Here is a 115343-nt window from a genome sequence, read left to right on the forward strand (position 1 = left end):
CTATAATCTTTTATATAATTTTTATAGACAATTATATATTTAATTAAAAGTATTTAGTTAAAGCCATGTATATCATAAATTTTTCATATAAGTTCTTCACTATATTTGTGAATCTTATCCTTTATAAATATTTTAAAATTTATATGAATAAACAAACTTTGTTCCAACTTATATATTATATTCCTTTGGTGAATTCCCAGAAAAATCTGCTTTTACAGCCTTCCATTCTTCAAGATAAAATATTTCAAATATAGGATTCTCTGCATCCTTATAAATTGATTTAACTAAATCACTAGACTCTATTATTTTTTTCTTAACTTCTATATCCTTTGAAAATACAACTTTACCTTTCAACCTCATCCAAGCAAAACTAGAACTTGTTGAGCATATTTCTACATATGGATTTTTTTGAATTTCTGAAAATACTTCTTTTTTATTACTTGTACAAAAATACATCTTTTTATCTTCTTCAAGCATAAATTGAAAAGGACGTACTTTAGGTCTACCATCCAATCCTATTGTTGAGAAATATTGTATTGGATTTTCTCTTAAAAATTCTATTACTTCATTCATGTTAAATAACCTCCTATAATTGCTTCTTGCAATCTTTTTACTATAACATTATAATAAATCCATTCATATCAATTGTATAGTAAGCACTTTAAAGTGCTATAGTATCATTTGGGATACTATTAGAAAGGTTGTGAGATTTATATGTCAAAAGAATTGCCTGATTGTCCTGTTGAAATAACATTACAACTTATAGGTGACCGTTGGAAAGTTTTAATTATAAGAGATTTAATGACAGGTACAAAAAGATTTGGTGAATTAAAAAAATCTATTGGAAATATAACTCAAAAAGTTTTAACATCAAATTTAAGAGCTATGGAAGAAAGCGGATTATTAACTAGAAAGGTATATGCTCAAGTACCTCCCAAAGTAGAATATACTCTGACTGATACAGGTTATAGTTTAGAGTCAGTACTAAATGCCATGATCAAATGGGGAAATGGATATAAAAATAAGACTTTATAATCCCTTGATAAACTATATTTTTATATAAATTATTTATTACTTTAACTTTATTATAACTTTCTAAAAAATAAGAAAATACTATCTCAAAAACATTTTTATTAATTTGATATAGTATTTTCTTATTTACTATAATTTAAGTGAATATTTATATTCTATGATTAATTAAGACTAAAATAAATTTTACCTTAAATAATAATTTATTATTACACTATTAACTATTTAGGAACTATAGACAAGAATTCTTATTTATTTTCTGGATAATCATAAATTATTTTAGTTATATTCCCATCGCCATCAACCACTGCAGTAAATTTATTTTGAATATCGTTTGAATTTTCTGCTATAAGACCTATAGTTATATTACATGATACCATTTCATTTTCTTTAAAATTATGAGTATAGGTTTTTCCTTTTACCCATGTACAATTAGAGCTTTCATCCTCAAATGCATGAAATACAGGCAAATTATTTTTTTTATCTCCCTCAACAAATTCATGTCCATTAACATTAATAAACCATTTTAAATTATCAGGTATTGTTTCCGGTATTGTAAAACTTAAATCATTTTTCTCCATATTATACTTTATTGTTCCTAAGAGTTTATCAATAGCATTATCAATTTCCTCTGGAGTTTTCCTAACTAAACCCTCATTATTAATGGTTACAATAACATTATTTTTAATATCATTTTCACCATCTTTATCTATAAGTCCTATACGAATGGTACATGATGACATTTCATTTTCTTTAAATTCATGAGTATAAGTCTGCCCACCTGCCCATGTAAAATTATAGCTTTCATCTTCAAATGCATGAAATACTACTGGAACATTATCTATTAATTCATGTCCCGAAGCATGAATAAGCCACTTATATCCATCTGGAATTGTTTTTGGTACTGTAAGTTTCAATACTTTAGCATCTTTATCATATGAAATTGAATTACTAAATTCATCAATTAATTGTTTATTTTCGTCTAATAAATTCACTTCATTTGTATAATTAGAATCATGAGAAACTGAAGCTGCATTAACTTTTGGTGTTATAAAAGAAGCAATGCAAATTGATGCAACTGCTAATGACATTACCACCTTATAAATAGCTGTAGGTTTTTTAAAATTAGCCATGAATGAAATCCTCCTTTTAATTTCTTTTTTTCCTCTATTAATTGAAATTGTTGATATTAAAGATCTATTATTTTTTGATACTCCTTTCATAAGCAAAATAGCATATTCTTTTTTTCTATTAGTAAGCTTGATTACTTTTTCATCACATAACATTTCAGTGTCTTTTTGAAAAGTAAAAAAGCTTATCCAAATAATTGGATTATACCAATTAACACATAAAAATATTAAAGCTAAAAGGTTAATAGTAGTATCATTATGCTTTACATGATTTAATTCATGTATTAAAACCTGTTTGAGTTCATTTTTATCATACACACTATTAATTAAAATAACTGGTGAAAAAACACCTTTAGTCATAGATGAAACATCACCTATTTTAAGTGATACATTTCTTTTTGTTCCTACAAGTTCTTTACATTCATTTAAAATTGTTATTATTTCTTTATCATCGCACTCAGGTATTTTATTTACTTTCATACTAAAATGAATATATGCACATAAATAATATGATAATAATATTCCCCCTCCAAGTAACCACACTATAATCAAATTATTTTTAATTTCCTCTTGCATTTTATATTGGATAATAGACGGTTCTACTTTCCCTTCATTCACATTAAGAGTTTCTGTTGAACCTATATCTTGAAAATTTATATTTTTACCCTCTGATATTTGTGATGTATAATTATTCTTATTATTAAAATTAAACATTTTAAGTTTATCTTCTGAGATAACTGGTATTAATACTACTCTAACTAGAAGAATTATCCAAATATAATAATGAAAAAAAGCTGACATTTTATTTTTAAATATGGACTTAATAATTAAAATACCAACTGTAATAATAGTAGTAAGAATTGTCATATTCAGTAGAAGGTTCACATTAGTCACCTTCTTCCATTTTATTGATAATCTTCATTAACTCATCTTCATCTTTTTTTGATAAATTACTTTCCTTTACAAGAGTTAAAACAAACATTGAAAGAGAACTATCAAATACCTTTGCAAGAAAACTCTTAGCTTCTTTTATCTTACACTCATGTTCTTCAACTGATGCTTTATACTTAAAGTTTCTTCCTGAGGTTTTATCTGCTATGACAACCCCCTTATCAACTAATCTTTTTAATAAAGTCTTAATAGTAGAATAACTCCATTCATTATCCTTTAATTTTTCTACTATATCACTTAATTCCAAATCAGGTTGTTCCCATAGAACATTCATTATCTTCCATTCTGATTCACTGATTGAATACACTTCCATAATACACCTTCTTATATTCATTTAAAGCTACAATTGTAACCCTTAATCAAAGTCTACAACCGTAACCCTTAATTGTCAAGAAAATTTTGTAATTAATTCCTAAATTCCACAAACAACTTCAATTAACTTTATAAGTTTTATTAAACTAACTAATAAATTATTATAAATTCTAAAATCATAAAAAAATAGTAGCTCCATCTCACGAATGGAAAGCTACTATTTACTTAAATTAAGCCATTCCTATAAACATTCCGATAATATATGGTACTAACCATATAACCCATACAATTATACTAAATTTATGAAATATAGCTTTTTTCTTTTCATCATTTTTATATAGAACCCATGTTGCCCATAATACATGAAATAACATTAATAATATTGCTAAAACTCCAGTTATTCCATGAAGAGTTTGATTAACAGAATTTAAAGTTTCAATTCTTGAATTAGCTATTTGTTTCATTGTAAATGTCCCCATTGTATCACATACTAATCCTAACCAAAATATTATAACATGGCTTTTCTTAAGACTCTTTGATTTTCTTTCTCCAAATACACCTACTGTATATAATATTAATGCTAACGTTATTATAATAATGGCAATAATTAATTTTAAATCCATAGTTATTTTTTCTCCTTAATTTTATTCTTTAACTTTAGTAAGCTAGTTCGTACTTCATTTACTTCTTCTTCAGTAAAATTTTCAAACACTTTATCAAAACTTTGATTAATTTGATTCCTAAACTCTTTTGCAAATTCTAATCCCTTATCTGAAAATGTAACATATGTATTTCTTTTATCATTTTCATATTTAATTTTTTTAACATAACCAGCATTTTCTAATCTTGCAACTATTCCTGATACTGTTCCCTTTGCCAAAGACATCTCTTCGCATAATTGAGATATATTTACTTTCTTATTATGTGCGATTAATTTAATAATCATAATTTGCTGATTGGTTAATCCACTATTTCTTAAACTATTACTAACTACACTCATTGTACTTGCATATATTTCTTTTATAAGCATAGCTATTTCAAAAGAATCATGTTTCATATTATCTTACCTCTTATTTTTAATTATTATATTTTAATTTTGTAAGTTCAAATTTTAATGAACTCATAATAAAAAGTACTCCTGCTACAAATAATGCAAAACCTAATCCTATATAAAAATTCCCTACATATATAGGATTAAATATTTCTAAATTTCTTATTGTTTTTCCTAAAAATATCATAACGCCCATTATACAATAGCTTTTAACATCAAAAAATGAAAATATACACTGTTTTTCTAACTGACTATTTACAATTCTTCTAGTGTGTTTATTATATATTTTACTAAATATAAATTTAAAAAATATATAAAATACTAAACCAGCAAATATCAAATTAGAAATAAATTTACCATTATTAATTGATACATCTTGTATTCCTAAATTTAATACTTTAAATCCTGCAAATCCCCAAACCATTCCCGCTATTAATAATAAAGTTTTCTTTTCTACTTTAGGTATATATTTTACTAAACTCTTCAAAATATCACCTCCTATAAATTCATATATAATAGTTCGCATAAGAACCATAAAGTTTCTATGCAAACTATTATATGTATATAAATAAACTTTGTCAACACATATAAAGATTCATAAAATAGAAAATACTGCAATTTGTAAAAAATCACAGTATTTTTATCTAATTTATATTTTAAATTGTTCTTTATTAATATAATTTTCTATTTAATCTCTACAAAAGTAAATTAATATTATATTAATTTACTTTCAATCCAATAATTCCACTAATTATTAATAAAATGCACATTATACGCACACAATTAAGAGGTTCTTTAAATAAAATAATTCCTAAGATTACAGTTCCAACTGTTCCTATTCCTGTCCAAATTGCATATGCAGAACCTATCGAAAGATTTTTTAAAGATAATGATAGAAAATAAAAACTTCCAACCATACCTAGTAAAGTTAGCATACTAGGAATTAACCTAGTAAATCCTTGTGAATATTTTAATCCAATTGCCCATCCTACCTCAAGAAATCCAGCTACTACCAAATAAACCCATTCCATAATTTTCACTCCTTAAATTAGTATATTATGACTTAATTAACTCAATAATATTTCTCTGACTAATTTAAAAATAAGAAAAAAACAAAAAGCCTGTTGAGAAATATTATTAAAACATCTCCCAGGCTTTTATCCTTCCGTGTACACAATTACTTGTGCGTTTTCTCTTGGACCTGCCAGTTTAACTGCGGAACCCTAGAAAACTCTTTATATTATTTAATATTTTACCATAAAATAACTTTTCAATCAACTAAATATGTATTTTAAATTAAGTTAATATAAATATTAACTTACATATATACTATAAACTCAAAAAATTATTGAGCTTTAAATAAAATACAATCTAAAGCTCAATAAAATTATCTTCTTTTATAATATTTACATCATTTAAAACAGATCATAAAAATTAAATTGTATTTTTTTCCAAAGAAATATTAACTTCTATAATTGCTCCATTTACTTCCATAGATATACAAATAACTTTATCTGAACTTGAGTTTGCTGTAAATTTTCCATAAATAAGAGTTGGCGTAGATATATCTACAGTTATATTATCTTTTGAGAAATTAGTTGAAGCATTAGCTGTTAACATGTTAACAAGTTCTGAAATTGCACTTTGTGCTAATTCATCAAAGTTTTCAACATTCATTCCCATCATCATAGCTGATGCAATTTTCTTTGCATCCTCTTCTTTCATTCCATATATAATATTTCCTTTAATATCTCCAAGAAGCCCAATAATAACTACAACTCCGGGACTTTCTATAAATCTTCCTCTTAATGTAACATCTTTCTTTTTAACTTCTCCTAAACCTAATTGAGGCATTACATTTAAAAATGCGTCTAAAACGGGATTTATATGATTGATATCCATTCACTTTCACCTCTTTTAAATCCTACATTTATTGATAAATTTCCAAATTGAGTTTCTACATTTGCAGAATAATTATTTTCTATTTCTGCCTTTGATATATTTATAGATTCTCCATGAAATGTAGTTGGTGGTGCCACTCTCAATCCAAAAATTTTATTTCTCTTATTTATCATTGAACATGCATTTCCACCAAACATATTTGCCATTTCAGCTACTACATTAAGTAATTCCTCATTATTTTTAGGATCTCTTCTTAATAAAACTTTCACAAGATTTTCTGCTGTCGAAAATGACATATCAAAAATCATTCTTCCAGAATATTTTCCTATTATGCCCATTACTATAGCAATTCCTTCACTATGAATTTCAATATCTGTATCGCTTTCCTCTATAACTTCTGGAACTGTTTTAGTAAGCTTATTAAATAAATCTATAATAGATTCTTTAAAAACCTTAGGATATAAATTTTCTAATTCTAAATATAATTCCTCATCTCCCATAACTCTATTTATTAATAAAGTTAATTCTTCTGGATCTACTGGTTTTTGAATATATCCTGATATATTAGTTTTTTTAGCTTTTTTTATAAGTTCATCATCCATCATAGCACTAACTACTATAACTTTAATATTTTTATCGATTTTATGTATCTCTCTTGTACATTCAAATCCATCAGTTCCTGGTATAGTCATATCCATAGTTACTAGATCTGGCTTTACTCTCTTAACTTCTTCAATAACTTCTTCTAAAGATTGTGCTTCTCCTACAACATTAAAACCATTTTCTGTTAAAGCATCTTTAAGTAAAGCTATTTGAAATGGTGAATCATCCACTATTAAAATATTCACTTTCTTCATGTGTGCTTACACTCCTTTTATATTTTATATAAATTAAAACTATTTTATTTTAACATTTATATCTAATTTAATATATAATATTTATTATATTTATTGTATATTAATATTTATTATATATTAATATTTATTATATATTAATATTTCGATTAAATTTAGTATTTCTTAATAGTTAAAATTTTATATACTTATAAAATAGTAATACACTTTTATTTTTAATATATACTATAAATTATCTATATTATCCTAAATTAAATTGATTATTATGTAATTTTACATTATCTTTTTTATTTAAAGTTGATAATTGTGGTAATATGAGTCCAATTAAAATTATTAAAACACCTATCCATTGTATTAAAGAAACTTTTTCTTTTAAAACAATAATTGAAACAATAATTGCCACAGGTAACTCTCCTGCACCAAGAATAGTTGATACGCCTGTACTTAAATTAGGAGTTCCTATTGCAAAAAATAATACTGGTAGCACTGCTCCAAAAATTCCAAGTACTATTCCATATTTCCATATACCTTCTGATAAACATCCATTAGCAAAATAGTCTGGGCAAAGTGTAAATGCAACTAATAATGCTCCTGTTGTTATACAAAAACTTCTATTAATAGAAGGTATTTGAGTTTCAACTCTTCCACTAAAAAATACAAATAATGAATATGAAAGTGCTGCTAAAAGTCCAAATATTATTCCATTTAAACTCCACTCTACGTTTCCACTATTGATTATCCCGCTAGCTAACATAGTACCAATAAATAATGTAATAACAGAAATTACTTTTAATTTTGAAGGTAATTTTCTTTCCACTATTGATTCAATAAGAACACCAATCCATGTAAATTGAAATAATAATACAACTGCAAAAGAAGCTTGTATACTTTCAAGTGCTAAATAATAAAAAATAGTTGTTAAGCAAGTTGTTATACCAATTAAAGTAAGAGATATAAATTGTTTTAGTCTAATTTTTCTTCTTGAAAAAATAATCATTATAACAAGTATAGATAACCATCCAAACAAGAATTGACTCATAACAACATCTTTGAAAACAAATCCATCATTGTATGCTAATTTTACCAATGTAGACAAAATTCCATAACAACATGCTCCTAAAAATACAAATAAAGAACTTTTTAAAAATTTCATAATAGAACCCCTCTCTTCAACCCTAAATATAATTTTCTAAGTTATTAACTATAATTAACTTTTATCTCCCCCTTTCAAAAAAAAAATAAAGCCATATATTCTTCGTTTTGAAACCAAAAAACGAAAAATATATGGCTATAAAGCAAATAGTAATCTTATTATTTAAATTTTATCTTAAATGTATGCATATTTCAAGCATATTAATTTATGATCTTAACAAATAAAAACTATATTTTAAATTAATTTTCTAATTTAAATATCATTTTCTTTAATATATTTGCAAGATAAGATTGTTTTTCAACTGATTGTAATATTTGAGACATTCCTTATATTGTTTCATTAACATTGTCTAAGATATCATTAGAATTTTCTACTGACTACTATTAATTACTTTTACATATTGGCTTGCTTTTGAATCTTCTGTTGTTACATTTAAACCTAAATCTATATTTTAAAACTTTATTGATATTGTGATATATTTAAATTTAATCTTATTAATACTTATAAAAAGACATAAAAACATATTTTTCCCAATATAAAATAAATTTTATAAATTTAAAAGGAATTCCACCACATTTTTAGAATAATATACCATATATGAATATTTCTAAATATTATATATTTTAAATGAATCTAATATTTAGAAAGTATTATCCAAACTTTTATTTAACTTTTATTAATAAAAATGTTTTATAAAATACTTATTGGATAAAAATAAAATATGGAAGAGGATGAAAATGGAAAAGGAACTACTTAATCAAATTGCTATCGTTACTGGTGGAAATGCTGGAATAGGAAAAGCTATAAGTTTAGAATTAGCACAAAGAGGCGCTAAAGTAATGATATTAGCAAGAAGTCAAGAAAAAAATGAAGAGATAAGAAAGATTATCATAGATAAAGGAGGATATTCTGAAATCTATAAAGTAGATGTATCTGATAAAAACTCTGTAGATACTGCTATTTCTGAAATCTATGAAAAACATGGACAAATAGATATATTAGTATGTAATGCTGGTAACTCCACACCATTAAATTATCTTACTAAAATGCCTATTGAAGATATAGATTCTATTATAAAGACACATATTTATGGTACTATACATTGTATACAAGCATGTGGTGAAAAAATGAAAGAAAAAAAATATGGACGAATTGTATTAATGTCTTCTCTTGGTGCTTATCATGGGGTTACTGGAAATGCACATTATTGTTTAGCTAAAGAAAGCTTAGTAGCTATGGGACAAACTTTAGCTAAAGAATTAGGACGTTATGGCATTACTGTTAATTTAATTCAGCCCGGTTCTATTAATACAGAAATGAGCTCCCAAGTTTTAGAAGTCGCTAAAAATAAAGTTATAAGTGAAACTCCAGTTGCAAGAATTGGTGAACCTGAAGATATTGCATATGCTACAGCATTCTATTGTAGTCCAAGAGCAAGTTTTATTACTGGAGATATAATGAGGGTAGATGGTGGTTATATTCTTGAAACTGGAATGGATAGATTAGTTTTAAGTATGCTTGATCCTGAAATACTAAAATAAAATTTTAAAAAGAGATTTATATTGTAGTATAAAGCTCACATTTTACCTTTTTAAAGATTTTTGATTAGTAAAATAAGAAATATTTTTAATAAAATACGAAATAAGAGAAGCCATAAATGGCTTCTCTTAAAATTTACTTCATCCATTCTTCAATAGAAAATGCTATTTCTTGAATATCATTTATAAGTTTACAAGTATGATATCCATCAGCAACAGCATGATTTACAAATATTGAAAATGGTATTAATATATTGTCATTTTCTCTAAAATATTTTCCAAATAAAATACACGGAAAGAGCATTTTTGATTCACTATAAGTATCATTACCATAACCTGTAAAACTCGTCCACGGAATTGAAGATATTGGGCAAAAATTTTTAGGAGTATTAGGTTTTGCTTTTATTCCTTTTATATCCTTGTATTTTTCTAAATCATTAATGACTAGCTTATAAAATATAAAAAAATTCTCATTATATTCTGTCCATATATCTGAGAACGTCTTATCATCATCATGAAATATAGTATATGATGGATTAATATAATCCCAATACCCTAATTTATTATCTTCATCAAAACTCATTCTAAATTCTTTGTTTTTATTTATTGCTTTAGTAACTATAAATATAAATGTAGGATAAAACCTTAAATTCCTCTTTTTTATTTCTTCTAAAAGTCTAGTGATTTCTATATTAACAGTTATATTATAATTACATTTAACAAGATCTATATAATAATAAAAATGTTCCTTACGTTCCCAAGTATCCAAGTCAATATAATTAAAATTCAAATCTTATCCTCCCCTTTTCATAAATTCTCTCATTACCATTTTTATCAAAGTACTCATTAATATAATTATAAAGTTTATTACAACAATTATGTATACTTTTTATTTTATAAATTATTGGAGATTAAAATTATTTTTAATAATATCTATATTAAAATACTATTTCTAAATAAAAATTTTAAATTATACAAATAAAATAATAGATCAAAGTGGCGTTATATATTTTGTGTTGAACAAAAAAGTAAATTTAGTTAATAAATAGCTATTAGCTAAATTTACTTACACAATATCACACAAAATAAATTAACATACACTGTGATCTATTATTTTTTGAATATGTCTTATAGCTAGTATTTGTAATTTTTTAATTTATACTATCTATAATTTTTTTAATTTATATTTTTTCTATTTGCTATACCTGTAAGCATAAGTGTTAATGCACCATCACCAGTAACATTACAAGCTGTTCCAAAACTATCTTGAATGGCAAATATTGTTAATATAAGTGCTGTACCTGTTTCGTTAAATCCAAGTACACTAACTATTAAACCAAGTGATGCCATAACTGTTCCCCCTGGTACACCAGGTGCTCCTATTGCAAATACCCCAAGTAATAATATAAATAAAACCATAGATGAAATACTTGGAAGCTCTCCATAAAGTATTTTAGATACTGTCATTACAAAAAATACTTCTGTTAATACTGAACCACAAAGATGTATATTAGCAAAAAGAGGAATAGAAAAATCTAAAATATCTTTTCTTAAAACTTTAGATTTTCTAGCACATTCTACAGCAACTGGTAATGTTGCAGCAGAAGACATACTTCCTACAGCAGTTAAATAAGCTGGCCCATAATATTTTATAACCTCAATTGGATTCTTTCTTGATATAACTCCTCCCAAAAAGTATAAAGTAGTAAGCCATATAAAATGTCCTATCATTACAATAATAATTACTTTGAAAAATACTGGAAGATGATTTGTTATAGTTCCTTCATAAGCTAATGTTGCGAATGTTGTTCCTATGAACATTGGTAATATAGGAATTATAATTTTATTTACTATGCTTAAAACTATGTTTTGAAATTGTTCTAATAATTTTTCAAACATATCTGCCTTTGTCCAAGTTACTGCTAGTCCAATCATAATAGATAAAACTAATGCACTCATAACAGACATAACTGGTGGTATATCTAACTTAAATATAATTTCTGGTAATTCTCTTAAAGTTCCAACATTTGAAAAAATTGAAATCTTAGGAATTAATATATATCCAAATATAGCTGCAAATGCTGCTGCACCAACAGATGATATATAAGCAAAAGATACGGCATAAACTAATAATTTAGAAGCATTACTTCGTAACTTTGCTATAGATGGTGCTATAAATCCAATTATAATTAGTGGTACTGCGAACATTACAATTTGACCAAAAACATATTTTAGTGTAACTATAATATTCATAAAATATGCAGGTGAATAAAACCCAATTATAAGTCCTAAAATGACTGATAATAACAACTTAAATATTAAACTATTAAAAAATTTTTTCATTTATAAATGTTCCTTTCTAATTTTTATAATATTATTTCTAGATACTCAAATTTATATATTACATTAATCATATATGTTGCAAATTTAAATCTTCAACAAAATAATATAGAATTTTTTTAATTTATCGAATATTATTATTGCAACATATATATGTGTTATAAATTCCTTATAGCTGATAAATTATAGACTTTATTATAAATGTTAATCAAAGATTAAATTATTCTTAATTCTTGTAGCTAAATCTTTTACCTTATCTTCAATTGACTTTGCAGTTTTTATAAATTCTTTCTCACTTTTACCTGTTGGATCTTCCAATCCCCAATCTTCAGTATACTTTGCAGGTAAAAATGGACAAACAACATTACAACCCATTTTTATTACTATATCTACATCTGGTATATCCTTTAATAACTTAGATTTTTGAGTTTCATTCATATCTATATTATATAGTTTTTTTATTACTCTCACAGCATCTTGATTTATTTCAGGCTTTGTTTCTGTTCCAGCTGAATAGCTTTCAAAAATATCACTTGCGTAAATTTTAGATAATGCTTCAGCCATCTGTGATCTACAAGAATTATGCACACATATAAATGCTACCTTTGGTTTCATTACTTTTCCTCCTTTCTTATTTTATTGTTTATTATTTCTACAAGAACACTCGGAATTACAGATACAATTTTCAGTTTCTGTAACTACATTCATCAAAAATAAAACTAATTTATTAGAATTAATCATATCTAATTTATAATAATTCCAAGTACCTTCTTTTCTAAATTTAACTAATCCACAATCGTTTAGTACCTTCATATGATGAGATAACGTTGGCTGAGTAAAATCAAAATGTTCTAATATTTCACAAGCACATTTTTCACCACAAGATAATATATCAATTATTTTAAGTCTATTAGGATCACTTAAAGCCTTAAATATCTTTGCATTTAATTCATATTTAGATTCCATAATTTCCTCCTTATATAGATATAAATCTATGTATAGATTAATATATCCTACTTATTTTGTCAAGATTTACATAATATATGCATTATACATGTTTTAATAATAATATTTATATCTGTAAAAATACTTGAACTATCATTTTATTTAAACTAAAATTATATTCAAGGAAATTATTGTAAATATATAAAGGAGAATCATACATTATGAACTATATAATTGATAAAATGTATAAAGATGATTGGGACAAGGTTCTTAAAATTTACTCCAAAGGTATTAAGACTGGTAACGCTACATTTGAAAAAGAACTTCCTACATGGAATGATTGGAATAATAATCATATAAAATCATGTAGATTAGTAGCCCGCTTAGATAAGAATATATTAGGATGGATAGCATTAAGTCCTACCTCCGGTAGACCTGTATATAGTGGAGTTGCAGAAGTTAGCATATACATAGACGAAAAGTATAGAAGAAAAGGAATAGGTGAACATTTATTAAAATATTTAATTGAATTATCTGAAAAAAATCAATTTTGGACTCTACAATCTGCAATTATAAAAGAGAACTTATCAAGTATAAAGTTACATGAAAAATGTGGTTTTAGAAAAATAGGTATTCGAGAGAAAATAGCTAAAATGAATAATTCTGAATGGATGGATGTAATCTTATTAGAACGTAGGAGTAAAATTATAGGTATAATTTAGGGATTGTCTTAAAAAACTCTTTTTTAAGACAATCCCTAATCATTATAAAAAATTAATTACCACTAGCCACATCTAATTTACCTGGCTTATTATGTATAGACATTCTATCTATTAATTCTAAACATTGAGTACTCATACCTATCAAGTTAGTCTTAATTCCATTTTTATGAAATTTAATCACAACTTTATCTATACTGTCAACCGCTGATTCATCCCATATTCTAACTTTCGAAAGATTAATATCTACAGTATCTACATCTTCTGTAAAATCAAAACTATTAATAAATTTTAAAGTAGATGCAAAAAATAATTGACCATGAGCTAAATATATAACTTTTTTATCTTCCTTTATTTTTTCAACACTAATTTCAGATATCTTAGCTGCAAAAAATATAGAACTCAAAATTATTCCTACAATAACTCCATAAGCTAAGTTATGAGTTAACAAAACTGTTACTACTGTTGAAATCATTACAAATGTATCTGATTTAGGTACTTTTCTTATTCTCTTTATTGATTCCCAGTTAAAAGTACTTATTGATACAACTATCATAACTGCTCCTAGCGCAACTACTGGTATTTGTGTTACAAATTTATTTAATACTATCACCGAAATTAACATTGCTGTTCCTGATATAAGCGTTGATAATCTACCTCGTCCACCATAAGTTTGATTTATTATAGTTTGACCGATCATTCCACACCCAGCTATTCCACCAAAAAAGCCTGATACCATATTAGCTAAACCTTGCCCTATACACTCTCTATTCTTGTCACTCGGAGTATCTGTTAAATCATCAACTAACTGAGCTGTTAATAATGATTCAACGATACCTACTAATGAAAGCGATATTGAATATGGTAATATTATTTTTATAGTTTCCATATTTAATGGTATATTAGGAATTAAAAATTTAGGTAACTCACTAGTTACTTTCCCCATATCCCCTAAAGTCTTTACATCAATTTTAAATATAAAAACTATTAATGTAACTACTATTATTGATATTATAGGAGAAGGAACTGATTTTGTTAACTTTGGAAATAAATAAATTATTAAAACTCCTATCGCTCCTAAAATTAATAAAATAAATCCTCCATTAAAATGAGGTAATTGTGATTTAAACATCATTATTCCTAAAGCATTTACAAATCCAATCATAACTGGTTTAGGTATGAATTTTAATAAATTTCCTATTTTAAAAAAACCTAATATTACTTGAAATATACCTGTAAGTATTGTTGCTGCTAACATATACTCTATTCCGTAATCTTTTACTAAACTTGCTAAAACTAATGCCATAGCACCAGCAGCTGCTGATATCATTCCTGTTCTACCACCAAAAATTGATATAATTAGAGACATACAAAAAGACGCATACACTCCAACCATAGGATCAACTCCTGCTACTATAGAAAATCCTATTGCTTCGGGTATTAATGCCATACATACAACAATTCCTGCAAGAATGTCCGCTCTAGCATTTGAAAACCATTCTACTTTTAAATTTTTATTCAATTTTTTATACACCTCATATCTATTATTTTTTCTCTTGTAAAAACTCATTTTTATCTTATAGTAAAGTTAGTTTAACATATATCGTCCCAAAAAGGAACCATTTTAAAACTGATTTTAATTATTTAAATTATGATATAATAAAATAAATTCTTTAAATAATAGGAGAATAAAAATGTTAATTGGATATATGAGACCATATGAAGAAGATACAAACTGTGAGGTTCAGTTAAAGAACTTAAAAAAAGTTAATTGTGAAATTATAATTTCAGAGGCACATTCCTCTCCAAAGAAAAGATTAAAATTAAAAGATATAATAAATAATCTTAATAAAGGTGATAAAATAATAGTTACAAAACTTTTTAGCTTAGCTGATTCAACTCGGCATTTAGTTGAACTATTAGAAATAATAGATAAAAAAGAAGCCTTTTTTCAATCTCTTGATGAAGAAATTGATACAAGTAATAAGAATGGATATAATTTCACTGAAATTATAAAACATCTGCTTAAATTTCAAAGTGATGTTATAAGTGAAAAAACAAAAAAAGGATTATATGAAGCAAAGCAAAAAGGACTTACTCCCGGAAGGCCAAAAAAGCCTGATGAAAATGTCAAACGTGCTATTATTATGTATGAAAGTAAAAAATACAGTCTAAGTGAAATAAAAAATGAAACTGGAATTAGTAAATCTACATTATATAGATATCTAGAACATTAATTGTTTAAAATTTTATTTATTAATGTACATTACTAAGTTTTTACTAAATTTTTTCATGAGAATTACTCTATAGTCCAGTCCATTAATGTTAATTCAAGTATAATAAAGTATCAAATTAGAAATATTATAATAAATATCACTACTAACCTAGTATTAATAGTTTAGTAGTGATATTGTGCTTCTAACTAATCTAATAATTCTTTAAGTGTATTCCCCTTTACCTCATCAGCTTTCCATTCTATAACACCAAAGTTACCTTTAGATATTTCATTTACTTTATTTATCCACTTTATCTCATTGCTAGCCTTAGCTTTTAATATCTCATTACTAGTATTTGTAGCATAAAGACTTGAATTTATTACCCACCATTTACTATAAATTTCTGCTCTATTTAAATCTTCTTGAAGTCTCATAGCTTCATAAACTGGTGTTGTTTCTGCTAAGGTTACAATTATAACTTCAGTTTCTTTATCATTTTTTAATTTTGGTAAAAGCTTTATAACTGATTCTGGAATATCTCCCTTTGATCTAACAATTTCCCTATTATAACTTTCAGTTGATTCTAATAGCAATAAAGTATGCCCTGTTGGAGCTGTATCAATAACAACAACCTCATTTTCTGATCTTTCAACTATTTCAGCAAAAGCCCTAAACACAGCTATTTCTTGAGTACATGGTGATCTCAAATCCTCTTCAACATAAGCTATATCCTCTTCACTCATATTGTTTTCTCTTGCTTTAATTAACACTTCTTCTTTATATTTTTCAAGTTCTTCCTTTTCATCAATATTACTTAATGAAATTCCATAACTTTCATCTAATACAAATTTCAAATGCCCAGCAGGATCAGTGGTTGTTAAATGTACCTTTTTACCTTTTTTTGATAATCCAAGTGCAATTGCCGCAGCTATAGTAGTCTTACCTACTCCACCCTTTCCCATTGTAAATATTACTTTTTTATCATTTTTATATAAATCTTCAATTATACTATTTAGTTTTGGTATTTCAGTTACATTTAAAATTTCATTATCTATTATAATAGAATTATCCTTTAACAATGATCTTACATTTTTAAGCCCTGTTATATTATAAGGTCTTAACGGAATTTCAAAAGTTTCAATATTCTTTAATCCTTCTGGAATATCTTTTAGTGCATTTTGTTGTTTGTGATAAATGGATTTAGACAAATAATCATCACACTGTTGAAGTACTCCATTTACAATTAAAGCTTGATTTTCAACTCCAATATCTTGAAGTTCCTTAGATGCTCTTTCTGCTTCTTTTAAAGGGGTTATCTCTGGTCTTGAAACAAGTATAAGTGTAGTCTTTTCTTTATCAGCTAAAGTCTCAACTGCTTTTTTATACATATCTTTTTTATCTTCTAATCCTGCAAGTTGACCAAGGCATGATGCCCCATGAGTACTTTCACTAATAAAATTACTCCACGCTGAAGGTAATTGAAGCATTCTTAATGTATGCCCTGTTGGAGCTGTATCAAAAATAATGTGATCATATTCATCACTTATACTTTTCTCTGTTATCATTGATGAAAATTCATTAAAAGCTGCTATTTCAACTGTACATGAACCTGAAAGTTGTTCTTTCATATTATTCAAAACAGCTTCCGGTAACTTTCCTCTATAAGGAGCTATAACACTTTCTCTATATTCAGCAGCAGCTTCTTCCGGACTAAAATTTGCAACTGTTAAATTAGGAACATCTTTTATTTTAACTCCCTTATTATTTAATTCTATATCAAATACATCCTGAAGATTTGAAGCTGGATCTGTACTAACAAGCATTATTTTCTTTCCTAAATCTGCTAAATTAACTGCTACTGCACAAGCAGTTGAAGTCTTTCCCACTCCACCTTTACCAGTAAAAAATAAATATTTGGTTAAATTTAATTTTTCTAAATCAAATAATTTAAACATTTTTATCTTCCTTCCTTTATATATTGTAAAATACGATACATAAACTTATTATTTTTATCTATAATTAACAACATCCACCTTTACAGTTACATTTAGTAGGTCTCTTTATATTTGCTTTTAAATAATCCTCTGGTATATTTAATAATTGACAAAATTCTTTATTACTAGGATAACTGCCCATTTTTACTATCTTACCATTTACCATAATAATAGGAAGAGCCTCTACACCCTTTATCATTAATATTTCATTTATAATTTTATTAGTTACAAATATTTGAGGATTACTTGTAAGATTATGTCTTTCAACCATTATTCCTTTGTTCTTTAAAGTGTTTAATACTGTTGCAACTCTTAATAATTCTGGATTAACAGATGGACCACAAACTCCAGTTGAACAACACATTGCTGGATCAAAAATTATCATTTTATTTATATTTTTCATAGCATTCTCTCCTTTTTATACTTAATATTAATATTTTAATCTCATACTATATATAGATATACATCTATATATAGTATAGACTAATATCTTTAAAATATCAATATACCGATATTTATTAATAACCATCAATTCTTTATATATTAATGTTTATCTATGTTTTATATTATTCAATTTTTTATTGACTGTTACAAAATAATTTTAAAAACATATTATTAAAATTCAATTTAGCTTTTAATTTAATATAAAGTAAATATATAAATTCTAATTAATAAAATTCATAAATATTATAATTATTACATATGATATTAAAAAATAACAATATAATGTTAATGAACAAGCTTTTTTTAGAATATATATAACAAAGAGGACATCTCAAAAATATCTTTATACATTTAAGATGTCCTCAATTAATTTATTAAGTTTTAAGTTAATATTGATTTTTTAAAACATAGTTGCTTTATTTTAAGATAACCTCTATAAATTTTAACTAACTAAATAAACTCTAATAGGTTTAATATTTCTTTTGCTATATTTCTCTCTATTCCCTTATATGGATAAGAATGAATATGAATAGCAGGATTAAAGTTTAATTCAATTATTCCATATGAAGAGTTTTCATCTTGATAATCTTCTATCATCATATCTACTCCACATATTTTAGCACCCACTGCTTTTGTTGCTTCAATGGCTACTGTTTTAAATCTTTTTGGAATAATATCTGTATAATCTATACTATCTCCACCAGTACTAATATTTGAATTTTCTCTCAAATAAACTATTTCGCCTTTATTAGGTATGTAATCAAAATTTAAATTATTTTGTTTTAAAAATAATTCTGCATTTTCATCCAAATTTATTTTTTCTAAAGGTGTTTTATATCCTTTTCCTCTTAAAGAACTTTGATTTTTAATTTCAACCAATTCTTTTATAGATTTAACTCCATCTCCAATTACATTTGCAGGTACTCTATGAAGTATTCCTACAACCTTATCATTTATAACTAAAAATCTATATTCTTTTCCCTTTATAAACTCCTCAACTAATACTGTATTATCATACTTAAAAGCAATTTCTATAGCTTTTATTAGATCACTTTTCTCTACTCCATCTGGAAAAATGCTTATTCCAATTCCAAAATTAGTTGACTTAGGCTTTATTACTATTGGCTTATTACTAAAATTAGTGCAATTTAATACAGCATCATTAAATGAATTAAATTCATACCCTTTAGGAACATTTAAACAATTATCATCAAGTATTTTTTTAGTTACCACTTTATTTTCCATAATTAACACAGTAACATAATTATCTTTTGAAGTCTTTGTTGCTTGTTTTACATGCTCTACCCTATTACCTTTTTTAAGCTTTATAAAATTTTCACTTCTATCACTTATTTCTACTTTTATTCCTCTTTTTATAGATTCCTTTATTAATAGTTGCGTAGATAGCTCTAAATCCTCATATCCTTCTAACTTAAATCTCTTATTATATGCATCTTTTTTATAATTTTCTGCTAGATTTAGATGTGCATCTATATACCCTTCACTCTTCACTTTTTCAATAATTTTATATGAATATGTACATTTATAATCTCGTATTTTTTCTATCATCTTAAAGAGAATTTCTTCTTTTCCTAAATTAAGTTTTTTATTAATATTCTTAATATCTTCCAATATATCTAATGCCCATATTTCTTTTGAAATTTCTTTTCCATCTTTTTTTAACATTATATCATTATGACCATATCGTGCTATAAGCTTCTGATTTTCTAATGCCTCTTCTTGCCATTTATCATAACTGCTTTCATCAGCAACCAGTAAAAACAAATTAAATATTTGTAAAAAATTCAAATCATCTAGACTTATCCCAGCTTTATCAAAAGGATTAATATCTATACTTCTATATTCCAAATAATCAATACCATCATTAATAAGAGATTCAAAAAAATTATTATTATCTTTTGCCTTTAATCTAATTGAACTATAAAATTCTTTATGACTTTCTATAATTTTATCATTTATAAAGCTTTTTAAACTCTCAACATATCCCTTTGTAGAATTATAATCGGCAAATAAATCTGTATTATTTGTATATCCACACTCACTATTTCTATATGATAAAGCTCCATCATTTGAAAATACATTATTTGTAACTTCCTTAAGTTTTTTTACACATTCTTTTGCATAACTTTCATGAATTAAACCAGTTCCACCTAACAAATATATCAATAACCATCTATATCTTAGATAATTCCTTGCAACTTTAAGATATAAATTATCCTTAAAAGTTTTATAGTCTAAATCATTATCTTCATCCTCATACAATCTTTTAGTCATTTCCTCACTAAAAGAAAAATTGTAATGAATCCCTGAAATTAATTGTTTTTTAGGACCATACTTCTTTAGTAAATTTTCCCTATACTTTTTAGCTTCTTCTCCTGTAGGAGTTTTATCAAACCTTGCAATTGGAATTTTATTATCACTTGGTATTATACATGGCATAGACTGCGGCCAAATATATTCACCCTCTAGTTCTAAAGCTACAATATCATAAAGTACACTTAAAAAATTATATAATTTATCCGTTTTATTAAATATAGGTGTAATCAATTCAAGCTGACTTTCTGAAAAATCTGTTGTTATATATGGATTTTTCATCTTTTCTCCAAATTGTTTTGGATGAGGTTTTAAAGATAAATTACCCTGTTTATCAACTCTTAACCCTTCTCTCTCCACTCCAAAATTTCCATTTAATAATTCTGATGCAGTAAATAATTTTTTTAAATCATTAAGCATTTTCATACCCCTTCCAAACCTTTAAGTCTATCTCTATTTTTTTATACTATCTATACATTATATATTATAAATATCAACTTTCATTTAAAACATATTTTAATCTATACATTAAATACGCTGAAATACCTTTTAATACACTTGATAAGGCAATACTTAACCATATCCCATCTAATCCTATTAATTTTGTAAAAAATAAAGCCATAGGAATTCTTAAACTAGTGAATACTATACTTATAGTTGCTGAAACTTTTGGCTTTCCTATTCCAGTGAACAATCCATTTGAAACCATCTCTACAGTACTAAATAATTGTGAAAAAGCAATTATCCTTAAATATTGACTTGCAATTATTATAGTATTTTCTTCTCTAACAAATATTTTTACTAATAATTCTGGCACTGTTATAAATAAAGCCCCTGTTATCATAGAATATATAATTCCTATTTTTAAAGCCATTTTATATCCTTCACTAATTCTATAATATTTTTTAGCCCCAAAATTTTGTCCAACAAAACTAGCTACTGCACCATTTAATCCTCCTATAACCATAAAAGTTATTGATTCTATTTGAACTCCTATCTTTTGAGCTGCAATAGCATCTGACCCAAAAATTGCTATTATCTTCGCAAGAATTATATTTACAAGTGTAAATAACACTCTTTGAAAAGACATAGGAAAACCTAAATTTATTATTTCCAATACTTTTTTTAAATCTATACCAATACTACAATCAAACTTTAAAGTCTGTTTTGAGGTTGATATAAATATAATAAACATAATTATATTAGATATTAATGTAGCAATTGAAGCTCCTAAAACTCCCATATTAAACACATATATAAATAATGGATCTAATACTATATTTATAATTATTCCTATAGTGTTTATTTTTAAAGCTGTTTTATTATTCCCAAAACTCCCAAAAACTCTTGTATATAATAAATTAAAAAATGCAAAAAACATCATAGGTGCACTTAATGCTAAATATAGATAAGCATCTTTTTCTACAACAGAATTATTTATATTTAAAAAATCAATAAAATCTTTACCTAATAATACAAGAGCTAATGAATAAATTATCCCTATTGTAATATTAATAACTATTCCTGCATTAATATATTGCTTTACTTCAATTTCATTTTTCCTACCAACTGCGTGTGCAACCTTTATTCCAGTGCCAATAACAACTAATGCATTTATAGAGTATCCAAGTCCTATATAAAAACTTGATGATCCAATACTTGCTACAGCATTGCTTCCAAGTGCTCCTACCCATATCATATCTATAATATTATAAGCAAATTGTAATAAAGAACTTCCCATTATTGGTATTGCTAATATCATTAGTACACTTAATACTTTTCCATGTGTTAAATCTATCTTTTTCATTCTACCTCCATTACAAATTTATTATTAAAAATCTATATAACACTCAAGCCTTTTCTAGATTAAAGAAAATAAATAAATTCTTTTAAATTAAATTTTTACCTTTAAATAATAATTCAAGCTCTCACTTAAATCAAAAAATTAGTCTGTTTTTATATAGATATGTATCTATATATACTATAATTAACCCTACTTATCTTGTCAATATTATATATTTATATTTTTACTATTTTGCTTATACATAAATCTTCTATTCCAATACACATATAAAATTCTTTAAATAATATAAATTTTGAAATTCTAAAGAACACCAAATTTTAGATATATTTATGTTTTTCTATCTACAGCTAATTTATTCAATCATATATGATTAAACTAATCTAATTGTTCTTTTAATTTTATCTAATTAATATACTTAATGTAGAACTTATTCTTTTATAAAAGGAGTTGAATTTATTTGAATGCAAAAAATAGAAATCTCCAACCATCTAATCCTTCTAATAAAGAAAGACAAGAAATGTTAAAAATTGCTTTAAAACAAGCAAATCGTATTGAAGATTTTAATAGTGTAGTATCATCACTTAGTCCGCCAAAAGATATTACAACCATTGCCTCTTCAACAGATTGTAAAGATATTAAAATAGGCATAATAGGCGCTGGTCTTGCTGGTTTATCTTCTGCTTTTGAACTTAGAAAACTAGGCTTCGATATTACAATTTTTGAAACGAAAAAACAGCATATTGGTGGTAGAATCCATACCCATTATTTTGATAAAAATAAAAACCTCTATGGTGAACTTGGAGCTATGCGTATACCAGTAAGTCATGAAACTACATGGCACTATATAGATCTTTTTAATCTACAAACAATACCTTTCGTACAAACAAATGAAAATGCATTCATATATATAAGAAATAAACGTGTAAGAAATGATTCTAAAGGTAAAAATGTGATGAAGGAAATCTATCCTGAATTTAATTTAACCCCAGCTGAAAAAAACACATCATGGCAAAAACTTATAGATTATGCTTTAGGAGATAATCTTTTAAAGATAAATCCATCTATAAGAAAAGAACTATTACATATAAAAAAGCAATATCCTATTTTAATCCAATCTTTGGACAGCTTAAGTATAAGAGATAATTTAAAAAAAATGAATTTAAGTGAAGGTGCTATAGAATTAATTTCATGCATTGTTCCTTTCCTTGGTGCTTTTTATAATAATAGCTATTTAGAAAATTTACAAGAAGATTATAGTGTAGATTATGCTTATAGATATCAAATAGTTGGTGGATTTAATAATTTACCTCTTGCTTTTTACAATTCATTAAATTCTAAAGATCCCAAAGAATACACTAATATTGAAAAAAAAAATTTAGGAAAAGTCACTTTAGAAAATGGGAAAACAGTAACTAGTATATTTGAAAATAGAAAAACTAATAAAGTTATCCTTGAGTATAAGTGTGAAAATTCTTTAGAAAAATTTAGTAAAGATTTTGATTATATTATCTGCACAATTCCTCTTTCAAGCCTCAGAAATATAAACATTTATCCAATGTTTAGTACACAAAAAATGCAAGCAATAAAAGAGGTTAATTATTCCTCATCTCAAAAAACACTTTTTCTTTGTAATGAACGTTTTTGGGAAAAAGGACTCTATGATGAAAAGATATTCGGCGGTGGTTCTTCCACTGATTTATCAATTCAGACTATATGGTATCCTTCTTATGATATAAAATCATCTAATAAATATAATAATTCAGGAGTACTTTTAGCGTCTTACAATCTTGGACAGGACGCCATACGTTTAGGAAATCTGAATGATAAGATTCGCTTTGAAACAATAAAAAGACAAGTTGAAATGGTTCATGGATTACCTAATAAATACCTTGATTCAGTTGTAACAGATTTTAAAACAATTACTTGGGATAATGTACAAGGAATTTTAGGTGCATTTTGTTATTTTACTCCAAATCAACATACTCTTTTTTCATATGTAATGTCAAAACCTGAATATAATAACAAAGTATATTTTGCTGGTGAACATACCTCTAATAAACATGGCTGGATACAAGGTGCTGTAAACAGTGGTATGAATGCTGCAAATTCAATAGCTGAATATTGCAAAAAAATATAAAATTTTTAAAGCTTATAAAATCCCTAAATTATATATTTAGGGATTTTATAAGGCACATGAAATAAAATAATAGATCAAATAAATTATTATACTAGTCTATTATTTTTTAAATGTGCCTAAGTTTCTATTTTAAAATATAATTTTTAGGCTTCTTGAAATATTATAATACCTTCATCTTCTCTTACTAATCCACTCTGTTCCAATTTATCTAATTCTATATCTAAATTAAAACTATTATAAAATCTTTCATCTACTATAGCCTCATATTTTTCAAAATGTTTCTTTAGTTCATAATAACTAATTTCTTTTGCCTCACTTATCTTATTAATTAAACGTAAAGAATAACTTGATATTCTATTCATGAAATCACTCCTTATTATAATTAGTATTATTTTTATGTAATGATGTGAGACACATTAATTAGTTCTTATAAATTAATATTATTGTTATTATATAAAAAGTAGAACTTATATTATTTTTTATTTTAATATATATGTTCTATATAAGTTCCTAAATGTAGTGGTCAGTAATATTATTTGTAAATATTTTTAAATTTATTTTAATGAACAAACTTTATTGGAACTTATATAAATTATAATCTTAAAATTGATTGACATTATTTTTTATATTTCATACAATCTTTAAGAGAAGTATTTTTACAGGAGATGAAAAATGAGGATTATAAAAAAGTATTTTATATTGATAATAATCATATCTATTTTAATAGTGTCGCTTTTATTTTCCTTTATTTATATAAAAAGTAGATCTCAAAATTTTAAAATAGATACTGATATTTATAAATACACCGATGAAAATAATGACAATAATACAATTGATTCAAATTCTTCCAAAAATGTTGTTCCTACAAAATTGACTACAGGAATATCCATAAGTTCTGATTTACTAAATTCTGATTTAACAGAGAACGAAAAATTATATATTTTAAATAATAATAAATATAATCTTGAGGATAGAATTTCATTATATTTAGGTACTGATAAAGAAGATTTTGGATTTATATATTATGATTTAAATTCTGATAAATATATAAAATTTAATGAAAATGATACTTTTATTGCTGCTAGCACTTATAAAGTTTCATTAAATTTATTAGCATATGAAAAAGTTAAACAAAATAAAGATTTACTTAATATTTTTATCAATTATAAAGATAAATATTATGAAGAAGGTACAGGTATATTACAAGATTTAGATAATATACCACCTATGAAAGTTCAAGATTTATTAGATTTATCTATAATAAATTCTGATAATATTGCAACTAATATGGTTGGTGATTATTTGGGCGGACATGATAAAGTAAGAGAACAAGTTTGGGATATATTTAATATTCCATTATCATCTTTGGATAATATTACCACACCGGAATCCGAATTAAAAATTTTAAAACATATATATGATAATAAAGATGATTCTAATTATGCACATTTAATTAAAGTTTTACAATCTACAGATACCCATACCAGAATCGATAAATATATACCTAAAGAAATAGTTGCTCATAAAATAGGATCAAGCAATGATTATATTCACGATATAGGTATTATAACATGTGAAAACCCGTACATATTAATAGTTTATACAAAAGGATTAGATGATGCTGAAGAAAAAATAGGACAAGTATCTAAAGCAGTATATAATTATCAAATAAATTTTCGAGATCCTAACTAAAATTGTTTTTAAATAAAAGAGTTATCTAAAAATGATTTCTTATAATCATTTCAAAGATAACTCTTTTGTTATTAATTATGGCACTCTATATAATTTTATTTTCACAAAAAAATTATATAGAGTTTTTTGATTATATTTTTAAATTTAAATTTCTATTATTCATATCTTAAAGCTTCAATCGGATCTAAATTGGCTGCTTTTTTAGCTGGATAATATCCAAAGAATACTCCTATTGCCATTGAGAATGTGAAACTTATAAGAATTGTACTTACTGATATTATTATTGGTGCTTTTAATAATAAGCATGCGATTGCTCCAATTCCCATTCCTAAAAGTATTCCTATAATTCCACCAATAGCACATATTATAACCGATTCTATTATAAACTGTGTTTTTATATATGAACTCTTAGCACCTAATGCTTTTCTCGTACCAATTTCTTTTGTTCTCTCTGTAACTGATACTAGCATTATGTTCATTACTCCTATTCCTCCTACAAGTAATGATATAGCTGCTATTACTGATATAGCTAATGATACAGTATTAAGTGCTGAAGTCATCTCTTTAAGCTGACTTTCCATATTGTAGACATCCACATGCCATTGTTTATTAGTCTTATACAATTTATCAAAATATTTTACAAGATCATCTGTTAATTTCATTACATCGATATTAGCTTTAGGTTTTATTGTAATTTCAGAATAATTCTTGTTCTTTGCTGAAGCCTTTGCTGTAGTTATAGGAATATATAAATGTGTTTGCATATCTTTTTCTGTTGCTTTATTTGGGCCTTCAAATGGTGATGCTTCATATTTATATACCCCTACAATAACATAAGTTTGTACAACATCACTGCAATATACTTTAATTTCTTTTCCTAATGGATCTGTATTATTCTTGAACATATTGTTTACAAACTTATCAGAAACTACCGCAACTTTTCTACTTCCCTTAAGATCTTTATCTGTTATAAATCTCCCTTTTATCATATTTATATTACCAGTTTCTTTATAACCATCATTTACTCCATTAATTTTTACATTGGCATATAAATAACCATCTTTTGCTTTTCCCATTCCTGTCATTTCTCTTAAAGCTATAGTTTCAATTCTATCACTAAAAAGTTTTTTTACATTATCTAACTGTTCATTTGAAAAACAATCCTCTTCTTTTAGATTTTTCCAAATATCAGAATCATAACTTTCTCCACCATTTTCATCAACTTTAGGAGATACATAAGCATTAATATTGGTTGCACCATTTTTAGCTAATGTATTGGTTAAAGAAGATGTCATTGCATTCCCTATTGAGACAATTGCTATAACAGATGAAATACCTATTATAATACCAAGCATCGTTAATACAGAACGCATCTTATTAGATTTTATTCCAGCTATAGCAAGTATTATATTTTCTTTTATAAACATAACTTTTCACCCTCTGGAAATCTTCTAGAATACTGTTTATTGTACTCTTCTGATATTATTTTTCCATCCCTTAAAGTTATAATTCTTTCTGTTTCCTTTGCCAATTCATAGTTGTGAGTTATAAATACTATAGTTTTTCCTTGAGTTTCATGAACTTTATGGAATAAATCCATCACTAATCTACCTGTTGAAGAGTCAAGTGCTCCTGTTGGTTCATCCGCAAGTATGATGCTTGGATCATTTGCTAATGCACGAGCAATTGCAACTCTTTGTTTTTGTCCCCCAGAAAGTTCATTTGGAAGATGTGTTAATCTTTCTTGCATATCTACAAGTTCTAAAAGCTTCTTTGCACGTTCTATTCTTGTTTTCTTATCCATTCCTGCATAAAGCATTGGTAATTCTACATTTTTTAATGCAGTACTTCTAGGAATTAAATTAAAAGTTTGAAATACAAATCCTATCTTCTTATTACGTATTTCTGATAAATGATTATCTGATGATTCATTTATATTGCTCTCATCTAAAATGTAACTCCCTGAAGTTGGTCTATCAAGTGCACCAATTATATTCATTAAAGTACTTTTACCAGAACCAGAAGCTCCAACAATAGATACAAATTCACCTCTTCTTACATTTATATCAATATTCTTTAATATATCTAATTGATTAGGAGTGCCTATATAAAAGCTTTTTATAATATTTTTCATTTCTATTATATTATCCTTCAACAGCACCATCCCCTTTTATTTCGATATTACTTCCAACAGTATAACTTGAAGGATTGGAAAGAATGATTAATCCGTCCTTAATTTCATCACCAGATATTTCAACATTAAAGTCTGATTCCATACCTATAGTTACAGGTAATTGCTTAACAATATATTGCTCTCCTTCTTGTTTTTCTGCTACATATATACTACTTCCATTTTCATCTTCTATTATACTTTCATGTGGTACTGCATATACATCATCTTTTTCCTCTAAAATAATATTTACTCTAGCATTCATACCAACTTTTATTTTATCATTTGGTTCTTTCATTTTTACTTTGGCTTCAAAATTAACATCATTACTTGATTGTGTTTCTCCTTGAGGTGCTTTCTCTTTCTTAGCTGTAGGATCAATACCTTGTATTTCTCCTTCAATTTCAATATCTTCTGTTGCATCTGTTTTTATATTAGCTTTTTGTCCTGGCTTAACATTAGTAACATCAACTTCTTTTATAGATACAAATATTGTTACGTTATCTAAATCTTCAATTTCAAAAAGTGCTCCTGTACTTGGACTTCCTACGACCGCATTTACACTAGTAATAGTTCCATCAACAGGTGCTTTAATTATACATTCTTGTAATTCATTTTGTTTATTTTCAAGTGCAATTCTTTCACTTCTATTATTATAATTTGTTTGTGCAGTTTCATAACTGTTTTTAAGATTCTTAATATCTTCATTCACCTTAATCTTTGCATTTTCTAATACAACTAAAGCTTTATCATAATCAGATTTTGCATTCTTATACTCAGTTTCAGTTTTTTTTAGATCCTGTTCTGAAATTTCTCCATAACCTAAAAGCACTTTATTGTATTCATAAATTCTTTGTTTATCATCTAAATCTCTTTTAGTTGAATCTATAGCTGTAGTTGCATTTATAATTTCTGTATTCAAATTATTTTCATTCATATAAACTGCATTTTCATAAGCAGATTTTTTACTTTCAAGTTCTATTTTAGCGTTGGATTCAGAAGCATTAACTGTTTCTGTTGTTTGTGCTATTTCTCTCTCTAATTTTTCGGTATCCAGTACTGCTAAAACATCTCCTTTTTTTACTTTATCTCCAACCTTCACCTTAATTTCCTTAACTATATTAGTAGAATTAGTATACACGTTAGTGGAATTATCACTTTTAATATCTCCTAAAACATTAATACTATTTATAATATTAGTTTTTTGAAGAACATTATATTGTACATCCATTGCTTGCTTAGGAGACTTTAGTTTTAAAAAGGTAAAACCACCTACTAAAATGATTAATATACCAATTACAATAAATTTCTTTTTGCCTTTTTTACCTTTAGTAGTTATATTTTTGAAATTTATATTTTTAGGACTTAATTTTCTTATATCAAGTTTAAGCATATCTATCTATCACTCCAATCTAGTAACCATTTTTCATTTGTATATAAGTTAAGTAATTTATATACAAGTTATTTTTTTGAGATATAAAGTCTGACTCTTTTTTGTTTAATTCATTTTCAAACTCTTCTATTTGTTTTTTAGATGTAAAACCATAATTATATTTGCTATTCATAATAACCACATCATATTGATCTCTTTTTAATCTTTCATCAGCATTTTTTATTAAATCACACGAAACTTTAAGATTATTATATTGTTTTTCAAATTCTAATTTTGCTTTATCTTTTTCTTGTTTAAAATAAATTTCATTATTATCAATTTCATAATCACTTATATCATCTAAATCATCTAATTTATCAGATTCAATTTTTCTTATTTGCATATCCACATTATTATCAAGCATTTCTTCTAAATCATCTTGAAAATTAATCTTAGAAATTTTATCTAAATCAATTTTAATGTCTGTATTAAATTTCAATTCTTCTGTATTAGATAAACCTAATGATAAAAGAAGTTCTTTCAAATCATTTTCCTGTTTAGTATTTAATTGAGATAATTCATTTTTTAAATCTGTAGTATCAAATGTATTAGTAGTATATTCTTTTTTAGATATGAATCCCATTTCATATTTTTTCTTAGAAACTTCTGATTGTTTATTTTTTGTGTTAAGCTCTGATAACTTAACTTCTTTTTTAGCTACTGTATCTAAATAATCTATATATTGCTTTTGCACTTTCATTACAGCTTGTCTTACTTCTTTATCATATTTTGTCCTGGCTATTCTTAGATCATATTTTTTTGCCTTTTTACTGTCTTTAAGTGATTCCAATTCCTCTTGCGAAGCTTCTAATTTTTTCTTATTAGGATCTTCTTTAGGAGTTTCATTTATATTTTCTTTATTTTCAGGTGCTGCTTTTACTATTTCAATTTTATTTTTTAAATCTTTTATTTCATCTTCTAAATCATCAATCTTATCAATAGTATCTTTATACTCTTCTCTTGCTTTTTCTAAATTATTCTCTATAATCTTTAGTTCTGGACTGTATTCAAGCATAATTTCTTCTATATTATCAAGAGATATTTCAATAACATTATTTGTAGCAGCTTGTACATTTGTAAAATTTAAACATACTATAAATAAAATTAAAGCGCTTATAAATTTTTTCATCTATTATTCCTCCAACTTTGTTTTTTATTAATGCATTTTTTCATTTTTAGTCTAAATTTAATATTTTTTCTATAAAATAATTATATAGATTATGTTTTAAGTAAATCTTAAGATATTATTATTTTTTCCTATATTTATCTTAAAAATATATATTTTAGAAATCATAAATAGTATCCCCTATTTTAAGTGTTGAAAAAAGGCATATTTAATATAGAAAATTTTTATTCCCCTAACAGCACCTAATTTTTCAATTATTATTACTATTTAGATTAATAATAAATAAAAATAATAAGAGCTTATCTTAAATACTTACTGTATTTTAAGATAAGCTCTTAAGGGTTAATTAATTTATTTAGGCAAATTCAAAAAATAATAAAGCATTATGCTCGTCTATTTGATATGATACTGCGTTAGCAAATTTAGCTAATAGCTCGCTATTAACTAAATTTACTTCCTTATTTCACATAAAATATACAACGCCTCTTCGATCTATTATTTTATTCCATGTGCCTTAATATATATTTTTATGCAAAATATCTGTCTAATAATCCTTTAAATGCTTTTCCATGTCTTGCTTCATCCTTGCACATTTCATGTACTGTATCATGAATTGCATCTAAGTTTAATTGTTTAGCTAATGTAGCTAAATCTTTCTTTCCTTGACATGCTCCATGTTCTGCTTCTACTCTTAATTCTAAGTTTTTCTTTGTGTCTGCATTTACTACTTCTCCTAGTAATTCTGCAAATTTTGCTGCATGTTCTGCTTCTTCAAATGCTATTCTCTTATATGCTTCTGCTACTTCTGGGAATCCTTCTCTATCTGCTTGTCTTGACATTGCTAAGTACATTCCTACTTCTGTACATTCTCCCATGAAGTTTGCTTGTAATCCTTCTATTATTCTTGGATCTACATCTTTAGCTATTCCTACTACGTGTTCATCCGCAAATGCTAAGTCTCCACTTTTTTCTATAAACTTATCTGGTCCAACTCCACATACTGGACACTTTTCTGGTGCTGCTTCTCCTTCATACACATAACCACATACTGTACATACAAATTTTTTCATAATTTTGTTCCCCCTATATTCTATTAATTAATTTTACTTATTTTTAAATTTTATTTTTAATATCTTTTGTTTTATTTTTATTTTGTTTTCTTTGACAGTTTTTATTATATAATAATAATTATTATTTGTAAATAGTTTTTTATAAAAAAAATTAAAACAAATGAAATTCTTCTAAACTCCTATTTGTTTTAACTCTATAATACTACTATTAAACTGATATTAATTATCAAATATACTAGTATAAATATATAATTTTTGATGCTTATTTTAAAATCATATGAATAATGATGTTTCCCTACATAACATCTATTCTTTAATCCTTCATTGATTTCTTTCCACCTATACAAAAGGTTTCTAAATACAACACTTATCCCCTTACCAAAATATTTTAATTTATCCTTATATTTTTTACTAACACCTCTACAATTCATAGCTCTAAATGTAATTTCAAAGTCTTTCTCAATAATTATCAGAAATGTTTCTAACGATTTTGCTATATCAGCTATATCAGCTAAATATTTATTTTTGCTTAAGATATAAACTAAATGATTTATAGGCGTTGTTAATGCAAAAAAACTAATAGTAATAGCTCCATTAATACCTCTTAAGAAAAGCAATATAATAAAATTATATTGCTTTTCAAAAGTAAATGTTATAGCTGTAAATAATGAAAATATTACTGCTATTTTAACAAATTTTCTTACTATTTTAAATTCTACCTTAGTTACAACACATAAAATAATAAAAAATATTATATTAAATACTATAACTTCATATTTTTCAGTATACGAACAAAGTATTAATGAAATTAATATTAATAATAACTTTTCTCCAGGATGAATTTTACTAAATTCATTAATGTTAGCGTAAAGACTAACTTCTCTTAGCATTACTTTTTTTACCTATAAAATATCCTATAAATCCTGCTCCAATTGCTGCTTGACTACAAAACAATAATGATTCAATTTCTCCAGATGGTGGTTCCCAAAGTGATTCAAACCATGGTTCATAACCTTCATTCATCTCAGTAATTAAGTCTCCTGCTTGATCATCAGCCCCTGCAAACTCATCTCCCTTATTAAATAGCAATGGTGCTACTACTAAAAATAAGCTTAATATTAATAATAAAATTATATTTTTTTTCTTCACTTATTATTCCTCCATAATTCCTAAAAGTTCTTCTTTACAGTGTTTTTTTATAAAATCATAAATTACTACAGAAATTATTCCTTCTACAATTGCTAATGGAATTTGAGTTACAGCAAATATTCCCATAAACTTAACTACTGCAAATGCTATCCCACCTGTTGAAGATGGAAATGCTAATCCAAGTTGTATAGATGTTATTACATATGTTGTTAAATCTCCAAGTGCTGCTGCAAGACCTACTGCTAATAATTCATTCTTTCCTTTTAATAATTTATAAATACCAAAAGCAACAAACGGTCCTACAATACCCATTGAAAATAAGTTTGCTCCTAATGTTGTTATTCCTCCATGAGCTAATAACAATGCTTGAAATAATAAAACTACTAAAGAAATTATAGTCATTACTACTGGTCCAAATACTACTGCTCCAATTCCTGTACCAGTTGGATGAGAACAACTTCCTGTAACTGATGGAATTTTAAGTGCTGACATCATAAAAACAAATGCAGCCATTAAACCTAATAACATCTTTATTTCTTTATTCTTAGTTGTTAGTTTTCTCAACTTTTTTATACTCAAAAATAAAAATGGTAAAATCAGAACAAAATAAAATATTGACCAATTTAATGGTAAATATCCTTCTGATATATGCATTGCATATGCATTATGTGGAATTGCTAGTGAAAGTAATAAAGCGTAGATAATAAAAATTGATTTTTTCATAATACCTCCAATTAATCTTATAATATTAGTTTATATAAGTTCCAATAAAGTTTATTTATTACTTAAATAATATAGTTAAGAACTTATATATAAAATTTATTATATATACGTTTCTAATCTAATACTGTTAATACAAATATTTATTTTCTATAAAAATCAAATAAAAAATTATAAACTTATTCTTTTAATTAGAACATATATATTAAATATATTTTGCTATCCTTATTTAGAAATTCGATAAAATTACAAATAAAGCGAATGTTGTATTTTAAGTTGTTGAAAAATTGCATAGCAAACTTGTTTAACGTATATTGGTAAGTATGTACTAGAAATAAATTTTAAGCACAGATTAAATTTGCTCTCAATATTTAGTTGAAAATCATTCTTTTAAAATAATACATGTTATAAAACTACAAATAATAACGATACTTATCACCTTTATAAAACAAGATATTCTATAATTTATACGCAGATTATTTAATAATATAAATTCCTAAACAATAAAAAAACATCTTAACTCCTTAATAAAAAGCTAAGATGCAAAAATTCGCATTAAAACAAGGCGTTTTATAAATAATAAAAAACGCTCTTGCTATTTAACTTCCCACCGAAGGATAGCACTAAATTTAGGTAGGTCTCCTGACTCTAAGTTCATCCGTCTCTCTTCCTTCCCAATTTTTTTAAAAATCAGTGGCTATGCAGAGAGTTGTCCCTTAATACAGTAGCGGGGGCTGTAGTGGCTTTTACCACTTTCCCTTTTAATTCTTATAAACTTCTAAAAGTTACAAAAAACCTAAATTTTAATATATTATCTAATTAATAATATATTTAAAAGATAATATTGTCAATTAATTTTTAGTAAAAAATTATAGACATTAAAATATTTTATTTTAATGTCTATAAACTAGTGTAACATATTTAACATAATTTTGAGGAATTAATGAATTCTTTTTTAATTGAAATTATGCAAAGTATCTATCCAATAATCCCTTAAATGCTTTTCCATGTCTTGCTTCATCCTTGCACATTTCATGTACTGTATCATGAATTGCATCTAAGTTTAATTGTTTAGCTAATGTAGCTAAATCTTTCTTTCCTTGACATGCTCCATGTTCTGCTTCTACTCTTAATTCTAAGTTTTTCTTTGTGTCTGCATTTACTACTTCTCCTAGTAATTCTGCAAATTTTGCTGCATGTTCTGCTTCTTCAAATGCTATTCTCTTATATGCTTCTGCTACTTCTGGGAATCCTTCTCTATCTGCTTGTCTTGACATTGCTAAGTACATTCCTACTTCTGTACATTCTCCCATGAAGTTTGCTTGTAATCCTTCTATTATTCTTGGATCTACATCTTTAGCTATTCCTACTACGTGTTCATCCGCAAATGCTAAGTCTCCACTTTTTTCTATAAACTTATCTGGTCCAACTCCACATACTGGACACTTTTCTGGTGCTGCTTCTCCTTCATACACATAACCACATACTGTACATACAAATTTTTTCATAATTTTGTTCCCCCTATATTCTATTAATTAATTTTACTTATTTTTAAATTTTATTTTTAATATCTTTTGTTTTATTTTTATTTTGTTTCCTTTGACAGTTTTTATTATATAATAATAATTATTATTTGTAAATAGTTTTTTATAAAAAAATTAAAATAAACAAAATTCTTATAAACATCTATTTATTTTAACTCTATAATACTACTATTAGACTTATATCAATTATATGTTTCTTAATATTTCTTTAATTAAACAAAAACTTTATTGTTTAAAAAAATTACTTTCTGTATAATAAATTTATATATAATTAAAAGGAGTGTTTTTTATTGTTTGGATATGTTACTCCATTAAAAGCAGAGATGAAAGTGAAAGATTTTAATAGATTCAGAAGTTATTATTGCGGATTATGTTTTCAAATAAAAAAAGAATTTGGAAACTTTCCACGAATAATTTTAAATTATGATATGACCTTCTTAGCATTATTATTAGATGCATTAATTCCAGAAAAAATTCAAGTTAAATCATGTAGATGTATGATTCATCCAACACAAAAAAGACCTATCGTAATAAATAATACTGCTTTGTCATATGCAGCTTCAATGAATTTATCTCTTGCTTATTATAAACTACTCGATGATGTACAAGATGATAACAAGTTAAAAAGTAAAATAGAATCAATTCTACTTTATCCATATAAAAAAAAGTTCTCCAAACCTATAACTTCAATTAATATTAAAATTAAAAAACATTTAGAAAAATTATCTTTATTAGAACAAAATAAAACTTTTTCTTGTTTAGATGAAATATGTGATCCATTTAGTAAATTAGTTGGAGATATTTTAAAAGATTATCCTTATCCTCTTAATGATGATAATGATGATTTAAGAAATACTTTATATTCTTTTGGATATTCTATAGGTAAATGGATTTATTTAATAGATGCCTTAGATGATTTAAAATCAGACATGGAAAAAAACAAATTTAATCCTATAAACTTTTTATATAATAACAAAAATTTAAAGTATAATGATTTTATAATTTTAATAAAACCAAGATTGGAATTTACTATATTAAACTGTGCTTATACATGTAAAGAAAATTTATCCAGATTAAAGTTAATTAGAAATAATGATATACTATTTAATATAATAGAACTAGGTTTAATGGATAAATATTTAAACATATTAAATAAAGCTAATGAAAATAAAGGAAGTGACTTTAATGATGAATCCATATGAAGTGTTAGGTGTAAGTCCCAATGCAACCCAAGATGAAATAAAAAGTACTTATAGAAAATTATCGAAACAATATCATCCTGATCAATATGCTAATAATCCTTTAAAAGATTTAGCAGAAGAAAAAATGAGAGAAATTAATTCTGCTTATGATGAGTTAACAAAAAATAAAGGAAATAACAATAAACAATACAATAGCAGTAATAACTATAATACCTCTAAAAATGCTTATATTTATCAAGAAATAAGACAGTTAATTCAATCTAGAAACTTCTCTGCTGCTGAATTAAAGTTAAATTCTATATCTAATAAAGATGCAGAATGGCATTATTTATATGGTGTTATCTGTTTAAATAAAAACTGGTTTGATGCAGCTTTTGATCACATAAATACTGCTGTTAGAATGGATCCTAACAATTTTGAATATAGACAAGGTTTAAATGCGTTAAAACAACGAAGCACTGGATTTTCTGATAATTATTATAGAACAACTAATAGAAATTCTATGGATGCTTGTGATTGCTGTATAAAACTTTGGTGTTTAGATACTCTTTGTGATTGTATGGGAGGAGACTTAATAGGTTGTTGTTAAAATATATAGATAAGAGGTAATTAATTATGAAAGTTAATAACTTAACTCAAAGTGCTGTTTTTATAACTTTAACATTAATAATACTTTATTTTTCTTCTATTTTACCAATTAACACATTATCAATTCTTACTATTGCATCATGCTTAATACCTATATGTGTTATAAAAATTTCCCTAAGAAATGCTATATTAGTATATGTTTCATCAACAATTCTTAGTTTTCTTATACTTCCTATAAAATTTTCAATTTATTACGGAGCATTCTTTGGGATTTATGGAATAATCAAATATTTAATAGAAAAATTAAATTCTTTATTTTTAGAGATAATCTTAAAACTTATTTCTTTTAATCTTCTATTAACATTTTCATATTTATTAATAAAAGCATTGTTGGGATTAAATAATATTAATATTTCATTATTCACATTTATAATATTAGCTCAATTTGCATTCTTAATATTTGATTATGCATTAACTCTTATTATAAGTTTTTACTTAAACAGAATTCATAAACATGTTTAATAAAAAATCATCAAAACTACTATGAAAATATTGGATTTTATATTAATCTTATTGAATTAATATAAAAGAGGATTATCTCAAAAATTTTTTTATATTTTTGAGATAATCCTCTTTCTTATTATACAAGTTCCAATAAAGTTTGTTTATTAGTATAAATCTTTAAAATACTTATATCAATGGCATTAGTGCCAACTATAGTGATGAACTTATATAGAAAATTTATGATATATATACTTCTAACTATATAATATTAATTATAAACATTATTTAACAGATTATAAATTTAATAACTTAATTAGAACATATATATTAGGCAAAAATTTTATAAATCATTTTTAATAATTTAAAAGTAGCTATCATTATAATTAACCATGTTATAGATACTAATCCATCTTTTAATATATCATATTTCTTTAAATTTATCATATTTTTTCACCAATTTATTTAAAAATTTTACTGTTTTTATCGGCGCTCTTCCTATTGAAGTTTCACCAGCTAATAAAAAGCCAGTAACTCCTTTATTGATAAAATTATAAACACTTTCTACCTCACATATTGAAGGCATTCTTCCATTTTTCATAGTATTTAATATATGTGTTGCTATAATAATATCTTTTTCTTTATATTGTGTTAAATATTTAATAATGATTTCTTCATATATTGGAGTATCTTCTATAGATGTTTCTGGAATTAAATCTCCTCTTCCTATAACAATTCCATCTACTTTAGATGCAATATCTTTTAAATTGTTTATTCCCTTCTTTGTTTCTATTTTAGCCCAAATTTTAGGTGTATAGCTTTCTACTTTATACATATTAATAAACTCTATTATTTCATCTATATCTTTAGCTGTTTCAACAAATGATTGACATATTATATCTACTTTGTTTTCAATCCCAAATTTAATATCTAATTTATCTTTTTCACTTAAATTCATATACTTTCTATTTAAATTTTTTATATTGCACCCTTTACCACCTCTAATTATTCCTCCTGTTAATGTCTTGGCTTTAATTAAATCATCTTCTTTTTTTAAGATATTAAATATCATTGTATTATCTTTTATACTTATTTCTTTGTAATTGTTTTCCATTAAGGTTCTATTCTCTATATTTAATGGTATTATTTTATTAGTTTTACTTATTTTATTTTTTATATGTTTATATTTATCTTCTCCACAAAAATATACTTCCTCACTATCATATATTTTATATACACTCATCAAACTGTTAGATATCCTTATTTTACTACCACTTAAATCTAGAAGTATAGTTACATCTTTTTTTATTGATCTAGCAGTTTTTAAATCTTCCAAGAATTCTGTACAATTTCCGTGTGAAAAATTAAACCTTAAGGTATTAACTCCACTAAAAAGTATTTCTTTTAATACTTTTTTATCTTTTATGTTAGGTCCCATTGTAGCAATAATGTACATGTATTCCTCCTAAAATTAGTATTACTACTTATTCATACTCTTAGAATCATAAAATATTACTTTATTTTATAATCTGAATTGATATATAAGATTACTTTTAAAGTTCTAAAGTTAATTATTATGAATAAATTTATTAAATAAAAGCTTGTTTTAGGAGGTCTTATTTGTTGAGAAAATTAAGATTAAGTTTATTAATTATTTTAATATCAATTTTATTAAGTGGATGTGATTTATTTGGACCTAAATACATAAACTTTTCTGAAAAACCTAACAATCATTACTATACTGATCAGCTTCACAAAAAAATATTAAGTAATGAAAATTTCTCTCTTTATGTATTTGATAAAAACTTATATAAAGAAATAAAAGTTACCAACGATGAGGAAATTTCTATAATAGAAAACTTTATTAATTCTTTAATTGACAATAATTATTTAAATGAAAGTGAAATTCTAAATACTACTGAATCATTTAAAATTAAAATTGTATTTAAAGACGAGACATTTTTAATTAAAGTATTTAATCCAAGTGTTATAACACTTTCGCCTTGGGATGGTAAATTTAAGGAAGATATTGTTTCAATGGATGGCTTGCCAATAGGATATAATCTATATGATTTTTGTACTCATATAGCTTCTAGACCAATTGAACAGGAAAGCAACTAAAAATTAAAAATTTACTATATATTAAACTTATTTAATGGTATTATATCTTTAATACCATTAAATATAGTATATATTTTTAATGCTATACTTATTAATTTTTATATAACTCAAATATTTATATATCAAAAGATAATATATAAATTTTAATAATTAAAGAAAGGAGTTTTTTAATTATGAATATAGTAGATTTTCATGTACATACTTCATGTTCAGATGGCTTACTATCCCCTAGTGATATAGTTAAAAGAGCTAAAAAAAATAAAGTTTCTTATTTATCTATTACAGATCATGACACTCTCTCTGGCTTAGAAGAAGCAATAGAATCAAGTAAACAATTAGGGATTACAGTAATACCAGGAATAGAACTTTCAACTCAATATAATGATGAAAGTATACACCTATTAGGTTTCTTTAAAGATAATAATTTTATGAATAAAGAATTAATTAAAGAATTAGATAAAATTAAAGATCATAGATTAACTAGAGCAAAGGAAATTATAAAAAAACTTAAAAGTGAATTTAACATAATTATTAATTTTAATGATGTGATATCACAAGGAAAGGACACTATAGCTAGACCCCATATTGCAAGAGAAATTATTAATGCTGGATACCCTTATGATTTAGAATATATATTTACTAATTTTATAGGGAAAAATTGTAAAGCTTATGTTCCTACTTTAAAGATATCTACACAAGATGGAATATCACTTTTAAAATCATATAATGCACTAGTATTTTTAGCACATCCTAAATTAATTAATAATACAAGCATAAATAAATTTTTAGAAATGAATTTAGATGGAATAGAAGCAATTTATTTTCAAAATACCCCTAATGAAGAAGCTTATTTTTTAGATATTGCTGAAAAAAATAATTTACTAGTATCAAGCGGATCTGATTTTCATGGAAACATAAAAGATGATAAACGCCATGGTGATGTTGGTAGCATGACTTTATCTGATAAATATTTAGCTAAATTCTTAAATGCATTAAATTCTTAATTTCTATTTGTAAAACTCTATCATAAGATAGAATAATATATTAAAGAAGCGTTATATATTTTTTTCTTAGACGAGTAAATAAATTTATTTAATAAGGAGCTATTAATCCAATTTACTTAGTCAGTATCACACAAATTAGACGATTATATTTGTCTGTTATTTCTGATTATACCTTGAATCATAATTATTAAAAGGAGTCTATCTTAAAATAAATCATCTATCCTTGAGCTTTTCAACAAATATAAACTTATAAACTCATTTTTAAATAGTACATTTATTTTGAGACATACTCCTTATCTTAATTATAAATTTTTTCTATTCTTTATTGTTTTCATTATCTATTTCTAAATTTTTAGAATCACTTAAAACTTTATCATCATTAAACCATTTTGATTCTGTCATCGGGTTGCTTACTATTCCTAACATTACAAAAATCGATAAGATAGCTTGTACTATTTGTTCGTAATCACCTTGTATTACTTCAACTCCAAAACATTTAAGAATTAATGGAATTAAAGAAGCAATAGATATCCAAAGTCCATAATTTTTAAATCTAGATTTATCTAACATAAAAAGACCTCCTTTGTGTCCAGATATTAAACTTAAATATCTTAATATATAATATTCCATAATAATACTTTTAGTCACAAAAAAGATCTTTTTACTATATTCTAATATAAAATTATTAACTTTAATCTAAATTATATCTACGCTTCTATTAAAAATGCTCTATAGCCTTTCATAGTTTCATATATATCTACTTTACTAGCTATTTCCCATGGTGCATGCATATTTTGAAGTGCAACTCCACAATCTATAACTTCCATATTATATTGTGCTAAAATGTAAGCAATAGTTCCACCACCACCAACATCTACTTTTCCAAGTTCCGCTGTTTGTATTGATACATCATGTTTTTCCATTATGTTTCTAAGTTCTGCCATGTATTCTGCATTAGCATCATTACATCCTGATTTTCCTCTAGCACCAGTATATTTATTAAATACCATTCCTTTTCCAAAGAACGCTGAATTATTCTTTTCCATTACTGAAGGATAATTAGGATCAAAAGCTGCACTAACATCTGAAGATAACATTTTAGAATTGCTAAGACATCTTCTTAACTTAAGATCTGTTGTCCCTTCAACTTTATCCATAACTTCTGCAACAATATTTTCAAAAAATCTTGATTGCATTCCAGTTGCTCCAATACTTCCAACCTCTTCTTTATCTACTAAAAGACAACAACAAGTTTTGTCGCATTCTTTCATATCAAACATAGCCATTAGTGAAGTATATGAACATACTCTATCATCATGTCCATAAGCCATTACCATACTTCTATCCAAACCATAATCTCTAGCCTTTCCAGCGGGTACTATTTCTATCTCAGCAGATACAAAATCTTCTTCTTCAAAATCATACTTTTCTTTTAATATTTTTAAAATATTTTCTTTTACCTCATTTTTTTCTTTATCTTTTAAAGGCATACTTCCAACTAAAACATTTAAATCTTCACCTTCAACTACTTTATTTCCTTTTTTAGTTAATTGATCTCCTGATAGATGTACAAGTAAATCTGATACCCCTACTACTGGATCATTTTCATCTTCACCGATGCAAATATTAATTACAGTTCCATCTTTCTTTACTACTACTCCATGTAACGCTAATGGTAAAGTAACCCATTGATATTTTTTAATTCCACCATAATAATGTGTATCAAGTAATACAAGTTCAGTATCTTCATAAAGTGGATTTTGTTTAGCATCTAATCTTGGAGAATCTATATGTGCTCCTAAAATTTTAAGACCTTTTTCCATCGACTCTTTTCCAATAATAAATAATGCAATAGTTTTTCCTTTGTTATTTGCATATACTTTATCTCCAGCTTTTAAACTTTCCCCATTTTTAATTATGTCTTCTATATCTTTATATCCGTTAAGTTCTGCCATTTTAATAGCTTCTTTAACACATTCTCTTTCTGTTTTACAAGTTGACATAAAATTTTTATAACCTTCGCAAAAATCAAATATTTTTTCTATTCCTTTTTCATCATATTTGTTCCATGCATTTTTTATTTTTTTTTCTGTTTTCATTTTAATCCTCATTCCTTTTTTATTATATTAGGCACATTAAATAAAATAATGGACCAAAAAGACTTTATATATTCTATGTAAAACAAGTACGCAAATTCAGTTAATAACAAACTATTAGCTAAATTTGCTTACACAGTATAACACAAAATATATAAGCATACTTGGTCTATTATTTTTTAATGTGCCTTATTGCTCATCATTTACAGAATTCATTCTTGTTTCTATTATATCTACTGGAGTAATCTTTGACATTAATGAATATCTATAATTTACAGCAGCAGCTTCTATAATAACAGCGATATTTCTTCCTGGTCTTACCGGAACAGTTAATTTTCTTACTTTTACCCCAAGTATATCCATACATTCATTATCAATACCTAGTCTATCATAATCATTATCATTTTTCCAATGTTCAAAATGCATTATTAAATTAATTTCTTTTTCTTGCAACACTGAACTCAGTCCATATAATTGAGTAATATCAATAATACCTATTCCTCTAACCTCTAACATACCTATTGTTATTTTAGGAGACCTTCCTATTAATGTTCCATCTGTTTCTCTTATATCAACAGCATCATCTGTTACAAGTCTATGTCCCCTTTTTATAAGTTCTAATGCAGTTTCACTTTTACCTATACCACTTTCTCCGGTTATTAATATTCCGATACCTGAAACATCTACCAAAACCCCATGAAGTCTTGTTTCTGGTGCAAGCTTATCAGCTAAATATATTGTTGTTTTACTTATAAATTTTGTTGTAACCAATTTAGTTCTTAAAACCCATACATTATTTTTTTTAGCTTCTTTTATAAATTCTTTATGTGGTTCAAGACCTCTAGTTATAACTAGACAATTTATATTAAAACTAAAATATTTTTTTACCCTCTTTTTTCTTAATTCAATTTGCATATCCTCTAAAAAGCTCCATTCAGCTTTTCCTATAACCTGAATTCTTTCTGGTGCAAAATAATTATAAAAGCCTGCTAGCTGTAATCCTGGCCTGTTTATATCGTTTACCGTAATATCTATATCATCTTTTCCTTCAACTAATACTTCTAAATCAAAATCATTTATTAGTTTTTTTACTGAAACCGCCACTCTTCATCATCCTTTTTCTCTATTTTTTCGGTTCTATTCCCTCTAATTGAACCCTAAAATTCCTCTTTACATTATCTATATATCTTCTTCTTAATTTTTGTTGTAATTCTTTTTCTTGTGCATTTAAGCCTTCTTCTTTACTCTTTTTATATAATGAATTTATTTCCTCTATTACTTCCTCTATTTTCATATGTTCTATATTCACTCTAGCATACATCCTTTCTTTTTCTATAAGAATAATTTTACCTATTTTTAAAAATATAATCAACCTAAAAAAGTTTAACATTTTTATTTAGATTTATTTCTACATTTAAGTACTTTTTAAACCATGTTTCAATTTATTTAATAAATATACATTTTCTTTCTTTTTATTCATATTAATTACTTTAAAGCATTTTTACATTTTATATATTTTATTCAAATTTATTACTTTTTTGGAATTTTATTAACAATTATTATATAATTTTGATGCTTAATGTCGGTAATTGTATTTCGAAATCTTTTTACAAAACCCCTCATATTGTTTATAATTAACTTAAAGTATATAACTAAATAATCCTAAAAAGGTAATATTTTACAGTTAATTGTCGTACAGTTTATTGTTTAAGTTATAAGCAAGACTATTTATAAAAATAGTAATTTATAAGGGGTGATATAATTGAAAAAAAGAAAGTTAACTAGCCTTGAAAAGAAAATTGTTATTAGAAAAAAGATTTTAAACTTATTTCTATTATGGTTTTCTCCAACAAATAGTATCATGGTTTTTTTATCTAAAAATTTAGACAAGCATATTGCAAAATATCAAAAGATTTTATCCTTACAACATAACAAAAAGAAATGTACATTAAATTCATCTAAATATGCAGTTGCATAATTATTTAGTATATTTTATTACTTATTCTCTTTAATAATTTAAACTTATATAGTACTTAATTATAGCTTATTACTATAAACAAGAACAAAAAAACACCTCAAATGAGGTGTTTAATACATAATAATAGTTCCCAACATGCCGTTTGCTTATATATTCATACCTGCCTCTCGCAGGTGGGTTAAGTTCAACTTACTTTTGCCTTCTTCTGATATAAATAAAGCCTGACAGCCATAAGCATATCACAAATCCCGAAAATATAATGTAGGTTGAATATAGTAAGCTAGGCGAACACCTTAGGAAAACTATAACTTTATTATATCATAAGATTTATTTTATTCAATAGTATTTCTTGTTCTTTAAATTATTATTCATAATCATTTAGTATATCTTCTAATTCTATTTCATTTTCATCTGATGCAAATACTGCTATAAATTTTAAATATCCATAATTGCCTATTTCGTTTTCAGCGTATTTATATTTCCCTTCAACCTCCAATTCTTCTACTAAATCTTCTATTATTCCTTCAACATTATCCATTGCAATATCTTTTAAATAAGGAACATAAAATTCACTATACCATTCTTCGCTTTCAACCTCAAAATCACTTTCTTCTTTTGCATAGCTTTCAGCAGCTTGTATTTCTTCTTTATCAAAATCATAAAAGAATTTAATTACTACATAATTATCACTTTGTTTTATTTCTTCAATTTCAGATAAACCATTTTCCTCTAAATAATCTATTATTTCTGAAGTTTTCATAATATACACTCTCCTAGTATAATAATTTTTTATATTCTTTTTTTACAGCTTCAAATTCTTTATCATCTTCCACAAGATTTAATTCTTCATTACCATCTTCATTCTTATCTATTCTAAATGCAAAAATATCACTTTCTTCTTCATTATTATCTAATGGTGATAATAATAAGTACTCTTGTTTTTCTAAAAATATTCTTGCTATAGCTTCAAAATCAACTTTATTTCCTTCTTCATCTTTAAATGACATTATTTTTTTTTCTTCCATATTGTTCACCTCTTAATTTATTATAAAAAATTTCAAATCAGTATATATTCTATACAATACTACAGATATCATCAACTAGTAATTTTAAATAAAAAAATAAATATTTTAAATTACTCACATAAAATAATACAATATATCAAATAAAAGGATATATTGATCTATTCTTTTTTGATTATAACTAATATGCCCTAATAACTTAAATAGCTTAATAAATAATAATTAACTTCCTGATTATTTATTATTATATGCTATTTATGCATTTTATGAATATATTTTAGCAATTTTCTATTATCAATTCCGTTAAATTATTTATTTTTAAAATGTATTCATAATGAAGAGCTCTTGTTAACATAACATATAATAATCGTTCCTCTAAAATTTCTTTTTTATATTTATTTTTACTTGGATCATAAATTATAGTACAATCAAATTCTAATCCTTTTGTTAAATATGATGGAATTATAACATTATCTTCTATAAAATTATTTTCTTTTCCCTTTATTCGTTGAAATTTATATATACTTTTTCTTTTTAAAAGTTTTTCAACTTTTTCTGCTTCTTTTGCATCTTTAGTTATTATTGCGACACTTGTTTTTCCTAATTCTCTAATTTTGCTAATTATTTCATCAATATTTTTATAAATTCCCTTTTCTTCTTCTACTTGAATAATCTTAGGTTCTTCTCCATGACGTAACACTGGTTTTGCATTTTTAAGGCCTAAATTTTGTGCTTCTAAAGCTTCTTTTGCAAAATCAATTATTTCTACAGTTGATCTATAACTTTGTGTTAATTGTACATAAGTTGCTTCACTTTTAAAAAGTTTTTGAGTTATATCTTCCCAAACTCTTAAACCTTTATAATAATAGATACCTTGAGCTAAGTCTCCAACTAAAGTTAATGAATTACCCTTAGCAAATGAATTTACCAAATAAACTTGAAATGGGCTATAGTCTTGAGCTTCATCAACTACTATATGCTTAAATTTTTCCTTTTCCTCAATTCCTTCTAATAGATTTCTTATATATAACAATGGCGCTAAGTCATCTTCATCTACTAAACCATTTTCATAATTTTTTAAAAATTCTTCTTTCATAAAATCTATTAATTCTTGTGAAATATCTTTTGAAGCTATCATATTAAAGATCTCATCTGTAAAAAAATTATAATAAATATGATTAACTCCTATCCCTTTCCAATGTTTAAAATAATCATTAAATTGCTTTTTAGAATTTTTTAATACATTATTCTTTATTTCATCTCTTTTATTGTACTCATTAATTAATAACTTTCTTCTTTCTTCTATATCTTCACAATTTATTTTAATATCTTTTATATTTTTTTCCCACTTATTATCAATTGAATACACTAAAAGTTCAATTTTTTCTTTTAATTTTAAAGATAAATATCTCTTAATTTCATCTTTCCTTTTATTTATTGGATATGATTTTAAATCTTTTAAATATAGCTTTATTATTTCTTTTTTATCAAAAAGAATGTAATCATATATTTTTATATCCTGTATTTCCCGGGCACTACTATCTACTAATGCTATATATTTATCTATCATTTCTTTAAATACCATTGACCCTCTAAATTTAGCAGAGTCAATAATAAGATTCTTTTTAACCAAATCCTCTTCTTCCATTATATTTTTTAATTTATCATCTTTATTATATATCTTAGCTTTCAGCTTAAATTTAGATTTAACTAACTCCTCAAATGTGCTTTGTTTTACTTCCTCAGCTCCTAAATTAGGTAAAATTTCTGATATATAATCTAAAAATAATTTATTAGGTGCTAATACAAGAATTTCTTGACCAATCATGTTTTCTTTATATCTATAAATTAAATATGCTAATCTATGAAGCGCTATTGTTGTTTTTCCTGAACCTGCTGATCCTTGAACTATTATAGGAAAAGTTCTCGGCCATCTTATAATTTCATTTTGCTCTTTTTGAATTGTTGCAACAACTTCTTTTAATTTTTTTCCTCTACTTTCTTCTAGATTAATTTTTAGAAATTCATCAACTAACTCTGTTCCTTCTTCTCCATTTATCATCAATTCATTTAATCCGTCATCAAATATATCTTTAATTTCTCCATCTTCAAATAAAAACTTTCTCTTTAGCGAAAGTGTTCCATCAATAACTCCTATAGGTGCTTTATAATAAGCCTCTCCACCAGTACCACTATAATATAAATCAGCAACAGGTGCTCTCCAATCGACAACTACCTCTTCGCCTCTTATATTATTAGTAATACCTTTTTTCCCTATATATATGTTCTCTTCTAATCCTCTTTTTTCTCTAAAATCAACTCTTCCGAAATATGGGGAAAGTAAAGCTTCTTCATATCCCTCTATATCTTTCTTTAATACATCAGATATTTTTTCAGTAGTTTCTTTTTCTTCATTATAATTTCCTTTAGATTCTTTAGCTAGAAATTTAACTTTATTCTCAATCTTTTCTCTATTACTTTTTTTCTCATCTAACTCTTCTAATATTAGTTTTCTTTTTTCTTCTAATATTTTTTTCTCTTCATATAAAATTTCATCTATCATTATAATACCTCTTAGCCAAATTTAATAAATTTACATAATAAAAGAAAATAATAGTTAAAATACACACATATTAATCTATCATTTATTTCCATGTGCCTAAAGACAATATTTTCTTATCCATAATTTACTCTATCAATTATATCCTAATATTACATAATTGATAATAGTAAATTATTTTAAAATTGTAAAAAGAAAACCACTACATAATGTTTTAATTGACGTTAGGAATGGAGAATTACGGTATAAATCTCTATCACTAAATTCTTCCAATATTTCATACTTGTAGAATTCTACAATTTCTATGCAACAAAAAAGAACCTCTATTTAATTTAGAAGTTCCTTTTTATCTTAAGTAATCCAGAATAATATATTTGTTATTATATGTTTCAAACACAATTTAAATCTTCGCTTGAATTTTTTCTTTATCTAAAAAATTTCCAAATACATGATATATATCTGTTTTTCTTGATTTAGACATAGCTTTCATTAATACATATGCAATTCCACTATCCACACAATGATGAAGTATTGATCCTAGTGCTGTAACTATTAACATTTGATAAATGTTTAATCCTATAAACGGAATTACAACTAACATTTCTGCTAATCCATGGATAGGTGCTGTAATCGCTGCTGCTTTAATGTAACTTTTATTTCTAATGATAATTTTTGCCCCAATATATCCAACCAAAATATGAGTTGCTGCTCTAAGAACTACAGGCATTGGCATTCCTGAAAGTAAAAATCCTATTGTAGAGCCAACCCCAACTACAACAGCTACTGCTGGTGAAATTAACATTGAAAGCATCATAGGCACATGTGCAGCCAATGTTGCTGTAAATGGTGGAATTACTATTTTTAAAAATCCAAATTGTATTGGTATCATTATTGCTAATGCAGTTAACAGTGATGCATATACCATTTGTTTAATCTTATTATTCATAATATAGTCCCCCTTTTATACTAATGTATATACACTAGTATAACATTGCACTTTGCTTATGTAAACTTTATTTTTTTAAATTTCAATATATATAATCTTAGCTTTCTTTATATTTTTAAAAATTCTAAAATCTCTTTATGCATAAAAAAATTGCTAAGCTACTGCAAAGCATCGATTTTTTAGCCATGCACCTTTTTCAACATAGTGTAGAAATAATGATGCAGGATATGATTATTTTTTTATTCTTTAGGTAGTACTTATCATGCCTCTAAAACAAAATATTCTAAAATTTATATACAGATTATTTGGTAATATAATTTCCTAAAAATAAAAAAACTATCCAAAACATATTTATTGTATTTAGATAGTTCCTCTTTTTTTTATCTATATCTTGATATTATAGTATAAGCACAAATTGGCATTGTAATTTATTTAAATATTTTTTTAGCTATTTCTACTGATTCTTTTGCATCTTTTGCATAATAGTCTGCCTTTATCATCTCTGCGTATTCTTTAGTTAATACTGCCCCACCAACAAATACTTTTCCAGAATATCCATTATCTTTTAAAGCTTTAATGGTCTCTTCCATACTTTTTAATGTTGTAGTCATTAATGCACTTAAACCTATCAATTTAATATTTTCCTTTAAAGCAACTTCTACAACTGTTTCTATTGGTACATCTTTACCTAAATCAATAATTTGATATCCATAGTTTTCAAGAATTACTTTAACTATATTTTTACCTATATCATGAATATCCCCTTTTACAGTTGCTAAGATTATCTTACCTTTTGATATATTATTAGATTTATTAATAAATAATTTCTCTTTTATAACATCAAAAGCTTGTTTAACAGTTTCAGCAGACTGTATTAATTGAGGTAAAAATATTTCTCCTTTTTCATATTTCGAGCCCACCTCATCTAGTGCAGGTATAAGTATTTTATTTACTACCTCAAGTTCACTCATTGTTTTTAAAATCTTTATTGTAGACTTTTTCGCCTCATCTTTTAATCCTTTTACAACAATATATTTTAAATCACTATTTTCACTTTTAATTGGTTCATTTTTATTTTCTAAGGTAACCTTTAAACTTCTTTCAACTTTTCTATCTCCATACATAGAAATATATTTTTTTGAGCCTCTATCTATATTAGCCAATACGTTATATGAATTTATTACATCCATCATTCCTGTGCTATTAGGATTCATTATTGGAAGATCTAAACCATTTGCTAAAGCTAATGCTAAAAATGTTTCATTTATAAGTTCCCTACATGGTAATCCAAAAGATATGTTAGAAACTCCTAGTAAAGTTTTTACACCCAATTCTTCCTTAACTCTTCTTAAAGCTTTTAATGTTTCTTTTACCTCTGCTTGCTGCGCAGATGCAGTTAATACTAAACAATCAATAAATACATTATTTTTATCTATTCCATATTCTCTAGCTTTATTGACTATTTTTTCTGCTATCTTAAATCTATCATCTGCTGTAGGAGGTATACCTTTTTTATCTAGAGTAAGACCAACAACACTTGCTCCATACTTTTTTACTAAAGGTAATATTTTTTCTAATACCTCATCTTCTCCATTTACAGAATTAACAATAGGTTTACCATTATAAATCCTTAGGCCCTCTTCAATAGCTTCTATATTTGATGAATCTATTTGCAGAGGTGTATCTATAATACCCTGAATTTCTTTAATAACCTTTTTCATCATTTCCTTTTCATTTATTTCAGGTAATCCTACATTTACATCAAGTATTTCTGCACCTGCTTCAACTTGATCTATAGCCTGCTTTAATATATAATCTATATCATTATTTTTAAGTGCTTCTTTAAATAACTTCTTTCCTGTAGGATTTATCCTTTCTCCTATAACCTTTACCCCTTCAATTTTAACTAATTTTGATGGAGTACATACAGATGAAAACTCAATTTTATTTCTTTTTAGTTTTTTATTCTTGTCTTTTATTATCGTTAATTCATTAATAAATTGAGGAGTAGTTCCACAGCATCCACCGATTATACTTACACCTTCTTTAACAAATTCATTTACCCAATAAGCAAATTCTTTAGCTGTAATATCATATATTGCTTCGCCAAAAGATAATTTAGGTAATCCAGCGTTAGGTTGTGTCATTATAGGTAAATTAGTTGCTTCTTTTATTCTTTTGATTATTGGAAGTAGTTCCTTAGGACCTAATGAACAATTTACACCTATAGCATCAGCACCTAATCCTTCTAAAGTAACAGCCATACTTTCTGGAGTACATCCTGTAAAAGTTCTACCTGTTTCATCAAATGACATAGTACAAAATACTGGTAGATTAGTATTTTCTTTTGCTGCTAATAAAGCTATCTTTGCTTCATAAAGATCTGTCATAGTTTCAATTAAGATTAAATCTACGCCTGATTTTTCTCCTTGTATAACTTGTCTTTTAAATATTTCATAAGCTTTTTCAAAACTTAATGTACCCATAGGTTCTAAAAGCTGACCTATTGGTCCCACATCTAATGCTATATAAACACTATTATTTTTTCTTGCTTCTTTTGCTATGTTTACTGATGAATCTATAATTTCTTCAACTGTAAATCCAGAATTCTCTAATTTTAATTCATTAGCCCCAAAAGTATTAGTTGTTATAACCATTGCTCCATTTTCAATATATTCTTTATGAACTTTCCTTATTGTTTCCTTTTCAGTTATATTAAATAACTCAGGATTTTCACCAAGTTTTAATCCCTCTTTTTGAAGCATTGTCCCCATAGCTCCATCAAATACAAGTATATTATCTTTTATAAATTCTTTAAGCCCCACAATTAGTCCCCTCTCTTCTAAAACTACAATTATTATAATTCTTACAAACTTCACATCCTCTTTGCTTTTCCTCTTTCTCCTTTGGAATAACCCCTATTATTGCAGTTACTGATTTCCTTGGAAATAATAAATGATGTGATGATACTGTAAGACCTATTGCTTTATCTGCCTTTAATGTATTTATTATATTCTTTTGAATGTCTAACGGTAAATCTCCATATCCTGGACTATATCTAAATGTTATAGCAAGACCTTCTTTTCTCGCATCTAACCTTATTTTCTCTTCTATTTGATCTAAAACTTCTTCTATTGCCGTTGTTGCACAAGCATCTAAAATTAAAGCTTTTGTTAAATTTATTGTTTCATATAATTTAATTTTTTGTTCTATTTTATTACCTATAGTTGCTGCTATGATAAAAGTTTTCTCTGCATAAAGAAGATGATTTTTAATGTCCTCACCGTTTAATATTAAATTAGTTCTATCTATATGCACACCATCCTTTTCATTATGGTTTTTATACTGAGCATAAACATATTTAGGTGCTATTAAATCTTTACATTCTTCTATAGATTTATTGATCAATTCATTCATTGATTCATTTAATTCTTGCTGTTTATAACCTAAATACCTAAGGACTTCATCCTTAGGTATTTTTAGTTGTTTAATATTATACATTTTATTCTCCGTATATGTTAAGTGAAAAACCTCTTTCTAGTGCTTCCTTAGCATATTCCTTTGCACCAAATAAAGATAAATCTCTATAATTTCCACATTGAATATCATTAGCTGCTGGTATTTCTGTTGCTTCTACAACTTTTTTTAATGCCCATTCTAAAGCTTCTTTTATTTCTGCGGCTTCTCTATCACCCCATATACTTAAATAAAAACCTGTTCTACATCCCATAGGTGATAAATCAATTATACCTTCTAATTTTTCTCTAAGTTCATGTGCTAATAAATGTTCAAGACCATGCATTGCTGCTGTTCCAAACTCTTCTTTGTTTGGTTGAAGAAATCTTATATCGAACTTTGTTACCTTATCACCAAGTTCTCCATTAAGCAAACAACATTTTCTTATATATGGTGCTTTAACCTTTCTGTGATCTAATTCAAAACTTTCTACTTTTTTCATTGTGTATCCTCCTAAACTAACTCAATTTTGTTAACTGTTGATAAAATGTTTTCTATGCTACTACTTATTTTTTTTGCTAAATATGCATTATTCATAATATATACATGTATTCCATCCACTCCTGTAGAAATAAGATCTACTATTTGTTCTACAGCATAAGCAATACCTGCATCTCTTAATGCTTCAGGATTATGTTCATATCTTTCCATTATTCTTTTAAATTTATCTGGAAGTGATGCCCCACTTAAAGATATAATTCTTTCTATTTGTTTTTTATTAGTTACTGGCATAATCCCTGCTTGAATTGGTAATCTTACATTAGCAGCACAAACCTCTTCTTGAAAATTATAATACAAATTGTTATCAAAAAACAACTGAGATATAAAATAAGATGCTCCTGCTTCTTCCTTTCTCTTCATACTTTCAATTTCTCTATATAATCCTTTATGCTCAATATGTCCTTCGGGATAACATGCTGCCGCTATATTAAAATCTACATTATCACTTATATGCTTAATTAATTGATTAGCATGAACTAATTCACCTATAACTTGTTTATCTTTTGGTATATCCCCTCTTAATGCAAGTATATTTTCTATATTATTTTTCTTCAATTCATTTAAATAATAAGTTATATCATTTTTACTTGAACCAATACAAGTTAAATGTGCTACTGATTCTATTCCATATTTGTTTTTTACAAGAGATGATAATTCTATTGTGTTATTATTTTTTACACTGCCACCTGCCCCATAGGTAACACTTATATAATCTGGATTTAGTCCTTTTAGCTCTTCTAATGTATTATAAATAGTTTGTATAGATGAATTTACTTTTGGTGGAAAAATTTCAAAAGAAAAAACTACCTTTTTATTTTGAAATAAATCTTTGATTTTCATTTTTTTGCCCCCTTTTTAAATAAAAAAAATGCCTAAAGGGTTTTCCTTTAGACATAATAAACTTATACTAAATTAAATTACCCTTATCTATCAGTTATTTACTGCAGGATTTAGCACCTTATATATTAAATATATTGGTTGCTGGGTTTCATAGGGCCAGTCCCTCCACCACTCTTGATAAGAAATTATTTTAAATTATATATTATTTTATATTGTTTGTAAAGTTTTATTTTAAAATAATTATTTATAATCTATAAATCATATAAACTATAACATGTTATATTTTAATAAGTAAAAGTATTATAGATATAGCACTAAATATAAAACTTATTATCATTATGTAATTAACTACTTGTTTAGGTGTAAAACCTTTTTCCTCTAATCTAAAATGTATTTGACTTCTATCCGCTTGATAAACAGGTTTTCCTTCTGAAAATCTTTTAAATATTACAAAAATATTATCAAAAATAGGCACTGCTAAAGCTAAAATAGGAATAAATAAGCTTAACACTGTTGCCTGCTTAAAAGCACCATCTAGAGCTGTAATACTTAATATAAACCCTAAAAGATTTGCTCCTGAATCTCCCATAAAAACTTTTGCAGGATATCTATTATAATATAAGAATCCCAATATAGATCCAGCTAAAACTATTGAAATAGCTGCTGATATATCTTGTTTTAATATTATTGCAGCAATAAAAAATGTTATTGCTGAAATAAATGAAATACCTCCAGCTAAACCATCCATTCCATCAGACCAGTTTATTACAGTTGTAACTCCAAAAATCCAAGTAATAGTTAAAACAAATTGAATAGTTGTACTTAACCACACAAACTCTCCAGTAAAAGGATTAGTAAATCCTCTAAATGCAATATCCGCATTAAAAACAAGAATTGCAGCTAATAACTGAACTATCAACCTTGGGAATATCGGAAATTCTTTTAATCTTGTTTTATAATAGTCATCAACAAGACCTATTAATAATATAAGTGTTGATGATAAAAATATTATTATTTGCTGCTTAAAATCATTTTTTACAAATAAAAAATAAGCTATAAAAAAAACTATATATAAAGTAAGTCCTCCACATAATGGAGTCTCTTTTTTATGTTGCTTTCTCTTAGTAGGTTTATCTGTAAATTTTAACTTAATAGCCAACTTCATAATAACTGGCATAATAATAATTCCCAATATAAATGGAACTATCATTGCTAATATATGTTGCATGTTTCTCTACTCCTTAGTTGTATGAAAGTATTATATAATTTCTATTTTAAATAAAATTTCTAAGTAATTCTAATCTTAGTTGAAGTCATCCACATTTGATTATACTATTAAAGGTATATCATAGCAATTACAAAATTATTAAGCTTTTAAATTATTCTATAATTAGTATTTTTGCTTTTCTCTAATTACTTAAGTAAAAATACCAAAACAGCCATTTAGCATTTTTATTTAGAACTATTAACTTTTCTTGTAAATATCTTTGTTTATAAAAAAATAATTGTTATATACTAATTAACAATTATTTTTAACTTTAAAATACTGAGATATTTAAAAGGACTTTTGGTAATATTACCAAAAGTCCTTTCTATTTTAAGCTCTTTGTTCAATCATGCTCTTAACTTTCATTAATCTAGTTGTAGCAGATCTTTCATTTTCGTCTAATCTCATTCTAATATACTTTATTGTCTCTTGAAGTTGAGGAATTGTTCTATACTCAAGAGCATTAACTCTTCTTCTAGTCTTTTCTATTTCATCAGCCATAAGTTGGCATGACTTTTCTACTTCTGCAAGTTCTAATAACTTTGGAAGAATTCCATAAAGTTTAGAAAGTGTATCGTCAAGTTCTGAAGAGGTATTTGCAAATCCATAAGGATATATGCTTCCTTCATCTCCTTCAAGTTCTCTCTTGAAGTTCATTACAGGAACAGATACACTCATTACATTCTTTTCACCAACTTCAACTGAAATATGCTCTTTAGGATACACAATAGCTTCTTCTAAGAATTCAGAACTCATTACAGCTCTTGCCATAACAAAATCTTTTAAAGAACCTTGTAATTGTTCTTCAACTTCTTTTCTTAAGTTATTGTTATATTTAACAAGACTAATAAATTGTCTCATTAACTCATCTTGCTTATCTTTCAAAAGCTTGTGACTTCTAGTTGATGTTGCTAATCTTTTCTTAAGTCTAGAGAGTTCCATTCTAGTAGGATTGACGTTTAAAATTGCCATAGACTATTCTTCCTCTCTTGGCATGTATTTCTCAAGGTATTCGTCTCTAATTCTCTTAAGCTCAGTTCTTGGAATCATCTTTAATAATTTCCATCCTAAGTTTAGAGTTTCTTCGACTGTTCTATTTGTAGTAAAGCCTTGTGATACATATTCTGCTTCAAACGCTTCTGCAAATTTAGCAAGTTTCTTATCAGTTTCTGATAAAGCAGATTCTCCTAAGATTGCTGATAATTCTTTTGCTTGCTTACCTTGTGAATATGCTGCAAATAATTGGTTCATAGTATCTGCATGGTCTTCTCTAGTCTTTCCTTTACCTATACCCTTATCTTTAAGTCTTGAAAGTGATGGTAAAACATCTATCGGTGGCATTAATCCTTTCTTGTATAATTCTCTTGAAAGGATAATTTGACCTTCTGTAATATATCCTGTTAAGTCTGGAATTGGATGAGTTTTATCATCTTCTGGCATTGTAAGTATTGGAATTTGAGTAATTGAACCCTCTTTTCCTCTTAATCTTCCAGCTCTTTCATATAATGTAGAAAGGTCAGTATAAAGATATCCTGGGTATCCTCTTCTACCTGGAACTTCTTTTCTAGCTGCTGAAATTTCTCTTAATGCTTCTGCATAATTAGTAATATCAGTCATTATAACAAGAACGTGCATACCTTTTTCATAAGCTAAATATTCAGCTGTAGTAAGCGCCATTCTTGGAGTAGCTATTCTTTCGATAGCTGGATCAGATGCAAGATTCATGAATAGAACCGATCTATCAATCGCACCTGTAGATTTAAATTCGTCAACGAAGAATTGAGCTTCTTCGAATGTTATACCTATTGCAGCAAATACAACGGCAAACTTAGAATCTGAATTTAAAACTTTCGCTTGTCTTGCAATTTGCGCTGCAAGTTCAGCATGTGGAAGTCCCGATGCTGAGAAAACAGGTAATTTTTGTCCTCTAACTAATGTATTAAGCCCATCAATAGCAGAAACCCCAGTTTGAATAAATTCTGATGGGAAATCTCTTGCCATTGGATTAATAGCTTCACCATTTATGTCTAGTCTTTTTTCCGGTATTATATCTGGGCCATTATCATTAGCTCTACCCATACCATCAAAAACTCTACCTAACATATCTTCAGATACACCAATTTCAAGTGGTCTACCTAAAAACTTAGCTTTAGTTCCTTTTAGATTTATTCCTGTAGATCCTTCGAAAATTTGAACCATTGCTTTTGATCCATTAACTTCAAGAACCTTACCTCTTCTTTTTTCACCAGTTTGAAGTTCTATTTCAACTAGTTCATCATATTTAACTCCTTCAACACCTTCAACAACCATCAAAGGGCCAACAACTTCAGTAACTGTTCTATACTCTTTAAGCATTTGCTACCCCTCCTTTGCTTATTAGGTCATTAATTGCAGCTGTTAAATCAGTAAAGATTTCATCCATTTTATCTAAGTCATTTTCATGGATATATTTACTTCTTGCAATTCTATCTTTTAAATCTTCAAGAGCTAAGATGTCATTTAAATAAACTCCAGCTTCTAATGCTCTTGCCGCTTCTCTCTTATATCCCATAACAAGTTTTAACATCTTGTATTGTTTCTTAAGAGAAGTATAAGTATCTACTTCATGGAAACTATTTTGTTGCAGATAGTCTTCTCTTATTGACTTAGCTACATCAAGTTTTAATCTATCTTGTTCTGAAAGTGCATCAATACCAACAAGTCTTACGATTTCTTGTAAGCTAGATTCTTCTTGAAGTATAGTCATTGCTTCTAATCTTAATTGTCCCCAATCTTCTGCAACATTTTCATTCATCCAGTTATCAACTTTATCTGCATATAATGAATATGAACTTAACCAGTTAATTGATGGGAAATGTCTTTGGTAAGCAAGTTGAGCATCTAGACCCCAGAATACTTTAACAATTCTAAGAGTTGATTGTGTAACTGGTTCTGAAATATCTCCTCCTGGAGGTGATACCGCTCCGATTGCAGTTATTGATCCTATTCTTCCATCATTACCTAAACATTCAACTTTACCAGCTCTTTCATAGTAATCAGCAAGTCTTGATCCAAGATAAGCTGGGTATCCTTCATCACCTGGCATTTCTTCAAGTCTACCAGACATTTCTCTTAGAGCCTCTGCCCATCTTGAAGTTGAGTCAGCCATAATTGATACTGAATATCCCATATCTCTGAAGTATTCAGCTATTGTAATACCTGTATATATTGAAGCTTCTCTAGCTGCAACTGGCATATTTGAAGTATTAGCTATAAGAACCGTTCTCTTCATTAAGCTTTCTCCAGTTTTAGGGTCAATAAGTTCTGGGAACTCATTTAAAACGTCAGTCATTTCGTTACCACGTTCTCCACAACCAACATAAACAACTATTTCAGCATCTCCCCATTTAGCAATTTGGTGTTGAGTAACTGTTTTTCCTGCTCCGAATGGACCTGGAATTGCAGCTGCACCACCCTTAGCTACTGGGAAAAATGTATCTATAACTCTTTGTCCTGTAAGCATTGGTTCAACTGGATTAATTTTTGATGCATATGGTCTACCTTTTCTTACTGGCCATTTTTGCATTAAGTAAACTTCTTTATCTCCATCAGCAGTTTCAACAACAGCAACTGTTTCAGTAACTGTAAACTCTCCACCTTTGATTTCTTTAATTTTTCCTTCTATACCTACTGGTACCATTATTCTTTGTTCAACAACAGGTGTTTCTTGAACTGTTCCTATAACATATCCTGGCGCAACTTCATCTCCAACTTTAGTTGTTGGCTTGAATTCCCATTTTTTTGTTCTGTTTAATGATGGAACTGATACCCCTTTAGTTAAGAAGCTTGATTTAGCAGCCTCCATAAATGCATCTAGTGGTCTTTGTATTCCATCAAACATTGATTCTATAAGTCCTGGTCCAAGTTCAACACTTAGTGGTTCTCCAGTAGTAACAACTGGATCTCCAGGTCCTATTCCTGATGTTTCTTCATATACTTGGATTGATGCCTTATCGCCTCTCATTTCGATGATTTCTCCGATAAGTCCTTTTTGTCCAACCTTACATACGTCGTATATATTAGCTTCATCCATACCTTCAGCAACTACTAAAGGTCCTGAAACTTTAATTATCTTTCCGGTCTTCACCTTACCAACCTACCTTCCTATAAAATATTAACGCCTACAGCTTTTTCTACGTTATCGCTGATTCTTTGCATACCTATATTTAATGTTCCTTGATTGCTTGGAATTAATATTACAGCAGGAAGTACTTCTCTAGTATATCTTTCAATTGTTTCTTCTATACCTTGAGCAACTTGTTCTGTTACAAAGATAACTGCGTAATCACTTTTAGCTAATTTATCAATAGTATTTCTAGCTTCTTTATTTTCTACTACTGGGAAAACGTCTATTCCTAGTGCTTTAAATGCTAAAACTGAGTCCTTGTCTCCAACTACTCCTATTTTCTTATACATAAATATCACGCAGCCTTTCTCTTACTACTTCCGCAGAAATATTATTGAGTTTGCCAACCATTACAATTCTTATAATTTTAATTTCTGTTTCCTTAGCATAAATATAAGCTAATAAAGGCTCAACACCAAAAGGTATTATTTTAGCATCCTTCATCATACTCATGATGTGGTTATCAACTAATTTTTCTAATAAACTTACTGAACCTGTTTTTGTATAATGTTCTATACCTGATTTAATTAAACCAGCATAATTAGTATAAGCAAGCTTATTAGCTATGTTTTCAACTGCATCATTTAGCATTCCTAATAACTTATCTTTATCTAAAGATCCTCCTTCAATAATAACTGAAGCAAAAAATTCTCTGCCTTTGTTTTGTTTCTTCACTCTTAAAAGAGTCTTTAAATTTGTAGAATCAATAAGTGAATCCACATATTTATTAACAAAGCCATCTTTTATATCGTTCTTAATTTGTACTAATTGTTTAAACATATATTTATCTAAAATAATATCTACCATTTGAGGATCTTTAGTATTTTCAAAGTTATTTGTTGCTGCTTCTATTGCATCTCTCATGATTGGAGATAAATCTCTTATGTCATTATTTTCTATTAAATACTTTAGCTTTGAAACTTCAATTGTTCCAACATGTACTAATAAGTAAGACAAATCTTGTTTAAGAAACATACCCTTTAAAATTACTTTTATATTTTGATAATCATATTTAATACTCATTAAGTCAACAAGAGACTTTACTGGGCTTATATCATACATTAAGTCGAATAATCTTTTTAATTCTTCACTTAATATTAATTCATAATCTTCAGCTCTCTTAATGTTTGTCATAACATTGGCATACTCTGTTTCTTGAAGCACTTTTAATGCTTCATTGGCAGAATTAGAATCAATCATTCTGTCAATTTTTGATTTATCAAGGAGTTTTGTCTCGTATACCCTTAGTCGTGGGATAACTTGACTAAATTGCATTACATCCATTAGTTAACCTCCTTAACTAAATAACACTCTTGCTACTTCAAGACCTAATTCGTCTTTTAATGAATTTACTAAAGCTTCAAAAGTATTGTTTATTTCTATGCCATCTTTCTCTAATATAAATCCACCTTTAAAATTTCCTGTTTCTTTACTTAGAGTTATTTTTCCTTTTGATCCAAGCTCTTTATTTATATTAGATATAAATTCTTCATCAACTATCTTTTTACCTTTTTCGTTTAATATTAGGTTCTGATTACCACATATATTAGTATTCAATATAGCTGATTTAACAAATCCTTTTAAATCATCACTTGATATATTACAAAGTTCTTCAATACTAGTTTCAAAAACTTCATTTAAGATAACTTGTTTTGATTTTAATTTTTCGTTTCTTGCTTGTAATTCTGCACTAGAAATGATTCTTTCTTCTCTTGATATGGCTTCTCTTTGAGCCTTTTCTATAATAATCTTTTCTTCTGAAGCAGCTTCTTCTTGCTTTTTAGCAATTATTTTATTTTTTTTCTCTTCAGCTTCTGATAAGATTACTCTCTTTTTATCTTCTGCATCATTTATGATTTTAGAAGTTAAATTATTTATGTTAGACATAATCTTCACATCCTAACCTTATATTAAGCTATTATTTAAATACACCATTTACTAATAAGAATGATACAACGAATCCTAATAATGCATATGTTTCAACCATCGCTGCAAGAACCATACCTTTAGTGTTGTGTTCTGGGTTTTTAGCTAATATTTGAATACCAGCAGCTGCTGCTTTACCTTGAGCAATACCTGACCATAAACCAGTAATAGCAATTGGTAAACAAGCAAATAATAAGTATAAACCTTGTGATAATGTTGTTTCTGGTTTTAATTGTAAAAATACTAATAATCCTATAACAAATCCATAAAGACCTTGTGTACCTGGTAATAATTCAAGAATTAATGCTTTACCAAATTTTTCTGGTTGTTCTGATAATAATCCAGCAGCAGATTCACCAACTATACCAACACCTTTTGCTGATCCTATTCCTGACATTCCTACTGCTAAAGCAACACCTAATGCTCCCATAACAAATCCACCGTTATTTTCTAAAAAAAACTTAATCCAACTCATATCCATTTTAAATTGTCCTCCTACTCTCTTCTTAAATTAATGTACTCATTTTTTGTTTCAAATGGTTCGAAAGCTCTTCCTCCACCATCGTAAAACTTTGAAAAATATTCTACATAAGTAAGTCTCAATGTATGAACATATCCACTTAATAATGATAATAATAAGTTTACTGTTTGGAATATAATAAATATTAATGGTCCAACAAGCAATGTTCCCAAAAGTGAATTTCCATTATCTGTTACCATCTTCATAATTAAATTTATAGCACCTGCTATAGATCCACCAGATAATCCAATTGCCATAAGTCTTGTATATGATACTAAATCACTTATATATCCTGTAATACCATATAATTCATAAAGACCTTGACCTACCTTTCCACCAGTTGATTCCATTTGTCTTCCTTGAGTTAAAATAATCAATAAAGAACCAATAATAGCACCTGCTATAGACATTGTTTTCAATACTGGTATATTAAGCATTGATCCTGCTGCTATTCCACCAATAGAAAATAATGTTATAAGCCATGATCCTACATCCATAAAAGCGTCGGCTTTTTTTCCTGCTCTTATTAATACAGCAGCTTTTACAAATAATCCAAAAACTATTTGAATTGCACCAAATACTACTGACATAGCTAGTATAGTCATAACATCCTTACCTGTATCAATGAGTCCTTTTATTGGAAGTAAATCACCAAAGAATGATCCATAAAGTCCTCCAAATAACATTGTTGGAAAACTTAAATACATAAAGAATTTAACCATCCTTTTAGTTTCATCTTTAAAATTAAATAACTTTAATGCACCAAAAGATGCTAATAACATTAATAAACCATAACCTGCATCTGCAACCATCATTCCAAAAAATACTAAATAGAATGGTGTAACAAACGGTGTTGGATCAATGTCATTATACTTAGGTAAAGCATACATTGATGTTACTGATTCAAATGCTGAATTTAAATCATTATTCTCTAACTTAATAGGAACATCATCTATTTCTTCTTCTTTTACTTCTTCTAAATTTAAATAATAACTATCTTCTAAGACTTCTTTTACAATATTAGTTAACTTTTCATTTTGGCTAATAGGAACCCATCCTTGCAATAAAACAGTTTTATCTGTCTTTAAAAAATGACTACTAACTAATTTTCTGTTAACTAAATTATAATAATATTCATAAGCTAATTTTAAACTTTCTAAATTTTCTTCATATCCTGATAATTCTTCTTTTACTAAGAATTTTTCAGATTCAATAAGAGAAATTCTTTCATTGTAGTCTTGAATAAGCTTTAAAGGAAGTTCTTTTTCTTCTGTTTTAAATGGGCTAAATCCAAACCCTCTTAGTACCTCTTCCACTTCTTCTTTCTTATCTTTATTAGTTAATAGTAAGAAATAAGTGTCTTGATTGTCTTTTGATATAATCTCTAAATAACAATCATCTAAATCATTTTGCAATGCTTCTTCATATTGATTAGCAATGCTTCCTAAGAAATGTACAGTCTCTTTAAGTTCATCTAAAGATCCTAATGGAGCGTTAAACCCTTCATAAGGTTTTAAAGTTTGAACATTTCCCTGTAACTTCGTCTTTTCATTATCTAACATAGCTAAAGCATGTTCTTTTTCTTTAACTTTGTCATATACACTTTCCCAATTGCCATTTAAAACTTTTTTTTCAAGTTCTTTAGCAGTTAATGAAAGTTTTTCTTGACGTAAAGACTTCATTAATGATTGTTTAGGCACATAATTCTGTAAGAATTGTAGGGCAAATTTAGCTTTTGATAATTCTTCTTCCCACCTTGATATATCAGAATCAATTCCATCTTTATCTAGCTCACTAAGAAGTTCATTTTTTGCTTGAACATCCTCATTTTGTAGATTAATAAATTCAACCTCTGAAAAAGTTTGTAATTTTTCAAGAAGTTCTTCTTTTTTTGATTCAAAAGCTAACAAGGTGAATTTATTCATCTTAACTATTGCCATGAATCTTCACTATCCTCTCAATCACTAATTTAACTGCATTATCTTTTTTATCTTTAGACATATTTAATATATCCTCTGATTCTTGTTTGCCTTTTTTTAATATAGGCTCTGCTTTTTTATTAGCTTTTTCAATAGCATCTTGAATAAGCTTATTTGACTTATTCTTTGCTGATGCCAAAGTATCAGAATATTGCTTTTGAGCTTCTTCAATTGCTTTTTGAACTATCTCTTTAGAGTCATCTGTAGCATTCTTAACAATTTCATCTGCTTTAGCTTCTGACTTTTTAATTTCTTCTATTGCTTCTAATGCCAAAATATCACCACCTTTATGCCCTTAGATATAAAAAATAATATATATATTAATACTTTATATAGTATTAATTACTTTGTCCCTATTTTATTATACACTTTTTTAATATATTTTCAAGAATTTTAACTTATTTTTAACGTATTTCCACTTAAAAATAGACATATTTCGTCAATAAACATTTTGTATGCATTCTATATGCATTTATGTAAATGTTATCTTAACTTTATTTCACCAAACTAAATTTTATTCTATATCACTAGCATTTATGCTTATATAGTTTTCAGTATTATCAAATAGGTAATAACTTTCTTTTTTTAAAATTTCTTTATTTAAAATATACTTTTCTATATCTATTGTAAATTTTTCAAGATAATATTCTTTAAATGAATACTTCTCCTTAAGTTTTTCTTTAATCTTTTTCTCCTCTTCTTTTTTAATTCCATTTCTTAGAAATTCAGGTAATCCTCGTTTTTTGTTGAAAATTAGATAATTAAATTTTATTATTTCAATTAAAAAACTATTATCTTCATTTAATATTTCCTTATTGAAATCTAAAAATACTTTATAATATTCTATATTTCCTATATTTTTATTAAAATATCCTTTCTTTTTAAAAAATTTTCCTAATGAATAATAAAAATCAAATGGTGTTTTAAACTTATTTTCAAAATAACTAATTATAAGGTTAAATTTTCTTGAATTATAATATTTATCGACCATTTCTTCAACTTTCTTTAGCTTTATTAATTGATTATAAGTAATACTATTTGTTTCTAATATTTCATATGGAGGATATGGAGAAAACTTCATACCATATTTATCTGCTTCCTCTCTCATTGAAGATCCTTTTAACAATTTTAGGAATCCTAATTGTATTTCTTCTGGTTTAATTTTATAGACATCATTAAAAGACCTAATAAACGATTCATAATTTTCTTCTGGAAGACCTGCTATTAAATCTAAATGTTGTTTTATATTCTTTATAGACATAAGCTCTTCAACTTTTTCTTTTATATGACTAAAATTAACAAATCTATTTATATTCCTTAAAACATCATCATTAGTTGTCTGAACTCCAACTTCAAATTGAAATCTTCCTTTTGGTGCTTTAGATAAAAGCTTTATCTCTTCCTCATTCAGTATATCTGCTGATATCTCAAAGTGAAAACTTGTTTCAGTATTTGCATTTATTAAGAATTCCCAAATTGCCATTGAAAATTTATGATTACAATTGAAAGTACGATCTACAAATTTAACTAATCTAACTTTTTTATCTATAAAATATTGAAGTTCTTTTAAAACTCTATTAACATCTAAAAATCTAACACCATGACTAGTTGATGAAAGACAATATTTACAGTTAAATGGACACCCTCTTGATGCCTCATAATAAACTATTTTATTATTTAAATTTTCATCATCTTCATATGGAAAGACAAGTTCATCCATAGACATAAGAGGTCTTTTCGCATTAGAGTATACTTTTCCTTTAGCTTTATAATGTAATCCTCTAACATCATTTAAATTTATTAAACCTAATTTAAACGATATAAAATCTCTATATGTCTTTTCTCCTTCACCCTCAATAACATAATCACCTATGTTTTCTTCAAGAAATTTTGCTGAATCAAAAGAAACTTCTGGTCCTCCATATAAAATTTCTATATTTTCATCTACCCTTTTAATTAAATTAGATATTCTTGAAACCATTTCTACATTCCAAATATAAACTGAAAAAGTTACAACATCTGGTTTTTCATTAATTATTTCTTCCAAAATCTTTTCTTCTCTATCATTTATGGAAAACTCTCTTATTTTCGAGTCATAGTCTATATCCTTAGTAAAATTTCTTAAATACCTAACTGCTAAATTACTATGAATAAATTTAGAGTTTATTGCTGTAAGTAATATTTTCATTTGTGTTTTCTCCTCTACTTTTTGAAACTATTTATTCTTCATTTTCTAACTTTCTAGCTCTTATAAAAAAAATATCTTCCCAAGTTTTTAATTCTTCTACTTGAAAATACTTAGAAATTATTTTCTTAACTTCATCTACACTAGAATTTAAAATTGGATTTAAATTTTTAAATGTAAATTCTTTTATTTTACCTTTAGGTAGTATAACTTTTATTTTATTATTAAATACTTTTCCTCTTTCTTTATTAATATCCCAAATTAATATTTGACCATCTGCTTTAATATAAGAATTCACTTCCTTAATCAATCTTTCCTTTTCCATATTACTCCAAAATCTATTTAAATTAAAAAAGAGTGTGCAAGCATCGTATTCATCATTTTTGAGTTGAGTTTTATTGTTACTAGACACATAATCTAGAGATAATTCATCTTCAATCTCCTTTGAAATACTATATATTATACCAAAGTTTTCTTGACCAACATCTAGGATATCTCCCTTTAAATCAATATCCTCTAAATTAATTATCAATGTTTTTCCCATATTTCTTCTCCCCCATCACTTTTTATTTATCTAGTGTACTATATATTATACATAATTATTAGATAAAAAACTTGCTTATAATAGGGTTTTCTATGGAATTAATAAAACATTTCATAGACATTTTACTATATAAAATATTTTTTACCAATATAAAAGCCCAATTTTTTACTTTAAAATCGAGCTTTTACAATTACTAGTATGAGAATTTTATATTTTAATCTTTTAAATATATACATGTATTAATACTATCTAGTTAGAAATATATACATCATAAACTATCTATATTATTTTTTAATCTTATTAAATCTAATTATATTCAATATAACTAAAATAAATAATAATATAATTATAAATATAGAAACCGATTTTGGTAAATTAAATTTTAAACTAGAATTATCTAATTGTAACCTATATATACAACCTATACCTGAATCTAATATATATATTGACTCATTTAAATATTTTATTCCTCCAACCCTACTTTCATCTCTAAGTTTTAATAATTTATATAAAACCCCATTTTTATCTATAGAACATATTGTATTTAGTTCTTTATCATAAAATATTCTAGAGTCTTTTCCCAATACAGCTCCATCCTTATCTATAGCCAAATATTTAATATTTCCAAGTTTAGAAAATTGATATAATGGAGCAGGAACGACTTTATTAGGAGGATTTGAAATAATAGGATTCACCTTATTTTCTCCCTGAAATCTCGGAGAAGTTATAGGATCACCCCCACTAAAATCTGGCCATCCATACCAGGTTCCATCATCTAATTTATAAATATAATCAAAATCTCTCTCTACTCCTCTTACTCCAACATTTTCAATACCACCAACTATAGCTATTAAGTTATTGTCGCTATCCAAATCCCAGCCTGTTATATTTCTTATACCACATGCATATAATGATTTTTTATTATTATCTAAAGCGATTTTAACTATAGAAGCATTTCCTATTTCTTCGGCATTTATTTTTTGCCCTTTTACACTGGAATTGCTATACGGCATGAATGCTCCTGTCTTTTTCTCTCCATAGTTTTCCCCATTTAATATAATATTTATAGGGCTATTATCATATGGTATATTCATTAAATTAGATTTTTTATCATTTTCTGCAATCCCAGAATTAGTAGCTGCACCAATAGATAAAAGTAATTTAGAATCTTTTATTATTAAATGCCTATCTAAATATTTTCCTTCTGTTGGTATATTATTGATTATAATTTTTAAACTCTTATTTTCTAAACTATAATTATAAATTTTGTCTTTTGAAAGAAAATATAAATTTTTCTTATAATATATTAACTCTTCTATACATAACTCATCTTTTTCTACTAATACTTCTTCACGTCCATCTTTTTTTAATAATTTTATTAAATTTTTATAAGCGACATATGTATTATCCTCCTCATCTTTATCAAATGTCACTGATTCCTTACAGTTTTTAGCTACAATACTCCAATTTATGTTATCTTTTAAAATATTAACTCTATACACTCCTGAAAATTTAAATACTAAAAATGATGTACTTACTATTATTATAGAAATAATTAAAAATTTAAAAAATCTTTTCACCCTATCACCACCCCTTTATATTAAATAATTATTATATTTACCTTTCGTTATTCTTAATTAGCAACTAAACTTTTATTCAATTCTATTATTAATATTTTCATAATAATCCCTTATTAAATTTATATTTTTAAGATAATAAAATATGCACTTTATATTAACCTTTTGTCTTAAAATATTTGTTATAATGTAAAATTTAGGCACATGAAATAAAATAATAGTTTAATTATATGTACACACTAATCTATTATTTTTTGAATGCAGATTAGTTTAATTCTATTATAAATTCATAAACATAATAATAATTTTTATTCTTAACTTTAAATTTAAAATGTTCATATTTACTTATATATTTGAATATTATTTATAGTAATTTAGGCACATAAAAAATAATAAATCAAAGATATGATATATATTTTGTTTCATACAAGAAAACAAAATTAATAATAAATTTATAGTTAAATCTACTAACTAAGTACAAATAAAAAACATACTAATCTATTATTTTTTTAATCTGCCTTAAAGGAGTGAATGAGATTTGAGTAAAGACAATTTTTTAAAAAATTCTTTTCTACTAACTGCATCAAACGTAACAACGGGTATTTTAGGATTTATCTTTACAATATATCTTTCTAAAATTTTAGGGCCTGAAGGTATGGGATTATATAATTTAGTTATGCCTATTTATAATTTATTTATATGTCTTATGACTGCTGGAGTTGTTGCATCTATCTCTAAAATTGCTGCCATATATAATCAACAAGGGGAACATAATAACATAGTTAGAACCATTAGAGTTGTCTCTTTATTTAACATATCATGGGCACTTTTAATAGGCATTATGGTATTTTTTTCTGCTCCATTAATAGGTAAATATGGCGTTAAAGATGTAAGAACTATAGATGCAATTAGAGTAATTTGTCCTGCTATGGTCTGCATTGCAATTTCTAACATATTTAAAGGGTATTTTTACGGTACTTCCAGAATTACAGTACCAGCTATTATTGATATATGTGAAAAGGCTATGAGAATTTTAACTGTAAGTATACTTATATTTTTTTTAAAAGCAAAAACTTTGCAAAATATGGTTACATTAGCTACAGTTGCCTTATGTATTGGTGAATTTCAAAGTTTATTTTGTTTATTTATCTATTATAAATATTCCATAAATAAAATGCCGCCATCTTATGAAAAACCTGAAAGTAAATTCCAACTATTGTTTGATGTTATTATAATATCTATACCATTATGTTTGAATGGATTTTTAACCAATATTCTTTGGACTCTTTGCACTTTAATTGTTCCAAGAAGGCTTGTACATGCTGGTTTTAATTATTCAGAAGCATTAAGTTTAATAGGCAAATATAATGGTATGGCAATGACTTTAATAACAATACCCTTAATTGTAGTTTCAACTATTAATACATTACTTATTCCTGATCTTTCTAAAACGTTAAGTGAAGGAAAACAATATAAAGCTTCAATTAGAATTAGAAAAGTTATTAAAATTGCTTTTTTACTTGGACTTTCTACTGCAATAGTTTGTAATATTGTACCTGATGGGTTAGGTAAGATGTTTTTTGGAAGAGATGATCTAGGTAAATATATTAGAATTGCTTCATTATCTGCTCCTGTTTTTTTTACTGCAACAACTATGTTCGGTATATTAAATGGACTCAATAGACAAGGTATAATTCTTAGAAATTCCTTAATTGAAGCATTAATTGAACTAATATGTTTATATATATTCACTGCAATACCAACAATTAATATATTCGGTAATAGCATAACACTCTTTATAGCTTGTGGAATAGGGCTTTGTCTTAATATGCATGAAGTTAATAAACATATCAATATAAGATTAAGTAAATCAAATGTTCTAATATATATGTTACTTGCTTTTTTAACATTTTTAATTATAAGTATATTTTCAAAAAATGTATTTATAAATATGCCTATTTTAAATAATTTCATTGTAATAGGACTTACTTTTATAATATTCATATACTTGGGCACTTTTGGAGAAGGTGATATTTAAAGACCTATCAAAAAATATTTTTCAAAAAATTTATGTTTCAATATAAATTAAATTTAGTATTAATTTTAAATAGGCTGTATTAATATACAAGTTTAAAATTGTATATTAATACAGCCTTTTAGCAAACAGTTCTTTTAGTTTTTTAGCAATCTATCTAAGTTTTTTTCTTAAAAATCTTGGTAATATATTATATGCTTTTGTTGAAAATGACATAATATCATTTTTTCTAATTCCACCTAGCAATATCATTAAATACAAATAAACAAATCCTGCTGTTGAAATCATAATTATAGTAGTAATAAATGTTAATATGTTTCCTTCATTAAATAGTATAAGTAACACCCCTACTGGTTGTTTCATTAAACCTACCACTACAATCATTCCAATAGATGATATAATTGGCTTTAATATATGCTTTATAATTGGAATTCTCATTCTCAATGTCTTACTAAGTTTTCTGTGATTTAATACAAATGGTATAAAAAACCATAAAAAATTTCCAAACACAGCACCTAAAACATTTATTTCTTTTATACCAACCAATATGTAATTTGCTGTTATTTTAGCAATTATTCCAATCGAAAAAGTTACTAAAACAAAATATAGTTTATTCATACTTTGTAATATAACATTTTGTATTTGAACTACTGCCATAAATATAACTACTACAGAACCATATATCATAAGTTCAAAACCTTCGGTTGATCCATATAATAATTGATAAATTTCCTTACTCAAAATTGCAAGTCCAACTGCTGCAGGTATCGTTATTGAATAGGTTATTCTAAATGCAAAGTTAACTTTTTTTCTAACTTCTTTCTTATCCTTTAAAGCAACAGCACTTACTATTGCAGGTAAAACAGTTGTAGCAAGAGCTGTTACTATTACTAATGGTACAGATAATAAAGTTTTATATGTTCCTAATATCCCATAAAGTTCAGTAGCCTCTTTAGAAAGAAATCCAGCAAAAGTAAGTCTATTGTTTACATTAACCATATCAACTAAACTTCCTAAATTTTGAAGTCCTGAACTTAATGTAATTGGTACCCCATACTTAATTAATCTTCTAACTATTCTTTTATTACTAATCCTTTTTGAAGAAGATTCTCCATCTAATGCTTCTTCTTCAAAACCTTTTTTATAATAAACATATATCATATAAAGACATGCTATAACTGCTCCTAATGTAGTTCCTACAGTTCCTCCTGCACTTCCATAAGGAATACTTATCTTTACTAATACATATGCAAATATTAAACTTATTAAAACATTTATAATTTGTTCTAATACTTGAGATACAGCTATAGCTGTCATACTATTTATACCTTGAAAATATCCTCTATAAGCAGATAATATCGATGTAATAAAAATACTAGGTGCTAAAAATAATAATCCATATGCTGCTTCTGGTTTTCCTATAATTATGCTTATTGGATTTGCAAAAATCATTATTAATATACTCAAGAGAGCTCCTATACCCGCATAAAGTATTCTTGATATCTTTAATACCTTTATAGCATCTATCTTATTGTTTACTGCTGTAAGTTCTGCAACAACTTTTGCAACTGCTGGTTGTGCTCCTAACGTGGTAACAGCATATGCAAAAATAAATACTTCATAGCAAATCTGATATATTCCTAGGCCTTCAAGTCCTATTGTTCTTCTAAGTAAAGGTACATAGAATACAGACATTAGTTTAGCTAAAATTCCTGCTGCTGAAAGAATTACAAATCCTTTGGTAGATGATTGTTCTTCCATATTTGACCCCTATCTAAGTGAAAATTTAAACGCATCCTGTTTTATTTTTTTTAACATTGGAGGCAATGCTTCCACTATTATTTTATTTCTTAAATATTCTAATTTTCCATTCATTTCTTTAAAATTTAATTTATAAGCATATAAAAATTGATAATTCAATCCATACTTATTATCAAAGAATGAATTTATCTTCTTATCTCCATATTTATTGTCACCAATAATTGGATTCCCTAAATGAGCTAAATGAGCTCTTATTTGATGACTTCTTCCTGTAATTAAATTAATTTCTAATAATGAATAAGCACCATTTGTTTGCACTGTAGTTACTTCCATTGCTATTTTTTTTGAATTTGGTATTTCTTTTTCATATACTTTTGATATATTAGTTTCTTGATTTTTTAAAATATACCCAGTATATAAACCATCTTTTATTTTACCTTTAGCTAATGCCATATAATACTTTTTAACTCTATCTTCTCTTATAGCTTCATTTACTGATTTTAACCCCTCAAATGTTTTTCCAAACATAACTATTCCTGATGTATTTCTATCTAATCTGTTACATGGAGCTGGGGTAAATGTTATTTCATTTTCTGGTATATATGCTCCTTTTTCATTTAAATATGAAAGTGCATAGTCTGTTAATGTTGCTTCGTTTCCATTTTGATCTGGATGAACTAATACTCCTGGCCATTTTTCAATTACTAACAAGTTTTCATCCTCATATGTAATTTTTATACCCGAAGAATCTACCTTAATAAATTTTTCTTTTTTATCTTGTTTACTTTGGATATATTTTATTTCAACTATATCTCCTTCTTCTAAAAAATACTTTTCATTTTGTTTTTTCCCATTTACTCTTATATCTTTTTTTCTTAAAGCTTTAAAAATTGCACTTAAAGGTACATCCTTTAATAATTTTCTTAAAAATTTATCTAATCTTTGGCCAGCTTCATTTGAACCTATTTCGATTTTCAAATATTATCACTCCTAGTTTTTTCTTTTGGGCATCTGAAAGAAAATAATAAATCAAAAATTTTGAGGATATTTTGCGTCAGACAAGGAAGTGAAGCCTCGGAATATTACAGCTATTGCGGGGTTTCGCTGACGAAGTATGACACAAAATAGACCTAAAGATTGACTTATTATTTTTTTGAATATGCCTTGGTTAATTTCACCCAATTATGCCTTATATATCATTCGTTAGCTTAATATTATTTTGTTACTTTGTCAAGTAATTAAATGCTGACAAGCTTTGAATTGCTACTCCAATCGGAATACAATCTTCATCTATATCAAATAAATCACTATGTGCAGGTTCTGTAGTTTTTTTCTCCTTATTTCCTGAGCCTAAAAAATAAAATGCTGATGGTTTTTCCATAGCAAAATATGCAAAACTCTCGACTCCCATATGAGGAGCTTTTTGTTCTAGTACATTTTCTACTCCTAGAATACTTCCTGAAGAATTTCTTATTAAATCAACCATATCGTCATCATTATAAAGACAAGGATAACTTTCTTCTATTTCTATCTCTGCTTTAGCTCTTGATGATAAAGCAATTCCATTTACAATCTCTTTTAATCTCTTTATTACAAACTCTCTATCTTCTTTAGTCATTGTTCTTATTATTCCACTTAATTTAACCTCTCCTGGAATAATGTTTTGTGCTGTCCCACCATGAATAGTTCCAATTGTAATAACAGCAGGATTTACAGGTGATATCTCCCTACTCACAATACTTTGAAGTGCTACAACAATATGACTTGCTACAACAACTGGATCAACTGTTGTATGTGGTGCTGCTCCATGTCCTCCTTGCCCTATTATGGTTATATTAAAGGGATTTGATGCCGCATTAACAACACCTTTTTTTATCTCTATATTTCCTATTTTTACATTTTCATCAACATGAAGACCTAATATACAATCTACTTTAGGATTTTCTAAAACATTCTCTTTTATCATATATCTAGCTCCACCAACTGTTTCTTCAGCAGGTTCAAATATTAATTTTATATTTCCACTAAATAAATTTTTATGTTTATTTAATATTTTAGCTACCCCAAGAAGTATTGTTGTATGTGAATCATGACCACAAGCATGCATTTTACCTAAAATTTTTGAACTATATGGACATGATTTCATATCCTGAATAGGAAGTGCATCCATATCTGCTCTTAATGCTATTGTTTTTTTAGTTCCATCTTTTTCTCCAGTTATAATTCCACAAACACCTGTTTTAGATAATTCTATATATGAAATCCCTTCCTTTTTTAAGAAATCTTTAATAATTCCCGAAGTTCTAACCTCTTCAAAACCTACTTCTGGATGTTCATGTAAATCTCTTCTTATAGATATTAATTCGTCTTTTATTTCATTAGCTTCTTTATTAAAATCTATCATTAATATCGTCCTCCAAAATTATTTTGACCAAAATAGTTCTATGACATCTCCTTCTTTTAATTTCGCTGTATAAGATGAATTTTCACCATTTAATTTTGCATTTATATTGCCTTTTGAAACTGTTAAATCAAAATCAATATAATCAAATATATCTACAAATATATATTCATTTTTACCTTTTAATACTACTTCTTCATTATTAACAACAATCTTAATTTCATTAAATTTCTCTTTAAAATTAGGTTGTTGAATTTTTTCAGAATCCATTTCCTCATCATTATCAATTGCAATCTCTAATTCATTATAATTACTTTTAAGTTCTTCTATATTTTCTAGTTCTATGGATGTAGAAATATTCTCATTAACATCTTTATTATATAATTCTTTTAAATTATTATATTCATCAACATTATCATTATCATTATCCTTTAGCTCTGACTTTTTAAACTTATTAAGTATATTTCCTTCCGAAACTTCATAATCATCATCTAATAACCTATTATCTTTTAATATATCTATATTCATTTCATTTAATATATATTTTTTAATATCTTTAATCTTATTGGGTATAAAAACATTAAGTTCATCATTATTGCTTATAAAATCATCTATATCTTTTTCTTTATTATTAACTAAAATTATTGGGTCAAGATTTACAAGCTCATCATCTATATAAATCGAAATTGAATTTATATTATTAATATGTTCTGATATTTTTGGTTTTGCATCATTTCCATTTTTAGCATACTCAATAACTATATTATCATTTGCTTTGACTTCTGTTTCTAAAGTAGCTTCTTGTTGATTTATAGTAACCTTTGCATTAGTTCCATATTCTCCAAAAACTATTCTCTTTCGACCATTATATTTAAATCTTATACTCTTGCCATTTCTAGCTATAAGTAAATTGGGGTCTATTCTTGCTTGAAGTAATGCATCCATGACAGTATGTTTATGTGAATTAAATAAACTAATAGGAGTATCATTTAAGATAACATCTATAAAATCTGTACCTAAATTCCTTAAAGCTATTAATCCTATTCCAATTACTGTAACTCCAGCTGAACCTAAATTATTATCAGCTACACATTCCGGAATAGCTTTTCTATCTTTAATTGCTATTCTTTGAGATGGTAAATTTAAATTAGTAGAAATACTATTTAAAAGTTCTGGAGTATGAGCACCTCCACCAACTAAAAACACTGCACTTGGTGGTTTATTACCATTAAGTTCTAATATCTTACTTGAAATTTCTTCTGATATTTTTTTTACTATAGGTTTAACTAATTTAGTTACACTTTCTGATGATATTACATTTTCAAGTCCTAGTACATCCACATATTTTATTTCTTCTGATTCATTTACTGCTCTTTTTATAAATTCTGCTGTATTAAAATCTACTAAATACTCCTGTGCAATAACCTCAGTTACCTCATCACCAGCCATAGGAACCATTCCATATGCAGATATTGTTTCCTTATAACTTATTGCTATATCTGAAGTTCCTGCACCAATATCAACTAAAGCTATATTTAACAATCTTAAATTCTTAGGTATTGCTGCCTCTATTGCAGCAATAGGTTCCAAAGTTAAATTAGTAACTTTTAAATTCACCTTATTCATTACTGCATAAAGTGAGTCCACAACAGATCTTGGTAAAAATGTTGCAATTACATCTGCTTGAAGTGTTTGACCCTTATGACCTATTAAATTTGATATAATAAATCCATTTAAGTAATAACTTTTAACTGAATACCCAACACAATATAATTTACCTTCTGTTGAATTATTTATTTCCTCTTCAGCATTTTTAACTGCACTTAATTCAAGACTTCGTACAATTTCATTATCTATCTCTTGTTCTTCATCTATTTCAATTTCTGCTTTTGAATTTACAGTTCTTAAAAATCTTCCCGCTGCTGCTATTGAAACTTCTTTCAAAGTAATTTCTATTTTTTCTTCAATTTTTCTTTTAATCTTTTCGACAACAGATGCTACTAAGTTTATATCATGAATCTGTCCATCTACCATAGCTCTTTCTTCATGTTCCATATACTCTTCACATACAACCTCGAATTTTTTATCTCTTATTAATCCAACAGTTCCTATTATGGATCTAGTTCCTATATCTAGTGAAAAAATTATATCTTTAGGATTAAAATTTCTTAACTCCATTTAAACACAACCTTTATGCTTTTATCTTATATTTTCTAATAATTATACAAATCTACTCTAAATTATATATTATAATTTATCTACATTCAATCAGTGATATTTTATCTTTTTACTTTATTGTACATAATTATACTAATATATATTTTTAAAACTTTGAAAAACAAAAATGAACTATCTCAAAAAACATTTTATAAATTTGAGATAGTTCTTTGTTTTAGACATATTTAAGAAATAATAAACCATTATGATTAATACCTTAATATGTCTTATTTAAATCTTTTATTTTTATCTTTAGGATTTATAATTTTTCCAACACCATATAGCATAACCATAGCTATTAACAATACAATTGTTATTGTTTTCAAAGTATATCCCTTCTTTCTATAGAATATGGAATCCTTATTAATAATTCTATAAAAATCGAATAAAAACCTTTTAAGTAATAATATAGAGAATTTTTATCTATAAAAACCATCTTTATTTTATTATTCCTTATTGCTTTTGTATTAAATTATTTTCAACTAATACTTTTAAAGAAAAGCTTCTATCAACTCCATCATTGAATTTTATAGTTATTTTATCATCATTAATAACATCTATTTCCCCTTTTCCATAAGTTTTATGAACTATTTCATTACCAGCTTCATATCCATAAGTATCCTTAGGTAATCTATCAAATCCTGCTTCACTTACAAATCTTGAAATATCTTTTAAATTTCCTCTTCTATTTCTTGGTGAGAATACACATAGATTGTCTATTGCTCTTGTTATCCCTACATAAAATAATCTTCTTTCCTCTTCTATATTTTCATTTTTACTTGAAGAATGTGGCAAAGTATCTTCATTACAATTTATTATATAAACATTTTTAAATTCCATTCCTTTTACACCATGTATAGTACTAAGGTTTACCCCATCTTGTTCATGTTTATTTTTACTTGATTCTATCTCTTCTTTAACTTCTTCAATATGAGCTAAAAATTCAAATATATTTTTAAAACCTTCAGCAGATAATTTAAATTCTTCTATTACATCCTCTAAATCATCTAAATTTTGATTAAATTTTTCACTATAGTTTTTTAAATAATCTATATATTCTAAATCCGTTACTATATATGAAATAGCAGATCCTAGCGATACCTTATTTAAATAATTAAAATCCCTCTTTAAATCATCAAGCTTCTTTTTTTGAAAATGTGGAGTATCATCTTTGTTTGTTAATATATCAAATGGGGTTTCTTCAAACTTATATTGTCTTATATAATCTAAGTTACTTTTACTTATATATCTAAATGGCTTGTTTATAACTTTTAAAAAACTTTCTCTATCAAATTGATTCATTGCCAATTTTAAATATGAGATTAAATCCTTACATATAAAATGTTCAAAAAAATTATATTGTCTATCTAATAATCTAAATGGAATATGATTCTTAGTAAGTACATCTATTATACTCATAGATTCCATATTAGTTCTATATAAAACAGCATTTTCTTTATAATCTATATTATATTGCTTTTCATTTTTAATTAACTCAGCTAATATATCTCCCTGAAATTTTTCATTATATGGCGTAAAAAATTTAATTCTTCCCTCATTTTTTTTATTAAATAATATTTCTTTATTGTTTCTTTCCTTATTAAATTTTATTAATTCTTTTGACTTATCAACTATATTCTTTTTACTTCTATAGTTGATTGATAAATAATGTTTTTTTCCTTCCTTAAATATTTTATCAAAAGTCACCATATACATTGGTTTTGATCCTCTAAATGAATATATACATTGATCCTCATCTCCAACTGCAAAAAGTGAATTTTCTTCTCCTTCATTTATTAACTTTAAAAAATCAACTTGCAATTCATCACAATCTTGAAATTCATCTACTAATATATATTTAAATAATTTTCTATAATATAATAGTGCATTTTTATTTTGTTCTAATAAATTCAATGTTTCGATAGCTAAATCATCAAAATCCATTTTGTCATTCTCTTTTTTATAAGTTTCATATATTTCTAATGCATCTTCAAATATTTCTCTAGATATAGACGGTTTAAACTCATTTATTTTAACCCTAGATGTTTTATACAATGAAATATTATTCATAACTTCTTTAATCTTATCTTCATTAATATCATCAAAATATTTTGTTAACACATTATTTATCAATTTATTTGCTATTTTACTTTCTAATATGTCTATTTTTCTTCCTATTCTTAAAAGTATTTTATAGAATAGTCCATGAAATGTTCCAAAGAAAGGAGAACTACTTCTATTAAAAGTACTTTCATATCTGTTTTTCATATTTTTTGCAGCTGCTTTTGTAAATGTAATTACTATAATATTTCCATTACTGATATTTTTATTAATTACCAAATGATTTACTCTATTAATTATAACTGTAGTTTTTCCTGAACCTGGCGCTGCAACTACTAAAACATTTTTATCTTTTGTAACTACTGCTTCATTTTGAAACTTATCTAGACTATATTTCATTAAACTTCCCCTTTATTCTTAATCGTATAATACTCATTATTATTATACTGCTATATAATAAGCATATTGTAATAATTATGTTATCGAGGTACAATAATTTTATTATATTACATTTATAAAATTTTGCACAAACTAAAAATATATAATTACTAGTACACATTAAGAAATACTAAATATAAAATAAAATTTTAAAATATACTGTCTATTATTTTTTGAATGTGTCTAAATAGAAGTTTGGTTTAAAGGAGACTACTAATGAATACTAAGTTTAATTTTGATGTTAGAGATGAAAGAAATCTAACAATGTTAGTTGATTTTTATGAATTAACTATGGGAAATGGATATTTTGAAAAAGGACTTAAAGATAAAATTGCTTATTTTGATATGTTTTTTAGAAGAGTTCCTGATGGTGGTGGATATTGTATAATGGCTGGGGTTGACCAATTAATACATTATTTAAATAATTTAAGATTTACAGATGAAGATATTGAATATTTAAACAGTAAAAATACTTTTTCAGAAGAATTTTTGCAATTTTTAAAAGACTTTAAATTCACATGTGATGTTTGGGCCGTACCAGAAGGAAATCCAGTATTTCCAAATGAACCGTTAATTACAGTTAGAGGGCCAGTTATACAAGCACAATTCATAGAAACAATGATACTTTTAACTATAAACCATCAAACTTTAATAGCAACAAAAGCTAATAGAATTTGTAGAGCTGCTGGTGAACGTCCTGTAATGGAATTTGGTTCAAGAAGAGCTCAAGGATACGATGGAGCAATATACGGAGCTAGAGCAGCTATAATAGGTGGATGTGATTCAACTGCTTGTACTATATCCGATAAAATGTTTAATATACCTGCTGTAGGTACAATGGCTCATAGTTGGGTACAATTATTTGACACAGAATATGAAGCTTTCAAGTCTTGGGCTGAACTTTATCCTGATAATTGTTTATTGCTAATTGATACTTATAATGTTATAAAGTCTGGAATACCTAATGCCATTAAAGTTTTTGATGAAATTTTAAAACCACTTAGTAAAAGACCTACAGGTATTAGAATAGATTCAGGAGATATAACTTATCTTACAAAACGTTGTAGAGAAATGTTAGACGAAGCTGGATATAGTGATTGTAAAATAGTTATTTCTAACTCTCTTGACGAACATATAATAAAAGATGTTTTAGACCAGGGTGCTTGTATTGACTCTTTTGGTGTTGGTGAAAGATTAATAACTGCAAAATCCGAACCTGTTTTTGGCGGAGTTTATAAATTGGTTGCAATAGAAAATAATAATGAACTAATTCCAAAAATTAAAATAAGTGAAAACGATGAAAAAATAACTAATCCTGGTTTTAAGAAAATAATAAGAATATTTGATAAAAATTCCCATAAAGCGTTAGCTGATTTAATAGCATTAAAACATGAACTTATAGATGAAAGTCAACCATTAACTATTTTTGATCCAATTCATACTTGGAAAAGAAAAAAGCTTATCAATTACTATACTAAAGAACTTCAAGTTCAAATATTCGATAAAGGGAAATGTATTTATACATCTCCAACTGTTTTAGAAATTAAAAAGTTTTCTAAAAATGAAACAAATAAATTATGGTCTGAAGTTTTAAGATTTGAAAATCCTCATAATTATTATGTAGATTTATCAAATAATTTATGGTCATTAAAACAGTCCTTGCTTCATAAATATACAAATTCATATGAACTATCAGATTAAAATAAATAAATTCATTTTAAAAATAATTAATCCTATAACTAAATATTTTATTAGTTATAGGATTAATTAAACGATTATTATATCTTTTAATATTCAATACTACTATTATCATAAATAGACTTTTTTAAAAAATTATAATCTTCTTTTACCACATCTTTAAAATTAATTCTATTTAATAATAAATATTCTTTAAATACACATTGTTCTTCCATACCTAATTCATTTTTTAACATTGGACATGAATCATAGCACTCATAATACTCTTTCCTCGTTGACCAAAATGGACATTTGCTCATAAAAACCCACCCTTTTTTTGTAAAAAATTGTTCTTCTCGAATTTATTATATTATAAAATTTAAGGAAAATAAAGGTATTTTCCAAATAATATTAATTTTGTATCTTAATCCCCAATTATATATTATATCTTTGTTTTAAACATTATAATTTTTATATACAAAAAAAAGTTTAGTCATTAAATCCTAAACTCTTTTTTGTATTATTATTTAACTATTCTTATTAACAGATATATTAATTACTTCATTTTGAAATGCCCTTAATAATGCTTTTTCTAGTACTTTTTGTTGATCAAAGTTTTTTATATCTTTACATACTGAAAATACTTTATTTTTTTCACCTTTAAAATTTATATAAGTTAAAGTTACATTTGGCTTATCATATTCTATATCTACAATTTTTATCCCCCAAGATATTTGAGCAAATTCTTCATCCACCTTTAAACAAGTTAAATCTTTTAATTTTTGGCTTTCTTTACTTGGATTATTAATAGTTATTAATTCATCCCCAACTCTATATTTATCCATAAATATGCCTCCTTAAGTATTTAAATATTATGTGTTTTATCATTACTATAATTTTGTTGTTAATTAATTAACAACAAAATTATATTTAGTATATATATAGATATTATTTACTATATTATAGTATTATATCATAACATTTAAATTATTTATAGCAAAAAAGAGGCTAGTTTATTTAACTCACCTCTTTAAATACAATACAATTTATTTAGCTATTCTTATCAACTGATATATTTATTATTTCATTTTGAAATGCTCTTAATAATGCTTTTTCTAATACTTTTTGTTTATCAAAATTTTCTATGTCCTTACAAACTGAAAACACCTTATTTTTTTCACCTTTAAAATTTATATAAGTTAAAGTTACATTTGGTTTGTCATACTCTACATCTACTATTTTAATTCCCCATGATATTTTAGCAAAATCTCCTTCAACTTTTAGACAAGTTAAATCCTTCAATTTCTTCATTTCTTTATTTGGATCATTTACTATTATTAGTTCATCCCCAACTTTATATTTTCCCATAAAATACGCCTCCTTAACTATAATAGATTATATACTCTTTATTAGTTATAATCTCATGTTACTTCTTCATTATAGTTTGTTAATTAATTAACAACTTGTCCTATTTATATTTTATCAAACTTTTATTAACTATACAATGTTTTTTTTATTTTATTATACAATATATCTTTTATACGTTTTAATCAATAATAATTATTATATAATATATTATTAAGTAATAATTGTTGACTTTTAATTATTATTATAATATAATATATAATATTATATTATCTTGGGAGGTGTTTACCATTAATGATATCGCTATAATTTTCAAAGAAAAGAAGCTAAAATTAACACCACAAAGACTTGCAGTTTATAATTATTTAATAAGTACTTCATGTCATCCATCAGCTGAAGTCATATATAATGCTATTCATGAACAATATCCAACTATGAGTTTAGCTACTGTATATAAAACATTAAAAACTTTAGTTGAAGTTGGACTTATTCAAGAAATAAATGTAGGAGAAGGTAATTTTCGTTATGATAGAAACGCATTATCTCATCCTCATATTCAATGCTTGACTTGTGGAAAAATATGCGATTTTGAAAATTTAAATTTAGATCATCTTAACAATCTAGCAGAAACTAATTCTGATTTCAAAGTATCTTTTAATAAAGTTTATTTCTATGGCTACTGTAAAGAGTGTCAAAAGTCATCTGAAAACTAATTAGATTAATTACAAGCATCTATAGTTTTAAATAAATAAAACTATAGATGCTTTATTTGTTTAAAATTCGAATTAATTATAATTATGTACATATAATTTAATTGAGGTGATTATGATGAAATTAATTTTAAAAGAAAAAAAGCATATTATTTATCTTTCAATTTTAACATTAATAATTGTAGGATCAATAATATTTATTTTATTAATAAACAAAAATAAATATTTACAAACTATTTCTCCATTGACTTCTTCAAAAAATATTGATTTTGATTTAACTGGTGATAGTAAAAATGATACTATCAAACTTATAAAAAGAGATAACACATTTGATATAAATATTGATTATCATAATACAAATATTTTTCTTTCAAGTAAAATTAAAGACAATGTTTTATTTAATATTTCTAATTCTTGGCCAATTAAAATTTATTTATATGATATTTCTAGAGATTTAAGGCCTGAAATAATTTTACAGGGAACAAAGAATAATAAAAGTATGTGTTATGTTTTTAATTTCTATGAAGAAGATTTTTATAATTTATATTCCAGTGATAAAAATGTTTTTGGTATATTAGACTCGAATAATACTAAAACACCTCAATGTTATTCACTATTATCTTCTAAAGGGATTTCATCTCTAAATAGTTTTATGTTAATTAATAATAAAGTATTAGATACTACAAAGGATAGTAAAAACATCCCCTCTTTTAATAACGTTATAAGTTTTATAAATCTAATTGAAGCTCCATACGAATTAGATAGTTTACCAAATATATTTTCTTCTTCTATTACTAACAATGAATTGTCAGTTTTATGGAATTTAGATAAAGAAAATTATTCTTATTATTTTCAAGATGGTTTTTTTTATGATTATGAATGGGACACATCAGGAAACCCTATATCTTTAAAATGGAGATTAACATTTGAAAGAAGCAGATTAAAAAGTTCTGAAACAGATAAAAATGAACTCGTTTTATCATTAGATTGTCACCTTAATGATTCTAACTACAATATAACCTCCATCGAAAAATTAAAATAACATATAAAAAAATTTAATAATAAGTAATTAAATTATACTTATTATTAAAAAATTTAGAATTAAGCTAAAAACAAAAAGGCCGCAAATGCGGCCTAAAAGGGGGATGGGGGGGCTTAATAAAATTAATATTTTCTTTTATTAAGCTATAGGAGAATACTTTCTCCGTTACATTAGTATTATTAACAACTTTTATCGTTATTATACATTTTATTTTAAATATCTTTAAATGCACCACTTTTATATAGCTCTATCATTCTATCTATAAAACTTATTTTACTTGGATGAACAAAACCCCTTAAAGATATAAGCATATCTAAATTACTATCATTTGTAGTTTGGTTTTTAATATTATTTATTTTTTTATTATTTATATTATCATTATTAATATTATTTATATTCCCATCATTATTTCTCATATTATTCATAGTATTTCTATTAGGCTGATTAAAATTCCCCATATTCCCTAGATTACCCAAATTTAATCCTGCCATATTAGCTAAAGGAGCTAAATTACTTAAGTTTAATCCGTCCATATTCATTGAGGATAAAAGACTGTTTATATCAAAATTTCCTCCTAACATTCCCATCAATTGAGCTGGATCTATTCCAAATGGATTGCCTGCATTGCTAGCATTATTGCTTCCTACATTATTTTCTAGAGGTTCACGTTCCCTATGTTTACGTTTAGCCATTAAAAATCCTCCAATTATAATTCTCCTAATTTTAATATATGTATTATATTGTGAATGTGATTATATTTTTTAATTTTTTGGAGGGTACTTTTGTACCCTCCATCCACTATACTAGCAACAGCAGCATTGATTATTGGATTGGCCTGAGCAGCCTCCTAATAAACTAGAAAAGTTTCCGCCACATAATAGGCATAGTAAGATAATCAAATATGATTTACCGCAGTTCAACAATCCAGAACCACATGCAATCAACAAGAAAATAATTGGTGTACAACCATTAAATCCTCCACCACAATCATTTTGGCAGCAACAACAATTATTCTCCATCATTTTACAACAACATTTATCCTTCTTTTTAGACATATCATTCTCTCCTTTCTAAAAAATTAGAATTAGCAACCAAATCCACAAGCAGTATTACAAGCATTATTAAATGGTGAAATACCGTTGTTTGGGAAGTTACCATTGCAAAGGAATAAAATTACTAACAAGAACAAGTATGATGAGCATCCGCCTGTTCCATTATTATTTCTTGAACAGCAGCAACAATCATCTTTCTTTTTACAACAGCATGAACAACAATTATTGTATCCATTATTATATCCGCCTGTTCCTAAAAAGCTATTTCTTCCGCATCCTCCATAAAATAGTATTAATAGAATCCAGATCCAACTGCCAAATCCACATCCACCAAAAGCTGGTGAAACTCCACAACCTGGTCCTGCTCCACAGCCTGGTCCAAATCCACAACCATTTCCAAAATTCATGCCAGAAGTATCATTATTAAAGCCTCCGCAATCTGTGTCTTGATCGCAACAGCTATCTCCACATGAATTTAAACCATTTAGGATATCATTCATCTCCATATTTACTCCTCCTTGGAAAAAATTTTTTTCTTCTTGATACTATATACTATTCCTCCACAAATAATTTGACACAATTTTTGTAATAAAAAACTCTATCAAAATTAATTTTGATAGAGTCTTTGAAATTTATAATATTTAAAATGATACGATAAACTTTTGAAAATATAATATCATACATATTTGTTTTTTATTAATCAATATCTGTTGCAAATTCTAAAAATAAATTATCTATAAGTTGTTCTGTACCCTTCTTATTTAAAGATGAATAGAAATAAAAATTATCATCTGCACTTAATTTTAAAGTACTTTTTATCAGATTCTCACTCTTTTTAATTTCAGAATTTTTAAGTTTATCACTTTTAGTTGCAACAACAACTACATTATAGCCAAAATGTTTTGCCCATTGATACATCATTATATCATCTTCTGTTGGTTTATGTCTCGAGTCTACAAGTAATACAATTCTTTTTAATTGATGTCTATCAGTTAGGTACATTTCTATGGTTGTTCCCCAGCTCTCTTTCTCCTTCTTAGATACCTTAGCATAACCATATCCAGGTAAATCAACTAAATAAAAATCATTATTTATTAGAAAGAAATTTACAAGTCTTGTTTTTCCAGGAGTTCCACTTACCTTAGCTAATTTTCTTCTATTAGTTAAAGAATTTATTAATGAACTTTTTCCTACATTAGATCTACCTACAAAAGCAACTTCATTTCTGTTATCTATAGGATATTGATTTCTTTTTACTGCTGAAGTAATGAATTCTGACTGTTTAATTCTCATTAATGTTCTCTCCAATCAATGCATTTTTTAATACTTCATTCACTTTACTGGCCGAAATAACATTTAATTTATTTCTTATTGAATTAGGTATCTTTTCTATATCTTTCTCATTTTCTTTTGGAATTATTATTGTATCTATACCCGCTCTAAACGCTGCTAAAGACTTTTCTTTTAAACCACCTATAGGTAAAACTCGTCCAGTCAAAGTTACTTCACCAGTCATAGCAACATTATGTTTAACTTTTCTTCCTGATAATGCAGATACAAGAGCCGTTACCATAGTGACTCCTGCTGATGGTCCATCTTTAGGAACAGCTCCTTCTGGAGCATGAATATGAATATCTTTTTCTTTATAGAAATTTTCCTTAATACCATATTTATGTGCATTAGCTCTTACATAGCTATAAGCCGCTTTAGCAGATTCTTGCATTACATCCCCTAATTTACCTGTAAGTTCTAGTTTTCCGTTTCCATTCATAACCATAACTTCAACTGGTAATGTGTCTCCGCCATAGGCTGTCCAAGCCATTCCTGTTACAACCCCTATTTTATCTTCTTTATCAACCTTATCAAATTCAAATGATTTTTTACCTAAGAATTTTTCTATATCATTTTTATTAATTATTATATTTTCTTTATTTTGACTTAAAATTTTTGCTAAAGATTTTCTTATAAGAGTACTTAACTTTCTTTCTAGTCCACGGACACCTGATTCACGAGTATATCCTTGAATAACCTCTTTGATAGCATCATCTTGAATGCTTACATTAATATTCTGAATGTCCATATCTTTAAATATTTTAGGAATCAAATGATTTTTAGCTATATTGAATTTTTCTTCATAAGTATATCCTGAAACTTCAATAATTTCCATTCTATCTAAAAGAGGTCTTGGTATAGTATCTAAACTATTTGCTGTAGCTATAAACATTACTTTTGATAAATCAAGATCTAATTCTAAATAATTATCTCTAAATGTTTTATTTTGTTCACTATCTAATACTTCTAATAAAGCATCAGCTGGATCACCTTTATAATCTGAATTAATTTTATCTATTTCATCAAATAATATTAATGGATTTATTGTTTTTGCTTGTTTAAGTGCATAAACGATTCTACCCGGTATTGCTCCAACATAAGTTTTCCTATGTCCCCTAATTTCTGCTTCATCTCTCATGCCACCAAGTGATATTCTAGAATATTTTCTATTAGTTGCATGTGCTATTGATCTTGCTATTGATGTTTTTCCCACTCCTGGAGGACCCACTAAACAAATGATAGGTCCTTTTTGAGTTTTACTTAATTGTTTTACAGCTAAATATTCTATTATTCTATCTTTCACATCTTCAAGACCATAGTGTTCTTTATCTAGAATTTCTCTAGCTTTAAGAATATCAATACTTTCCTTAGTTTGTTTATTCCAAGGTATATTTAAAATCCAATCTAAATATCCTTTTATTACATTTCCTTCTGATGATGAAGAATTCATATTTTTAAGCCTAGATAACTCATAATTAGCTTTTTCTTTAACTTGTTTAGGAAGTTTTGTCTTAATAATTACTTTTTCATATTTTTCTATTTCTTTTTTTTCTTCATCATCTTCGCCTAATTCTTCTTGAATAGCTCTTAGTTGTTCTCTTAAATAGAATTGTTTTTGCTCTTCATCTACATGCTCTTTTACTTTTTTAGAAAGTTTCTTTTGAATTTTTAGCATTTCCATTTCTATTTTTATTCTAGATAAAACTAATTCTACTCTTTGTTTTATTTCTATAGTTTCTAAAACTTTTTGTTTTATCTCTTCCTCAGTTATTGAGTATGATGCAACCATATCAACAAAAGCACTTGGATTTTCCAACGGATTTACTGATTTTATAGTCTCTATATAACTATCACCCATTATTTTTAATAGCTTAATAAATTCTTTATCTAAAAATTTAATATAAGCACCTATTTCTGTATTTTCTTCTGACACCACTTCTATTTTTTCTACAGATGCTTTAATATACTTTTCTTCTTCATCTGCTATATATTCAACTATCTTTCCTCTTTCTTTACCTTCAACTAACACTCTAATTGTGTTATCAGACATTTTTATAATTTGTTTTATCTTTCCTATTGTCCCTAAATCATATATTTCTTCTCTTTCTGGCTCCTCTATTGATGAATCTTTTTGAGCAACAAGAAAAATTTCTTCACCATTTAGCATTGCCTCTTCTATTGCTGCCACTGATTTTTTTCTTCCAACATCAAAGTGTGCTACTACATTTGGAAAAATAGTCAATCCTCTTAAAGGAATTAACGGAAGTGTATATAAGTTTTGTATCATACCATTTCCCCTCCATCTTTGATTACTTCATTAGTATACACATATTAAGCGTACATTTCAATAAATATAGCTAAAATAGGATTAGTTCAATTAATAATTTTTTATATAAAAAAATACTGATATCTAAATAGATATCAGTAAAATAATAAGCTTATAATTAAGCAGATTCAATATCCTTTTTTATTCTAGTAGAAACTAGAGTTGGTCTTGTTTTACCTTCAGGCACTCTCTCAACTTCAGGCTTATTTTTTTTCTTAATACAATCTTGAGTTATTGTAACTTTTGAAATTTGTTCATCTGATGGTATTTCATACATAACTTCTGTCATCATATCTTCTATGATAGCTCTTAAGCCTCTAGCACCTGTTTTTCTATCTATTGCTTCTTCTGCAATTGCATTCAAAGATTCTTCATTGAATTCTAACTTAACATTATCTAGTTCAAATAATTTCTTATATTGTTTTACAAGAGCATTTTTAGGCTTAGTTAAGATATTAATTAATGCATTTTTATCTAAAGACTCCAAAGTTACGATTATTGGAAGTCTTCCTACAAACTCTGGTATCAAACCAAATTTCAGTAAATCTCCTGGCATAATTTCCTTTAACAAGCTACCAATATCTTTTTCATGTTTTGCTTGAATTTCTGCACCAAATCCCATAGAACTTTTTCTTGTTCTACTTTCTATTATCTTATCAACACCATCAAAAGCACCACCACAAATAAATAGTATATTAGATGTATTTATTTGAATAAACTCTTGATGCGGATGCTTTCTACCTCCTTGTGGAGGTACTGAAGCAACAGTTCCTTCTAATATTTTCAATAAAGCTTGTTGTACTCCTTCTCCAGATACATCTCTAGTTATTGATGGATTTTCAGATTTTCTTGCAATTTTATCTATTTCATCTATATAGATAATTCCTCTTTCTGCTCTTTCAACATCATAATCTGCATTTTGAATTAATTTAAGAAGAATGTTTTCAACATCTTCACCAACATATCCTGCTTCTGTTAATGTTGTAGCATCAGCTATCGCAAATGGAACATTTAAAAATTTTGCAAGTGTTTGAGCTAATAATGTCTTACCAGATCCTGTTGGTCCTAATAATAAAATATTACTCTTAGATAATTCAACATCTATATCTTCTTTATTAGTATTAATTCTTTTATAGTGATTATAAACTGCAACTGCTAAAGATTTTTTTGCTCTTTCTTGCCCAATAACATAAGAGTCTAAATATTCCTTTATTTCAGCTGGTTTTGGAACACTTTTAGTGTTAAATTCTACACTTTCTTCAAATTCATCAGCAATAATTTCTGAACATAAATCAATACATTCATCACAAATGTATACACCTGGTCCAGCTATTAATCTTTTTACTTGATCTTGAGTTTTTCCACAGAATGAACACTTAAGTTGTTTCTTTTCATCATATTTAGCCATACATTCACCTCACTTAACTCTAATACTTTATAAGCATCTTATTTATCTTTTCCAACTTCGTTTTTAGTTATTACTTTATCTACTAATCCATACTCTTTAGCTTCATCTGCAGTCATAAAATTATCTCTTTCTACATCTGTTTCAATAGTAGATAATGGCTTACCTGTATTTTCACTTAAAATCTTATTTAAAGATTCTTTTGTTTTTAATATTCTTTTAGCATGTATTTCTATATCAGTTGCCTGCCCTTGAAAACCACCAAGTGGTTGGTGTATCATCACTTCAGAATTTGGAAGTGCAAATCTCTTCCCCTTTGCTCCGCTTGATAATAAAAATGCTCCCATAGAAGCTGCCATACCTATACATATAGTTGAAACATCTGGCTTGATATATTGCATAGTATCATAAATTGCCATTCCTGCTGTTATTGAACCACCAGGACTATTTATATATATATATATATCCTTATCTGGATCTTCACTTTCTAAAAATAATAATTGTGATACTATTAAATTTGCAGAATCATCGTTTACTTCTCCACTTAACATGATTATTCTTTCTTTTAACAATCTTGAAAATATATCGTAAGAACGTTCTCCTCTACTTGTTTGTTCTACAACCATTGGAACTAAACCCATTCAATTCCCTCCTTATTCCATAAAAGATTTTTTTTAAATAAACCTTATATAAATTATATAAAATTTTTATGAAAATGTTAATTATTATTTGAAATAATTGCCAGAATAACTTCTGGCAATTATTTTTAACTATTTATTTTTATATTTTTTATTATTTGCAAGATTCTTTTAATAATTTAAGAGTATTTTCTATTATTATATCTCTTTCTAACATACCTTTTTGAGCTTTTAATAAGATCTTAGCCATTTTCTTAGGATCTTTCGGTCCATAAACCTTTCCTAATTCTAAAGCTCTTTCATTTAATTGTTCTTCAGTAGCTTTTATATCTTCTACTTTAGCAATTTCTTCAAGAATTACATCTGCTTTAACTTTTCTTTCAGCATTTTCTTTCATGAATTCTCTCATTTTTTCAGTCGTATTTCCTGTAAATTCCATATATTGATCTAAACTTAATCCTTGATATTGTAATCTTCCTTCAAGATCTTTCATCATAGCATCTATTTCTTTTGTTAACATTATTTCTGGAAGATCCATTTTTGAAGTTTCAATTATTGAAGTTATAACTGCTTCTTCAAATTCTCTTTCAGCTCTTGCATTGTTTGATTCTTCTAATCTTTTCTTTACATTTTCTTTAAATTCTGCAATTGTATCAAATTCTGATACTTCTTTAGCAAATTCATCATCTAATTCTGGTAATTCTTTTACCTTAATTCCCTTAACTGTTACTTCAAACATTGCAGGCTTTCCATTTAATTCTTCTTTTCCATAATTTTCAGGGAAAGAAACATTTATTTCTTTCTTATCTCCTATTGCTAAACCAACTAATTGATCTTCAAAGTTATCAATAAATGTACCTGAACCTATTTCTAATGGATAATCTGTTCCTTCTCCACCTTCAAAAGCACTTCCATCTATAAATCCTTTAAAATCTATAACAGCTATGTTACCTTTAGCAACTGTTCCTTCTTCTTTGCTTTCTATTCTAGCATTCTTTTCTTGTGCTTCTTTTATTTGTTTTTCTATTTCTTCATTTGAAACTTCATATGAAGGTTTTTTAATATCTAAACCTTTATATTGTCCTAGTTCTACCTCTGGATATGTAGTAACTGTTGCTGTATAAACTAAATCTTTACCTTCTCCAATTTCTACGATATCAACTTGTGGATGATCCACTGGTCTAATATTTTGTTCTTTTAATGTTTGAGAATAACTTTCATCAATTGCAAAGTTTATAGCATCATCATAGAAAACTTCCACTCCATAGAATTTTTTAACCATAGCCATTGGAACTTTTCCTTTTCTGAATCCAGGAATATTATATCTACCTTTATTCTTGTTATATGCTTTAGTTAAAGCGGCATCAAATTTTTCTGCCTCAACTCTTATTTCTAATTTAATTACATTTGTTTCTATCTTTTCAACTTTAGCTTCCATTTTATTTATTCCTCCTAAAATAGTATACATCTAATTTAACTAGGTTATTATACCATAAATTCCTGTTTCTTATCAAATTTTTATTGTAAATTATCTTTATTGAATAATATTACCATCTTCTATTACATAATAAATATTACCATCTATTATGATTTTTATTCCTTTTTCTTCTTTTTTACCAATTTCTATTTTACTTGCAGCTAAATCCCATTTAATTGAATCACTATTATTTACTATATTGGTTACCCATAAATATTGCTTAACTGCTGATGTTCCAAAATATGGTCTATTACTGACAAATACTATACTTTCTTCATTTATAAATTTCGGGTTAGAATTCCACAAATATTCAGGTTGATTTAAAAGTGTAGCTTCTTTAGTAAATACATCTCCTTTTTTAGAAGTATATTCATTTTTAGATACTACTTTTGATTCCCCATTAATATTATATATAGTAATATTTTGATCCTTATCTAGTATTAAAATTTGCTTACCTGAAGGGCTAATATCAAATTTAACAAAATCATCTCCACCTTCTAGTGTAGTAAATTTATTTTGTCCATTTTCTTCAATATACATTGCCTTAATTACTGTACCACTAGCTAATTTAATCTCTAAAGCTTGCTCCTCAATTTTTTCATCCTGTTTAATATTTGATTCTTTACTAGAATCTTCTGTTACTAAATCTGATTTATTATCTCTTGGTATAGTATCACTATCGATCCAAGCTTGTATTCTTTGTTTAATATCACTATAATTTCTAGTACTATAAGAAATTTTAACTATTGCTAATATAGTTATTGCAAAAACTATTGAAAAAATTATTATAAATTTTCTTTTTCTTTTTTTCATTCGTTTTTCATATTCTTTACTAAAAATACTTGGTTTAGCCAAAGCATTCCCTCCAGACCTATTTTTTTATGTTAAATAACTACAACAAACAAATTCATTATATATTATATTTTTTCCTAAATCTACATTATAATTAATAATTAATATTTTCTTTATAATTTCTTTTTACAACCTTTATTTTTTTTGCATTCATTACATTTTTTATTTTCTTTGTCTTTACAGCAACAACCTGAACATTTTATAAAACCAAATTGTCTTAATTCTTCTTTAGATAGATTGTAGACATTTTCTGAGTAGTCTTCATATTCAGGAGTAGCTTTTAATAGATTTTCTTTTTTTATCTCAATCATTATTTTTACCTTTCTAAAAATTATTTTTGCTATTTTAGCATTTACTATACTTTTAAGATTTTTAAAATTTCGTCGAGTAAACAATTATAATGGAATTTTTTAATATTTAAACAAATTTTATGAAATATATTGTTTTTAATTACTCGTTTAATGTATAATTAATATATAAAATGTTTGAGCTCATATCACTTTAAAATACTTATTAATATTTTAAAGTTTTATAAACCCCACGTATGTTCATTTATTCCCTTTCTTAAATGAACATAAACTTTAGTCTGCATTATTTATTAAGTGCAGACTTTTTTGTTAAATAGTATTTGTATTCTATTATATCAAATATATATCTACATTTTAACTTTAATATTTTTAAAATTTAAAATTAATTTAACGCTTCATCTACAGAAAAATTCTATTATGTTATAATAGACTAAAAAGAATGGAGTGATAAATAATGATTTTTGATAGTCATATCCATACAAATTTATCATCTGATAGTAAAATGGATATAAATGATGCTATTACCAAAGCAAATGATTTAAAAATAGGTCTTATACTTACAGAACACTTAGATCAAGATTATCCTGAAAAAGATTTATTTAAATTAGATATTCCCAATTATTTTAATAAATATTCAAAATATAGAAATAATAATTTGCTTTTAGGTATAGAAATCGGATTAACACTTCCTTCATTTTATATTATAAACAATAAAGCAAATAATTTTGATTATGATTTTATCTTAGGATCTGTTCATTCAGTTTATGATGAAGATATATTTTTAGATTATTGTAAAAAACCTGAACTTAGAAAAAAGGATTACTTTGACAGATATTTTGAATTTATGCTTGAAGTAGTTAGAAAATATGATTGTTTTGATTCTTTAGCTCATTTTGATTATCCGTGTAGATATGTTAATTTTAAAGATAATGAAATCAGTTTAATTGAGCATAAAGATATTATTGACGAGATAATGAAAACTTTAATATTTAAAGGAAAGGTAATGGAAATCAACACTAGAAGGCTTAATAATACAAATACATTTAATAGTATGTTAAGCATATACAATAGATATAAAGAACTTGGTGGAAAATATGTTACTCTTGGTTCGGATGCTCATTCTTTAAATGATATATATATTAATTTTAAAGAAGCATTGCTGTTGACTGAAAAATTAAATTTAAAACCAATATATTTTAAGAATAGAAAACCTGAATACTGCTAAAAATAAAAAAGTGGCATAGCCACTTTTAAATATTTTCTATAGGTTTTCTTTCTCCCTTAAAATTATTATTTTTTTTACTTCTTTCTTTTAATTCATTTTCAATATCATCTAAAGAAATATTAAGTTCAGCCATTAAAACTAGAACATGATAAGTAAGATCACAAATTTCACTTACCTGTTCATATTTTTTATTATTCTTACTACTTATTATAACTTCAGTACACTCTTCACCTATTTTTTTTAGAATCTTATCTATTCCTTTATCAAATAAATAGGTTGTGTATGATCCTTCACTTATATTTTCTTTTCTATTTAATATAGTATTATATAAATTTTGTATTTCATTACACATAACTTCCTCCTAAATATCTCTATAAAAACAACTTCTATTTCCTGTATGGCAAGCAGCTCCTTTTTGTTCTACAAGAATTAAAATAGTATCATTATCACAATCTATTTTTATCTCTTTTACATATTGAAAATTCCCTGAAGTTGTCCCTTTATTCCAAAGTTCTTTTCTACTTCTACTATAAAACCAGGTAGTTCTATCTTTTAAAGTCTTTTTTAAACTTTCTTTTGACATATATGCAAGCATCAACACATCTTTATTCTTATATTCTTGAACTATGGTTGGAACTAATCCATTACACTTATCAAAATTTATAAAACTTATATATTCATCAATATCCATACAGTATCCTCCATTTAAATTAACATTATATTTTAAGTAATTGTTTATATTTTTTTAACTTACTTAATGTAATGAATGTATATTAATCGAGTCTTCAATTTAGTTTATTACCATAAAGCTTAGTTAAAAATCACAATCTAATAGCAATATTTTTATCTTTTAAATATCTTTTGACTTCATCAACTCTTACTTCTCCATAATGGAATAATGATGCTGCAAGTGCTGCATCTGCTGAATTATCTTTAAACACATCATAAAAATCATCTAAACACCCACATCCTCCAGATGCTATAATTGGTAAATTCGTTACATTACTTACTGCCTTAATTAATTCTAAATCAAACCCTTCTTTAGTTCCATCTGCATCCATTGATGTTAAAAGTATTTCTCCTGCACCTAATTTTGTTGCTTCTTCAATCCATGATAACATATCAATACCGGTATCTATTCTTCCGCCATTAATAACAACATTCCATCCCAAATCATCTATTCTTTTCTTTCCATCTACGCCTAGAACTATACATTGATTTCCAAAATAAAATGCTCCCTCTTTAATTAAATTTTTATCTTTAACAGCTGCTGAATTTAAACTAACCTTATCTGCCCCAGCCCTTAAAATTGATTTTATATCATCTAAAGTTTTTAAGCCTCCTCCAACGGTAAATGGAATAAATATTTTTTCTGCAACTTCTTCAACTACTTTAAGTATTATACTTCTCTCTTCATGTGTAGCTGTTATATCTAAAAATACCAGTTCATCTGATCCTTGCTCATCATAGTATTTTGCTAAACTAACTGGATCTCCGACATCAACTAACCCCTCAAAATTAATTCCTTTAACAACTCGTCCTTCTTTTACATCTAAGCAAGGAATAATTCTTTTAGTATGCATATATTCCCTCTCCTTTTACTTATCTAGATAATTCTATTGCTTCTTTTAATGAAAGTGTTCCAGAATAAATGGATTTTCCTACAATTGCACCATATATATCAAGTTTTACTAAATCTTTAATATTATCTATATCTCTAATGCCACCTGATGCTGTAATATCAATTTCTACTGTTTCTTTAAGTTTTTTTAACATTTCAATATTTGGACCTTCCAATGTTCCATCCTTACTTATATCAGTAACTATTATATTTTTAACACCTATTTTCTTTATTTCCTTCGAAAAATCTATATAATTGTGTTTACTTCCTTTTAGCCACCCTCTACTATAAACATATTCATTTTTACAGTCTATTCCAACTGAAATTTTTTCTCCATAAATATCTACTGCTTTTTTTAATAATTCTTTATCCTCCATAGCTACTGTTCCAAGAATAATTTTTGATATACCATTTTCTAATAGATTTTTAATTGTTTCAAAATTTCTAACACCACCACCTACTTCTACTGGTATATCTAATTTTTTAGCAAGTTTTAATATTATTTGATGATTAATACATTCTCCATATTTTGCTCCATCTAAATCTACTAAATGTATATATTCAGCACCTAGATCTTGAAATTTTTTTGCTACACCATATATATCTTCACCAACTACCTCTATTTTATTGTAATCACCTTGATATAATCGAACTGCTTTTCCTTTAATTATGTCTATTGCAGGTAATATTATCATTTAATCATCTCCCCAAAATTTTTTAAGAGTTTAAGACCTATATTACTACTCTTTTCAGGATGAAATTGAATTCCTATTACATTATTATTTCTAACTATGCCTGGTATTTTATTAGTTCCATATTCTGAATAAGCAACCAAATCATCTGCATCATATTCTTGTGCATAATAAGAATGAACATAATACACAAATTCTCCTTCTTCTACGGCTTCAAGCAAATTATCATCTTTACTATAAATAAGATTATTCCATCCTATATGAGGGATTTTTATATTATCCTTTATGTTTTCCTTCATTTTAATAACATTTCCTTTTAATAAACCTAATCCACTTCTTTCTTCTACTTCAAATCCCTTTTCAAAAAAAAGTTGCATTCCTAAACATATTCCCAAAATAAATTTTCCCTTTTTAACTTCATTTTTTATTAGATCATCTAATGATTCTTTTTCTATATTATCCATGGCATCTTTAAACGATCCAACACCTGGTAATATTAATGCTTTAGCCTTTATAATATCATCTTTATTAGAAGAAATTTTACTTTCTAAACCAATACTCTTTAACGCATTATAGACACTTTTTAAATTCCCCATCCCATAATCTATTATGACTATCATATTGTTTTCCTCCAGGTCTTGCTTATTTGCTAATTGTTTATATATAATTTTTATTTCATCAACTTATATTAGCCCCTTTGTTGATGGAATATCATTAAATCCATTTCTTTCTTTTGCTTCATTTATAGCTCTTCCAAGGCCTTTAAATAAAGCTTCAATTTTATGATGATCATTACTTCCATATAATAATTTACAATGTAATGTTACACCTGCATTAAAGGCAAATGCTCTGAAAAATTCTTCAACCATTTCAGTGGAAAATCCTCCTATATTTTCTCTTTTAAATTCACAATCAAATACTAAAAAAGGGCGTCCACTTATATCTAAAGATATTAATACTAAAGTTTCATCCATCGGCAAATAAAACGTTCCATATCTATTTATACCTTTTTTATCTCCCAATGCTTCCTTTAAACATAACCCAAGTACTATTCCAATATCCTCAACTGTATGATGATCACAAACCTCTAAATCTCCATCTGCCAAAATATTTATATCTATTTTGCTATGGAATGAAAATAAATTTAACATGTGATCTAAAAAAGCAATTCCTGTATTAATTTCACTTTTTCCAGAACCATCTAAATTAATTTCTATCATAATGTTTGTTTCATTTGTTTTTCTTTGAATTTTAGAAATTCTATCCACCATATTATTCTCCACCTTGATATATAAATATATCTTTTATCCCTTCTATAACCTTTTTGTTTTCTAATGGAGAACCTACTGTAATTCTGAAAGTATCATTTTGAAAGTTTCTTATTAATATTCCCTTATCATTTAATCCATCTAATAATGCTTTTTTATGAGAAGTGCTTCCCATTATAAAATTCCCTTTTGAAGAATAAAACTTTATATCCATAGATGCATTTTTCTCTATATTTTTTAATTCTTTAAACAATAGTTCTCTTTGTTTTATTATTTGATTAACATTTTTTATAACTCTTTCTGGATATTTTAATGCTATTAATGCCATAGCTTGAGAATATGAATTTACAGTATAAGGTATCTTTTTGTGTGATAGATATTCTAATATAGATGTATTACCTATAAGAAAGCCTACTCTTAAAGCTGCTAACCCCCATGCTTTAGATAATGTTCTTGTTACTATTAAATTTTTATACTCATTTATATAATGAATCATTGATTCTCCATAAAATTCATAATAAGCTTCATCAACGACTATAATTTTATCCTGAAAAGTTTCTAATATTCTAACTATCTCTTTAACACTTAAAGCTAATCCAGTAGGATTATTAGGATTAGAAAACATAATTAAATCTACATTATGCTTTTTCCCATAATCAATAAACTCATCTAAATTAAACTCTGATATATTATTAACTTTATATTTTTTAATTTCTCCTCCAAATAATGAAACATAAAAATCATACATTACGAAATCTGGATCCATTGTAAGCATTTTTTTACCTTTTCCCATTAATGAACTTATAATCAATTGAAGCATTTCATCAGATCCATTTCCAACAATAATATTTTCAGCCTCTGTACCCGAATACTTCGCATATAATTCTCTAATTTCAAGCATACTATTTTCTGGATATCTGTGAAGATCTATATTAGATAAATTACTTTTTATTTCAAGCATTATATTATTATCCATATCTATATAACTTTCGTTACTGTTTAAACGTATTTGATATTTTTTATCAATGCTTATATAATCATTCATTTATTCTAACCTCACTTTCACAGAATTTGCATGAGCTGTTAACCCTTCTCTATTAGCTAATGTTATGATTCTGTCACCATTTTTTTCAATAGCTTCTTTTGAATAATATATAAATGATGATTTTTTAATAAAACTATCTACAGATAATGGTGAAAAAAATCTTGCTGTTCCATTAGTTGGAAGGACATGATTTGTTCCACCAAAATAATCCCCTACAGGTTCTGGACAATATCTTCCTAAAAATATAGAACCGGCATTTTTAACTTCTCCTAAATATTCCATTGGATTGTCTACCATAAGTTCTAAATGCTCTGGTGCTATTAAATTAGATATATCAATACATTCTTTAATGTCATTACATATTATTGTTTTTCCAAAGCATTCAAGAGATTTTCGTATTACTTTTTCTCTTTCTAGATTTTTTATTTGTATTTCTAATTCTTTTACTACACCTTCATATAGTTTTTTAGATGTAGTAACTAATATGGATGAAGCTAACTCATCATGTTCTGCTTGAGACATTAAGTCTGCTGCAATAAATTTAGGATTAGATTTTTCATCTGCAATTATTAAAATTTCACTAGGGCCTGCAATCATATCTATATCAACATTTCCAAAGACTAATTTTTTAGCAATAGCAACAAAAATATTTCCAGGCCCTACAATCTTATCTACCTTTTTAATTGTTTCAGTTCCATAAGCTAAGGCTCCAATTGCTTGTGCCCCTCCAACTTTATAAATTTTATTTACTCCAACAATTTTTGCAGCTACTCCTATATAAGGATTTATTCCTCCATTTTTATCTGGTGGAGTAAGCATTATTATTTCATTTACCCCTGCAACTTTAGCAGGAATAACATTCATTAATACTGAAGAAGGATATGCTGCAGTTCCCCCTGGAACATATACTCCTACATTTTCTAATGGACTTATTTTTTGCCCTAAATATACTCCCATTTCTTTTGTTATAATAAATCCTGATTGTTTTTGTTTTTTATGATAATCTTCTATATTAATTTTAGCTTCTTGTAATGCTTTGATAAACTCTTCTTCAACTTTATTAAAGCATTCTTCCAATTCTTTTTGACTTACCTCTAAATCTTTAAGTTCAACTTTGTCAAATTCTTTAGTAAAATTTATTAATGCTTTATCACCCTCATTTTTAACTTTAGATAATATTTCAGTTACAATGTCTATTACTTTAGATTGTTCTACTTCTTCCCTTCTTTGAAGTTCTATAATTAAATCTCTTTTATTTATTTCATTAAACTCCAATAGTTTTAGCATTATACTCCTCCTCAATCTGATTATTTATTATTGCTTATCACTTATTTCCTAAAAATTTATAAATAGAATTTTTTAATTTTATATGTTTTTCTTATTTCCTTAAATAATTTTTAATTTTATTTATATTTAAAAGTGTTAACTATATTAGAAAAACTAAATAACTTTTTTTATTCTATTAATAAATGTTTTTATTTCTTCTTGTTTTAATTTAAAGCTTGCTTTATTAACAATAATTCTTGCACTTATTTCGCATATAGTATCTAATACAATTAATCCATTTTCTTTTAATGTTATTCCAGTTTCCATTATATCCACAATACCATCACATAATCCTAAAATTGGTGCTAATTCTACTGAACCCTCTATTTTTATAATTTCGATATCCATTTCCTTTTTCTTAAAATACTCTTTTGCTACCTTTGGATACTTAGTACCTATTTTTATATGTCCTATTTTTTTAAAGAGATTCTCATTAGGTAAAGATGCTACTATAAAATTACACTTTCCTACCCCTAAATCTAATATCTCATAACAATTATTATCACTTTCTAATATAGTATCTTTGCCAACTACTCCAATATCCGCTACTCCATGTTCTACATATGTTATAGAATCAGCTGCTTTTACTAGAAAATAATTAATATTTCCCTTTTCATCCTTAAAAACTAGTTTTCTCCCTTTATCTTTTAATTGATGAGTATCAAAATTAGCTTTATCTAGTATTTTAATTATTTCTTTTTCTAGCCTTCCCTTAGTTAAAGCAATATTTATCCCCATATTTTATATTCCTCCACATTTAACTATCTTTATCTCCTCTAAATTTTCATTACATAATAATTCCACAATCATACCATCATTTCTTAACTTTTCACTTATTTTTATTGCTTGTATAATATTTTTATTGTTATAACACACTTTACATCTTTTTTTATTTTGATAACTTGTATCTTTAGTAATAGATATTATAGAATCAATATCAATAGAAAAACCTACAGCTTGCAAATCTACTCCATCTGATTTAATCAACTTATCATACCTTCCACCTGTTAATAACGAATCTCCAATTCCTTTTCCATATCCTCTAAATATTATTCCATTATAATAATTAAGCTTTGGAACCATGCCTAAATCAAAAGTTATATTATCTGCATATCCTAAACTTTCTAATTTAATATATATATCCTCTAAATACTCTATACAACTCATAAGTTCATTGTTGAATGCCATTTTTTTACTTTCTTCAAGTATATTTTTATCTCCAAACATCCATGGCAATTTATTAAAAAATTCTTTTAAGTTCTCATCTATGTTTAATTCGTTCAAAAAATCTTTTAAGTTTTTTAAATTTTTATCCTCTATTAATTTTGCAATTTTCTTTTTATTTACTTCATTAATATCTAAATTCTTAAATGCTCCATTAAAAAATTTTATATTGCCAATCTCTAGTTTAAAATCTTTTAATCCTAACCTTTTTAATGCTTCTAACGCTAATACTAATATCTCTATATCAGCATTTTCTTTTCCAAGACCTATTAGTTCAATACCACAATCAGTATATTCATTTCTTTTTCCCCCAAGACTTTGATGAACTCTGAAAACATTAGATATATATCTAAGTCTAATAGGCAATTTTTCACATTTAAATTTAGTACTAACTAAACGAGCTATCGGTATAGTCATGTCTGGTCTTAATACTAATGTTCTTCCTTTATTATCAAAAAACTTATACATTTCTTCTTCTTTTAAACTTTCAGGGTAATAATTAAAGGTTTCATAAAACTCTAAAGTTGGTGTAATTACTTCCTTATATCCCCACAGTTCAAATAATTTATCTATATTATTTTGTATACTTCTCTTTATAATACATTCTTCTAACACTAAATCTCTTGTCCCTTCTGGAAGCATATTTCTCTTACTCATTTAAAATTCACCCACCAATACTTTTTATTACTTTATCACACTAAAGTAATTATTTAAATTATAATAAGTTAAAATTTAAGGATTGTCAATATTTATTTCTTAAATAATTTAAATGTTTTTTGATAATATATTATTATATTTTATTCTTTTTATTAATTCTGCAATACTACTATTAAAAATATAATCTTATTTTTCTTAAAAATAATTTTTATATAAATATTTCAGATATACTTTTTTATTTAAATATTTAATATAAATCCAACTTAATAATAGACAAGTAAGAATTTTAAAAATATTTTTTTACAAAAAGTTCTTGAGATACAAACTATTTTAAAACATACCTAATAAAAATAAAAAAGATATAATCAGTCATTACATCGCGCAAAAAATTTTTAAACTTTTAGCACTAATGATAACTAATTATATCCTTATAAAATAAATCAAAACATTTTTAATATAAATGAAAATAAATACTACATTAAAGATGTATAAACATACCTAAGTATTATTTTTTAATTGTCTAAATTCCTTCTCTATCAATTTTATCTATTACATTCTTATCTAATCTATGAATAATCCAGTCATTCATTTGCCTTGCCCCTATACTTTTATAAAATTTAAGAGATGGTTCATTCCAGTCTAAGCAAACCCATTCCATTCTCTCGCATTTTTCTTCTTTAGCAATATGTATTAACGTTTCAAATGCTTCTTTACCTAGACCATTTCCTCGATATTCTGGCTCTATATAAATATCTTCTAAATATAATCCTGCTCTTCCTATAAATGTTGAGAAATTAAAAAAGTATATTATATACCCAATAATCTTATTATTAAATTCTATTAATAATGCATGAGCTCTATTATTTTGAAAAATTGATTCTCTTAATTTTTCTTCTGTAGCCATTACCTGATCTAACATTTTTTCATATGTTGCTATCTTTTTTATAAATTCCAATATAATAGGAATATCTTTTTCTGAAGTTTTCTTAAATATTAAACCATTTATCTTTGTTTCTATATAATTCATGATATACACTCACCTTTTATTGATATTTATCTAATTTAAGCATATGAACGTAAATAATAATCCAAAATTAAATTTCTAATTTATACGTTTGTTAATTTTTAATATATCTTGTATAAAAGAATAGATCTCTAAATTTATTTTTTATTATTATAACTAATTAGCTTTCAGTATAATATGCAACTCCTATACTTCCTGGTCCTACATGTAACCCTATTATAGGACCTATATGCTGAATAGTAACAGGTATACCTAATTTCCCTTCTAATCTTCTAGCAAGTTCTAATCCTTCATTCTCACAATTAATATGATGAACTATAACTTTGCCTAATCCTTTTTCTTTAACATCTTGAAGAACTTTATCTACTATTGTGTCAATTGCTTTTTTCTTTGTTCTTACCTTATTAAATACTGTCGTTTCTCCATTTTCTACTGTTAAAATAGGTTTTATTTGAAGTATAGTTCCAAATAAAGCTGAAGCTCCTCCTATTCTTCCACCTTTTTTTAGATACTTTAGTGTATCTGGAACAAATAAGAATCTACTATTTTCTCTTATTTTTAATACATCATTTACAACTTCACTTATATTATTGCCAGCCTTAGCACTTTTTGCTGCTTGTATTACTTGATACCCCATTTGCATACAATTTGTCGTTGAATCTATTAGCTCTATCTTTGCATTTGGATATTCTTCTAAAATCATTTCTCGAACAAGATGAGAATTTGAATAAGTTCCACTCATTTTAGATGATAAAAATATTCCTACAACATCATCTCCATTAACTACTTTTTCTTTAAATATTTGAAAAAGTTCATCAGTACTTGGTTGTGATGATGTTGGAATCTCATTATTTTTATCCATTTGTTCATAAAATTCTCTATTACTTAAATCGATTTCTTTATAACTTTTACCATTTAAAATAACATTTAATGAAGCAATTGAAATATCATATTCTTTAATTAGTTTTTCTGCAATATAGCTAGTACTATCTGTTACTACCTTTACTGACATAGTCCCCCTCCTAAGATACGTAATTTTTATAACTACAATTATAGCATATTTATTCCTTATTTACTCCATATTATTTTAGTTAACAAAACTTCTGTAATTTTCTGTACATAAAAAAGATATATTAAAATATAATATTTATACCTTAATATATCTTCTTGTAGATACTGTCTCAAAACATGTTTATATATTTCAGATATTTTAATACAGTACCTTTTATATTTTATGAATACTCTTAAGCACATGAAATAAAATAATAGATCTATTCCATAGCTATAAATTCTACCTTTTCAACATGTTGTATTTTAGATAAATCATTTAAAAGTGTTTTTATGTCTCCATTTAATGTAGACATATCAATTGTAACACTTATATTAGCATTCCCATTTATAGGGATGCCTTGGTTTATTGTTAAAATATTTCCACCCTGTTCTGAAATATAATTTATTATTTCAGATAATACTCCTGTTTTATCTTTAACTATCATGTTAAATGTTACTTTTCTCCCTTGAGAAGTTTCTGAAAAATCAAATACATAATCCTTATATTTATAATATACACTTCTACTTATACCTGCAATTTTAGTTGCCTCAGTAATTTCTTTTACATTTCCATGTTTCAATAGTTTTTGAGCAAAAACAACTTTTTCATAAACATCTGGTAATACTCTTTTGTCTATAACTAAGTAATTCCCTTTCATTTACAATCTCCTTCTATTACAACAGCCCCTATATTATCTACATTTAATTCTAAAACGCCCCATTTTATTTCTTTGCTTGCTAAATATTTTTTAAGCTCATTGCTAAAGCTTTTAACCCCAATATCGATTATAGCCATCATTGTTGGTCCAGCTCCACTTAGATAACATCCTAATGCACCAAGTTCATAACTTTTATCATAAACATTATCAAAATGTGGTATCAATTCTTTTCTATAATTTTGATGAAGAGCATCATTGCATGCACTTTTTATTAAATCATATTTCTTAGTTAAAAAGCAAGATATAATAAGTGCAGATCTTCCTATATTATAAATTGCATCTTCTCTTGAAATTTGATTTGGCAAAACTTTTCTTGCTTCTTCTGTAGATAATCTAAAGTTAGGTATTATTGTAATAAATTTTATTTGTTCCTCAATCTCTATTTTATTATAAACTGTCTTATCATTTTCCATTATTGCAACAACCATTCCCCCAAATAAAGCCGGTGCAACATTGTCTGGATGTCCTTCTAATTCAACAGCCATCTGTAAAAGTTCATCTTCGGAAAATTTTTTCCCAATTATTTCATTAGCTCCAACAAGTCCCGCAACTATACAGCTAGAGCTACTCCCAAGACCTCTAGATATTGGTATATCTTGTTTTAATACAGTTATTTCTATTCCTTTAAATATATATCTTGCTTTTTTAAAACAATAATTCATCGCCTGATATATTATATTGTTTTCATTACAGAATTCCTTTGGTATTCCATTAAATTTTAAGCCCTTATCTATTTCCCTAAATTCAAATTCATTATATAAATTTAATGCAATTCCTAATGAATCGAATCCTGGTCCCATATTTGCTGATGTAGCTGGTACTCTTACTTTAATCATAACTTATTTTACACTCCTAAATAAGAAAGTAACGCTTCTTTCATCTCTGATTTGTCACAAACTTCATTATGAAGAATTTTTTCTTCTCCTAATGTAGCTAGACTCTTTGGTATATCATTATTTGTACTTTTAGATAATTCATCTAGTACCTTAAAATCATCAATTTTATCTATATCAATTTTTAAAGCCTTACAAATACTTCTTGAAAATTTAAAAGGACTTGCTGTCGAAGCAATTAATACAGGTTTGGTATCATTTGATTCTTTTTGATATTTATTCTTTACTACATATCCAACTGCTGTATGAGTATCTATTAAATAATTATCTCTGTCATAAACTTCTTTTATTGCATTATAAACTTCTTCTTTTGTTGCATAATTTCCATAAAAATCTTTCATGAATTCCTTCATTTGATCATTTATTTCATATGTTCCTTGTTCATTTAATGAAGTCATTAAATCTTTTATAATTTCTGAGTTTCTTCCACTTGCTTCAAATAATAGCCTTTCAAGATTAGAAGATACTAATATATCCATTGATGGAGATTCCGTTAAAATAAGTTCTCTTTTTCTATTATAAATACCATTTCTAAAAAAGTCTGTTAAAACTTTATTCTCATTAGAAGCACAAATAAACTTATCTATTGGTAACCCCATTTGTTTAGCATAATATGATGCTAATATGTTTCCAAAATTTCCAGTAGGCACTACTACATTTATTTTTTCTCCTTGATTTATTGTACCTTGTTTTACTAGTTCAAAATATCCATAAAAATAGTATACTATTTGAGGTATTAATCTACCAATATTAATAGAGTTAGCCGATGATAAAGTAAATCCCTTTTCTATAAGTTTTTCTTTAAAACTATTATCACCAAAAATTTGTTTTACACAATTTTGTGCATCATCAAAGTTTCCATTTATACCAATAACTTTTACATTCTTACCTTTTTGAGTTAACATTTGCTTTTCTTGGATACTGCTAACTCCATTTTTAGGATAATATACTACTACTCTAAATTCATCAATATCTTTAAATCCTTCTAATGCGGCTTTTCCAGTATCTCCTGAAGTTGCTGTTAAAATTACAATATCTCCTTTTTTATTGCAAATCTTTTTAGCTCTTTTCATTATTTGAGGAAGAAATAGTAATGCAGCATCCTTAAATGCACAAGTTGGACCATGATATAATTCTAAAAAATTATTTTTTACTTGAACAGTAAATCTTTCATTATATGCTTCATTTATAGCATCTACTAATTCATTATCATCAATATCTGTAAAATATTCATTAATAATTTCAAATGCTAATTCTTCATAAGTTAAATTCTTTTTTTCCTTCAAAAAAGAATATATATTAGGAAAACTTTCTGGAACATATAATCCTCCATCTTTAGAAATCCCATTAATTATTGCTATTGCAGAGGTTACATTATTCTCTAAACCTCTGGTACTTCTAAAATACATTTTATCACCCCAAATTTTGTTAAATTTTAAATACCATATATTATATAATATAGTATCATGTGCTCTTATAAAATACAAGTGTTTTTGTATACAACACATCCTTTTAATTCTAATACACAAATAAGCATAACTATTTTGTTAAATAGAAATGCTTATTGGCATTATTTGTATTCCATTTTCTTCTATTTTACAACAAGGTCTTTCAGGTACTACTATACCATTTTCTTTTAAACATTCTATAAGAAAATCACAAGATTCTAAAAATTTTTCATAAAAATCTTCAGTACCTGTTTTTCTTAAAAAACTAATACAACCTGATCTACTACATGATTTTACAACTTTGCCTATGACTTTGCAGTTACAATTTACTCTATCAAAAATATTATAGTCACTATGCATAAAATTATTTTTATTTACTGTAATTACTGCTGATCCTTCACCAGTTGACATAACTAAGTCTTGCGTATCATTTAACTTTAATATTTCTTGAAGATGAGTTAACATATTTAGTAATACTGAAAAATTAAGAATTTTAGATTTTTTACTATCTAATAATAAATTTAAATTGTCACATCCTAGTGATGACAATAAAATTATTAATGTATCTATATATGATAATAATGATTGATTTGTTATTAACCCTTCAATTTCTATTAATTCTCCTGATGCAATCTCATCACTAATAATATTATTTCCATTTCTCGTTTGCAAAAATTGTCCTTCAGTTAAATAATTATTTAAACTTCCATTCAATGCAAATGTTGTATAAGTTCTTCTTAATTCATCTTCTTGTCTTATAAATGCTTTGCCATCTAAGTCTCTCGATATTTGATTATGTTGTTCTGCATTTATAATGTTTCCCTCATTTTCATCTCTATATCCCTCTCTTTCAAGAGTTCCATTAGTTTCCTGCTTAGATGACCCATTTCTACTATCCACATGAACACCAGTATGAATAGTTGAATCTTTAATTTTTCTTTGAATTCTAGTTTCTATATATCCTGATAATACTAAAGATGATAAATTTCTAACTAAGTTTTCATCTAAATAAATAAGTACAGCAAAAGGATTGGCCATAAGTTCACTCCTTTTAAAGTATTGAAATATATACTATATATATTTATTATAATTAATTCTGTTATATGATTTTTAAAAATTATTAATAAAAACTAATTTAAAGATTTCATTACACTTTATTTATTATTTAAGTAGCATAATGAATAACTTATATAAAATATTTATTCTACATTTTAAATTACATAATATTTGTGTTTTCTGTAAAATTAAATAAAAAATTATAAATGTATTTCCTTAATTATAGAACATATATATTAAAATGTTTCTCTAACAACTTTATAAAAAGTATAATATAGTAAGTATTATGATATAATATTTACTATAATTATATTTAATGTAGGTGTTCTTATGAAAAAATTTTTAAAAATATTTTTACTAATTATATTACTTTTTATTTCTGTAACAAGTTTTATTTTTAGAAAAAAAATTATGTTAACATATAATATTGTTAACAACCTTATTTCTTTAAATGATAATATAAATTCATATAATACTTTTAATCTAAAGCCTGATGAATCTATGAGTTATAAAAATGTAGTTTATAAAAATACTAATAATGCAGAATTAACTTTAGATATTTATAACCCTCTAAAAAATATTTATAAAAAATCCCCTGTAATTGTATATGTACATGGTGGTAGTTGGGTCTATGGGGACAAGACTATCCCTGAAGCTCTTAGTCCTGTTTTAAATATTTTTAGAGAAAATGGCTTTACTATAATAAGTACCTCTTATGAACTTATGAAAAATAAAGAAAACTTTCAAAAACAAATTTGTGATGTAAAAGATACTATAAGATGGATATATAAAAATTCAGATTCTTATAATCTAGATACAGATGAAATTGGTTTAATTGGATTATCATCTGGAGCACATTTATCTCTTATGAGTGCTTACACTTCTAATGATCAGTTTCAAGATGATTCAGAACTTGCAAAATTTTCATCTAAAGTTAAATATATTATTGATTTTTTTGGACCGACAGATTTAAGCTTACTAAACACTTCAAATCTAAATTGGGATTTAAATAATATTTTTAATTCAGCTCGTTTAAAAAAGGAAGATATTATTAATGAATTTAATCCAATAAATTATGTTACATCCAATATACCAAAAACATTAATAATACATAGTAAATCTGATTCATTAGTACCCTATGAAAGTTCTTTAAAGCTCTATAACAAATGTATTGAAGCTAATGCTCATGCAAAATTATTTCCAATTGAAAATGCTGAACATAGCCTATCAGAAATTTCTTCAGATGATATAATAAATTTATCAAAAGAAATTTTAAAATTTATAGTAACAAATTCTCCTTTATAAGAAAATCAATAATATATTATATAATATCAATTTTTAACCCTTCACCCTTTATAAATAATGGTGTTGAATATCATTAATTTTTATAATATATAATTTTCTAAAGAATAAAAAAGTTGAGGTTATAACAATAATATTTTTGTTATAACCTCAACTTTTTTATTTAGACATATCCAAAGCAAATAATAATTCAAATACACAAATATATTATTTTTTAATATGTCATATGTACATTCTAATCCTTATATTTTCTAAAGATTATTTCTGTAAAAATACTAACATAAATAGCACCAGCTAACATTTCAAATGTTCATATTCTAAATATTATTTTTGAATTTCTTTGACATCTATTAGCTAATATAAAGTCTAAATAATTTAATTCCCCCTATTAAAGAAACTATATTTAATATAGTTTTTCTTTAATAAAGGACCTTATACATATATTAGTATTCATAAGATTTAACATTCTCAGATAATACAACATCTAATTTTTTATTTTTTATAACCTTTTTATATGAACATATAAATTCATTTAATTCGTTATCAGTTAAATCTATTTTTTTATAACTTATTAATCTCATATTTTGATTTTCTATCAATATTGTTAAATCATTTTTATCATTTTTAACATAATACTCTGACACTGTTTTAACTTGAAGTCTGCTTTTATATTTTTCTTGAAAACTCATAGTTTTTCTCATAGATTCATAGTCATTTGATTTTAAATTTATCCCTGACAATTTTAGTTGTTCCTCTAATATAGATGAATCAACACCATATCTTTCTAAAAACTTTTTTTGAATATTTAATATTTTATCTTGAGAAATATTATTTTCCTCCATATAACTCATTATGTTTTTAGAAAAATCCGCTATAGTTAATTTTCCAGCTGCCAACTCATAATACATTGAATAGATATAATCCTCAAATTTATCAACATCTTTCTCATTGGCTTTATTTTTTAGTTCATTAAAATCTATAATTTTATCATCCATAACGTAAAGCCTCCTTTTTATAATTATATATTATAACTTATAATATATTAATAAATCTATTTATTAGTGCAAAAATTCAGATTTATATTTAATATATATGTTCTAATTGAGTTAATATATTTATAAAAAACTGACTATAGTATAAAATACTACAGTCAGCTTTTATTATAATGCTATTTAATTTATAGTTTAAGTTATTATATTTTTTAAATTATCTACATACAGTTCTTTTACATTTGGTAATTCTGTTAAAGCTTTATCTAAACAGTTAACTTTAAATCCTTCTCTTTCAAGTCTGCTCTTCCATGATTCCTCATGATTACCAAAAATATCACGTTTTACATGCACTCCTGATACTGCAAGAAAAGGCATTAACGTTATTTCTTTAACTTCTCTTATTCTAAGTTTATCAATAATTTCTTCTATGTAAGGCTCTCCTTCTAATGTACCTAATATTACATTATCAAAACCCAACTTTTCTAATTCACTTTGGAATATTTTATAAATTATATTAGATTTATTATCTATTCCGTGACCAACTAAAAGTAAATTATTTTCTCTTGGTAATTCATTCTTAATACTTTCAAATATATTACTATAAACTATACTTTCAGCTTCGTCTTCTAATTGTAATATTGGTTTCCCTAATATAAGTTCTTCAAATTCATACTGATATTCACTTACAAACTCTTTTATTCTATCATATTCACCACCTGCAATTACATTTAGTGGAACTATAACAACTCTTTTACATCCAACTTCTTTAGATTTTCTTAGAGCTTCTTTAAAGTCTAAAATCTCTATTCCAAAATCTTTTTTTAGTTTTCTTAATATTATCTTAGATGTAAATGCTTTAAATACAATATATTCTTTTCCATACCTCTTTCTTATTTCATCTTCTATAGGTTGTATACATCTTCTTATTGCATCAACATCTGCAGTTCCAAACCCAACTAAAATAATAGCTTTGTTTTTTTTCATTTTAACACATCCCATTTTCTTTACATGCAAACTTTTTAAATGCACTTAAAAAGTTATCAATATGTTCTTCTGTATGTTTTACACTTAAGAACATAGCTTCAAATTGTGATGGCGCTACATTAAATCCTTCCTTTAACATATGCTTAAAATATCTTTTAAACATTTCAACATTACAAGTTTTAACATCTTCATAAGTCTTAACTTCTTTCAAATCTGTAAAGAATATTGTTAGCATTCCACCAACTCTATTAACAACTAAACTTAAATTATATTCTTTTGATATTTTTAATAAGCCATTTTCAAGCTTACTTCCTATATTTTCAATATGATTATAATATTCTAAATTATTGTTTAGTTTATTTAATGTTGCAAGTCCTGCTGCTACAACAATAGGGTTTCCTGACATTGTTCCTGCTTGATAAACACCACCTGTTGGAGATAGATTTTCCATTATTTCTTTTTTACCACCATATGCTCCACATGGAAGTCCTCCACCCATTATTTTTGCATAAGTAACTAAATCTGGCTTAACATTAAATAAAGTCTGTGCTCCTTTAAAAGCTACTCTAAATCCTGTCATAACCTCATCAAAAATAAGTAAGGATCCATATTGATTACATAATTGTCTTAGTTCTTCCATAAATGAATCTTCAGCTTTTATTACTCCCATATTCCCTGCAACCGGTTCTATAATAACGCCTGCTATTTCACTACCATATTTTTCAAAAAGTTGTCTTATTTGATTTTTATCATTATATATTCCTATTAATGTATTCTCTACACTTTCTTGAGGTACTCCAAGAGATCCTGGTATTCCTTCTGTAAGTACACCAGAACCTGCTTCTATTAAAAAGCCATCAAAATGTCCATGATAGCATCCTGCAAATTTGACTATTTTACTTCTTCCTGTATAACCTCTAGCCAGTTTAACAGCACTCATAGTAGCTTCTGTTCCTGAATTAACCAATCTTATCATATCAATATTATCTAAATTAGTGCACATAAATCTAGACAAATCTAATTCTAATTTAGTTGGTGCACCAAAAGCTAATGCTTTTTCACTAGTTTTTTGTATTGCATTTACAACATCTTCGTCACAATGACCAAGAAGTAGAGGACCCCAAGCTAATACAAAGTCAATATATTCTTTTCCTTCTTCATCTTTAATTCTTACTCCTTTTCCACTTTCTATAACTGGTGGATTCATATTCATATCTTTAAAAGATCTTACAGGACTATTTACACCTCCTGGCATATATTTTTTTGATTCTTCAAATATCTCAAGATTATTCATCTTTATTTTCCCCTCTCAAACTAACTTTACTGATTTCTTTGCTATATTTTAAATAAATGTTGATATTATAATACAATATCAACATTTATTTACACATAGCCTCTTTATTACCTTTTTAATATTTTTGCAGCTTCTAATGCATGATAAGTTATAATAATATCTGCACCTGCTCTTTTGATTGAAGTTAACATTTCCATCATAACTCTTTCTTCATCTATTAAACCTAGCTTGCCTGCTGTTTTAATCATTGCATATTCACCACTAACGCTATAGGCTGCTATTGGCATATCAAAATGTTCTCTTCCATCTCTTATTATATCTAAGTAAGAAAGTGCTGGTTTAACCATTATTATATCTGCACCTTCTTCAATATCCATTTCCATTTCTCTTAATGCTTCTCTTCTATTTGCTGGATCCATTTGATATGTTTTTCTATCTCCAAATTGTGGTGCAGAGTTTGCTGCGTCTCTAAATGGTCCATAAAATGCTGAACAATATTTAGCTGAATAACTCATTATACTAATATTTTCATATCCATTATCATCCAATAAATTTCTTATAAATCGAATTCTTCCATCCATCATATCTGATGGAGCTACCATATCTGCACCTGCTTTTGCATGTGAAAGTGCTATTTTTCCTAAATATTTAAGTGTCTCATCATTATCCACATCATTATCATGGATTATTCCACAATGACCGTGACAAGTGTATTCACACATACAAACATCTGTTATTACAAATAAGTCTTTATTTATTTCTTTTATTTTTCTAATTGCTTTTTGTACTATTCCATTATCACTAAAGCCTTCTGAACCAATCTCATCTTTTTTATTTGGTATACCAAAAAGAAGAACTCCTCCTATATTAGCTTCTTCAACTTCTTTTATAACTTCTTCTAATCTATCAATAGAAAAATGATAGTTTCCAGGTAAAGAGCTTATTTCATTTTTAATATTTTCTCCTTCTATTACAAAAATAGGGTAAATAAAATTTTTTGAGTTTAATGTTGTTTCCCTTACCATATCTCTAATAGCTGAATTTGCTCTAAGTCTTCTTCCTCTTTTTATCATTAATTACACTTCCTTAAATTTAAATCTATTTTCAATTGCTAATTTTATTTTGTTATATTTTAAAACAGTATTGATATTCCCTTAAAATATAGCTTTTAAATTAGGCTGTATTTTAAAACAGTGTTAATATTGTAGTATAATAGCGAACTGGCATTGGAATTTGCTTTTTAGAACTCTTAAGTAAGAGTCAAAATTTTATATTTTTCTACTCGAACTTACTCAGCGAATGTATATGAGTCGAATTTCCTTTTAGTGTTACAATTAATTGCTTGTCACAATCCTTGATTGGGAACATGCATTAATTGGACTAATCTTTATTTTAGAGTTCTTAGGTGAGAATCCAAATTTTATATTTGGTTCTTCGAACTTACTCCACGAATGTACATGAGTAGAGTTTCATATTTCAATTCTGTCCATGAGCGTTATACTGTAATATCAACATTCACTTAAAACATATCCTTAAATTAAAATATGTTTTAGAAATCCATCCTCTGAATGTTCATTGCAAACTTCTGATAAAATATTATTTTTTTCTAAAGCTTCATAAGTTTTAGGCCCT

At 26.0% G+C, this 115343-nt stretch carries 112 protein-coding genes, 1 other RNA gene and 3 riboswitches (1 of these 116 only partly in view); of the genes, 18 read left to right on the plus strand and 95 right to left on the minus strand.

Annotated elements, in window-relative coordinates:
- Positions 1–168 precede the first annotated feature (168 nt).
- Positions 169–573, minus strand: coding sequence for a pyridoxamine 5'-phosphate oxidase family protein (locus KYD98_RS03195; protein ID WP_219778142.1), 405 nt, complete (start codon positions 571–573; stop codon positions 169–171).
- A 141-nt stretch (positions 574–714) separates the two neighbouring features.
- Between KYD98_RS03195 and KYD98_RS03200 the strand changes: the two genes are divergently transcribed.
- Entirely contained in the window at positions 715–1035 is a 321-nt protein-coding gene (locus KYD98_RS03200) for a winged helix-turn-helix transcriptional regulator (RefSeq protein WP_219778143.1), read from the plus strand.
- A gap of 242 nt (positions 1036–1277) precedes the next feature.
- Here the strand turns inward: KYD98_RS03200 and KYD98_RS03205 are convergent, their stop codons facing one another.
- From KYD98_RS03205 to KYD98_RS03245, 9 genes are all read right to left on the minus strand, one after another.
- The gene (locus tag KYD98_RS03205; RefSeq protein ID WP_219778144.1) at positions 1278–3044 is read right to left on the minus strand and encodes a M56 family metallopeptidase; all 1767 of its coding nucleotides are present in this window, start codon (positions 3042–3044) and stop codon (positions 1278–1280) included.
- Between the two features lies 1 nt (position 3045).
- Positions 3046–3423: a BlaI/MecI/CopY family transcriptional regulator gene (locus KYD98_RS03210; protein ID WP_219778145.1), complete on the minus strand. Its 378-nt coding sequence runs from the start codon at positions 3421–3423 to the stop codon at positions 3046–3048.
- 229 nt (positions 3424–3652) lie between these two features.
- Positions 3653–4045, minus strand: coding sequence for an HsmA family protein (locus KYD98_RS03215; RefSeq protein ID WP_219778146.1), 393 nt, complete (start codon positions 4043–4045; stop codon positions 3653–3655).
- A 2-nt stretch (positions 4046–4047) separates the two neighbouring features.
- Positions 4048–4479 carry a MarR family winged helix-turn-helix transcriptional regulator gene (locus KYD98_RS03220; RefSeq protein ID WP_219778147.1) on the minus strand — a complete coding sequence of 144 codons (432 nt, stop codon included), beginning with the start codon at positions 4477–4479 and terminating at the stop codon, positions 4048–4050.
- A gap of 19 nt (positions 4480–4498) precedes the next feature.
- Entirely contained in the window at positions 4499–4960 is a 462-nt protein-coding gene (locus KYD98_RS03225) for a hypothetical protein (RefSeq protein WP_219778148.1), read from the minus strand.
- 232 nt (positions 4961–5192) lie between these two features.
- Positions 5193–5504, minus strand: a complete 312-nt coding sequence (locus tag KYD98_RS03230) for a DMT family transporter (protein WP_219778149.1) — start codon at positions 5502–5504, stop codon at positions 5193–5195.
- Between the two features lie 113 nt (positions 5505–5617).
- Positions 5618–5711: riboswitch (guanidine-I (ykkC/yxkD leader) on the minus strand.
- A gap of 196 nt (positions 5712–5907) precedes the next feature.
- Positions 5908–6375, minus strand: coding sequence for a chemotaxis protein CheX (locus KYD98_RS03235; protein ID WP_219778150.1), 468 nt, complete (start codon positions 6373–6375; stop codon positions 5908–5910).
- Positions 6357–7232 carry a response regulator gene (locus KYD98_RS03240; RefSeq protein WP_219778151.1) on the minus strand — a complete coding sequence of 292 codons (876 nt, stop codon included), beginning with the start codon at positions 7230–7232 and terminating at the stop codon, positions 6357–6359. The genes KYD98_RS03235 and KYD98_RS03240 overlap by 19 nt, the downstream gene beginning before the upstream one ends.
- A 238-nt stretch (positions 7233–7470) precedes the next feature.
- Positions 7471–8382, minus strand: coding sequence for an EamA family transporter (locus KYD98_RS03245; RefSeq protein WP_219778152.1), 912 nt, complete (start codon positions 8380–8382; stop codon positions 7471–7473).
- Positions 8383–9119: 737 nt separating this feature from the next.
- On the opposite strand from KYD98_RS03245, the gene KYD98_RS03250 reads away from it, so the two are divergent.
- A complete protein-coding gene (locus KYD98_RS03250; RefSeq protein WP_219778153.1) occupies positions 9120–9923 on the plus strand; it encodes an SDR family NAD(P)-dependent oxidoreductase in 804 nt (267 codons plus the stop codon).
- A 133-nt stretch (positions 9924–10056) separates the two neighbouring features.
- On the opposite strand, the gene KYD98_RS03255 is transcribed toward KYD98_RS03250, so the two are convergent.
- The 4 genes from KYD98_RS03255 to KYD98_RS03270 form a co-directional block, all read right to left on the minus strand.
- Positions 10057–10710, minus strand: a complete 654-nt coding sequence (locus KYD98_RS03255) for a CatA-like O-acetyltransferase (protein ID WP_219778154.1) — start codon at positions 10708–10710, stop codon at positions 10057–10059.
- Between the two features lie 386 nt (positions 10711–11096).
- Positions 11097–12263, minus strand: coding sequence for a dicarboxylate/amino acid:cation symporter (locus KYD98_RS03260; RefSeq protein WP_219778155.1), 1167 nt, complete (start codon positions 12261–12263; stop codon positions 11097–11099).
- Positions 12264–12464: 201 nt separating this feature from the next.
- Positions 12465–12875 carry an arsenate reductase ArsC gene (locus tag KYD98_RS03265; protein WP_219778156.1) on the minus strand — a complete coding sequence of 137 codons (411 nt, stop codon included), beginning with the start codon at positions 12873–12875 and terminating at the stop codon, positions 12465–12467.
- Positions 12876–12896: 21 nt separating this feature from the next.
- Positions 12897–13226 (minus strand): ArsR/SmtB family transcription factor, encoded by a 330-nt coding sequence (locus KYD98_RS03270; RefSeq protein ID WP_219778157.1) that lies wholly within the window; start codon positions 13224–13226, stop codon positions 12897–12899.
- A gap of 200 nt (positions 13227–13426) precedes the next feature.
- Between KYD98_RS03270 and KYD98_RS03275 the strand changes: the two genes are divergently transcribed.
- Positions 13427–13927, plus strand: coding sequence for a GNAT family N-acetyltransferase (locus KYD98_RS03275; RefSeq protein WP_219778158.1), 501 nt, complete (start codon positions 13427–13429; stop codon positions 13925–13927).
- 52 nt (positions 13928–13979) lie between these two features.
- Here KYD98_RS03275 and KYD98_RS03280 read toward each other — a convergent pair whose 3' ends face one another.
- Entirely contained in the window at positions 13980–15446 is a 1467-nt protein-coding gene (locus KYD98_RS03280; protein ID WP_258049608.1) for a SulP family inorganic anion transporter, read from the minus strand.
- A gap of 172 nt (positions 15447–15618) precedes the next feature.
- On the opposite strand from KYD98_RS03280, the gene KYD98_RS03285 reads away from it, so the two are divergent.
- Entirely contained in the window at positions 15619–16161 is a 543-nt protein-coding gene (locus KYD98_RS03285; RefSeq protein WP_219778160.1) for a recombinase family protein, read from the plus strand.
- Positions 16162–16346: 185 nt separating this feature from the next.
- On the opposite strand, the gene arsA is transcribed toward KYD98_RS03285, so the two are convergent.
- The 4 genes from arsA to KYD98_RS03305 all read right to left on the minus strand — a co-directional run bounded on the left by arsA (position 16347) and on the right by KYD98_RS03305 (position 22719).
- The gene (arsA, locus tag KYD98_RS03290; RefSeq protein ID WP_219778161.1) at positions 16347–18095 is read right to left on the minus strand and encodes an arsenical pump-driving ATPase; all 1749 of its coding nucleotides are present in this window, start codon (positions 18093–18095) and stop codon (positions 16347–16349) included.
- Between the two features lie 64 nt (positions 18096–18159).
- Positions 18160–18528, minus strand: coding sequence for an arsenite efflux transporter metallochaperone ArsD (arsD, locus tag KYD98_RS03295; protein WP_219778405.1), 369 nt, complete (start codon positions 18526–18528; stop codon positions 18160–18162).
- Positions 18529–19028: 500 nt separating this feature from the next.
- A complete protein-coding gene (gshAB, locus tag KYD98_RS03300) occupies positions 19029–21332 on the minus strand; it encodes a bifunctional glutamate--cysteine ligase GshA/glutathione synthetase GshB (RefSeq protein WP_219778162.1) in 2304 nt (767 codons plus the stop codon).
- A 73-nt stretch (positions 21333–21405) separates the two neighbouring features.
- Entirely contained in the window at positions 21406–22719 is a 1314-nt protein-coding gene (locus KYD98_RS03305; protein WP_219778163.1) for an MATE family efflux transporter, read from the minus strand.
- 514 nt (positions 22720–23233) lie between these two features.
- On the opposite strand from KYD98_RS03305, the gene KYD98_RS03310 reads away from it, so the two are divergent.
- Positions 23234–24853: a flavin monoamine oxidase family protein gene (locus tag KYD98_RS03310; protein WP_219778406.1), complete on the plus strand. Its 1620-nt coding sequence runs from the start codon at positions 23234–23236 to the stop codon at positions 24851–24853.
- A gap of 143 nt (positions 24854–24996) precedes the next feature.
- Here the strand turns inward: KYD98_RS03310 and KYD98_RS03315 are convergent, their stop codons facing one another.
- On the minus strand, positions 24997–25215 hold the full coding sequence (locus KYD98_RS03315) for a DEAD/DEAH box helicase (protein WP_219778164.1): 219 nt from the start codon (positions 25213–25215) through the stop codon (positions 24997–24999).
- 310 nt (positions 25216–25525) lie between these two features.
- Between KYD98_RS03315 and KYD98_RS03320 the strand changes: the two genes are divergently transcribed.
- Positions 25526–26545: a serine hydrolase gene (locus KYD98_RS03320; protein ID WP_219778165.1), complete on the plus strand. Its 1020-nt coding sequence runs from the start codon at positions 25526–25528 to the stop codon at positions 26543–26545.
- 155 nt (positions 26546–26700) lie between these two features.
- Here KYD98_RS03320 and KYD98_RS03325 read toward each other — a convergent pair whose 3' ends face one another.
- From KYD98_RS03325 to KYD98_RS03365, 9 genes are all read right to left on the minus strand, one after another.
- Positions 26701–27972: an ABC transporter permease gene (locus tag KYD98_RS03325; RefSeq protein WP_219778166.1), complete on the minus strand. Its 1272-nt coding sequence runs from the start codon at positions 27970–27972 to the stop codon at positions 26701–26703.
- Positions 27963–28700, minus strand: a complete 738-nt coding sequence (locus tag KYD98_RS03330; protein ID WP_308462428.1) for an ABC transporter ATP-binding protein — start codon at positions 28698–28700, stop codon at positions 27963–27965. The genes KYD98_RS03325 and KYD98_RS03330 overlap by 10 nt, the downstream gene beginning before the upstream one ends.
- On the minus strand, positions 28690–30108 hold the full coding sequence (locus KYD98_RS03335) for an efflux RND transporter periplasmic adaptor subunit (protein ID WP_219778167.1): 1419 nt from the start codon (positions 30106–30108) through the stop codon (positions 28690–28692). The genes KYD98_RS03330 and KYD98_RS03335 overlap by 11 nt, the downstream gene beginning before the upstream one ends.
- Positions 30109–30127: 19 nt before the next feature.
- Positions 30128–31276, minus strand: coding sequence for a coiled-coil domain-containing protein (locus tag KYD98_RS03340; RefSeq protein ID WP_219778168.1), 1149 nt, complete (start codon positions 31274–31276; stop codon positions 30128–30130).
- Positions 31277–31800: 524 nt separating this feature from the next.
- Positions 31801–32343: an NADH peroxidase gene (locus KYD98_RS03345; protein WP_219778169.1), complete on the minus strand. Its 543-nt coding sequence runs from the start codon at positions 32341–32343 to the stop codon at positions 31801–31803.
- Positions 32344–32537: 194 nt separating this feature from the next.
- On the minus strand, positions 32538–33233 hold the full coding sequence (locus KYD98_RS03350; protein ID WP_219778170.1) for a CbiQ family ECF transporter T component: 696 nt from the start codon (positions 33231–33233) through the stop codon (positions 32538–32540).
- Positions 33217–33492: an energy-coupling factor ABC transporter substrate-binding protein gene (locus KYD98_RS03355; RefSeq protein WP_219778171.1), complete on the minus strand. Its 276-nt coding sequence runs from the start codon at positions 33490–33492 to the stop codon at positions 33217–33219. The genes KYD98_RS03350 and KYD98_RS03355 overlap by 17 nt, the downstream gene beginning before the upstream one ends.
- Before the next feature lie 3 nt (positions 33493–33495).
- A complete protein-coding gene (locus tag KYD98_RS03360) occupies positions 33496–34215 on the minus strand; it encodes an energy-coupling factor ABC transporter permease (protein ID WP_219778172.1) in 720 nt (239 codons plus the stop codon).
- Between the two features lie 612 nt (positions 34216–34827).
- Positions 34828–35027: riboswitch (cobalamin riboswitch) on the minus strand.
- 150 nt (positions 35028–35177) lie between these two features.
- Positions 35178–35720: an NADH peroxidase gene (locus KYD98_RS03365; protein ID WP_219778169.1), complete on the minus strand. Its 543-nt coding sequence runs from the start codon at positions 35718–35720 to the stop codon at positions 35178–35180.
- Positions 35721–36046: 326 nt separating this feature from the next.
- Between KYD98_RS03365 and KYD98_RS03370 the strand changes: the two genes are divergently transcribed.
- The 3 genes from KYD98_RS03370 to KYD98_RS03380 are packed head-to-tail and all read left to right on the plus strand — an operon-like array spanning position 36047 to position 38068.
- The gene (locus tag KYD98_RS03370) at positions 36047–36958 is read left to right on the plus strand and encodes a DUF5685 family protein (protein WP_219778173.1); all 912 of its coding nucleotides are present in this window, start codon (positions 36047–36049) and stop codon (positions 36956–36958) included.
- Positions 36945–37547 (plus strand): tetratricopeptide repeat protein, encoded by a 603-nt coding sequence (locus KYD98_RS03375; protein WP_219778408.1) that lies wholly within the window; start codon positions 36945–36947, stop codon positions 37545–37547. Before KYD98_RS03370 ends, KYD98_RS03375 begins: the two co-directional genes overlap by 14 nt.
- Positions 37548–37573: 26 nt before the next feature.
- A complete protein-coding gene (locus KYD98_RS03380) occupies positions 37574–38068 on the plus strand; it encodes a hypothetical protein (protein WP_219778174.1) in 495 nt (164 codons plus the stop codon).
- A gap of 403 nt (positions 38069–38471) precedes the next feature.
- On the opposite strand, the gene KYD98_RS03385 is transcribed toward KYD98_RS03380, so the two are convergent.
- A complete protein-coding gene (locus KYD98_RS03385) occupies positions 38472–39503 on the minus strand; it encodes a pyruvate kinase (RefSeq protein ID WP_219778175.1) in 1032 nt (343 codons plus the stop codon).
- A 167-nt stretch (positions 39504–39670) separates the two neighbouring features.
- Between KYD98_RS03385 and KYD98_RS03390 the strand changes: the two genes are divergently transcribed.
- Positions 39671–40168, plus strand: coding sequence for a DUF4883 family protein (locus KYD98_RS03390; protein ID WP_219778176.1), 498 nt, complete (start codon positions 39671–39673; stop codon positions 40166–40168).
- Between the two features lie 173 nt (positions 40169–40341).
- Entirely contained in the window at positions 40342–41172 is an 831-nt protein-coding gene (locus KYD98_RS03395) for a PHP domain-containing protein (RefSeq protein WP_219778177.1), read from the plus strand.
- Positions 41173–41487: 315 nt separating this feature from the next.
- Here the strand turns inward: KYD98_RS03395 and KYD98_RS03400 are convergent, their stop codons facing one another.
- From KYD98_RS03400 to KYD98_RS03415, 4 genes are all read right to left on the minus strand, one after another.
- Positions 41488–41742 carry a phage holin gene (locus KYD98_RS03400; RefSeq protein WP_219778178.1) on the minus strand — a complete coding sequence of 85 codons (255 nt, stop codon included), beginning with the start codon at positions 41740–41742 and terminating at the stop codon, positions 41488–41490.
- Positions 41743–41879: 137 nt separating this feature from the next.
- Complete coding sequence (locus KYD98_RS03405) at positions 41880–43271, minus strand: aminopeptidase (protein WP_219778179.1); 1392 nt, start codon at positions 43269–43271, stop codon at positions 41880–41882.
- A gap of 186 nt (positions 43272–43457) precedes the next feature.
- Positions 43458–44372 (minus strand): HPr(Ser) kinase/phosphatase, encoded by a 915-nt coding sequence (hprK, locus tag KYD98_RS03410; protein ID WP_219778180.1) that lies wholly within the window; start codon positions 44370–44372, stop codon positions 43458–43460.
- Positions 44373–44391: 19 nt separating this feature from the next.
- Positions 44392–44577: a DUF896 domain-containing protein gene (locus KYD98_RS03415; RefSeq protein ID WP_219778181.1), complete on the minus strand. Its 186-nt coding sequence runs from the start codon at positions 44575–44577 to the stop codon at positions 44392–44394.
- Between the two features lie 453 nt (positions 44578–45030).
- Here KYD98_RS03415 and KYD98_RS03420 point away from each other — a divergent pair, with 453 nt between their 5' ends.
- Positions 45031–45246: a hypothetical protein gene (locus KYD98_RS03420; RefSeq protein WP_219778182.1), complete on the plus strand. Its 216-nt coding sequence runs from the start codon at positions 45031–45033 to the stop codon at positions 45244–45246.
- 123 nt (positions 45247–45369) lie between these two features.
- On the opposite strand, the gene ssrS is transcribed toward KYD98_RS03420, so the two are convergent.
- The 22 genes from ssrS to KYD98_RS03530 form a co-directional block, all read right to left on the minus strand.
- Positions 45370–45549, minus strand: a non-coding RNA gene (gene ssrS / locus KYD98_RS03425) — 6S RNA.
- A 61-nt stretch (positions 45550–45610) separates the two neighbouring features.
- Positions 45611–46006: a hypothetical protein gene (locus tag KYD98_RS03430; RefSeq protein ID WP_219778183.1), complete on the minus strand. Its 396-nt coding sequence runs from the start codon at positions 46004–46006 to the stop codon at positions 45611–45613.
- A 13-nt stretch (positions 46007–46019) separates the two neighbouring features.
- Positions 46020–46271 (minus strand): DUF1292 domain-containing protein, encoded by a 252-nt coding sequence (locus KYD98_RS03435; protein ID WP_219778184.1) that lies wholly within the window; start codon positions 46269–46271, stop codon positions 46020–46022.
- A gap of 274 nt (positions 46272–46545) precedes the next feature.
- On the minus strand, positions 46546–48831 hold the full coding sequence (gene helD, locus KYD98_RS03440; RefSeq protein WP_219778185.1) for an RNA polymerase recycling motor HelD: 2286 nt from the start codon (positions 48829–48831) through the stop codon (positions 46546–46548).
- Between the two features lie 397 nt (positions 48832–49228).
- Positions 49229–49774, minus strand: coding sequence for an ECF transporter S component (locus KYD98_RS03445; RefSeq protein ID WP_219778186.1), 546 nt, complete (start codon positions 49772–49774; stop codon positions 49229–49231).
- A 428-nt stretch (positions 49775–50202) separates the two neighbouring features.
- Positions 50203–52599, minus strand: a complete 2397-nt coding sequence (locus KYD98_RS03450) for a homocysteine S-methyltransferase family protein (protein WP_219778187.1) — start codon at positions 52597–52599, stop codon at positions 50203–50205.
- Complete coding sequence (locus tag KYD98_RS03455; RefSeq protein ID WP_219778188.1) at positions 52589–53275, minus strand: methionine synthase; 687 nt, start codon at positions 53273–53275, stop codon at positions 52589–52591. The genes KYD98_RS03450 and KYD98_RS03455 overlap by 11 nt, the downstream gene beginning before the upstream one ends.
- Before the next feature lies 1 nt (position 53276).
- On the minus strand, positions 53277–53732 hold the full coding sequence (locus KYD98_RS03460) for an S-ribosylhomocysteine lyase (protein ID WP_219778189.1): 456 nt from the start codon (positions 53730–53732) through the stop codon (positions 53277–53279).
- Between the two features lie 11 nt (positions 53733–53743).
- Entirely contained in the window at positions 53744–54631 is an 888-nt protein-coding gene (metF, locus tag KYD98_RS03465; RefSeq protein ID WP_219778190.1) for a methylenetetrahydrofolate reductase [NAD(P)H], read from the minus strand.
- Between the two features lie 80 nt (positions 54632–54711).
- Positions 54712–54815: riboswitch (SAM riboswitch) on the minus strand.
- Positions 54816–54908: 93 nt separating this feature from the next.
- A complete protein-coding gene (locus KYD98_RS03470; RefSeq protein WP_219778191.1) occupies positions 54909–55859 on the minus strand; it encodes an MraY family glycosyltransferase in 951 nt (316 codons plus the stop codon).
- 369 nt (positions 55860–56228) lie between these two features.
- Entirely contained in the window at positions 56229–56870 is a 642-nt protein-coding gene (locus KYD98_RS03475; RefSeq protein ID WP_219778192.1) for a V-type ATP synthase subunit D, read from the minus strand.
- Between the two features lie 3 nt (positions 56871–56873).
- Positions 56874–58253 (minus strand): V-type ATP synthase subunit B, encoded by a 1380-nt coding sequence (locus KYD98_RS03480; RefSeq protein WP_219778193.1) that lies wholly within the window; start codon positions 58251–58253, stop codon positions 56874–56876.
- Positions 58246–60024 (minus strand): V-type ATP synthase subunit A, encoded by a 1779-nt coding sequence (locus KYD98_RS03485; protein ID WP_219778194.1) that lies wholly within the window; start codon positions 60022–60024, stop codon positions 58246–58248. Before KYD98_RS03485 ends, KYD98_RS03480 begins: the two co-directional genes overlap by 8 nt.
- Positions 60025–60041: 17 nt before the next feature.
- A complete protein-coding gene (locus KYD98_RS03490; RefSeq protein ID WP_219778195.1) occupies positions 60042–60353 on the minus strand; it encodes a V-type ATP synthase subunit F in 312 nt (103 codons plus the stop codon).
- Complete coding sequence (locus KYD98_RS03495) at positions 60346–61347, minus strand: V-type ATP synthase subunit C (protein WP_219778196.1); 1002 nt, start codon at positions 61345–61347, stop codon at positions 60346–60348. The genes KYD98_RS03490 and KYD98_RS03495 overlap by 8 nt, the downstream gene beginning before the upstream one ends.
- 12 nt (positions 61348–61359) lie before the next feature.
- A complete protein-coding gene (locus tag KYD98_RS03500) occupies positions 61360–61950 on the minus strand; it encodes a V-type ATP synthase subunit E (RefSeq protein WP_219778197.1) in 591 nt (196 codons plus the stop codon).
- A 31-nt stretch (positions 61951–61981) separates the two neighbouring features.
- Positions 61982–62470, minus strand: a complete 489-nt coding sequence (locus tag KYD98_RS03505; RefSeq protein WP_219778198.1) for a V-type ATP synthase subunit K — start codon at positions 62468–62470, stop codon at positions 61982–61984.
- A 14-nt stretch (positions 62471–62484) separates the two neighbouring features.
- On the minus strand, positions 62485–64449 hold the full coding sequence (locus KYD98_RS03510; RefSeq protein WP_219778199.1) for a V-type ATP synthase subunit I: 1965 nt from the start codon (positions 64447–64449) through the stop codon (positions 62485–62487).
- Positions 64436–64762, minus strand: a complete 327-nt coding sequence (locus KYD98_RS03515; protein ID WP_219778200.1) for an ATPase — start codon at positions 64760–64762, stop codon at positions 64436–64438. Before KYD98_RS03515 ends, KYD98_RS03510 begins: the two co-directional genes overlap by 14 nt.
- A 240-nt stretch (positions 64763–65002) precedes the next feature.
- Positions 65003–66676, minus strand: a complete 1674-nt coding sequence (locus KYD98_RS03520) for a B12-binding domain-containing radical SAM protein (RefSeq protein ID WP_219778201.1) — start codon at positions 66674–66676, stop codon at positions 65003–65005.
- A gap of 31 nt (positions 66677–66707) precedes the next feature.
- Entirely contained in the window at positions 66708–67217 is a 510-nt protein-coding gene (locus KYD98_RS03525) for a hypothetical protein (RefSeq protein WP_219778202.1), read from the minus strand.
- Positions 67218–67501: 284 nt separating this feature from the next.
- The gene (locus KYD98_RS03530; protein WP_219778203.1) at positions 67502–68797 is read right to left on the minus strand and encodes a PQQ-dependent sugar dehydrogenase family protein; all 1296 of its coding nucleotides are present in this window, start codon (positions 68795–68797) and stop codon (positions 67502–67504) included.
- 535 nt (positions 68798–69332) lie between these two features.
- Between KYD98_RS03530 and spoVB the strand changes: the two genes are divergently transcribed.
- Positions 69333–70832, plus strand: a complete 1500-nt coding sequence (gene spoVB, locus KYD98_RS03535) for a stage V sporulation protein B (RefSeq protein WP_219778204.1) — start codon at positions 69333–69335, stop codon at positions 70830–70832.
- Positions 70833–70982: 150 nt separating this feature from the next.
- On the opposite strand, the gene KYD98_RS03540 is transcribed toward spoVB, so the two are convergent.
- The 5 genes from KYD98_RS03540 to KYD98_RS03560 form a co-directional block, all read right to left on the minus strand.
- Positions 70983–72590, minus strand: a complete 1608-nt coding sequence (locus KYD98_RS03540) for a putative polysaccharide biosynthesis protein (RefSeq protein ID WP_219778205.1) — start codon at positions 72588–72590, stop codon at positions 70983–70985.
- Positions 72591–72599: 9 nt separating this feature from the next.
- The gene (locus KYD98_RS03545) at positions 72600–73568 is read right to left on the minus strand and encodes an RluA family pseudouridine synthase (protein ID WP_219778206.1); all 969 of its coding nucleotides are present in this window, start codon (positions 73566–73568) and stop codon (positions 72600–72602) included.
- A 244-nt stretch (positions 73569–73812) separates the two neighbouring features.
- The gene (locus KYD98_RS03550) at positions 73813–74994 is read right to left on the minus strand and encodes a M20 metallopeptidase family protein (RefSeq protein WP_219778207.1); all 1182 of its coding nucleotides are present in this window, start codon (positions 74992–74994) and stop codon (positions 73813–73815) included.
- 18 nt (positions 74995–75012) lie between these two features.
- Positions 75013–77169 carry a cell division protein FtsA gene (locus KYD98_RS03555; RefSeq protein ID WP_219778208.1) on the minus strand — a complete coding sequence of 719 codons (2157 nt, stop codon included), beginning with the start codon at positions 77167–77169 and terminating at the stop codon, positions 75013–75015.
- A 492-nt stretch (positions 77170–77661) separates the two neighbouring features.
- Entirely contained in the window at positions 77662–79668 is a 2007-nt protein-coding gene (locus KYD98_RS03560; RefSeq protein ID WP_219778209.1) for an ATP-dependent helicase, read from the minus strand.
- Positions 79669–79923: 255 nt separating this feature from the next.
- Here KYD98_RS03560 and KYD98_RS03565 point away from each other — a divergent pair, with 255 nt between their 5' ends.
- Positions 79924–81408 (plus strand): nicotinate phosphoribosyltransferase, encoded by a 1485-nt coding sequence (locus KYD98_RS03565; protein WP_219778210.1) that lies wholly within the window; start codon positions 79924–79926, stop codon positions 81406–81408.
- 86 nt (positions 81409–81494) lie between these two features.
- On the opposite strand, the gene KYD98_RS03570 is transcribed toward KYD98_RS03565, so the two are convergent.
- The 3 genes from KYD98_RS03570 to KYD98_RS03580 all read right to left on the minus strand — a co-directional run bounded on the left by KYD98_RS03570 (position 81495) and on the right by KYD98_RS03580 (position 82752).
- Positions 81495–81704: a hypothetical protein gene (locus KYD98_RS03570; RefSeq protein ID WP_219778211.1), complete on the minus strand. Its 210-nt coding sequence runs from the start codon at positions 81702–81704 to the stop codon at positions 81495–81497.
- Between the two features lie 207 nt (positions 81705–81911).
- On the minus strand, positions 81912–82229 hold the full coding sequence (locus KYD98_RS03575; RefSeq protein WP_219778212.1) for a hypothetical protein: 318 nt from the start codon (positions 82227–82229) through the stop codon (positions 81912–81914).
- A 205-nt stretch (positions 82230–82434) separates the two neighbouring features.
- On the minus strand, positions 82435–82752 hold the full coding sequence (locus KYD98_RS03580; protein WP_219778213.1) for a hypothetical protein: 318 nt from the start codon (positions 82750–82752) through the stop codon (positions 82435–82437).
- 287 nt (positions 82753–83039) lie between these two features.
- On the opposite strand from KYD98_RS03580, the gene perR reads away from it, so the two are divergent.
- Together perR and KYD98_RS03590 are read left to right on the plus strand one after the other, a co-directional pair.
- On the plus strand, positions 83040–83462 hold the full coding sequence (perR, locus tag KYD98_RS03585) for a transcriptional regulator PerR (RefSeq protein WP_219778409.1): 423 nt from the start codon (positions 83040–83042) through the stop codon (positions 83460–83462).
- Between the two features lie 112 nt (positions 83463–83574).
- Complete coding sequence (locus KYD98_RS03590; RefSeq protein WP_258049613.1) at positions 83575–84501, plus strand: hypothetical protein; 927 nt, start codon at positions 83575–83577, stop codon at positions 84499–84501.
- Positions 84502–84713: 212 nt separating this feature from the next.
- On the opposite strand, the gene KYD98_RS03595 is transcribed toward KYD98_RS03590, so the two are convergent.
- The 10 genes from KYD98_RS03595 to KYD98_RS03635 all read right to left on the minus strand — a co-directional run bounded on the left by KYD98_RS03595 (position 84714) and on the right by KYD98_RS03635 (position 93894).
- Entirely contained in the window at positions 84714–85193 is a 480-nt protein-coding gene (locus KYD98_RS03595; RefSeq protein ID WP_219778214.1) for a hypothetical protein, read from the minus strand.
- Between the two features lie 111 nt (positions 85194–85304).
- Complete coding sequence (locus KYD98_RS18075; protein WP_258049616.1) at positions 85305–85556, minus strand: hypothetical protein; 252 nt, start codon at positions 85554–85556, stop codon at positions 85305–85307.
- 29 nt (positions 85557–85585) lie between these two features.
- The gene (locus KYD98_RS03600) at positions 85586–86059 is read right to left on the minus strand and encodes a hypothetical protein (RefSeq protein ID WP_219778215.1); all 474 of its coding nucleotides are present in this window, start codon (positions 86057–86059) and stop codon (positions 85586–85588) included.
- Positions 86060–86249: 190 nt separating this feature from the next.
- Positions 86250–86846, minus strand: coding sequence for a ribosome biogenesis GTP-binding protein YihA/YsxC (gene yihA, locus KYD98_RS03605; protein WP_219778216.1), 597 nt, complete (start codon positions 86844–86846; stop codon positions 86250–86252).
- Positions 86836–89172, minus strand: a complete 2337-nt coding sequence (gene lon, locus KYD98_RS03610; RefSeq protein WP_219778217.1) for an endopeptidase La — start codon at positions 89170–89172, stop codon at positions 86836–86838. Before lon ends, yihA begins: the two co-directional genes overlap by 11 nt.
- A gap of 157 nt (positions 89173–89329) precedes the next feature.
- Complete coding sequence (gene clpX, locus KYD98_RS03615; protein ID WP_219778218.1) at positions 89330–90619, minus strand: ATP-dependent Clp protease ATP-binding subunit ClpX; 1290 nt, start codon at positions 90617–90619, stop codon at positions 89330–89332.
- Between the two features lie 38 nt (positions 90620–90657).
- Positions 90658–91257 (minus strand): ATP-dependent Clp endopeptidase proteolytic subunit ClpP, encoded by a 600-nt coding sequence (clpP, locus tag KYD98_RS03620; protein WP_219778219.1) that lies wholly within the window; start codon positions 91255–91257, stop codon positions 90658–90660.
- 151 nt (positions 91258–91408) lie between these two features.
- Positions 91409–92692, minus strand: a complete 1284-nt coding sequence (gene tig / locus KYD98_RS03625; protein WP_219778220.1) for a trigger factor — start codon at positions 92690–92692, stop codon at positions 91409–91411.
- 96 nt (positions 92693–92788) lie between these two features.
- Positions 92789–93586, minus strand: a complete 798-nt coding sequence (locus tag KYD98_RS03630) for a hypothetical protein (protein ID WP_219778221.1) — start codon at positions 93584–93586, stop codon at positions 92789–92791.
- A gap of 110 nt (positions 93587–93696) precedes the next feature.
- Positions 93697–93894 carry a hypothetical protein gene (locus tag KYD98_RS03635; protein ID WP_219778222.1) on the minus strand — a complete coding sequence of 66 codons (198 nt, stop codon included), beginning with the start codon at positions 93892–93894 and terminating at the stop codon, positions 93697–93699.
- A 451-nt stretch (positions 93895–94345) separates the two neighbouring features.
- Between KYD98_RS03635 and KYD98_RS03640 the strand changes: the two genes are divergently transcribed.
- Positions 94346–95116 carry a histidinol phosphate phosphatase gene (locus KYD98_RS03640; protein ID WP_219778223.1) on the plus strand — a complete coding sequence of 257 codons (771 nt, stop codon included), beginning with the start codon at positions 94346–94348 and terminating at the stop codon, positions 95114–95116.
- A gap of 25 nt (positions 95117–95141) precedes the next feature.
- Here KYD98_RS03640 and hisE read toward each other — a convergent pair whose 3' ends face one another.
- From hisE to KYD98_RS03720, 16 genes are all read right to left on the minus strand, one after another.
- A complete protein-coding gene (gene hisE / locus KYD98_RS03645; RefSeq protein WP_219778224.1) occupies positions 95142–95468 on the minus strand; it encodes a phosphoribosyl-ATP diphosphatase in 327 nt (108 codons plus the stop codon).
- A gap of 9 nt (positions 95469–95477) precedes the next feature.
- Complete coding sequence (hisI, locus tag KYD98_RS03650) at positions 95478–95807, minus strand: phosphoribosyl-AMP cyclohydrolase (protein ID WP_219778225.1); 330 nt, start codon at positions 95805–95807, stop codon at positions 95478–95480.
- 130 nt (positions 95808–95937) lie between these two features.
- On the minus strand, positions 95938–96699 hold the full coding sequence (gene hisF / locus KYD98_RS03655; protein WP_219778226.1) for an imidazole glycerol phosphate synthase subunit HisF: 762 nt from the start codon (positions 96697–96699) through the stop codon (positions 95938–95940).
- Between the two features lie 19 nt (positions 96700–96718).
- Entirely contained in the window at positions 96719–97432 is a 714-nt protein-coding gene (hisA, locus tag KYD98_RS03660) for a 1-(5-phosphoribosyl)-5-[(5-phosphoribosylamino)methylideneamino]imidazole-4-carboxamide isomerase (RefSeq protein ID WP_219778227.1), read from the minus strand.
- On the minus strand, positions 97429–98049 hold the full coding sequence (hisH, locus tag KYD98_RS03665) for an imidazole glycerol phosphate synthase subunit HisH (protein ID WP_219778228.1): 621 nt from the start codon (positions 98047–98049) through the stop codon (positions 97429–97431). Before hisH ends, hisA begins: the two co-directional genes overlap by 4 nt.
- A 63-nt stretch (positions 98050–98112) precedes the next feature.
- The gene (gene hisB, locus KYD98_RS03670; RefSeq protein ID WP_219778229.1) at positions 98113–98700 is read right to left on the minus strand and encodes an imidazoleglycerol-phosphate dehydratase HisB; all 588 of its coding nucleotides are present in this window, start codon (positions 98698–98700) and stop codon (positions 98113–98115) included.
- Position 98701: 1 nt separating this feature from the next.
- Positions 98702–99742, minus strand: coding sequence for a histidinol-phosphate transaminase (gene hisC, locus KYD98_RS03675; protein WP_219778230.1), 1041 nt, complete (start codon positions 99740–99742; stop codon positions 98702–98704).
- Complete coding sequence (gene hisD / locus KYD98_RS03680) at positions 99743–101029, minus strand: histidinol dehydrogenase (RefSeq protein ID WP_219778231.1); 1287 nt, start codon at positions 101027–101029, stop codon at positions 99743–99745. It abuts the gene before it with no gap.
- 153 nt (positions 101030–101182) lie between these two features.
- On the minus strand, positions 101183–101806 hold the full coding sequence (gene hisG / locus KYD98_RS03685; protein ID WP_219778232.1) for an ATP phosphoribosyltransferase: 624 nt from the start codon (positions 101804–101806) through the stop codon (positions 101183–101185).
- A gap of 3 nt (positions 101807–101809) precedes the next feature.
- Positions 101810–102949 (minus strand): ATP phosphoribosyltransferase regulatory subunit, encoded by a 1140-nt coding sequence (hisZ, locus tag KYD98_RS03690; RefSeq protein WP_219778233.1) that lies wholly within the window; start codon positions 102947–102949, stop codon positions 101810–101812.
- Between the two features lie 520 nt (positions 102950–103469).
- Positions 103470–103976 (minus strand): GNAT family N-acetyltransferase, encoded by a 507-nt coding sequence (locus tag KYD98_RS03695; protein WP_219778234.1) that lies wholly within the window; start codon positions 103974–103976, stop codon positions 103470–103472.
- 157 nt (positions 103977–104133) lie between these two features.
- Positions 104134–104985, minus strand: coding sequence for a DegV family protein (fakB, locus tag KYD98_RS03700; RefSeq protein WP_219778235.1), 852 nt, complete (start codon positions 104983–104985; stop codon positions 104134–104136).
- A 259-nt stretch (positions 104986–105244) separates the two neighbouring features.
- Positions 105245–105682 (minus strand): ACT domain-containing protein, encoded by a 438-nt coding sequence (locus KYD98_RS03705; protein ID WP_219778236.1) that lies wholly within the window; start codon positions 105680–105682, stop codon positions 105245–105247.
- On the minus strand, positions 105679–106578 hold the full coding sequence (thrB, locus tag KYD98_RS03710) for a homoserine kinase (protein WP_219778237.1): 900 nt from the start codon (positions 106576–106578) through the stop codon (positions 105679–105681). Before thrB ends, KYD98_RS03705 begins: the two co-directional genes overlap by 4 nt.
- Before the next feature lie 8 nt (positions 106579–106586).
- Positions 106587–108044, minus strand: a complete 1458-nt coding sequence (gene thrC / locus KYD98_RS03715; protein ID WP_219778238.1) for a threonine synthase — start codon at positions 108042–108044, stop codon at positions 106587–106589.
- 138 nt (positions 108045–108182) lie between these two features.
- A complete protein-coding gene (locus KYD98_RS03720) occupies positions 108183–109121 on the minus strand; it encodes a hypothetical protein (RefSeq protein ID WP_219778239.1) in 939 nt (312 codons plus the stop codon).
- 348 nt (positions 109122–109469) lie between these two features.
- Here KYD98_RS03720 and KYD98_RS03725 point away from each other — a divergent pair, with 348 nt between their 5' ends.
- A complete protein-coding gene (locus KYD98_RS03725) occupies positions 109470–110444 on the plus strand; it encodes an alpha/beta hydrolase (RefSeq protein WP_219778240.1) in 975 nt (324 codons plus the stop codon).
- Between the two features lie 440 nt (positions 110445–110884).
- Here KYD98_RS03725 and KYD98_RS03730 read toward each other — a convergent pair whose 3' ends face one another.
- The 5 genes from KYD98_RS03730 to cobA all read right to left on the minus strand — a co-directional run.
- The gene (locus KYD98_RS03730; protein WP_219778241.1) at positions 110885–111436 is read right to left on the minus strand and encodes a DUF3867 domain-containing protein; all 552 of its coding nucleotides are present in this window, start codon (positions 111434–111436) and stop codon (positions 110885–110887) included.
- Positions 111437–111625: 189 nt separating this feature from the next.
- Positions 111626–112417, minus strand: a complete 792-nt coding sequence (locus KYD98_RS03735; RefSeq protein ID WP_219778242.1) for a sirohydrochlorin cobaltochelatase — start codon at positions 112415–112417, stop codon at positions 111626–111628.
- 1 nt (position 112418) lies between these two features.
- Positions 112419–113711 carry a glutamate-1-semialdehyde 2,1-aminomutase gene (hemL, locus tag KYD98_RS03740; RefSeq protein WP_219778243.1) on the minus strand — a complete coding sequence of 431 codons (1293 nt, stop codon included), beginning with the start codon at positions 113709–113711 and terminating at the stop codon, positions 112419–112421.
- A 107-nt stretch (positions 113712–113818) separates the two neighbouring features.
- Positions 113819–114784, minus strand: a complete 966-nt coding sequence (gene hemB / locus KYD98_RS03745; RefSeq protein ID WP_219778244.1) for a porphobilinogen synthase — start codon at positions 114782–114784, stop codon at positions 113819–113821.
- Positions 114785–115243: 459 nt separating this feature from the next.
- On the minus strand, positions 115244–115343 hold the 3' portion of the coding sequence (gene cobA, locus KYD98_RS03750; RefSeq protein WP_219778245.1) for a uroporphyrinogen-III C-methyltransferase. Its footprint extends 1355 nt past the window's final position; 100 of the gene's 1455 nt are visible here — the last part of the coding sequence; the start codon falls outside the window, past its right edge; it ends in the stop codon at positions 115244–115246.

The sequence above is a fragment of the Clostridium weizhouense genome, from assembly GCF_019431045.1.
GTDB lineage: Bacteria > Bacillota > Clostridia > Clostridiales > Clostridiaceae > Clostridium > Clostridium weizhouense.

Bases quoted from the DNA above. Each gene is read 5' to 3' on its own strand.
- KYD98_RS03210 (WP_219778145.1), bottom strand. From the start codon at position 3,423: ATGGAAGTGTATTCAATCAGTGAATCAGAATGGAAGATAATGAATGTT.
- KYD98_RS03265 (WP_219778156.1), bottom strand. From the start codon at position 12,875: ATGAAACCAAAGGTAGCATTTATATGTGTGCATAATTCTTGTAGATCA.
- KYD98_RS03640 (WP_219778223.1), top strand. From the start codon at position 94,346: ATGATTTTTGATAGTCATATCCATACAAATTTATCATCTGATAGTAAA.
- hemB (WP_219778244.1), bottom strand. From the start codon at position 114,784: ATGATAAAAAGAGGAAGAAGACTTAGAGCAAATTCAGCTATTAGAGAT.
- KYD98_RS03520 (WP_219778201.1), bottom strand. From the start codon at position 66,676: ATGAAAATATTACTTACAGCAATAAACTCTAAATTTATTCATAGTAAT.
- KYD98_RS03345 (WP_219778169.1), bottom strand. From the start codon at position 32,343: ATGAAAAAATTTGTATGTACAGTATGTGGTTATGTGTATGAAGGAGAA.
- KYD98_RS03285 (WP_219778160.1), top strand. From the start codon at position 15,619: ATGTTAATTGGATATATGAGACCATATGAAGAAGATACAAACTGTGAG.
- helD (WP_219778185.1), bottom strand. From the start codon at position 48,831: ATGATAGATGAAATTTTATATGAAGAGAAAAAAATATTAGAAGAAAAA.
- clpX (WP_219778218.1), bottom strand. From the start codon at position 90,619: ATGGCTAAATATGATGAAAAGAAACAACTTAAGTGTTCATTCTGTGGA.
- KYD98_RS03215 (WP_219778146.1), bottom strand. From the start codon at position 4,045: ATGGATTTAAAATTAATTATTGCCATTATTATAATAACGTTAGCATTA.
- KYD98_RS03195 (WP_219778142.1), bottom strand. From the start codon at position 573: ATGAATGAAGTAATAGAATTTTTAAGAGAAAATCCAATACAATATTTC.
- KYD98_RS03380 (WP_219778174.1), top strand. From the start codon at position 37,574: ATGAAAGTTAATAACTTAACTCAAAGTGCTGTTTTTATAACTTTAACA.
- KYD98_RS03445 (WP_219778186.1), bottom strand. From the start codon at position 49,774: ATGAATAATAAGATTAAACAAATGGTATATGCATCACTGTTAACTGCA.
- tig (WP_219778220.1), bottom strand. From the start codon at position 92,692: ATGGAAGCTAAAGTTGAAAAGATAGAAACAAATGTAATTAAATTAGAA.
- hisF (WP_219778226.1), bottom strand. From the start codon at position 96,699: ATGCATACTAAAAGAATTATTCCTTGCTTAGATGTAAAAGAAGGACGA.
- hisG (WP_219778232.1), bottom strand. From the start codon at position 101,806: ATGGGGATAAATATTGCTTTAACTAAGGGAAGGCTAGAAAAAGAAATA.
- KYD98_RS03365 (WP_219778169.1), bottom strand. From the start codon at position 35,720: ATGAAAAAATTTGTATGTACAGTATGTGGTTATGTGTATGAAGGAGAA.
- KYD98_RS03315 (WP_219778164.1), bottom strand. From the start codon at position 25,215: ATGAATAGAATATCAAGTTATTCTTTACGTTTAATTAATAAGATAAGT.
- KYD98_RS03705 (WP_219778236.1), bottom strand. From the start codon at position 105,682: ATGAAAGGGAATTACTTAGTTATAGACAAAAGAGTATTACCAGATGTT.
- hisE (WP_219778224.1), bottom strand. From the start codon at position 95,468: ATGTGTAATGAAATACAAAATTTATATAATACTATATTAAATAGAAAA.
- KYD98_RS03500 (WP_219778197.1), bottom strand. From the start codon at position 61,950: ATGTCTAACATAAATAATTTAACTTCTAAAATCATAAATGATGCAGAA.
- hisD (WP_219778231.1), bottom strand. From the start codon at position 101,029: ATGCTAAAACTATTGGAGTTTAATGAAATAAATAAAAGAGATTTAATT.
- KYD98_RS03230 (WP_219778149.1), bottom strand. From the start codon at position 5,504: ATGGAATGGGTTTATTTGGTAGTAGCTGGATTTCTTGAGGTAGGATGG.
- KYD98_RS03455 (WP_219778188.1), bottom strand. From the start codon at position 53,275: ATGTATAATATTAAACAACTAAAAATACCTAAGGATGAAGTCCTTAGG.
- KYD98_RS03395 (WP_219778177.1), top strand. From the start codon at position 40,342: ATGAATATAGTAGATTTTCATGTACATACTTCATGTTCAGATGGCTTA.
- KYD98_RS03460 (WP_219778189.1), bottom strand. From the start codon at position 53,732: ATGAAAAAAGTAGAAAGTTTTGAATTAGATCACAGAAAGGTTAAAGCA.
- KYD98_RS03400 (WP_219778178.1), bottom strand. From the start codon at position 41,742: ATGTTAGATAAATCTAGATTTAAAAATTATGGACTTTGGATATCTATT.
- KYD98_RS03240 (WP_219778151.1), bottom strand. From the start codon at position 7,232: ATGAAGAAAGTGAATATTTTAATAGTGGATGATTCACCATTTCAAATA.
- KYD98_RS03510 (WP_219778199.1), bottom strand. From the start codon at position 64,449: ATGGCAATAGTTAAGATGAATAAATTCACCTTGTTAGCTTTTGAATCA.
- KYD98_RS03505 (WP_219778198.1), bottom strand. From the start codon at position 62,470: ATGGATATGAGTTGGATTAAGTTTTTTTTAGAAAATAACGGTGGATTT.
- KYD98_RS03310 (WP_219778406.1), top strand. From the start codon at position 23,234: ATGTTAAAAATTGCTTTAAAACAAGCAAATCGTATTGAAGATTTTAAT.
- KYD98_RS03525 (WP_219778202.1), bottom strand. From the start codon at position 67,217: ATGGGAAAAACATTGATAATTAATTTAGAGGATATTGATTTAAAGGGA.
- KYD98_RS03565 (WP_219778210.1), top strand. From the start codon at position 79,924: ATGAATACTAAGTTTAATTTTGATGTTAGAGATGAAAGAAATCTAACA.
- thrC (WP_219778238.1), bottom strand. From the start codon at position 108,044: ATGTATTTTAGAAGTACCAGAGGTTTAGAGAATAATGTAACCTCTGCA.
- KYD98_RS03595 (WP_219778214.1), bottom strand. From the start codon at position 85,193: ATGGCTAAACGTAAACATAGGGAACGTGAACCTCTAGAAAATAATGTA.
- KYD98_RS03270 (WP_219778157.1), bottom strand. From the start codon at position 13,226: ATGGAATCTAAATATGAATTAAATGCAAAGATATTTAAGGCTTTAAGT.
- KYD98_RS03480 (WP_219778193.1), bottom strand. From the start codon at position 58,253: ATGCTTAAAGAGTATAGAACAGTTACTGAAGTTGTTGGCCCTTTGATG.
- KYD98_RS03600 (WP_219778215.1), bottom strand. From the start codon at position 86,059: ATGGAGATGAATGATATCCTAAATGGTTTAAATTCATGTGGAGATAGC.
- KYD98_RS03735 (WP_219778242.1), bottom strand. From the start codon at position 112,417: ATGAAAAAAAACAAAGCTATTATTTTAGTTGGGTTTGGAACTGCAGAT.
- KYD98_RS03385 (WP_219778175.1), bottom strand. From the start codon at position 39,503: ATGTACATTATTGCTACAATGGGACCTAACATAAAAGATAAAAAAGTA.
- KYD98_RS03260 (WP_219778155.1), bottom strand. From the start codon at position 12,263: ATGAAAAAATTTTTTAATAGTTTAATATTTAAGTTGTTATTATCAGTC.
- KYD98_RS03245 (WP_219778152.1), bottom strand. From the start codon at position 8,382: ATGAAATTTTTAAAAAGTTCTTTATTTGTATTTTTAGGAGCATGTTGT.
- KYD98_RS03325 (WP_219778166.1), bottom strand. From the start codon at position 27,972: ATGTTTATAAAAGAAAATATAATACTTGCTATAGCTGGAATAAAATCT.
- KYD98_RS03695 (WP_219778234.1), bottom strand. From the start codon at position 103,976: ATGAATTATATAGAAACAAAGATAAATGGTTTAATATTTAAGAAAACT.
- KYD98_RS18075 (WP_258049616.1), bottom strand. From the start codon at position 85,556: ATGTCTAAAAAGAAGGATAAATGTTGTTGTAAAATGATGGAGAATAAT.
- yihA (WP_219778216.1), bottom strand. From the start codon at position 86,846: ATGAGAATTAAACAGTCAGAATTCATTACTTCAGCAGTAAAAAGAAAT.
- KYD98_RS03720 (WP_219778239.1), bottom strand. From the start codon at position 109,121: ATGGCCAATCCTTTTGCTGTACTTATTTATTTAGATGAAAACTTAGTT.
- hisA (WP_219778227.1), bottom strand. From the start codon at position 97,432: ATGATAATATTACCTGCAATAGACATAATTAAAGGAAAAGCAGTTCGA.
- arsA (WP_219778161.1), bottom strand. From the start codon at position 18,095: ATGTTTAAATTATTTGATTTAGAAAAATTAAATTTAACCAAATATTTA.
- hisZ (WP_219778233.1), bottom strand. From the start codon at position 102,949: ATGAGTAAGAGAAATATGCTTCCAGAAGGGACAAGAGATTTAGTGTTA.
- KYD98_RS03305 (WP_219778163.1), bottom strand. From the start codon at position 22,719: ATGAAAAAGATAGATTTAACACATGGAAAAGTATTAAGTGTACTAATG.
- KYD98_RS03220 (WP_219778147.1), bottom strand. From the start codon at position 4,479: ATGAAACATGATTCTTTTGAAATAGCTATGCTTATAAAAGAAATATAT.
- KYD98_RS03470 (WP_219778191.1), bottom strand. From the start codon at position 55,859: ATGCAACATATATTAGCAATGATAGTTCCATTTATATTGGGAATTATT.
- KYD98_RS03335 (WP_219778167.1), bottom strand. From the start codon at position 30,108: ATGCTTAAACTTGATATAAGAAAATTAAGTCCTAAAAATATAAATTTC.
- KYD98_RS03360 (WP_219778172.1), bottom strand. From the start codon at position 34,215: ATGAAAAAATCAATTTTTATTATCTACGCTTTATTACTTTCACTAGCA.
- lon (WP_219778217.1), bottom strand. From the start codon at position 89,172: ATGATACAAAACTTATATACACTTCCGTTAATTCCTTTAAGAGGATTG.
- KYD98_RS03430 (WP_219778183.1), bottom strand. From the start codon at position 46,006: ATGAAAACTTCAGAAATAATAGATTATTTAGAGGAAAATGGTTTATCT.
- KYD98_RS03540 (WP_219778205.1), bottom strand. From the start codon at position 72,590: ATGGAAGAACAATCATCTACCAAAGGATTTGTAATTCTTTCAGCAGCA.
- metF (WP_219778190.1), bottom strand. From the start codon at position 54,631: ATGAAAATCAAAGATTTATTTCAAAATAAAAAGGTAGTTTTTTCTTTT.
- KYD98_RS03635 (WP_219778222.1), bottom strand. From the start codon at position 93,894: ATGATTGAGATAAAAAAAGAAAATCTATTAAAAGCTACTCCTGAATAT.
- KYD98_RS03575 (WP_219778212.1), bottom strand. From the start codon at position 82,229: ATGGATAAATATAGAGTTGGGGATGAATTAATAACTATTAATAATCCA.
- hisH (WP_219778228.1), bottom strand. From the start codon at position 98,049: ATGATAGTCATAATAGATTATGGGATGGGGAATTTAAAAAGTGTCTAT.
- KYD98_RS03570 (WP_219778211.1), bottom strand. From the start codon at position 81,704: ATGAGCAAATGTCCATTTTGGTCAACGAGGAAAGAGTATTATGAGTGC.
- KYD98_RS03200 (WP_219778143.1), top strand. From the start codon at position 715: ATGTCAAAAGAATTGCCTGATTGTCCTGTTGAAATAACATTACAACTT.
- KYD98_RS03580 (WP_219778213.1), bottom strand. From the start codon at position 82,752: ATGGGAAAATATAAAGTTGGGGATGAACTAATAATAGTAAATGATCCA.
- KYD98_RS03340 (WP_219778168.1), bottom strand. From the start codon at position 31,276: ATGAAAAAATTTATAAGCGCTTTAATTTTATTTATAGTATGTTTAAAT.
- KYD98_RS03590 (WP_258049613.1), top strand. From the start codon at position 83,575: ATGATGAAATTAATTTTAAAAGAAAAAAAGCATATTATTTATCTTTCA.
- KYD98_RS03495 (WP_219778196.1), bottom strand. From the start codon at position 61,347: ATGGATGTAATGCAATTTAGTCAAGTTATCCCACGACTAAGGGTATAC.
- KYD98_RS03350 (WP_219778170.1), bottom strand. From the start codon at position 33,233: ATGCTAAGAGAAGTTAGTCTTTACGCTAACATTAATGAATTTAGTAAA.
- gshAB (WP_219778162.1), bottom strand. From the start codon at position 21,332: ATGCTTAATGATTTAAAAAAATTATTTACTGCATCAGAATTATTAAAT.
- KYD98_RS03320 (WP_219778165.1), top strand. From the start codon at position 25,526: ATGAGGATTATAAAAAAGTATTTTATATTGATAATAATCATATCTATT.
- hisC (WP_219778230.1), bottom strand. From the start codon at position 99,742: ATGAATGATTATATAAGCATTGATAAAAAATATCAAATACGTTTAAAC.
- KYD98_RS03560 (WP_219778209.1), bottom strand. From the start codon at position 79,668: ATGAAATATAGTCTAGATAAGTTTCAAAATGAAGCAGTAGTTACAAAA.
- KYD98_RS03725 (WP_219778240.1), top strand. From the start codon at position 109,470: ATGAAAAAATTTTTAAAAATATTTTTACTAATTATATTACTTTTTATT.
- KYD98_RS03375 (WP_219778408.1), top strand. From the start codon at position 36,945: ATGAATCCATATGAAGTGTTAGGTGTAAGTCCCAATGCAACCCAAGAT.
- KYD98_RS03435 (WP_219778184.1), bottom strand. From the start codon at position 46,271: ATGGAAGAAAAAAAAATAATGTCATTTAAAGATGAAGAAGGAAATAAA.
- KYD98_RS03550 (WP_219778207.1), bottom strand. From the start codon at position 74,994: ATGATAGATTTTAATAAAGAAGCTAATGAAATAAAAGACGAATTAATA.
- clpP (WP_219778219.1), bottom strand. From the start codon at position 91,257: ATGGGTTTAGTTCCAATGGTTGTAGAACAAACAAGTAGAGGAGAACGT.
- KYD98_RS03490 (WP_219778195.1), bottom strand. From the start codon at position 60,353: ATGTATAAGAAAATAGGAGTAGTTGGAGACAAGGACTCAGTTTTAGCA.
- KYD98_RS03555 (WP_219778208.1), bottom strand. From the start codon at position 77,169: ATGGAGTTAAGAAATTTTAATCCTAAAGATATAATTTTTTCACTAGAT.
- KYD98_RS03475 (WP_219778192.1), bottom strand. From the start codon at position 56,870: ATGGCAATTTTAAACGTCAATCCTACTAGAATGGAACTCTCTAGACTT.
- hisI (WP_219778225.1), bottom strand. From the start codon at position 95,807: ATGGATATTGATGAATATATAAGTTTTATAAATTTTGATAAGTGTAAT.
- KYD98_RS03405 (WP_219778179.1), bottom strand. From the start codon at position 43,271: ATGAAAACAGAAAAAAAAATAAAAAATGCATGGAACAAATATGATGAA.
- thrB (WP_219778237.1), bottom strand. From the start codon at position 106,578: ATGATTAAAGTAAGAGTACCAGCTACATCAGCAAATATGGGACCAGGA.
- KYD98_RS03730 (WP_219778241.1), bottom strand. From the start codon at position 111,436: ATGGATGATAAAATTATAGATTTTAATGAACTAAAAAATAAAGCCAAT.
- KYD98_RS03235 (WP_219778150.1), bottom strand. From the start codon at position 6,375: ATGGATATCAATCATATAAATCCCGTTTTAGACGCATTTTTAAATGTA.
- KYD98_RS03275 (WP_219778158.1), top strand. From the start codon at position 13,427: ATGAACTATATAATTGATAAAATGTATAAAGATGATTGGGACAAGGTT.
- hemL (WP_219778243.1), bottom strand. From the start codon at position 113,711: ATGAATAATCTTGAGATATTTGAAGAATCAAAAAAATATATGCCAGGA.
- KYD98_RS03250 (WP_219778153.1), top strand. From the start codon at position 9,120: ATGGAAAAGGAACTACTTAATCAAATTGCTATCGTTACTGGTGGAAAT.
- fakB (WP_219778235.1), bottom strand. From the start codon at position 104,985: ATGTCAGTAAAGGTAGTAACAGATAGTACTAGCTATATTGCAGAAAAA.
- hisB (WP_219778229.1), bottom strand. From the start codon at position 98,700: ATGGTGGATAGAATTTCTAAAATTCAAAGAAAAACAAATGAAACAAAC.